Source organism: Micromonospora sp. C41, assembly GCF_018070485.1.
Classification (GTDB): Bacteria; Actinomycetota; Actinomycetes; order Mycobacteriales; family Micromonosporaceae; genus Micromonospora; species Micromonospora chalcea.
Genome location: NZ_JAGPXP010000007.1, coordinates 1 through 114128, shown reverse-complemented (window position 1 = coordinate 114128; position 114128 = coordinate 1). Strand labels below are relative to the sequence as shown.

The 114128-nt window shown below is 72.5% G+C and carries 110 protein-coding genes and 1 pseudogene (1 of these 111 running past the window's edge); 51 read left to right on the top strand and 60 right to left on the bottom strand.

Annotation, left to right across the window (positions count from 1 at the left end):
* From KBX43_RS10565 to KBX43_RS10555, 3 genes are all read left to right on the top strand, one after another.
* Positions 1-887, top strand: partial view of a DNA recombination protein RmuC gene (locus KBX43_RS10565; protein ID WP_210884211.1) — the 3' portion only. Its footprint begins 259 nt before the window's first position; 887 of the gene's 1146 nt are visible here — the last part of the coding sequence; the start codon falls outside the window, past its left edge; the stop codon is at positions 885-887.
* Between the two features lie 215 nt (positions 888-1102).
* Positions 1103-1636, top strand: coding sequence for a hypothetical protein (locus KBX43_RS10560; protein WP_064447668.1), 534 nt, complete (start codon positions 1103-1105; stop codon positions 1634-1636).
* Between the two features lie 153 nt (positions 1637-1789).
* Positions 1790-2713 carry a hypothetical protein gene (locus KBX43_RS10555; protein WP_157539127.1) on the top strand — a complete coding sequence of 308 codons (924 nt, stop codon included), beginning with the start codon at positions 1790-1792 and terminating at the stop codon, positions 2711-2713.
* Between the two features lie 54 nt (positions 2714-2767).
* Here the strand turns inward: KBX43_RS10555 and KBX43_RS10550 are convergent, their stop codons facing one another.
* Together KBX43_RS10550 and KBX43_RS10545 are read right to left on the bottom strand one after the other, a co-directional pair.
* Positions 2768-3178 carry a hypothetical protein gene (locus KBX43_RS10550; protein WP_043326603.1) on the bottom strand — a complete coding sequence of 137 codons (411 nt, stop codon included), beginning with the start codon at positions 3176-3178 and terminating at the stop codon, positions 2768-2770.
* A gap of 37 nt (positions 3179-3215) precedes the next feature.
* On the bottom strand, positions 3216-4211 hold the full coding sequence (locus tag KBX43_RS10545; protein WP_210884210.1) for a 4-hydroxy-3-methylbut-2-enyl diphosphate reductase: 996 nt from the start codon (positions 4209-4211) through the stop codon (positions 3216-3218).
* An 87-nt stretch (positions 4212-4298) separates the two neighbouring features.
* Here KBX43_RS10545 and xseA point away from each other — a divergent pair, with 87 nt between their 5' ends.
* Together xseA and KBX43_RS10535 are read left to right on the top strand one after the other, a co-directional pair.
* Positions 4299-5555 (top strand): exodeoxyribonuclease VII large subunit, encoded by a 1257-nt coding sequence (xseA, locus tag KBX43_RS10540; RefSeq protein WP_113972031.1) that lies wholly within the window; start codon positions 4299-4301, stop codon positions 5553-5555.
* A gap of 13 nt (positions 5556-5568) precedes the next feature.
* Positions 5569-5778, top strand: a complete 210-nt coding sequence (locus KBX43_RS10535) for an exodeoxyribonuclease VII small subunit (RefSeq protein ID WP_064447665.1) — start codon at positions 5569-5571, stop codon at positions 5776-5778.
* Positions 5779-5818: 40 nt separating this feature from the next.
* Here the strand turns inward: KBX43_RS10535 and KBX43_RS10530 are convergent, their stop codons facing one another.
* Positions 5819-6658 carry a hypothetical protein gene (locus tag KBX43_RS10530; protein ID WP_064447664.1) on the bottom strand — a complete coding sequence of 280 codons (840 nt, stop codon included), beginning with the start codon at positions 6656-6658 and terminating at the stop codon, positions 5819-5821.
* A gap of 92 nt (positions 6659-6750) precedes the next feature.
* Positions 6751-7440, bottom strand: coding sequence for a DUF4245 domain-containing protein (locus tag KBX43_RS10525; RefSeq protein ID WP_113972032.1), 690 nt, complete (start codon positions 7438-7440; stop codon positions 6751-6753).
* Positions 7441-7587: 147 nt separating this feature from the next.
* Between KBX43_RS10525 and glpX the strand changes: the two genes are divergently transcribed.
* Positions 7588-8619, top strand: a complete 1032-nt coding sequence (gene glpX / locus KBX43_RS10520; RefSeq protein ID WP_043326614.1) for a class II fructose-bisphosphatase — start codon at positions 7588-7590, stop codon at positions 8617-8619.
* Between the two features lie 25 nt (positions 8620-8644).
* On the opposite strand, the gene KBX43_RS10515 is transcribed toward glpX, so the two are convergent.
* Positions 8645-9580, bottom strand: coding sequence for an NAD-dependent epimerase/dehydratase family protein (locus KBX43_RS10515; RefSeq protein WP_210884208.1), 936 nt, complete (start codon positions 9578-9580; stop codon positions 8645-8647).
* 139 nt (positions 9581-9719) lie between these two features.
* Here KBX43_RS10515 and KBX43_RS10510 point away from each other — a divergent pair, with 139 nt between their 5' ends.
* Positions 9720-10406 (top strand): TetR/AcrR family transcriptional regulator, encoded by a 687-nt coding sequence (locus tag KBX43_RS10510; protein WP_113972034.1) that lies wholly within the window; start codon positions 9720-9722, stop codon positions 10404-10406.
* Positions 10407-10413: 7 nt separating this feature from the next.
* Here KBX43_RS10510 and KBX43_RS10505 read toward each other — a convergent pair whose 3' ends face one another.
* The 7 genes from KBX43_RS10505 to KBX43_RS10475 form a co-directional block, all read right to left on the bottom strand.
* Positions 10414-12006 carry a hypothetical protein gene (locus tag KBX43_RS10505; RefSeq protein WP_210884206.1) on the bottom strand — a complete coding sequence of 531 codons (1593 nt, stop codon included), beginning with the start codon at positions 12004-12006 and terminating at the stop codon, positions 10414-10416.
* A 58-nt stretch (positions 12007-12064) separates the two neighbouring features.
* The gene (locus KBX43_RS10500) at positions 12065-13033 is read right to left on the bottom strand and encodes an NAD(P)/FAD-dependent oxidoreductase (RefSeq protein WP_043326622.1); all 969 of its coding nucleotides are present in this window, start codon (positions 13031-13033) and stop codon (positions 12065-12067) included.
* Between the two features lie 106 nt (positions 13034-13139).
* Positions 13140-13799: a rhomboid family intramembrane serine protease gene (locus tag KBX43_RS10495; protein ID WP_064447660.1), complete on the bottom strand. Its 660-nt coding sequence runs from the start codon at positions 13797-13799 to the stop codon at positions 13140-13142.
* Between the two features lie 103 nt (positions 13800-13902).
* Positions 13903-14586: a transglycosylase SLT domain-containing protein gene (locus KBX43_RS10490; protein WP_043326625.1), complete on the bottom strand. Its 684-nt coding sequence runs from the start codon at positions 14584-14586 to the stop codon at positions 13903-13905.
* Between the two features lie 231 nt (positions 14587-14817).
* Positions 14818-16227 carry a PhoH family protein gene (locus KBX43_RS10485; protein WP_210884204.1) on the bottom strand — a complete coding sequence of 470 codons (1410 nt, stop codon included), beginning with the start codon at positions 16225-16227 and terminating at the stop codon, positions 14818-14820.
* A 318-nt stretch (positions 16228-16545) separates the two neighbouring features.
* On the bottom strand, positions 16546-16971 hold the full coding sequence (locus KBX43_RS10480) for a hypothetical protein (protein WP_064447659.1): 426 nt from the start codon (positions 16969-16971) through the stop codon (positions 16546-16548).
* Positions 16968-17309, bottom strand: coding sequence for a hypothetical protein (locus KBX43_RS10475; RefSeq protein ID WP_064447658.1), 342 nt, complete (start codon positions 17307-17309; stop codon positions 16968-16970). The genes KBX43_RS10480 and KBX43_RS10475 overlap by 4 nt, the downstream gene beginning before the upstream one ends.
* 264 nt (positions 17310-17573) lie before the next feature.
* Between KBX43_RS10475 and KBX43_RS10470 the strand changes: the two genes are divergently transcribed.
* The 3 genes from KBX43_RS10470 to otsB all read left to right on the top strand — a co-directional run bounded on the left by KBX43_RS10470 (position 17574) and on the right by otsB (position 19425).
* Positions 17574-18014 carry a helix-turn-helix transcriptional regulator gene (locus KBX43_RS10470; protein WP_030501268.1) on the top strand — a complete coding sequence of 147 codons (441 nt, stop codon included), beginning with the start codon at positions 17574-17576 and terminating at the stop codon, positions 18012-18014.
* Between the two features lie 163 nt (positions 18015-18177).
* On the top strand, positions 18178-18531 hold the full coding sequence (locus tag KBX43_RS10465) for a hypothetical protein (protein ID WP_013284062.1): 354 nt from the start codon (positions 18178-18180) through the stop codon (positions 18529-18531).
* A 69-nt stretch (positions 18532-18600) separates the two neighbouring features.
* Complete coding sequence (gene otsB, locus KBX43_RS10460; protein ID WP_043326635.1) at positions 18601-19425, top strand: trehalose-phosphatase; 825 nt, start codon at positions 18601-18603, stop codon at positions 19423-19425.
* Between the two features lie 101 nt (positions 19426-19526).
* Here the strand turns inward: otsB and KBX43_RS10455 are convergent, their stop codons facing one another.
* From KBX43_RS10455 to KBX43_RS10440, 4 genes are read right to left on the bottom strand one after another with little or no spacing between them, the layout of a single operon-like run.
* Complete coding sequence (locus KBX43_RS10455) at positions 19527-20297, bottom strand: isoprenyl transferase (RefSeq protein WP_043326637.1); 771 nt, start codon at positions 20295-20297, stop codon at positions 19527-19529.
* A 31-nt stretch (positions 20298-20328) separates the two neighbouring features.
* Positions 20329-21489, bottom strand: coding sequence for a geranylgeranyl reductase family protein (locus KBX43_RS10450; RefSeq protein ID WP_069087135.1), 1161 nt, complete (start codon positions 21487-21489; stop codon positions 20329-20331).
* Between the two features lie 36 nt (positions 21490-21525).
* Positions 21526-22371, bottom strand: a complete 846-nt coding sequence (locus tag KBX43_RS10445) for a hypothetical protein (RefSeq protein WP_210884202.1) — start codon at positions 22369-22371, stop codon at positions 21526-21528.
* A 40-nt stretch (positions 22372-22411) separates the two neighbouring features.
* On the bottom strand, positions 22412-24253 hold the full coding sequence (locus tag KBX43_RS10440; protein WP_113972039.1) for a phosphoenolpyruvate carboxykinase (GTP): 1842 nt from the start codon (positions 24251-24253) through the stop codon (positions 22412-22414).
* A gap of 491 nt (positions 24254-24744) precedes the next feature.
* On the opposite strand from KBX43_RS10440, the gene KBX43_RS10435 reads away from it, so the two are divergent.
* Both KBX43_RS10435 and KBX43_RS10430 read left to right on the top strand, forming a co-directional pair.
* Positions 24745-25281 (top strand): GtrA family protein, encoded by a 537-nt coding sequence (locus KBX43_RS10435; RefSeq protein ID WP_043330644.1) that lies wholly within the window; start codon positions 24745-24747, stop codon positions 25279-25281.
* Between the two features lie 62 nt (positions 25282-25343).
* Positions 25344-26036 (top strand): GtrA family protein, encoded by a 693-nt coding sequence (locus KBX43_RS10430; protein WP_043326646.1) that lies wholly within the window; start codon positions 25344-25346, stop codon positions 26034-26036.
* A gap of 63 nt (positions 26037-26099) precedes the next feature.
* Here KBX43_RS10430 and KBX43_RS10425 read toward each other — a convergent pair whose 3' ends face one another.
* Positions 26100-26669 carry a PH domain-containing protein gene (locus tag KBX43_RS10425; protein WP_043326648.1) on the bottom strand — a complete coding sequence of 190 codons (570 nt, stop codon included), beginning with the start codon at positions 26667-26669 and terminating at the stop codon, positions 26100-26102.
* A gap of 111 nt (positions 26670-26780) precedes the next feature.
* Positions 26781-27653 carry a biotin--[acetyl-CoA-carboxylase] ligase gene (locus KBX43_RS10420; protein WP_043330645.1) on the bottom strand — a complete coding sequence of 291 codons (873 nt, stop codon included), beginning with the start codon at positions 27651-27653 and terminating at the stop codon, positions 26781-26783.
* Positions 27654-27725: 72 nt separating this feature from the next.
* On the opposite strand from KBX43_RS10420, the gene KBX43_RS10415 reads away from it, so the two are divergent.
* A complete protein-coding gene (locus KBX43_RS10415) occupies positions 27726-29309 on the top strand; it encodes an acyl-CoA carboxylase subunit beta (RefSeq protein WP_043326650.1) in 1584 nt (527 codons plus the stop codon).
* Positions 29310-29352: 43 nt separating this feature from the next.
* Here the strand turns inward: KBX43_RS10415 and KBX43_RS10410 are convergent, their stop codons facing one another.
* From KBX43_RS10410 to KBX43_RS10395, 4 genes are all read right to left on the bottom strand, one after another.
* Positions 29353-30225 carry a hypothetical protein gene (locus KBX43_RS10410; RefSeq protein WP_069087138.1) on the bottom strand — a complete coding sequence of 291 codons (873 nt, stop codon included), beginning with the start codon at positions 30223-30225 and terminating at the stop codon, positions 29353-29355.
* Complete coding sequence (locus KBX43_RS10405; protein ID WP_113972040.1) at positions 30218-30718, bottom strand: SigE family RNA polymerase sigma factor; 501 nt, start codon at positions 30716-30718, stop codon at positions 30218-30220. Before KBX43_RS10405 ends, KBX43_RS10410 begins: the two co-directional genes overlap by 8 nt.
* 62 nt (positions 30719-30780) lie before the next feature.
* Entirely contained in the window at positions 30781-31764 is a 984-nt protein-coding gene (locus KBX43_RS32055) for a ketopantoate reductase family protein (RefSeq protein WP_113972041.1), read from the bottom strand.
* A 49-nt stretch (positions 31765-31813) separates the two neighbouring features.
* Entirely contained in the window at positions 31814-32557 is a 744-nt protein-coding gene (locus tag KBX43_RS10395; RefSeq protein ID WP_069087140.1) for a M50 family metallopeptidase, read from the bottom strand.
* A 99-nt stretch (positions 32558-32656) separates the two neighbouring features.
* On the opposite strand from KBX43_RS10395, the gene KBX43_RS10390 reads away from it, so the two are divergent.
* Together KBX43_RS10390 and KBX43_RS10385 are read left to right on the top strand one after the other, a co-directional pair.
* Positions 32657-32836, top strand: a complete 180-nt coding sequence (locus KBX43_RS10390) for a hypothetical protein (protein WP_233514584.1) — start codon at positions 32657-32659, stop codon at positions 32834-32836.
* Positions 32837-32964: 128 nt separating this feature from the next.
* The gene (locus KBX43_RS10385) at positions 32965-33717 is read left to right on the top strand and encodes a GH25 family lysozyme (RefSeq protein WP_043326667.1); all 753 of its coding nucleotides are present in this window, start codon (positions 32965-32967) and stop codon (positions 33715-33717) included.
* Positions 33718-33783: 66 nt separating this feature from the next.
* Here KBX43_RS10385 and KBX43_RS10380 read toward each other — a convergent pair whose 3' ends face one another.
* Positions 33784-33990 (bottom strand): hypothetical protein, encoded by a 207-nt coding sequence (locus tag KBX43_RS10380; protein ID WP_043326669.1) that lies wholly within the window; start codon positions 33988-33990, stop codon positions 33784-33786.
* 88 nt (positions 33991-34078) lie between these two features.
* Complete coding sequence (locus tag KBX43_RS10375; RefSeq protein ID WP_113972042.1) at positions 34079-36064, bottom strand: serine/threonine-protein kinase; 1986 nt, start codon at positions 36062-36064, stop codon at positions 34079-34081.
* Between the two features lie 91 nt (positions 36065-36155).
* On the opposite strand from KBX43_RS10375, the gene KBX43_RS10370 reads away from it, so the two are divergent.
* Positions 36156-36368, top strand: coding sequence for an acyl-CoA carboxylase subunit epsilon (locus KBX43_RS10370; protein WP_030501250.1), 213 nt, complete (start codon positions 36156-36158; stop codon positions 36366-36368).
* A gap of 100 nt (positions 36369-36468) precedes the next feature.
* Positions 36469-36921 (top strand): hypothetical protein, encoded by a 453-nt coding sequence (locus KBX43_RS10365; RefSeq protein WP_113972043.1) that lies wholly within the window; start codon positions 36469-36471, stop codon positions 36919-36921.
* A 292-nt stretch (positions 36922-37213) separates the two neighbouring features.
* Here KBX43_RS10365 and KBX43_RS32050 read toward each other — a convergent pair whose 3' ends face one another.
* Positions 37214-37468 carry a hypothetical protein gene (locus KBX43_RS32050; protein WP_069087145.1) on the bottom strand — a complete coding sequence of 85 codons (255 nt, stop codon included), beginning with the start codon at positions 37466-37468 and terminating at the stop codon, positions 37214-37216.
* 806 nt (positions 37469-38274) lie between these two features.
* Between KBX43_RS32050 and KBX43_RS10355 the strand changes: the two genes are divergently transcribed.
* Genes KBX43_RS10355 through KBX43_RS10345 form a run of 3 tightly spaced genes read left to right on the top strand, consistent with a single transcriptional unit; the run spans position 38275 to position 40723 of the window.
* Entirely contained in the window at positions 38275-39393 is a 1119-nt protein-coding gene (locus tag KBX43_RS10355; RefSeq protein ID WP_113972044.1) for a S8 family serine peptidase, read from the top strand.
* Between the two features lie 10 nt (positions 39394-39403).
* Positions 39404-40060 carry a nucleoside triphosphate pyrophosphatase gene (locus KBX43_RS10350; RefSeq protein ID WP_043326679.1) on the top strand — a complete coding sequence of 219 codons (657 nt, stop codon included), beginning with the start codon at positions 39404-39406 and terminating at the stop codon, positions 40058-40060.
* Positions 40061-40069: 9 nt separating this feature from the next.
* On the top strand, positions 40070-40723 hold the full coding sequence (locus tag KBX43_RS10345; RefSeq protein WP_043326681.1) for an O-methyltransferase: 654 nt from the start codon (positions 40070-40072) through the stop codon (positions 40721-40723).
* Between the two features lie 78 nt (positions 40724-40801).
* Here the strand turns inward: KBX43_RS10345 and KBX43_RS10340 are convergent, their stop codons facing one another.
* The 4 genes from KBX43_RS10340 to KBX43_RS10325 all read right to left on the bottom strand — a co-directional run bounded on the left by KBX43_RS10340 (position 40802) and on the right by KBX43_RS10325 (position 44718).
* Positions 40802-42205 carry a sugar MFS transporter gene (locus KBX43_RS10340; RefSeq protein WP_210884200.1) on the bottom strand — a complete coding sequence of 468 codons (1404 nt, stop codon included), beginning with the start codon at positions 42203-42205 and terminating at the stop codon, positions 40802-40804.
* Positions 42206-42267: 62 nt separating this feature from the next.
* The gene (locus KBX43_RS10335) at positions 42268-43023 is read right to left on the bottom strand and encodes an ABC transporter permease (RefSeq protein WP_013284036.1); all 756 of its coding nucleotides are present in this window, start codon (positions 43021-43023) and stop codon (positions 42268-42270) included.
* Positions 43024-43040: 17 nt separating this feature from the next.
* A complete protein-coding gene (locus KBX43_RS10330; RefSeq protein WP_210884198.1) occupies positions 43041-44000 on the bottom strand; it encodes an ATP-binding cassette domain-containing protein in 960 nt (319 codons plus the stop codon).
* A 127-nt stretch (positions 44001-44127) separates the two neighbouring features.
* Complete coding sequence (locus KBX43_RS10325) at positions 44128-44718, bottom strand: PadR family transcriptional regulator (RefSeq protein WP_210884270.1); 591 nt, start codon at positions 44716-44718, stop codon at positions 44128-44130.
* Between the two features lie 132 nt (positions 44719-44850).
* Here KBX43_RS10325 and KBX43_RS10320 point away from each other — a divergent pair, with 132 nt between their 5' ends.
* Complete coding sequence (locus KBX43_RS10320; RefSeq protein WP_069087149.1) at positions 44851-46602, top strand: biotin carboxylase N-terminal domain-containing protein; 1752 nt, start codon at positions 44851-44853, stop codon at positions 46600-46602.
* A gap of 125 nt (positions 46603-46727) precedes the next feature.
* Positions 46728-48167: a GuaB1 family IMP dehydrogenase-related protein gene (locus tag KBX43_RS10315; RefSeq protein ID WP_043326696.1), complete on the top strand. Its 1440-nt coding sequence runs from the start codon at positions 46728-46730 to the stop codon at positions 48165-48167.
* 13 nt (positions 48168-48180) lie between these two features.
* Here KBX43_RS10315 and KBX43_RS10310 read toward each other — a convergent pair whose 3' ends face one another.
* Positions 48181-48720: a TetR/AcrR family transcriptional regulator gene (locus KBX43_RS10310; protein WP_064447645.1), complete on the bottom strand. Its 540-nt coding sequence runs from the start codon at positions 48718-48720 to the stop codon at positions 48181-48183.
* Positions 48721-48804: 84 nt separating this feature from the next.
* Between KBX43_RS10310 and KBX43_RS10305 the strand changes: the two genes are divergently transcribed.
* The gene (locus tag KBX43_RS10305; RefSeq protein WP_113972046.1) at positions 48805-49248 is read left to right on the top strand and encodes a DoxX family membrane protein; all 444 of its coding nucleotides are present in this window, start codon (positions 48805-48807) and stop codon (positions 49246-49248) included.
* A gap of 53 nt (positions 49249-49301) precedes the next feature.
* On the opposite strand, the gene KBX43_RS10300 is transcribed toward KBX43_RS10305, so the two are convergent.
* Positions 49302-50924, bottom strand: a complete 1623-nt coding sequence (locus KBX43_RS10300) for an MFS transporter (protein WP_113972047.1) — start codon at positions 50922-50924, stop codon at positions 49302-49304.
* Positions 50925-50978: 54 nt separating this feature from the next.
* On the opposite strand from KBX43_RS10300, the gene KBX43_RS10295 reads away from it, so the two are divergent.
* The 4 genes from KBX43_RS10295 (at position 50979) to KBX43_RS10280 (ending at position 55855) form a co-directional block, all read left to right on the top strand.
* Positions 50979-51494: a MarR family winged helix-turn-helix transcriptional regulator gene (locus KBX43_RS10295; protein WP_064447643.1), complete on the top strand. Its 516-nt coding sequence runs from the start codon at positions 50979-50981 to the stop codon at positions 51492-51494.
* Between the two features lie 61 nt (positions 51495-51555).
* Entirely contained in the window at positions 51556-52077 is a 522-nt protein-coding gene (locus KBX43_RS10290; protein ID WP_043330646.1) for a MarR family winged helix-turn-helix transcriptional regulator, read from the top strand.
* On the top strand, positions 52071-53804 hold the full coding sequence (locus KBX43_RS10285) for an ABC transporter ATP-binding protein (RefSeq protein ID WP_064447642.1): 1734 nt from the start codon (positions 52071-52073) through the stop codon (positions 53802-53804). The genes KBX43_RS10290 and KBX43_RS10285 overlap by 7 nt, the downstream gene beginning before the upstream one ends.
* Positions 53801-55855, top strand: coding sequence for an ABC transporter ATP-binding protein (locus tag KBX43_RS10280; RefSeq protein WP_043326707.1), 2055 nt, complete (start codon positions 53801-53803; stop codon positions 55853-55855). The genes KBX43_RS10285 and KBX43_RS10280 overlap by 4 nt, the downstream gene beginning before the upstream one ends.
* 70 nt (positions 55856-55925) lie before the next feature.
* Here the strand turns inward: KBX43_RS10280 and thrS are convergent, their stop codons facing one another.
* On the bottom strand, positions 55926-57140 hold the full coding sequence (thrS, locus tag KBX43_RS10275) for a threonine--tRNA ligase (RefSeq protein ID WP_113972048.1): 1215 nt from the start codon (positions 57138-57140) through the stop codon (positions 55926-55928).
* Between the two features lie 496 nt (positions 57141-57636).
* On the opposite strand from thrS, the gene KBX43_RS10270 reads away from it, so the two are divergent.
* The 4 genes from KBX43_RS10270 (at position 57637) to KBX43_RS10255 (ending at position 59760) form a co-directional block, all read left to right on the top strand.
* Positions 57637-58260: a DedA family protein gene (locus KBX43_RS10270; protein ID WP_043330647.1), complete on the top strand. Its 624-nt coding sequence runs from the start codon at positions 57637-57639 to the stop codon at positions 58258-58260.
* A gap of 53 nt (positions 58261-58313) precedes the next feature.
* The gene (locus KBX43_RS10265) at positions 58314-58682 is read left to right on the top strand and encodes a type II toxin-antitoxin system RelE/ParE family toxin (RefSeq protein WP_064447641.1); all 369 of its coding nucleotides are present in this window, start codon (positions 58314-58316) and stop codon (positions 58680-58682) included.
* Positions 58679-59011, top strand: coding sequence for a helix-turn-helix domain-containing protein (locus KBX43_RS10260; RefSeq protein ID WP_113972049.1), 333 nt, complete (start codon positions 58679-58681; stop codon positions 59009-59011). Before KBX43_RS10265 ends, KBX43_RS10260 begins: the two co-directional genes overlap by 4 nt.
* 95 nt (positions 59012-59106) lie before the next feature.
* A complete protein-coding gene (locus tag KBX43_RS10255; RefSeq protein WP_113972050.1) occupies positions 59107-59760 on the top strand; it encodes a DUF998 domain-containing protein in 654 nt (217 codons plus the stop codon).
* A 17-nt stretch (positions 59761-59777) separates the two neighbouring features.
* On the opposite strand, the gene KBX43_RS10250 is transcribed toward KBX43_RS10255, so the two are convergent.
* Positions 59778-61181 (bottom strand): NAD(P)H-quinone dehydrogenase, encoded by a 1404-nt coding sequence (locus KBX43_RS10250; protein ID WP_043326713.1) that lies wholly within the window; start codon positions 61179-61181, stop codon positions 59778-59780.
* A gap of 106 nt (positions 61182-61287) precedes the next feature.
* Between KBX43_RS10250 and KBX43_RS10245 the strand changes: the two genes are divergently transcribed.
* On the top strand, positions 61288-61743 hold the full coding sequence (locus KBX43_RS10245; RefSeq protein WP_030501227.1) for a gamma-glutamylcyclotransferase: 456 nt from the start codon (positions 61288-61290) through the stop codon (positions 61741-61743).
* A 75-nt stretch (positions 61744-61818) separates the two neighbouring features.
* Here the strand turns inward: KBX43_RS10245 and KBX43_RS10240 are convergent, their stop codons facing one another.
* The 4 genes from KBX43_RS10240 to KBX43_RS10225 are packed head-to-tail and all read right to left on the bottom strand — an operon-like array spanning position 61819 to position 65160.
* Positions 61819-62781 (bottom strand): GNAT family N-acetyltransferase, encoded by a 963-nt coding sequence (locus KBX43_RS10240; protein WP_043326715.1) that lies wholly within the window; start codon positions 62779-62781, stop codon positions 61819-61821.
* Positions 62782-62823: 42 nt separating this feature from the next.
* Entirely contained in the window at positions 62824-63564 is a 741-nt protein-coding gene (locus KBX43_RS10235) for a hypothetical protein (protein ID WP_064447637.1), read from the bottom strand.
* Between the two features lie 37 nt (positions 63565-63601).
* On the bottom strand, positions 63602-64528 hold the full coding sequence (locus tag KBX43_RS10230) for a hypothetical protein (RefSeq protein WP_064447636.1): 927 nt from the start codon (positions 64526-64528) through the stop codon (positions 63602-63604).
* A gap of 2 nt (positions 64529-64530) precedes the next feature.
* Positions 64531-65160 carry an MBL fold metallo-hydrolase gene (locus KBX43_RS10225; protein WP_043326720.1) on the bottom strand — a complete coding sequence of 210 codons (630 nt, stop codon included), beginning with the start codon at positions 65158-65160 and terminating at the stop codon, positions 64531-64533.
* A gap of 124 nt (positions 65161-65284) precedes the next feature.
* Here KBX43_RS10225 and KBX43_RS10220 point away from each other — a divergent pair, with 124 nt between their 5' ends.
* The gene (locus tag KBX43_RS10220) at positions 65285-66286 is read left to right on the top strand and encodes a DUF4349 domain-containing protein (protein WP_113972051.1); all 1002 of its coding nucleotides are present in this window, start codon (positions 65285-65287) and stop codon (positions 66284-66286) included.
* Here KBX43_RS10220 and KBX43_RS10215 read toward each other — a convergent pair.
* Positions 66243-67502, bottom strand: coding sequence for an amidohydrolase (locus KBX43_RS10215; RefSeq protein ID WP_043326724.1), 1260 nt, complete (start codon positions 67500-67502; stop codon positions 66243-66245). The genes KBX43_RS10220 and KBX43_RS10215 overlap by 44 nt on opposite strands.
* Before the next feature lie 595 nt (positions 67503-68097).
* Entirely contained in the window at positions 68098-69681 is a 1584-nt protein-coding gene (locus KBX43_RS10210) for a methylmalonyl-CoA mutase (protein ID WP_043326726.1), read from the bottom strand.
* 203 nt (positions 69682-69884) lie between these two features.
* On the opposite strand from KBX43_RS10210, the gene KBX43_RS10205 reads away from it, so the two are divergent.
* Entirely contained in the window at positions 69885-71906 is a 2022-nt protein-coding gene (locus KBX43_RS10205; RefSeq protein ID WP_043326728.1) for a serine/threonine-protein kinase, read from the top strand.
* 49 nt (positions 71907-71955) lie between these two features.
* A complete protein-coding gene (locus KBX43_RS10200) occupies positions 71956-73620 on the top strand; it encodes a phospho-sugar mutase (RefSeq protein WP_210884194.1) in 1665 nt (554 codons plus the stop codon).
* Between the two features lie 86 nt (positions 73621-73706).
* Here the strand turns inward: KBX43_RS10200 and KBX43_RS10195 are convergent, their stop codons facing one another.
* Both KBX43_RS10195 and upp read right to left on the bottom strand, forming a co-directional pair.
* A complete protein-coding gene (locus KBX43_RS10195; protein ID WP_069087165.1) occupies positions 73707-74381 on the bottom strand; it encodes a GPP34 family phosphoprotein in 675 nt (224 codons plus the stop codon).
* Between the two features lie 100 nt (positions 74382-74481).
* Positions 74482-75114: a uracil phosphoribosyltransferase gene (gene upp / locus KBX43_RS10190; RefSeq protein ID WP_043326733.1), complete on the bottom strand. Its 633-nt coding sequence runs from the start codon at positions 75112-75114 to the stop codon at positions 74482-74484.
* 136 nt (positions 75115-75250) lie between these two features.
* On the opposite strand from upp, the gene deoC reads away from it, so the two are divergent.
* From deoC to KBX43_RS10140, 10 genes and pseudogenes are all read left to right on the top strand, one after another.
* Positions 75251-76210, top strand: coding sequence for a deoxyribose-phosphate aldolase (gene deoC / locus KBX43_RS10185; protein ID WP_030501215.1), 960 nt, complete (start codon positions 75251-75253; stop codon positions 76208-76210).
* 5 nt (positions 76211-76215) lie between these two features.
* Positions 76216-77646: an aldehyde dehydrogenase family protein gene (locus KBX43_RS10180; RefSeq protein WP_113972052.1), complete on the top strand. Its 1431-nt coding sequence runs from the start codon at positions 76216-76218 to the stop codon at positions 77644-77646.
* Positions 77639-78463, top strand: coding sequence for an aldehyde dehydrogenase family protein (locus KBX43_RS10175; protein WP_064447630.1), 825 nt, complete (start codon positions 77639-77641; stop codon positions 78461-78463). The genes KBX43_RS10180 and KBX43_RS10175 overlap by 8 nt, the downstream gene beginning before the upstream one ends.
* 734 nt (positions 78464-79197) lie before the next feature.
* Complete coding sequence (locus KBX43_RS10170; protein ID WP_210884193.1) at positions 79198-79734, top strand: BlaI/MecI/CopY family transcriptional regulator; 537 nt, start codon at positions 79198-79200, stop codon at positions 79732-79734.
* 9 nt (positions 79735-79743) lie between these two features.
* Entirely contained in the window at positions 79744-80649 is a 906-nt protein-coding gene (locus KBX43_RS10165; protein WP_043326742.1) for a M56 family metallopeptidase, read from the top strand.
* Between the two features lie 103 nt (positions 80650-80752).
* A complete protein-coding gene (locus KBX43_RS10160; RefSeq protein WP_113972054.1) occupies positions 80753-82000 on the top strand; it encodes a cytochrome ubiquinol oxidase subunit I in 1248 nt (415 codons plus the stop codon).
* Positions 82001-82011: 11 nt separating this feature from the next.
* Positions 82012-83019, top strand: a complete 1008-nt coding sequence (locus tag KBX43_RS10155) for a cytochrome d ubiquinol oxidase subunit II (RefSeq protein ID WP_210884192.1) — start codon at positions 82012-82014, stop codon at positions 83017-83019.
* On the top strand, positions 83016-84695 hold the full coding sequence (gene cydD, locus KBX43_RS10150; RefSeq protein WP_210884191.1) for a thiol reductant ABC exporter subunit CydD: 1680 nt from the start codon (positions 83016-83018) through the stop codon (positions 84693-84695). Before KBX43_RS10155 ends, cydD begins: the two co-directional genes overlap by 4 nt.
* Positions 84638-86434 (top strand): annotated as a pseudogene (gene cydC, locus KBX43_RS10145) (thiol reductant ABC exporter subunit CydC); the annotation flags it as partial. The gene cydD and the pseudogene cydC, both read left to right, overlap by 58 nt.
* Before the next feature lie 68 nt (positions 86435-86502).
* Positions 86503-87186 carry a permease prefix domain 1-containing protein gene (locus tag KBX43_RS10140; RefSeq protein ID WP_043326744.1) on the top strand — a complete coding sequence of 228 codons (684 nt, stop codon included), beginning with the start codon at positions 86503-86505 and terminating at the stop codon, positions 87184-87186.
* Between the two features lie 48 nt (positions 87187-87234).
* Here KBX43_RS10140 and KBX43_RS10135 read toward each other — a convergent pair whose 3' ends face one another.
* On the bottom strand, positions 87235-87576 hold the full coding sequence (locus KBX43_RS10135; RefSeq protein ID WP_043326746.1) for a PadR family transcriptional regulator: 342 nt from the start codon (positions 87574-87576) through the stop codon (positions 87235-87237).
* A gap of 115 nt (positions 87577-87691) precedes the next feature.
* On the opposite strand from KBX43_RS10135, the gene KBX43_RS10130 reads away from it, so the two are divergent.
* From KBX43_RS10130 to KBX43_RS10120, 3 genes are all read left to right on the top strand, one after another.
* Positions 87692-88681 (top strand): hypothetical protein, encoded by a 990-nt coding sequence (locus tag KBX43_RS10130; protein WP_064447625.1) that lies wholly within the window; start codon positions 87692-87694, stop codon positions 88679-88681.
* Positions 88682-88721: 40 nt separating this feature from the next.
* Positions 88722-91127: a transposase gene (locus KBX43_RS10125; RefSeq protein ID WP_210884190.1), complete on the top strand. Its 2406-nt coding sequence runs from the start codon at positions 88722-88724 to the stop codon at positions 91125-91127.
* A gap of 134 nt (positions 91128-91261) precedes the next feature.
* Complete coding sequence (locus tag KBX43_RS10120) at positions 91262-92482, top strand: ABC transporter substrate-binding protein (RefSeq protein WP_210884188.1); 1221 nt, start codon at positions 91262-91264, stop codon at positions 92480-92482.
* A gap of 120 nt (positions 92483-92602) precedes the next feature.
* Here the strand turns inward: KBX43_RS10120 and KBX43_RS10115 are convergent, their stop codons facing one another.
* From KBX43_RS10115 to KBX43_RS10100, 4 genes are all read right to left on the bottom strand, one after another.
* Positions 92603-93196, bottom strand: coding sequence for an ATP/GTP-binding protein (locus KBX43_RS10115; protein WP_030501201.1), 594 nt, complete (start codon positions 93194-93196; stop codon positions 92603-92605).
* A 1-nt stretch (position 93197) separates the two neighbouring features.
* Positions 93198-93575, bottom strand: coding sequence for a DUF742 domain-containing protein (locus tag KBX43_RS10110; protein WP_030501200.1), 378 nt, complete (start codon positions 93573-93575; stop codon positions 93198-93200).
* A gap of 100 nt (positions 93576-93675) precedes the next feature.
* A complete protein-coding gene (locus tag KBX43_RS10105) occupies positions 93676-94080 on the bottom strand; it encodes a roadblock/LC7 domain-containing protein (RefSeq protein WP_013283992.1) in 405 nt (134 codons plus the stop codon).
* Positions 94077-97742 (bottom strand): sensor histidine kinase, encoded by a 3666-nt coding sequence (locus KBX43_RS10100; protein ID WP_064447624.1) that lies wholly within the window; start codon positions 97740-97742, stop codon positions 94077-94079. The genes KBX43_RS10105 and KBX43_RS10100 overlap by 4 nt, the downstream gene beginning before the upstream one ends.
* A gap of 459 nt (positions 97743-98201) precedes the next feature.
* Between KBX43_RS10100 and KBX43_RS31480 the strand changes: the two genes are divergently transcribed.
* On the top strand, positions 98202-98540 hold the full coding sequence (locus KBX43_RS31480) for a hypothetical protein (protein WP_223201242.1): 339 nt from the start codon (positions 98202-98204) through the stop codon (positions 98538-98540).
* On the opposite strand, the gene KBX43_RS10090 is transcribed toward KBX43_RS31480, so the two are convergent.
* The 4 genes from KBX43_RS10090 to KBX43_RS10075 are packed head-to-tail and all read right to left on the bottom strand — an operon-like array spanning position 98541 to position 101262.
* Positions 98541-99617, bottom strand: coding sequence for an adenosine deaminase (locus KBX43_RS10090; RefSeq protein WP_043326756.1), 1077 nt, complete (start codon positions 99615-99617; stop codon positions 98541-98543).
* A 51-nt stretch (positions 99618-99668) separates the two neighbouring features.
* A complete protein-coding gene (locus tag KBX43_RS10085) occupies positions 99669-100082 on the bottom strand; it encodes a PPOX class F420-dependent oxidoreductase (protein WP_064447623.1) in 414 nt (137 codons plus the stop codon).
* Positions 100079-100648, bottom strand: a complete 570-nt coding sequence (locus KBX43_RS10080) for an NADPH-dependent FMN reductase (RefSeq protein WP_064447622.1) — start codon at positions 100646-100648, stop codon at positions 100079-100081. The genes KBX43_RS10085 and KBX43_RS10080 overlap by 4 nt, the downstream gene beginning before the upstream one ends.
* The gene (locus tag KBX43_RS10075; protein WP_210884182.1) at positions 100636-101262 is read right to left on the bottom strand and encodes a YitT family protein; all 627 of its coding nucleotides are present in this window, start codon (positions 101260-101262) and stop codon (positions 100636-100638) included. Before KBX43_RS10075 ends, KBX43_RS10080 begins: the two co-directional genes overlap by 13 nt.
* 57 nt (positions 101263-101319) lie before the next feature.
* Here KBX43_RS10075 and KBX43_RS10070 point away from each other — a divergent pair, with 57 nt between their 5' ends.
* Both KBX43_RS10070 and KBX43_RS10065 read left to right on the top strand, forming a co-directional pair.
* On the top strand, positions 101320-101793 hold the full coding sequence (locus KBX43_RS10070) for a MarR family winged helix-turn-helix transcriptional regulator (protein ID WP_210884180.1): 474 nt from the start codon (positions 101320-101322) through the stop codon (positions 101791-101793).
* A gap of 3 nt (positions 101794-101796) precedes the next feature.
* Positions 101797-102648: a putative RNA methyltransferase gene (locus KBX43_RS10065; RefSeq protein WP_210884178.1), complete on the top strand. Its 852-nt coding sequence runs from the start codon at positions 101797-101799 to the stop codon at positions 102646-102648.
* Positions 102649-102654: 6 nt separating this feature from the next.
* On the opposite strand, the gene KBX43_RS10060 is transcribed toward KBX43_RS10065, so the two are convergent.
* From KBX43_RS10060 to KBX43_RS10015, 10 genes are all read right to left on the bottom strand, one after another.
* The gene (locus KBX43_RS10060; protein WP_043326765.1) at positions 102655-103335 is read right to left on the bottom strand and encodes a DUF4272 domain-containing protein; all 681 of its coding nucleotides are present in this window, start codon (positions 103333-103335) and stop codon (positions 102655-102657) included.
* An 88-nt stretch (positions 103336-103423) separates the two neighbouring features.
* Positions 103424-104704 carry a thymidine phosphorylase gene (locus tag KBX43_RS10055; RefSeq protein WP_210884176.1) on the bottom strand — a complete coding sequence of 427 codons (1281 nt, stop codon included), beginning with the start codon at positions 104702-104704 and terminating at the stop codon, positions 103424-103426.
* A gap of 79 nt (positions 104705-104783) precedes the next feature.
* On the bottom strand, positions 104784-105485 hold the full coding sequence (locus tag KBX43_RS10050) for a cytidine deaminase (RefSeq protein WP_166455874.1): 702 nt from the start codon (positions 105483-105485) through the stop codon (positions 104784-104786).
* 103 nt (positions 105486-105588) lie between these two features.
* On the bottom strand, positions 105589-106869 hold the full coding sequence (locus tag KBX43_RS10045; protein WP_043326769.1) for an ABC transporter permease: 1281 nt from the start codon (positions 106867-106869) through the stop codon (positions 105589-105591).
* A gap of 2 nt (positions 106870-106871) precedes the next feature.
* The gene (locus tag KBX43_RS10040; protein ID WP_374225999.1) at positions 106872-108059 is read right to left on the bottom strand and encodes an ABC transporter permease; all 1188 of its coding nucleotides are present in this window, start codon (positions 108057-108059) and stop codon (positions 106872-106874) included.
* Positions 108060-108232: 173 nt separating this feature from the next.
* Positions 108233-109888: an ABC transporter ATP-binding protein gene (locus tag KBX43_RS10035; RefSeq protein WP_043326773.1), complete on the bottom strand. Its 1656-nt coding sequence runs from the start codon at positions 109886-109888 to the stop codon at positions 108233-108235.
* 122 nt (positions 109889-110010) lie between these two features.
* Positions 110011-111081, bottom strand: coding sequence for a BMP family protein (locus KBX43_RS10030; RefSeq protein ID WP_043326775.1), 1071 nt, complete (start codon positions 111079-111081; stop codon positions 110011-110013).
* 277 nt (positions 111082-111358) lie between these two features.
* On the bottom strand, positions 111359-111700 hold the full coding sequence (locus KBX43_RS10025; RefSeq protein WP_043330653.1) for a hypothetical protein: 342 nt from the start codon (positions 111698-111700) through the stop codon (positions 111359-111361).
* 162 nt (positions 111701-111862) lie between these two features.
* Positions 111863-113674, bottom strand: coding sequence for a glycoside hydrolase family 13 protein (locus KBX43_RS10020; protein ID WP_210884167.1), 1812 nt, complete (start codon positions 113672-113674; stop codon positions 111863-111865).
* A gap of 142 nt (positions 113675-113816) precedes the next feature.
* Positions 113817-114128, bottom strand: a 312-nt coding sequence (locus tag KBX43_RS10015; RefSeq protein WP_210884165.1) for an ABC transporter permease subunit, incomplete at its 5' end; no start/stop codon positions are given.

Here is a 114128-nt window from a genome sequence, read left to right as displayed (position 1 = left end):
CCGAGCTGGAGCGGGACCGGGTCGACGCGTACGCCGAGCTGCGCGAGCAGGTGCGGTCCATGAGCGCGGTCTCCGGCGAGCTGCGCACCGAGACCAAGCAGCTGGTGGCCGCGCTGCGCGCGCCGCAGGTGCGGGGCCGCTGGGGCGAGCACCAGCTCCGCCGGATCGTCGAGGCCGCCGGCATGCTGGAGCACTGCGACTTCAGCGAGCAGGTCACCGCCGCGACCGACCACCAGGGGGTACGCCCCGACCTGGTGGTCCGGCTGCACGGCGGCCGGACGGTGGTGGTGGACGCGAAGGCGCCGTTCGACGCGTACCTGACCGCGATGGAGGCGCGCGACGAACGGGGGCGCGACACCCACCTGGACGCGCACGCCCGGCACCTGCGCGCGCACGTGGACGGCCTGGCCGCCAAGTCCTACTGGTCGGCGTTCGACCAGACGCCCGAGTTCGTGGTGCTGTTCGTGCCGGCCGACCCGTTCCTCGACGTGGCCCTGCAACGCGACCCGACGCTGCTGGAGCACGCGTTCGCCCGCAACGTGGTGCTGGCCACTCCGGCCACGCTGGTGGCGCTGCTGCGCACGGTGGCCTACTCGTGGCGGCAGGAGGCGCTGGCGCGCAACGCGGCGACCGTCCACTCGCTGGCCCGCGAGCTGTACGGGCGGCTGTCCACGCTGGGCGACCACGTCGGCAAGCTGGGCAGCTCGCTGGGCGGGGCGGTGACGGCGTACAACCGGGCGGTGGGTTCGCTTGAGGCCCGGGTGCTGGTGAGCGCGCGGAAGCTGGCCGAGCTGGGCGTCTCCGACGACGAGCTGGCCGCCCCGGCGCAGGTCGAGCTGGCGCCGAGGCTGCCGCAGGCGCCCGAGCTTCGCCACCACGAATTCTGAGCCACAGCGCGGCTCGCCGAAGCGCATGCGGCAGCTGCGCCTGCCCGCCCAAGTCGAGACAGAATCGCATTCTGCCAGACTGCCGCATTGCACGATGCCCCCTTTTGGCATAACGGACATTAAGGCAATTAAGCCCGGCCACTCTTAGCCGCTTGCCGATACTTCGATGTCTATGCATGGTGTCCGCAACACCCCTTCCAGAGAACGAGGTGCACATGCGGGGAATCCGTCGCGCATTGTTGGCGACATTGGGCGCGCTGGCCATTTCAATTGGCGGCCTGACTCTTCCGAACAGCGGCGCAGCATGGGCTGACGAACCAGAAGAAACCATCATCATCGTCGAGCTCGGCACGACTCAGGAAGAGATCGACGCCGCAGGGCTCGACCTCGACGTGGCCGAGGCGAAGCTGGCCATCCCGTCGCTGGCCTGCGAGGAGGGCGGTGGCGCGTTCAGGACTCTCGCACCGCCGCCGGACTGCACCAACGGCACTTCGTGCAACGTGTTCTGTGGGGTTGTGCACAACCGGAGCGGAAAGACACTCAACCTGAGCCGCGATTCGTCGAGCCACACCTCATGCTCGGTGACCGGGCCGTACGGCAACCTTCCCAGCGGAAAGAGCTCGAATTCCTACTTCGGCTGGCGCGACACCGACTGCTTCAGGTCGACCACCCATCGCATCTTCTACCGTGGATGGTTCTACGGTAAGGGAAGCTGGATCCGCATCTACAACGGCGTCTGGATCTACTAAGCGAACCAAAGCGTGAAATGAATTGGTGCGGGCGCTTGGCGCCCACACCAATTCATTTCACATCCATTAATTCTCAACCGCATTCCAATGGGCTCAGGGTGTTAAGGTGAGCAGCGCCCTGACCGCGTCAGCGCCACCGCTTAAGGGGAAATCATGACCCGACCGCCATCAGCTCGGCCACGACGGGTGGTCGCGGCGTTCATCGGCACGGCCCGTGAGAAGCTGGCTGTTCGGGGAAGGTGGGAGCTTTCGGCGGCATTCGTGGCGGCCTTGCTCTGCGCCGTCGCCGCGGCTTCCTTCCTGTCTTTCTTGACCTGGCAGACTGCGCCTGCGCTGCCGACCGACGGGGAAGCGCAAAGGATGATCGAACCGGCTCTGCCGGCAAACTCCGAGGGGCCTCATCGGCTCGAGGCGGTCTTCGCTGCGGACGCCGAGCGAGGTTGGAAAGATCTACTACTCGGGACCGACGGCTACCGTACCGGCTCGGTGAGCTGGTTGAGCACCTGGCCGGACCGGTCCGCCGCAGTCTCTGCCGTCAACAACGCCCGCGATCCGCTGCGGCGGGCGGGATGGGACGTCGGGCCCGTCCTGGACGAGACATGCTGCCCGACCTTCGTGGCGTATCGCGATGGTTGGCGGATCGAGGTGGGCTCACAGGGCGTCGTCGACGCTGATCGCGTGGGCGTTCAAGCCTCGGTAACTCGCACCGCCCCCGCGCTGGCGTCGCCCGCGGCCCTGGCCGGTGCGGCGTTGGGGGCGATTGCGGGCTGGTGGATGATCGCCGGCATCGCACATCACATACGGCGTCGGCCGGCCGCTGAAAGCCAGCCGGTCGTGGTGCTCTTCATCACCGGCAGCGTCGCGTTGCTACCGGCCGCGGCAGTGAGCGCACTGGCCCTTGGCCAGGCCCTCAGCGCGCCGGCGGAGCCGATCCCGGTCTGGCTTGGATTTGGATTCGTCTTTCTGCGGCTCGGTGCATGGATCGGCGCTGCGCTTCTCACGATTGCCGTTCTGACGTTGTGGAGACGTCCAGGGCTGGACGACGCCCGGCAGGTGACGCAGAGCCGCCCAGTCTGACAACAGATGGTTCGACGCTTCGTCGGCCTGCCGGCCGGGACTTCAGTAGCCAGGTCAGGCGGGGCGGGCGGACTCGACCACGAACGGGGTGCCCTGCTGGCAGGTGGTCATCATGCCCGGTTCGGGACGGCCGGTGACCTCGACCCGGGCGCCGGCCTTGAGCACGTCGCGGGGGCCACCGACGAGCAGGTGGCCGTCGAGCAGCAGGCAGTTCGGCTCGACCCCGGCCTGCACGGTGCCGGTGATGACGGTGCCGCCGACGCCCGGCGGCGTCGACGGGCCGCCCTTCCAGGAGGGGTCCGGCCGGCTCGGGCCGGTGCCGGGATCGGGCTGGCTGGTCACCGGGGCGGCTCCCGTCGTACTCGGGCTGGGGCTGGGATCGGCGGACCCGTCGCCGGGTGCGGCGCAGGCGGTCAGCGCGAGGCCGGCGAGCAGTGCGACGAGCACCGTACGAGGAGTCTTCATGGTCGGTTGGACGCGGCGGACGGCCGTTGCGTTCCCGTCAGCCGCGCGCGGCGGCGGCGGCGGCGGCCTTCATGTCGCGCTTGAGTTCCTGCGGCAGCGAGAACGTCAGCCGCTCGTCCGCGGTGGTGATCTCCTCGACGTCGCCGAAGCCGCGCTCGGCCAGGTGCGCGAGCACCTGCTGGACCAGCTCGTCCGGGACGCTCGCGCCGGAGGTCACACCCACAGTGCTCGCCCCGGCCAGCCAGGCGTCGTCGATCTCGTGCGCGAAGTCGACCAGGTGCCCGGCGCGGGCGCCGGCGTCCAGCGCCACCTCGACCAACCGGACCGAGTTCGAGGAGTTGCGCGAGCCGACCACGATCACCACGTCGCACTCGGGGGCGATCTCCTTGACCACGTGCTGGCGGTTGGAGGTGGCGTAGCAGATGTCGTCGCTGGGCGGCGACTGGAGCAGCGGCAGGCGCTTCTTGAGCCGGGCCACGGTCTCCAGCGTCTCGTCCACCGACAGCGTGGTCTGGGACAGCCAGACCACCTTCTCCGGGTCGCGCACGGTGACCTTGTCGACGCCGTCCGGGCCGTCGACGAGCTGGATGTGGGCGGGCGCCTCACCGGCGGTGCCGATGACCTCCTCGTGCCCCTCGTGGCCGATGAGCAGGATGTCGTAGTCCTGCGCGGCGAACCGCCGGGCCTCGTGGTGCACCTTCGTCACCAGCGGGCAGGTGGCGTCGATCGCCCGCAGCGAGCGCTCCTTGGCCTGCTCGTACACCTCGGGGGCGACGCCGTGGGCGGAGAAGATGACGGTGGCGCCCTCCGGCACCTCCTCGTTCTCCTCCACGAAGATCGCGCCCTGGGCCTCCAGCGTGCGCACCACGTGCTTGTTGTGCACGATCTGCTTACGCACGTAGATCGGCGCGCCGTAGAGCTTCAGCGCCTCCTCGACGGTCTGCACCGCCCGGTCCACGCCCGCGCAGTAGCCGCGGGGGTTGGCCAGGAGCACGCGCTTGCCGGTCCGGGGAGTCGTCTCAGCGTCAGTCACCCGCCCATCGTACGTGGCGCTCTCCCGTGCGGCAGCGGCCGCGAGGCGCGCGCGGGCGCTGTCGGTCCCGGGCCGTAGGGTGGGCGGGTGAGCGCGGGAGAGGACGGGCAGAGCAGGCCGGACGGGCAGAGCAGGCCGGACGGGCGGAGCACGGCCGAGGAGCCGTGGCCGGTCCGGGTGGTCAGCCAGAAGGTCGGCGCCTGGATCGCCCGCCTCGGCTGGGTGTGGGTCGACGGCCAGGTGGCGCAGATCAGCCGCCGTCCCGGCGCGAGCACCGTCTTCCTCACGCTGCGCGACCCGTCGGCCGATCTGAGCCTCACCGTCACCACGAACCGCGACGTGCTGGACGCCGGCGCGCCGGAGCTGCGCGAGGGCGCCCGGGTGGTGCTGCACGCCAAGCCCGAGTTCTACGCCGCGCGGGGCACGCTCAGCCTGCGCGCCGACGAGATCCGCCAGGTCGGCCTCGGTGAGCTGCTGGCCCGGCTGGAGAAGCTCAAGAAGCTGCTCGCCGCCGAGGGCCTGTTCGACCGGTCCCGCAAGCGGCGGCTGCCGTTCCTGCCGGGCCGGGTCGGCCTGATCACCGGCCGCGCCTCGGCGGCCGAGCGGGACGTGCTGACGAACGCCCGCCGCCGCTGGCCCGCCGTCGACTTCCGCACGATCAACGTGGCGGTGCAGGGGCCGGGCGCGGTGCCGGACATCGTCGGCGCGCTCAAGGTGCTCGACGCCGATCCGGCGGTCGACGTGATCGTCATCGCCCGGGGCGGTGGCGGCATCGAGGATCTGCTGCCCTTCTCCGACGAGACGCTGTGCCGGGCGGTCTTCGCCTGCCGCACGCCGGTGGTCAGCGCGATCGGCCACGAGACCGACGCGCCGCTGCTGGACTACGTGGCCGACGTGCGCGCCTCCACCCCGACCGACGCGGCCAAGCGCATCGTGCCGGACCTGACCGAGGAGGTCCGGTTGATCGGCCAGGCCCGGTCCCGGCTGGAACGGGCCGTTCGCCACCTGGTCGACCGGGAGCAGCACCGGATCGACCTGCTGCGCTCCCGCCCGGTGCTGGCCCGGCCGCAGGTGATGGTCGAGCAGCGGGCGGTGGACGTGTCGGCGCTGCGTGACCGCGCCGGCCGGTCCCTGGAGCACCGGCTGCGGGGGGCCACCGACGACCTGCGGCACACGCTGGCCCGGCTGCGCGCGCTGTCCCCGGCCGCGACGCTGGAGCGCGGCTACGCGATCGTGCAGCGCGCCGACGGCCACGTCGTCCGCGCGGCGTCCGAGGTCGCCAAGGGCGATCCACTGCGGGTACGCCTCGCCGAGGGCGAGCTGACCGCCACCGTCGACGGCTGAGGAAAGAGAGACGATGACCGGGACGAAGGACGAGCAGCTCAGCTACGAGCAGGCCCGCGCCGAGCTGGCCTCGGTGGTGGAGAAGCTGGAGGCCGGCGGCACCTCGCTGGAGGAGTCGCTGGCCCTCTGGGAGCGCGGCGAGCAGCTCGCCGGGGTGTGCCAGCGCTGGCTGGACGGCGCGCGCGCCCGTATCGACGCCGCGCGGCAGCGCGCCGAGGACTGACGGTGGGGTCCGGCGTGATCGCCGAACCCCACCGCAGATGTCAGTTGAACAGGTTGTACAGCTCGGCAGGAGCCTCGACGACCTGGTCGGCCGGGGGCTTCTGGGCCGCCGCCGCGTTGCCGTAGTCGGTGTAGGTGATCTTCAGGTCCTGTGCGGCGTTCTGCCCGGCCGCCGGGATCTTGAGCACCATCTCGCTGAGCCGGCCCTGCGTGTCGACCTTGGCGGTGAACGGCACGGACTGGGCCTGCGCGCCGAGCGCGGTGATCACGGCCGGGTCGAGCGAGCCCGCCTCGGCGGCCTTGGACACGTCGACGGTGCCCTCGTACGTGCCCTCGCCGGTCTGCCGTACCTCGGTGATGCCCTGGGTGAGCACGGCGCTGCCGGCCGGGTCGAGCTTCTCGAAGTCGAAGCCCAGCGCCCGGTTGCCCTTGATCCGGTTCTGGTCGAGGTGGTGGTACTTGCCGGTGTTGAGGTTCTTCACGCCGGGGATCTGGGTCGCCGCCGTGCCGCCCAGCTCCAGCTTGACCCAGCTGTCCGGCTTGGCGTGGATCAGGTCCAGCTTCATCATCAGGTCCGACGACGGGTCGCCGATGGTCATCCGCATGTCGGCGCTCTGGCTCGGCTCGTGCACCTGCCCTTCGGCGGTGGAGCCCGCGCCGGTCATGGTGAACTTGAAGTTCCCTTCACGGATCGCGTTCGTGGAGTCGAGCAGGGCCTGCTTGGCCGCGCTGCTGGACGCCGTGGCGCTCGGTGCGACGCTGCCGGAGGCGCTCGGGGTCGAGGAGGCGCCGGAGGTCGTCGCGTCGCCGTTGCAGGCCGCCAGGCCGGGAATGAGCAGCGCCGCGGCGAACGCGGTGGCGCTGAAGCGTCGTATCTTCACGTCAACCTCTCCAGGTGGGTCGTCCGGGCTCGATGTCCCTTCTGTTCCCGGAAGCGGGGATCCGCAATCCCGCCTCACCCGGAGGGAGGACGTCAGCGCAGTGACGTGGCGAGCTTGCGCAGCTCCGTCTCCCCGGCGTCGCCGACCACGATCACGGTGCGGTTCGGCTCCAGCAGGACGAGCGCCTGCTCGTTGCCGCGGGCGGTGTAGCGCTGCCAGCTCAGCCCGCCGGGCAGGTCGGCCGCCCCCTGCGGCCGGCCCTCACTCAGCTCGGCCGGGAGGAGCTTCTCCGCCGGGACGTTGCTCTCCACGAGTTGCGCGCCGCGGCCCTCCGGGGTCACGTACCCGATCCGCAGCGTCGACCCGTCGGCCTCGGTCCGGAAGCGGGCGTTCACCGTACGCCAGTCGTCGCCCAGACCGGTCGGCGCGCTGACCGGGAAGACGTTCGCGGAGCGGGCCTGTTCCAGCGCGGGCGCCGGGTCGACGGTGACCGGCGAGTCGCCGCCGAGGAAGCCGCGGTAGAAGGCGAGCAGCAGCGCGATCGGGACCAGCAGGATCAGCAGGGACAGCGCCATGTCCTTCGGCGACCGCTCGGAGCGGGCCTTCTCCTTGCCGGCGGGCGGCGCGGGCGTGTCCCCCGCGGCGGCCGGTTCGCCCTGCTCCGCGACGAGCGCGGGCTGGCCCTCGGGCGGGGTCGGGCCGCCACCCGGTCGGACCGGTGGCTGGCCGTCCGGCGGGGTGGCGTCGGTCGGTGCGCGGTCGGCAGGCTGTGCGGCTTCCACCCGGCCATTGTCGCAGCCCGCCGGGAGGCGTGATCCTGGCCTCCTCCGCCCCGCCGGGACCGCGAACCTGAGATCGTGTGAGGATCAGCGACAAAACCGGCGGCGACGACCGCCGGTCCCACCCCGCAACGTCGCGAGGAGGCCGCCATGACAACCACCAGGACGCGGACGCCCCAGGATCTCGACCGCAACCTCGCCCTCGATCTGGTACGGGTGACCGAGGCCGCGGCGATGGCCGCCGGCCGCTGGGTCGGCCGGGGCGACAAGGAGGGCGGCGACGGCGCAGCGGTCGACGCCATGCGCAAGCTGATCAACTCCATCCCGATGCGCGGCGTCGTGGTGATCGGCGAGGGCGAGAAGGACAACGCGCCGATGCTGTTCAACGGCGAGGAGGTCGGCGACGGGACCGGCCCCGAGGTGGACGTGGCGGTCGACCCGATCGACGGCACCACGCTGATGAGCAAGGGCATGCCGAACGCGCTGGCAGTGCTCGCGGTGGCCGAGCGCGGCGCGATGTTCGACCCGAGCGCCGTCTTCTACATGGAGAAGCTCGCCGTCGGCCCGATGTACGCCGACGTGGTCGACATCAACGCCGGGGTGGCCGAGAACATCCACCGGATCGCGAAGGTCAAGGGCACCGACGCCGCCGAGGTGACCGTGTGCGTGCTGGACCGGTCGCGCCACGACGACCTGGTCAAGCAGATCCGGCGTACCGGGGCCGGGATCCGGTTCATCTCCGACGGCGACATCGCCGGGGCCATCGCGGCGGCCCGCGGCGAGTCGGACGTGGACGTGCTGATGGGCATCGGCGGCACCCCGGAGGGCATCACCGCCGCGTGCGCGCTGAAGTGCATGGGCGGCATGATGCAGGCCAAGCTCTGGCCGAAGGACGCCGAGGAACGCCGCAAGGCGCTGGACGCCGGGCACGACCTGGACCGGGTGCTGTTCACCGACGACCTGGTCACCGGCGACAACTGCTTCTTCGTGGCCACCGGCGTCACCTCCGGCGACCTGCTGCGCGGAGTGCGTTACCGCTCCGGTGGCGCGTACACCCAGTCGATCGTGATGCGCTCGAAGAGCGGCACGATCCGGGTGATCGACTCGTACCACCGCCTGGAGAAGCTCGCCCTCTACTCGGCCGTCGACTTCGACGGCCGCCCGCTGGCCGAGCAGGAGTGAGCCCGGCGGCGTCCCGCCCCCGCCCCTAACGGGCGGCGGGGGCCGGGGCGCGCAGGCCGGAGACCATCTCGTCGACGACGCGGTCCAGCGGCGTCGCCTCGATCCCGAACGTGCTGGTGGCGGCGCTGGAGTCCATCACGAACGGCGCGGCGAACTGGTGCGCGGTCTCCCGCATCTCGCGGGCGAACGGGTCGGCCAGGCCGCCCAGCCAGAGCACCGGGTAGGGCATCCGGGCCAGCCGTGGCGCCGCGACGCCCGCCCGCTGCGCCGCCCGCTCGGCCAGACGCCGCATGGGCACCGGCGGCGGGCTCGGCACGTGCCAGGCCCGTCCCCAGGCGCGCGGGTCGGTCGCGGCCGTGACGAGGGTACGGGCGACGTCCGGCACGTACGTCCAGGTGTGCGGGGCGTCCCAGTCGACAGGCAGGAACACCCGCTGCCCGGCGAGCACCTTGGGCAGCACCATCATGGGCAGCGAGCTGCCGCCGAGCCCGATGTAGTCGGAGCCGCGGACCTCGGTGACCCGGGCCCGGCCGGCGCGGTGGGCGTCCAGCGCGTCGGCCCACATCCGGTTGCGGACCCGGCCCTTGACGCCGGTGGCGGCGAGCGGGGTCGCCTCGGTCATCGGGGCGTCGACCGGGCCGTACCCGTAGAGGTTGCCGACCGTGGCGAGCACGGCGTCGCTGCGCTCCGCGGCGGTGAGCAGCGCGGCGGCCAGCGGCGGCCAGTCCGTCGCCCACCTGTGGTAGGCCGGGTTGGCGCAGTTGTAGAGCGCGGCCGCGCCCTTGGTCAGCTCGGTGAGCCGGTCCGCGTCGGCGGCGTCGGCGGCCACCAGTTCGACCGCCCGGTGCTCCGGGCCGGTGCCGCGCCGGGTGACCACCCGCACCTGCTCGCCGCGCTCGGCGAGCAGGTCGGCGGTGGCGGTGCCGACGGGGCCGGCGCCGACGATCACATGCAGGGCCATGACAGATCCACCTTTTCTGAAGCAGTTGTCCGAAGCGAGAGCACCGCTCTCGAAACAGAGCATGACTCAAATGCAGGTCGACGTCAAGAGCAGTGCTCTCTCTTTTGATTGCTGCTCTCATCCGTGGCAGAGTGAGGGCATGGTCGCTCCCTCACTGCGCGCCCGGGTCCGCGCCGGAATGATCGAAGAGATCAAGACGGTGGCCCGCCGCCACCTGGACACCGACGGCGCGAACCTCTCGCTGCGCGCGGTCGCCCGGGACCTCGGCATGGTCTCCTCGGCGATCTACCGCTACTTCCCCAGCCGGGACGACCTGCTCACCGCGCTGATCCTGGAGGCGTACGACGCGCTCGGCGACGCGGTGGAGGCGGCCGACGCCGCCGCCGACCAGGCCGACCTGCGCGGACGCTGGCTCGCCGCCTGCCGGGCCGCCCGCGCCTGGGCGCTGGCCCACCCCGCCGAGTACGCGCTGCTCTACGGCAGCCCGGTGCCCGGGTACGCAGCCCCCGACGAGACCATCGTGCCGGCCCAGCGTCCACCGCTGACGCTGATCGGCATCCTGCGCGACGGGCTGGCCACCGGCCGGCTCGCCCCGCCCGACCAGGAACTGCCCGAGCCGCTGCGCGGCGACGTGGCCGAACTGGTCGAGCAGATCGGCATGGACGTGCCGCCCGCGCTGCTGGCCCGCGGCATGGCCGGCTGGACCCAGCTGTTCGGGCTGATCAGCTTCGAGCTGTTCGGCCGGATCAACCGGGCGCTGCCGCACCGCGACGAGTACTTCGACCACCAGATCGGCCTGATGGCGGACCTCATCGGCCTGCCCTGACGCCGGGTCAGCCGGGCCGCGAGCCGTCCACCGGGACCGCCGGCGGGTACGGCGGCTCGTACGGCGGTCGCCACGGCCCGATCAGCCGGGCCGCCCGCCAGCCGAGCAGCAGCCCTGGCACCGTGCCGAGCACGGCGAGCACGACGGCTGTCCCGGCGTACACCGGTCGGCCGTGCAGCCATCCCACCATCGCCGCCCCGGCCAGCGCCGCGGTGAGGCCCGCGGCGGCCAGCACCTCGGCGACCCACCGGCCGGGCGCCGCCCGCAGATCGCGCGAGACGAGGGTGAGCACCGCGGCGCCCAGCAACAGCGGCACGACGACCAGCGGAGCCAGTCTGACCAGCGTGGTGTTCTCGCTCGTCCAGACCGCGAACAGCAGCATCGCGATCAGGACCTGGAGCGCGCCCTGGAGGACAGGCAGCGACGAGCCGTGACCGGACGCCCGTCCGGCCCGTGTCCGGGCGACCAGAAGCACCAGCACGACCAACGCCGGCACCAGCAGCAGCGCACGGACCGTGTCGTCGTACCGGTCCCCCGGCGAGATCATGCCCAGCGGCGGTGGCTCCCCTTCCCACCGGCCACCCGGGAAACCGATCCGCTGCCACCTGCCGGCGACGTCACGCAACGCGAAACCGTCCCGGGCGTTCGCCACCAGCACCACGTGTCCGCCACCGGGGACGTCGAGTACGGCGAGGTCCTGACCGGTGATCCGTTTCCCGTCCGGCCCGGCCTCCTCGTAGCGGGCCTTCAACAACTCCCGCTGCTTCTCGGGGATCTCCCAGGACAGTCGCCAGGTCCGTCCGGCGTCGTCGCTCTCCTCCACGCGGATCCGGCCCGACGCCACCCGGTAGCAACGCTGGGGCGTGGCGGCAACGCACACCGGGTGGTCCGGTCCGATCCTGGTCGGCACGCGCTTCCACAGGGCCTCCTGCTCGGCGTCCACCGGGTCGCGCCACGTGACGCCGGCGTCGTCGCTGATCCGCCACCAGGTGGGGATGCCCTCCTCCGCCGACATCGGGCCGGTGGCGGCGCCGGCGGCCAGCCGACCGTCGACCACCTTGGTGGCGACCGCGTCGGGGCGCTCGATCGGGCTCGTGGCCGCCACCGCGACGAGCGCCGCCGGCAGCAGCACGACCAGCCGGACCAGCCGGGCGGCCCGGTGCCCCACCGGGTCCCGCCGTGCCGCCTTCCACGTCCACGCGGCCACCGCGAGCGCCGGCAGGGTGAGCAGGTCGGTCCGGTCGGCCCGGATCAGCGACGGCCCGCTCACCACGCTCCACAGGCCGGAGGCGGCCGTCGCGGCGTACCCACTGCTCTTGACCAGCGCGAAGCCGGCACCGACCGAACCCAGCGCGAAACCGGCGACGGCCCGGGGCCGGAGCCCGGGCACGGCCAGCGTCACCAGCACCGCCACCAGCGGCGGCGCGAGCACCAGCCCGGCGACGTCGCTCAGCTTGCCGGTCACCAGGCCCGGAAAGGCCGCCTTGAACACATGGTCGTTGAGCACCAGCACGATCAACGAGAGCACGGTTCCCGGATGACCCAGCCAGGCGAGCGAAATCCGGGCACCGTCGGGTGCTGTCGACTCGGAGGGGCGCATCCGTCCATCGTGGGCGCGGACAGTCGCGCTCCGGCCACGGAACGGTGAGGATGCGGCGTCAGGTGCCGTCGGAGGAGTGACCGGGGAACAGGTGCGCGGTCGGGTCGATGACGACAGCCGCGTTGTTCACAGCCGTGGCCGCCTCGCCGAAGCCGGTGGCGATCAGGCGGACCTTGCCCGGATATTCGGTGATGTCGCCGGCGGCGAACACCCGGGGCAGGTTGGTGGCCATCGCGCTGTCCACCACGATGTGCCGCCGGTCGATGTTCAGCCCCCACTCGGCGAGCGGGCCGAGGTCGGCGGTGAAGCCGAGCGCGGCCACCACCGTGTCGACCGGCAGCGTCTCCGCCTCGCCGCCGCGTACGGTCAGCTCGGCGCCGGTGACCGTCTCCTCGCCGTACAGGCGGCTCACCTCGGCGTTGACGACGATCCGCACCGGCAGCGCGCGGACCCGCTCGATGGTGGCGGCGTGCGCCCGGAAGCGGTCCCGCCGGTGCACGAGCGTCACCGACCGGGCCAGCGGCGCGAGCGTGGCGGCCCAGTCGAACGCCGAGTCGCCGCCACCGACGATGAGCACGTGCCGGTCGGTCAGCTCGGCCGGCTGCGGCACGAAGTAGACGATGCCGCCGCCGGTGAAGCTCTCCGCGACCGGCAGCGGCCGGGGCGTGAAGCTGCCGAGCCCGCCGGTGACCAGCACCGCGCCGCAGCTCAGCTGCTCGCCGCCGGCCAGGCCGAGCACCGGCCGGCCGTCGAGGTAGGACAGCTTTTCCGCGCGTACGCCGAGCTGGTAGTCGGGGTGGAACGGCGCGGCCTGGGCGACCAGGTTCGCGACCAGCTCGCGGCCCTTGATCGCGGGGAAGCCGGCGACGTCGAGGATCAGCTTCTCCGGGTACATGGCGGTGATCTGACCGCCCGGCTCGGGCAGCGCGTCGATGACCGACACGGAGAGCCCGCGGAATCCGGCGTAGTAGGCGGCGAAGAGCCCTGCGGGACCGGCCCCGATCACGGCGACATCGACCTCGCGCATGGCTCACCGTCACTTTCCGCTTCGGGATCAACCCTCGCTGATGCCGAAACGGTAGGCGGGCGGGTGGCCGCGGGCAAGCATGTCCCGGGGTCTGATCAACGCGCCGTCAGGGCAGCGTCATCCTCGGTGAGCCGAGGTGGTCGGCGTCGCCGGTGTCCCTGCGGCGGCGGAACAGGATCGCCGCCACGACGCCGCCGAGCAGCCCGAACAGGTGGCCCTGCCAGGAGACGCGCTCGTCGGTGGGGAGGATGCCGAGCAGCTGCCAGCCGTAGAGCAACCCGACGAGCAGGCCGACGGCGAAGTTCCACCAGCTCCGCTCGACGACGCCCCGGGTGAGCAGGATGCCGAGGTAGCCGAAGATGACGCCGCTGGCGCCGACCACCACCGAGTTGGGTGAGCCGGTGAACCAGACGCCCAGGCCGCTGACCAGGATGATGACGGCGGTGGACCAGAGGAACCGGCGGGTGCCCGCGGCGAGCACGAACGTGCCCAGCAGGATCAGCGGGATGCTGTTGCTGTAGAGGTGGTTCCAGCCGGCGTGCAGGAACGGTGAGAAGAAGACACCGTCCAGGCCCTGGATCCGCTGCGGGATGATGCCGGCGGTGTAGTCGAGGCCGAGTCGCAGGCCGACGTCGAGCGCCTCGATGAGGAACAGCACCGGCACGACCGCGCACATGGCGACGAAGGCCCGGCCGAGCGCCGCGTAGAACGCATCGGTGCCGAACCGGTGAGGGTCGCCGCCGCGTGGGCTGTCAGGCCAGGTCACCTACCAAGAGCTATCAGTAAAAGTGGCGGGCCGCCAGTCGGGGCCGGGTACGACGACGGCGGGGCACCCGGTTCCGCCCGGGTGTCCCGCCGTCGTCACGACGTCAGTACCAGCCTGAACTCTGCGACTTCTGCCAGGCGCCGCACGGGGTGTCGTACCGGCCCTTGATGTAGCCGAGACCCCACGTGATCTGGGTCGCCGGGTTCGTCTTCCAGTCGTCCGCGACCGAGGCCATCTTGCTGCCCGGCACGGCCTGCGGGATGCCGTAGGCCCCGGAGGAGCTGTTGGACGCCTTCGGGTTCCAGCCGCTCTCCTTGGTCCAGAGCTTGTCCAGACACGGGAACTGGTCGATGCCGAAGCCCTTGTCGAGCATGACGGCGCAACCGATCTTCCGGTTGCCGCTGTACTCCGCGCACGAGGACGGGATCGGGCCGTCGTACGGCTTGATCTTCGTCTCGCTCTCCGCCGCCTCCCGTTCCTTCTTGCGGGTGGCGGCGGCCGCCTCGGCCTTCTTGGCCCGCTCGGCGGCCTCCTTCGCCGCCGCGGCGGCACGCAGCTTCGCCTGGTACTCGGCGGCACGCTGCCGGGACGAGTCCACGCGGTGGTCGGACAGCCGTTCGCGCTGGTACGCGTACTCCGCCTGGTCGACCTCCAGGCCGACCTGCGCGGTCAGGCCCTGCTGCTGGGTCTGGCGATCCTCGCCCAGATAGAAGCCGCCGGCCACGCCCACGGAGAGCAGTGCCACAGCGGCGGTGCGGGCGCCGAACCGGCTCCACAGCCGACTCACGAAGTTTCCCTTCGTCGGGGGCAGGGACGCGGCACGCGTGGCCTACCGGGCCGCGCCGAGGTGCCGCGAGCGCTCCGGTACCGGTGTGACTGCGGGGCGTACATGGCTCCCGAGTGGTCGGTGACGCTCGATGGACACCATTGCGCACAGTGAGGCCGGTGGGAAATGGCCGGGCCTAAAAGTGATCTGCGTCACCCTGAAAATCAGGATAAAGTGGGGCGAAAGCGGCGGTCAGCCGGGGATGTCCTCCAGTAGATCGGTGACCATAGCGGCGATCGGAGAACGCTCCGATCGGCTGAGCGTGACGTGCGCGAAGAGGGGATGCCCCTTCAGCGCCTCGATCACCGCCGTCACCCCGTCGTGCCGGCCGACCCGCAGATTGTCCCGCTGCGCCACGTCGTGGGTGAGCACCACCCGCGAACCCTGACCGATCCGGGACAGCACGGTGAGCAGGACGCCCCGCTCCAGCGACTGCGCCTCGTCGACGATGACGAACGCGTCGTGCAGGCTCCGGCCGCGGATGTGGGTCAGCGGCAGCACCTCCAGCAGCCCGCGCGAGGTGACCTCCTCCAGCACGTTCTCGTGCACCACCGAGCCGAGCGTGTCGAAGACGGCCTGCGCCCACGGCGACATCTTCTCCGACTCCGACCCGGGCAGGTAGCCGAGTTCCTGGCCGCCGACCGCGTACAGCGGACGGAACACGATCACCTTCTTGTGCCGGCGCCGCTCCATCACCGCCTCCAGGCCGGCGCAGAGCGCCAGCGCGGACTTGCCGGTGCCGGCCCGGCCGCCGAGCGAGACGATGCCGATCGACTCGTCCAGCAGCAGGTCGAGCGCGACCCGCTGCTCCGCCGAGCGGCCGTGCACGCCGAACGCCTCCCGATCGCCCCGGACCAGCCGGACCGTCTTGTCCGGCAGCACCCGGCCCAGCGCCGAGCCGCGCCCCGAGTGCAGCACCAGACCGGTGTGGCAGGGCAGGCCCGCCGCGGCGTCGACGTCGAGCGTCTCGCCCGCGTACAGCCGGCCGATCTCCTCCTCGGACAGGTCCAGGTCGGCCATGCCGGTCCAGGTCGGATCGCTGGCCTGGCCGTGGCGGTACTCGTCGGCGCGCAGGCCGACCGAGGCCGCCTTCACCCGCAGCGGCATGTCCTTGCTGACGAGCGTGACCTCACGCCCCTCGGCGGCCAGGTTGAGCGCCACGGACAGGATGCGCGCGTCGTTCGACTCGTTGCGGAAGCCGGGCGGCAGCACCCCGTCGTCGGTGTGGTTCAGCTCCACCCGCAGCGTGCCGCCCTGCTCGTTGGCGGGCACCGGCCGGTCCAGCCGGCCGTGCCGTACCCGCAGCTCGTCGAGCATGCGCAGCGACTGACGGGCGAACCAGCCCAGCTCGGGGTGGTGCCGCTTGCCCTCCAGTTCGGAGATGACCACCAGCGGCAGCACCACCTCGTGCTCGGCGAAGCGGTGGAACGCCGCCGGGTCGGAGAGGAGGACCGAGGTGTCCAGGACGAAGGCCGGGCCGGCTGGTCGGGGCTCCTCGGTCTCGACAGCGGCGCTGCGGCGGCTGCGGGTGGTCCGGCGGGTCTGGGCGGTCGAGGCCGGGGTCTGCTGCTCGGCTCCGGCGGGGGTACGGCGAGTGGTCACAGGCCTGCTCCGCGGATGGGCACCCGGCCACCCGAGTTCCGCCTCTTCCGGTGCCCGGGGGACACGGGGTCGGATGCGGGCCCCGTGTGCGAGGACGCAGGTCCGGGCTGTCCGGCTGGCCCGGGAAAACCCCGCGCCATGCCTAGACGCTAATCGCCGCGGGGCCGCGGGGCTAGAGGTGCGCGTGGATCATCGCGTGCCAGTCGCCGGACGTACACCTGTTCGGGTGACGGGCGGACCGGAACCGGCCGGGATGCATGCCCCCTGCGCGCATCCCGGCCGGTCGCCCACGGGCGGCACCGCGTCGCGGTGCGGGCCTCAGCCCGGCCGCCGCGCCAGCGTGCCGGCCCTCGGCCCGGCGCCGGCCGCGCCGAACGACGATCCGGTGTACGTGGTGCCCGCCCGCCCCACCGCGCCGAGCTGGGCGGTGGCGGTGACCCGGACGGCCGGGGCGGAGCCGGACCGCACGGCGACAGCGGCCGGTACGGCGGTGCCGGCGAACGGCACGGCCGAGCGCCCGGCCGACGTCACCACTGTCGCGCCGGGGGCGGACAGCGCCGAGGCGATCGCGGCCTGGGCATCTCGACGGCGGCGGTTCCAGGCGCCCCGGTCACCGTCGAAGTAGCCCTGCCGGTAGCCGAACCGGTAGCCGATGCGGTAGCTCAGCTGCCCGTGCAGGCGACCGGCCGCGTAGCAGGTGGAGCCGAGCACCAGGACGAGCACCACGGCGAGAAAAGGGGTCATCGCTCGTCCGTCCCGGGGAGTGGGTCGACCACCAGCAGGCGTTCCAGGTCGTCGGTGCTGACCTCCTCGACCAGCTCGACGCTGATCCGGCAGCCGTCGAGGATCACCTCGGCCACCGACGCCCGGCGGATCTCGCCGCCGGAGTCGTAGACCCGCACGCTCAGCTCGGGGCAGCCGAGGTGGGTACGCCAGGCGTCCCACTCCCCCCGGTCGCCGACGCTGAGTGAGAGATACCGGCACCCGCGGGCGAGATAGAGACGCCAGGGGGCGCTCAGCCCGGCGGACACGCCGTCCGCGATCAGCCCGAAGGCCTGGGCACGGGTCGCGAGCTCGGTCACGAGACCCCCTCGGCACCCGCGGAGTGACGCATGTGAGCACTCGTCGTCTCAAGCACGTGACACACCGTAAGTTGTCTCATGAGCGTGACAGTATCAGCTTTTCAGACCTTTGCCGCCGTACTCGTGTCCATCTATTCTGCCCAGGTGACACCCCTCAGGAGCAGCACTGGATCGTTTACCGGAAAACCGCGATCACCGTCACGTCAGCGTGACAGCAGCGTGCCGAGACCGCCCGACGGGACCGACTGGCCGTACCGTCACGGGGTGACCGAGACGGCCAACGCGCGGAAGATCGCCTTCGCCACCTTCGTCCGACGTGCGCTCGACGACGCGCGAGCGCTGCGGGCCTGGAGCGGCACCGAGGTCTCCCGGCGCACAGGCGTCTCCCGCCAGACCATCAACCGCTGGGTCCGCGGCGACTGGGCCAGCGACCCGGAGGCCGAGCGGGTGGTCGCCTTCTGCGAGGGCCTCGGGCTCGATCCGGCCGCCGCCTTCACCGCGCTCGGCTGGGACCGCGCCGCCGGCCCACGGGCCACGCCCACCCCACCTCCGATGGACCCGGACGTGGAGGCGCTGCTGCGCCGGCTGGTCGACCCGACCGTGTCGGACGCGGAGAAATTCCACATTCGAGAAACCATTCGTTACCTCGCATATCGCCCGACACTGCCGGGCGGTGTCCGAAATAGGGGGAAACAGGCCGGGTAGTTCCTCAGATGGCGAAAGAACGGAAGGTCAGACCCGATCGTTTCGCCTCGGGGACGGATCGGACCCGCTAGCGTCCACGTTTGTACTGCTAGGGGCTCGTCATCGGCGGGGGGACGGGACACAGCCGAACCCAGCCCTGCGGGACAGAAGGAGGGGTCTGTCCATGACCCTGAAATGGTTGGCAGTCGTGGTCGCGGTGGTGTCGCTGACATCGTGCGTGACCGGCAACGTGGTGGTCGGCGTACTGGACGGCGGGCAGCTTCCCCTGGTCGTCAACCTCTTCGCGCTCACCACGGCCGGCACCGCGGTGATCCTCGCCGTCGTCGCCGAACTGCACGATCGTCTCAACGACCGGGTCAGCGCGCTCACCGAGTTCCTGGTGGCGCGGCTGAACGAGATCGAGGCGCACACCGGCGACCGCAACACCGGCTTCGTGGAGGGCTACCTGCTCAGCCACGGGCAGGAGGCGGCAGTGGTGCCGTTCGGGCGCCGGGGACGGGGAGCCGCCGAACGCTGATCCCCACGACATTCCCACGTCACATCTCGGCCACGAATACGCCGCCCGGCGCGGGGTACGCTGACGCGCGTGCCGCCGTTGAATCTGGGCAACCAGCAGCCGAAGACCCCGTTGAACGCGGAGCACGCCTGGCGTGCGACCGCCGATCGCGCACGGGACGTCGTTCTCTTCTTCGACTTCGACGGCACGTTGGCGCCGGTCGACGACGACCCCACGGCCGTCCGGCCCGCGCCCAACGTGCTCACCGCGCTGGAGGCGCTCGCCCCGCACGTGCGGCGGATCGCCATCGTCTCCGCCCGGCCGGTGGACTTCCTCCGCGACCACCTCGGCGGCCTCGCCGGAATCGACCTGTACGGGCTGTACGGCCTGGAGCACAGCCACTCCGGCGGTGAGACGGTCACCGAGCCGGCCGCTCTGCCGTGGGTGCCCACCATGTCCGAGCTGGCCGAGCAGGCCCGCGCCGAGCTGCCGCCGGGCGCGCTGGTCGAGTACAAGCGGCTCTCCGTCGCGCTGCACTGGCGTACCGCCCCGCAGCTCGGTGAGCTGGTGCAGGAGTGGGGCCGCGCCCAGGCCGAGCGGCTTGGCCTGCGCGCCCAGCCGGGCCGGATGGTGCTGGAACTCAAGCCCCCCGTCGACCGGGACAAGGGCATGGTGATCGGCGAGACGGTCCGGGACGCCGGCGGCGCCTGGTACTTCGGTGACGACGTCTCCGACATCAAGGCGTTCGCCGCGCTGCGCGCCCGCGCCGCCGCCGACCCCGGCTTCCTCGGGGTCTGCGTCGCCGTGGCCAACCCGGAGACCGGGCACGAGGTGGCCGACGCCGCCGACCTGACCCTGGACTCCCCCGCCGCCCTGGCCGAGTTCCTCACCGACGCCCTGCGCCACTTGACCTGACCCAGCTTTTCCGCGTCGATCTTGCACTTGCCGCCCCGACAAACGGGGACGAAAGCCGCGCACGCGGGGCCGGAAGTGCAAGATCGACGGGGAGGCGGCGGTCAGGTGCCGAATCGGCGCTGGCGGGTGGCGTAGGAGCGCAGGGCACGCAGGAAGTCGACCTTGCGGAAGTCGGGCCAGTTCAGCTCGCAGAAGTAGAACTCCGAGTGCGCGCTCTGCCAGAGCATGAAACCGGAGAGTCGCTGCTCGCCACTGGTCCGGATGATCAGATCCGGGTCCGGCAGCCCCTTGGTGTAGAGGTGCTCGGAGATGTGGTCGACGTCGAGCGAGGTGGCCAGCTCCTCGAGCGTGCCGCCGTTCGCGGCGTGCTCCGCCAGCAGCGAGCGGACCGCGTCGGCGATCTCGCGCCGCCCGCCGTACCCGACCGCGATGTTGACCTGAGCCCCGCCGTCGCGGTCCCGGGTGCGTTCCTCGGCGGCCTTGAGTGCGGCGGCGTGCTGCGCCGGCAACACGTCGAGCGCGCCGACCATCCGCAGCCGCCAGGGGTTGCCCTCCTCGGCCAGCTCGGTGGTGAGGTCCTCGATGATCTGGAGCAGTGGGTCCAGCTCGGCGGCCGGGCGGGAGAGGTTGTCGGTGGAGAGCAGCCACAGCGTGACGTGCCCGACACCGGCCGCGTCGCACCAGCGGAGCAGCTCCTTGATCCGCTCGGCGCCCATCCGGTGGCCGTCGTTCGGGTCGACGAAGCCCATCTCCCGGGCCCATCTGCGGTTGCCGTCGCACATCACGCCGACATGCGCGGGTACGGGCTTGCCCGCGAGCTTCGCCGTCAGCCGGCGCTCGTACACGGAGTAGAGGAGTTTCCGCAGAGTCATCACCTTGCAGGGTAGCGACCCGTGAGAAAGATCAGTGTCTCGGTGGCGTATCAGCCGACGGCGAGCCGGTCCGGCGCGGTCGCGGCACGTCAGCGGCGATCGCCGCGAGCGTGCGGGCGTCCAGCCGCCCGTCGCCGAGCCCCAGCTCCACCACGGTGCGGTAGACCCGCTCGTCGCGCCCGGCCGCGCCGACCACCGCGTCGACCACCCAGCGCCGACGCGCCAGCCAGGCCGCCGCCGAGCTGTGCCGCAGGTGGGTGCCGAGCCGGGCGCCCAGCGCGGCGGCGTACCCCCGGGCGGCCTCGGCCGGACTGCCGGCCGCCGCCGCGCCGGCCAGCGCCCCCGAGCGCAGCGCGTAGAAGATGCCCTCGCCGGTGAACGGGTTGATCAGCGACAGCGCGTCCCCGGCCAGCACCACCCGGCCCCGCCCGGGCGCCGGCCGGTGGGTGGACAGCGGCAGATGGTGCGCGCGCAGGCCGGTCACCGTGGCCGGGTCGACTCCGGGCAGCAGCGCGGCCATCCGGTCCAGCAGGTGCGCGCGGCTGAGCGGCTCGCCGCGCAGCACCTCCCCGTACCCGACGTTCGCGCGACCGTCACCGATCGGAAAGACCCAGGCGTACGCGGGCCAGCGCGCCGCCGAGGTGACGATGAGCTGTTCGGGCGGCCCGGGCGGGGCCGGCGCGTAGCCCCGGATGGCGAGCGCCAGGTGCCGGTCCGGGTTGACCGGGTGCCCGAGCGCGCGCCGGACCACCGAACCGGCGCCGTCCGCGCCGACCAGCGCCCGCGCGGACAGCTCACCGTCGAGCACCACCCGGTCGGGAGCGATCTCCACCCGGCGTACGGTGTGCCGCCGCAACTCCGCGCCGGCCGCCACCGCCGCCGCCACCAGGCGTGCGTCGAACACCTGGCGGGGCACCGTGTACGCGGGCCGGGGCAGCGTCCGGGCGACGGTGCCGCCACCGGGTGCGACCAGGCGCAGCGCGGGCAGGGGCGGGTAGCCGTCGACGGCCCCGGTCACGCCCAGCTCGTCGAGGACGTCCAGCGCGTGCGCGGCGATGCCGTCCCCGCACGCCTTGTCGCGAGGGAAGTCGGACCGGTCCAGCAGCAGCACCCGCGCCGCCCCGGCCCGTCGTGCGCCGAGCGCGGCGGCCGCTCCCGCCGGCCCCGCCCCCACCACCACGACGTCCCACACCCCCTCATCCTCCCCCGCCGGCCCCCACCCCGGGCATCAACGGGACCGGGTGGCCCGGTACAGCGACCAGCCGCAGAGGGCTGCCGCCGTGACCAGGGGGGCGCCGTCTCGGATCAGGCCGTCGGCGCCGAGCAGCCACCAGCACAGGGGCAGGTCGATCGCGAGGACGCCGAGGGTGACGGCCACCAGGCCCTTCCGCGCCCACGCCTTGTCGCGCAGCAGGAACGCGGTGCAGAACAGGACGGCGTAGCTGACCGCGATGCCGGCGCCGAACCAGAAGATCAATGCCGGTACGGCGGCCAGCCGCCCGTCCAGCACGGCACCGGTCGCCACCAGCGCCGGCACCAGCATCAGCGGGCTGTAGGTGAACGCCGCGACCCGGGCGGTGAGCAGCCAGCCGTTCGCCTGCGGACGCTTCGGCGTCATCTCCCGCCAGGCGATCGTCCCGCCCTCGACGACCAGGCCCTTGCGGTGCCGGACCAGGTGCGCGCGGATCGCCTCGGAACGGTAGAGCAGCACCACCACGGCGACGCAGAGCGCGGTGAGCACGGCGAATCCGATCAGGCCGGGCAGCGCGGGCACCCCCTGCCGGGGCACGATCAGCCGCCCGACCGCGAAGATCGTGGTCACCGCCAGGATCAGCCCGAACGGCCGGGCGCCCACCCGGCCCTTGTTCACCTGCCCGATCAGCAGCAGGAAGCCGAGCGATCGGAGCATCGCCCAGCCGGTGCGTACGGCCAGACCGAACTCCTGCTCCGGGGCGTACCAGTAGTTGAGCAGCTCGACCACGACGGTGGCCGCCGCGGTCACGGCGAGCAGCGTGGTCAGCGCCCGGACGGCGGACGGCCGCCGGACCTCGACAGGTTCAGCGGCCGTCCTCATGGCATCCGATGTTGCCCGGCGCGGGCAACAGGCACACCTGTTACTTCTGCGGCTCCGCGTCGAGGCGGGCGCGCAGCGCGTCCAGCTCGGCCCAGAGCACGCCGGGGAGCTTGTCCCCGAACTTCTCGAACCACTCGGTGACCAGCGGCAGCTCGTTGCGCCACTCGTCCGCGTCGACCTTCAGCGCGATCCGGACGTCCTCCGGGGTCATGTCCAGACCCTCGACGTCGAGCGCGTCCTGCGCCGGGACCATGCCGATCGGCGTCTCCACCGCCTCGGCCCGGCCCTCCAACCGCTCGATGACCCACTTGAGCACGCGGGAGTTCTCGCCGAAGCCCGGCCAGAGGAAGTTGCCCTCGGCGTCCTTGCGGAACCAGTTGACGTAGTAGATCTTGGGCAGCTTGGCCTCGTCGCCGTCCGCGCCCTTGCCCATCTCGATCCAGTGCCGGAAGTAGTCGCCGGCGTTGTAACCGATGAACGGCAGCATGGCCATCGGGTCACGACGCACCACGCCGACCGCGCCGGAGGCGGCGGCGGTGGTCTCCGAGGAGAGCGTGGCGCCCATGTAGACGCCGTGCACCCAGTCGCGGGCCTCGGTGACCAGCGGGATGGTGTCCCGCCGACGGCCGCCGAACAGGATCGCGTCGATCGGCACGCCGTTCGGGTCGTAGTAGTCGTCGGCCAGGATCGGGCACTGGGTGATCGGGGTGCAGAAGCGGCTGTTCGCGTGCGAGGAGAGGTTCTCGCTCTCCGGCGTCCAGTCGTTGCCCTTCCAGTCGATCAGGTGCGCCGGCGGCTCACCCATGCCCTCCCACCAGATGTCGCCGTCGTCGGTCAGCGCCACGTTGGTGAAGATGGAGTTGCCGCGGTCCAGCGTCCGCATGGCGTTGGCGTTGGTCTTCCAGTCGGTGCCAGGGGCGACACCGAACAGGCCGTACTCCGGGTTGATCGCGTAGAGGCGGCCGTCCTGGCCGAACCGCATCCAGGCGATGTCGTCGCCGATGGTCTCGACCTTCCAGCCCGGGATGGTCGGCTCCAGCATGGCGAGGTTGGTCTTGCCACAGGCGGACGGGAAGGCGCCGGCGATGTGGTAGACCTTGCCCTCCGGCGAGGTGATCTTGAGGATCAGCATGTGCTCGGCCAGCCAGCCCTCGTCGCGCCCCATCACGCTGGCGATACGCAGCGAGTAGCACTTCTTGCCCAGCAGCGAGTTGCCGCCGTAGCCGGAGCCGAAGGACCAGATCTCCCGGGTCTCCGGGAAGTGCGAGATGTACTTCGTCTCGTTGCACGGCCAGGCCACGTCCTGCTGACCCGGGGCGAGCGGCGCGCCGATCGAGTGCAGCGCGTGCACGAAGTCGGCGTCGTCGCCCATCGCCTCCAGGATCGCCGACCCCATCCGGGTCATGATCCGCATGGAGGCGACCACGTACGGGCTGTCGGTGATCTCGACGCCGAACATGGGGTTCTCGGCCTCGATCGGACCCATGCAGAACGGGATGACGTACATGGTGCGCCCGCGCATGCTGCCGCGGTACAGCTCCGTCATCGTCCGCTTCATCTCGGCCGGCGCCATCCAGTTGTTGGTGGGGCCGGCGTCCGCCTCGTCGACGGAGCAGATGAAGGTGCGCTCCTCCACCCGGGCGACGTCCGTGGGGTCGGTACGCGCGTAGAACGAGTTGGGCTTCTTCTCGGGATTCAGCCGGATGAGGGTGCCGTTTGAGACGAGCTCGTCGGTGAGGCGGCGCCACTCCTCATCAGACCCGTCCACCCAGACCACGCGGTCGGGGGTGGTCAGTTCCGCGACCTCACGTACCCAGGCCAGCAGCTTGGGGTGGGACGTCGGGGCCTGATCGATACCCCGAACAGCAGCCGGAGCAACCATGTCACTTCTCCTTGTGGTCGACGCTGACCGATCTATGGGGTGCACGAGTTCTGGCGGGCAAGTACGCCGCCTCGTGGAAACCTGGGATTGGGCTCAGCGTAAACCGGACTGCCTCGCCAGTCAGTGGGACTGGTTGTGAAGAACTGCACAAGGTACGGCCACGCTGCGGCTTCACGATCTGATACCCGCTTTCGCGCGCAGTTTCACGCAAATCCTGCGGTGAACCTTCGACGGCCCGCTCCGTCCCCGGAGTGACCGCGACGCCCGATCGCGGGGAAGCGTACGAACATGTCGTGAAAGACGATTCCGTGATGGGCTCCACAGATTCACACAGCGGGTTACCCTCTGCTCACGGACATCGAGAACGGGCGACAGATCCCCGACCCGGGCGGCCCGGCCGCGAGGGCCACGACGAAGCCGTCGTGGCCGACTCGCCGTTGCGGTCCGCCCGTGTACCCCACAACCGGTACTCTCGGCGGGTGGCCGCGACGATGACCGGGGACCAACCGGGGGCTCCGCAGACCCGTCGGGGTCCGATCGGAGCACTACTCGACCGTTTCGGTCACCTGATCCACGAGTTGAGCAAGTTCGCCACCGTCGGCGGCTTCGCCTTCGTGGTCGACTTCGTCCTCTTCAACTTCCTGTCCAGTGGCCGTGACATGCCGCCGCTCGCCGCGAAGACCATCTCCACGGTGATCGCCGCGACCGTCGCCTTCCTCGGCAACCGGTTCTGGACCTGGCGGCACCGGCAGCGCTCCAACCCGGCCCGGGAGTACGCGCTGTTCTTCTTCTTCAACGCGGTCGGTCTCGGTATCGCGGTGGCAAGTCTCGCGGTCAGCCACTACGGGCTGGGCGCGGTCTGGCCGGCGGTGTTCCAGACCCCACTGGCCGACAACATCGCCAGCTTCATCGTCGGCACCGGCCTCGGGACGCTCTTCCGGTTCTGGTCGTACCGACGGTTCGTCTTCGTCGACGCGGGAACACCACCCGTTCCGGCAACGAGCCACGACCGAGAGTCCGGGGCGTGACGAACCGCCCATCCCGACCCGCCGGGCCGAGCCGGCCCAGCCCACTGCCTAAGGTGTTCCGCATGCCTGGAGTCCGTCTGCTGCCCGAGCGCTGGCAGAAGTTCATCCACGAGGCGCTCAAATTCGGCATCGTCGGCGGCATCAACACCGTCATCAATTACGCGGTGTTCAATGCCCTGGCACTCACGGTTTTCCGCGACGGTCAGCTGAAAGCGACCGTGATCGCGACGATTGTCGCCACGATCACGTCGTATCTGATGAATCGTCACTGGACGTACCGGGATCGGCCGAAATCGGCACTCCGGCGGGAATACGTCCTGTTCTTCCTTTTCAACGGCGCCGGCCTGGTCATCGAACTCGGCGTCCTGGCCCTGGCCAAGTACGGCCTCGGCGTACACGGACTGCTGGCGCTGAACGTCGCCAAGACCATCGGTGTCCTGCTGGCGACGCTGTTCCGCTTCTGGTCCTACCGCACGTTCGTCTTCCAGCCGGTGCCCAAGCACGCCGAGGAGACCTGGCACTCGGTGCCGCGTGACGAGTGGGACAACGTCGCCGAGATGGACCCGGTGGCCGAGCTGGCCGAGTCGGTGAGCGAGCTGGAGGAGGAGGAACCTCCCCCGGGCGCCGGGCGACCCGACTACGCGCCGCCCCGGGGCCGTCCGGCACCTGCTGACGCCGGGCTCGGGGGCGCGCTCGGCGCCGACCTGGACGCCGAATTCGCCGCCGAACTCCAGCCCCGCCGCGCGCGCCGCTGACCGACGAAGAGGGCCGGCACCTCCGCTTCCGGGGGTGCCGGCCCTCTTCGGTCGGCGGCGCGGTCAGGGCTGGTCGCGCAGGGACTTGCCCTCGGCCATGTCGGCGAGGATCTCGCGCATCTCGTCGTCGCCCAGGCTGTGCTTGTCGTGGTGCGCCTCGACCAGCTCGTACAGCTTCGTCTGCACCCGGTCCACGCCCGGCACGTCGTGCAGCACCGACTGGCCGCGCTCACCCGCCGACTCGATGGTCAGCGTGCCGCAGCCGAGCAGCCGCTCCACGAAGCGCTGGTTCATGGCGTGGTCGTTGATCCGGGTCAACGGCAGGTCCCGCCGGTTGCGCGACAGCACCCCCTGCTGGAGCAGCACGCGCTCGTTTGTGAACAGGTAGTGCGTGGTGCGCCAGACCAGGAACGGCCACAGAGCCAGCCACAGCACCAGCGCCAGGGCGACCACCGCGAGGGCGTAGAGCGCGATGGTGCCGCCGCTGCCGTCGGGCAGCAGAATCCAGCCGGCGACGACCGCCGCGACGGCGAGCACGAGCACCAGGACCGGCCGGATCAGGGCCTTCCAGTGCGGGTGCAGGTGCAACACGACGTGCTCGTCCTCGGTGAGCACGTCTTCGGGGAACGCCACGGGGGAACCTCCTCGCAGAACAGGACGCGCTGACCGTAACCGGTCGGCGCATCCCGTCGGCATCGGCCGCGCGGGCGGCTGCCCGTGGTTGTTAAGAGGGGGCCCTTCCTTTCACCGCAGGTGCAGCACGTCTCCCGCGGCCAGCCGCAGCGTCTCGGCATTCGTCTCCACCAGGAGCTGCCCGTCGGCGTCCACCCCGGTCGCGGTGCCGTGCGCCTCGCTGCCGTCGGGCAGCAACACCCGCACCTGGCGACCGATGGTGGCGCACCCGGCCAGGTACGCCTCGCGCAGCCCACTGGCCTCCGCATCACCTCCGGCGTCACGCCAGCGCTCGTACCAGTCGGCGAGCGAGCGCAGCAGCGCCCGCAGCAGCGGATCCCGGTCGGTGGCGGTGGCGCCGGCGAGCTGGAGCGAGGTGGCGGGCAGCCCGGTCGGGTTCTCCGGCAGCTCGTCGGCGCGCAGCGTCACGTTCAGCCCCACACCGACCACGATCGCGGGCGGCCTGTCGTTCTCCCCCGGCACCGCCTCGGCCAGCACGCCGGCGCACTTCGCGCCGTCCACCAGCAGGTCGTTGGGCCACTTCAGCCGCGCGTCCAGCTCGGCCAGCAGGCGTACCGCCTCGACCAGCGCGACACCGGCGAGCAGCGGCAGCCACCCGTACCCGGTGACCGGCACCGGCGCCCAGCCGCGCTCGGGGACCGCCTCGCCGGGCCGCAGCAGCACGCTCGTGGCGAGACCGGCGCGCGGCGGCGACTGCCAGACACGGCCCCGACGGCCCCGGCCGGAGGTCTGCCGCTCGGCGACCACCACCAGGCCCTCCGGCTCGCCGCCCCGCGCCGCGGCCACCGTGTCGGCGTTCGTCGAGCCGGTCTCGGCCAGCAACTCCAAGCGTCGCCAGGGCCCGTTCGGCGCGACCAGCGCGCGCCGCAGCCGGGCCGCGGAGAGCGGCGGTCGGTCCAGATCCGTGTACGGCGAGCCGGGCATCACGCCAGCCTACGGCCCGGATGAGGCGTACTGCACAGCCTCAGACACCTGAACCATCGTTATATTCCACGGGTGACTACCGAGACCGGGTTCAACATCCACACGACCGCCGGCAAGCTGGCGGACCTGGAGCGACGGCTCGACGAGGCGGTGCACGCCGGGTCGGCACGCGCGGTCGAGAAGCAGCACGCGCGGGGCAAGAAGACCGCCCGCGAGCGGATCGAGATGCTCCTCGACGAGGGATCGTTCGTCGAGCTGGACGAGTTCGCCCGGCACCGCTCGACCAACTTCGGGCTGGAGAAGACCCGCCCGTACGGGGACGGCGTGGTGACCGGCTACGGCACCGTGGACGGCCGGCAGGTCTGCGTCTTCTCGCAGGACTTCACCGTCTTCGGCGGCTCCCTCGGCGAGGTCTTCGGCGAGAAGATCGTCAAGCTGATGGACCTCGCCATGAAGATCGGGTGCCCGGTCGTCGGCATCAACGACTCCGGCGGCGCGCGGATCCAGGAGGGCGTCACGTCCCTCGGGCTCTACGGCGAGATCTTCTTCCGCAACGTGCGGGCCAGCGGCGTCATCCCGCAGATCTCGCTGATCATGGGCCCGTGCGCGGGCGGCGCCGTCTACTCCCCGGCGGTCACCGACTTCACCGTCATGGTCGACCAGACCTCGCACATGTTCATCACCGGCCCCGACGTGATCAAGACGGTCACCGGCGAGGACGTCGGCATGGAGGAGCTGGGCGGCGCCCGTACCCACAACACCCGCAGCGGCAACGCGCACTACCTCGGCACCGACGAGGAGGACGCGATCGAGTACGTCAAGGCGCTGCTGTCGTACCTGCCGTCGAACAACCTGGACGAGCCGCCGGTGTTCGACGCGCCCGCGATCCTCGACGTCACGGATGAGGACCGGGAGCTGGACACGCTGATCCCGGACTCGGCCAACCAGCCGTACGACATGCACCGGGTCATCGAGCACGTGCTCGACGACGGAGAGTTCCTCGAGGTGCAGCCGCTGTACGCGCAGAACATGGTGGTCGGTTTCGGTCGCGTCGAGGGGCGCCCGGTGGGCGTGGTGGCGAACCAGCCGATGCAGTTCGCCGGCACACTCGACATCGCCGCGTCGGAGAAGGCGGCCCGGTTCGTACGCACCTGCGACGCGTTCAACATCCCGGTGCTCACCTTCGTGGACGTGCCCGGCTTCCTGCCCGGCACCGGCCAGGAGTGGGACGGTATCATCCGGCGCGGCGCGAAGCTCATCTACGCGTACGCCGAGGCCACCGTCCCGAAGGTCACAGTCATCACCCGCAAGGCGTACGGCGGCGCGTACGACGTGATGGGCTCCAAGCACCTCGGCGCGGACCTGAACTTCGCCTGGCCGACCGCACAGATCGCGGTGATGGGCGCGCAGGGCGCGGTGAACATCCTCTACCGCTCGGAGCTGGCGAACGCCGAGGACCCGGCCGCGGTCCGGGCCGAGAAGATCGCCGAGTACGAGGACACGCTCGCCAACCCGTACATCGCCGCCGAGCGCGGCTACGTGGACGGCGTGATCCCGCCGCACGAGACGCGCGTGCAGATCGTGCGGGCGCTGCGGGTGCTGCGGACCAAGCGCGAGACGCTGCCGCCGAAGAAGCACGGCAACATCCCGCTGTAGTACGTCGGGTGCCCCCGCCGCCTCGGTGGCGGGGGCACCGGCGTCAGCAGCCCGGGTTCGTGGCGCGGCACAGCCGCTCGGCCGCGACCCGGGCCAGGTCCCGCAGTGTCACCTCGTCGCCGCCCGGTCCGGTGCTCAGCACCGTGACGAGGTCACCGACCCGCACCACCACCTGCTCCTTCGGCGGGGTCCCGTCACCGAGCCGCGCCCCGGTGTCCAGCCGCCGGCCCTGCCCGACGGCGTGCCGCACGAGCACCGACTCGTCGCCGGCGAAGCCGCTGTCGACCGTCTGCCAGGAGTGGACGACCTCCGCCTGGACCCGCTTGCCCTTCAACTCCACCGGACCGGTGAACCGCCACGTGCGGCAGGGCGCGAGCAGCGCGGGCAGCTCGTCGAAGAGCCGCTCGCCGTCCTGCGGCGCCAGCCGGTGCACATCCTGCAGGACCACCGCCTGCGGGGCCGACTGGTCACCGGCGCCCGGCCGCTTACGCAGGAGGGTCACCGACCGCGAGTAGCGGGACTTCACCCACTCCGTCCGCAGGCCCTGCTCCTGCCGGCAGACCTCCAGCATCTTGTCCAGCTGGATCTCCTCGTCGAGGCCGGAGTCGTTCCACGGCGTGGTGCCGGCCGGCCGCACGTCGGACGGTTGCAGCAGCGCCTCGGCGGGCACCTCCGTGGCGCTCCACGGTGTCGCCGACGGATTGGCGGCGACCGGGGCCCGCGCCGGTGAGGCGGCACGCCCGGAGGCCACGAACGCGGCCCCGGAGGTGAGTGCGAGCACCGCCACCGCCGCGGCGGCCACCGTGCGGCGGCTGCGGCGCCGGGCACGTGCCCGCAGCTCGGCCGGTTCCGCCCAGCGGACGTTGCGCAGGTCCCGCTGCATCACGTCGATGAACGCCAGGTCGTCGTCACGCATCGGCGGGCTCCTCCAGATCCACTACCGCGAGCAGTTCGGCCAGGGCGGCTCGGCCCCGGGACAGCCGGGCCTTGACGGTGCCGACCGGGGCATCGGTCTCCCGGGCCACCTCGGCGACCGGCATGCCGAGCAGGTAGTACAGCGCGAGAGCGACGCGTTGTTCCTCGGGCAGCCGCCGCAACGCGGCCACCACCTCGACCGTGTCGGTGCTCGGCGCCGGCATGCTCTCCTCGGCGCCATGGCGCAGATAGGCGCGCGCCCGGCTGCGCAGGCTGCGCCAGCGGCTCACCGCGATCCGGCTCGCCACCACCCGCACCCATGCCTCCGGGTCGTCGTATCCGCGCACTGTGGACCACCGCTGCCAGGCCCGGATGTACGCCTCCTGCACGGCGTCCTGCGCCTCGGCGAGGTCGCCGGTGAGCACGTAGACGAAGCCGAGCAGCCGCTGTCGGCTGCCCCGGTAGAACTCGTCGAATCCGTCGACGTCCGGCACCTGCTACCTCCCGAGTGACGGTCGCAGGGGACACGCCTGGCGTGCCTGGTGCGGTTGCCCGCTCAGCCGATCATTTTCTCGAGTTCGCCGAGCGGGAAGCCGCCGGCCGGGATCCGGTCGCGGACGGCCCGGCGGACGGCGGTCTGCACCACCGCGTTGGCCGGGGTGGGTACGCCGTGCAGGCGCCCGAGCAGCACGATCTCGCCGTTGAGGTGGTCGGTCTCGACCGAGCCCGCGCCCCGGGCCAGGCTCTGCCAGGTGGAACCGCCGGAGCGCTCCTCGCCGCCGACGGGCCGGTGCGACACCAGGTCACCGCGCTCGGCGGCCTCCTCCTCGACTGTGGTGTGCGCGATGCCGGCGGCGGCGAGCGCCGCCTCGCCCTCGGCGCGTACCCGCTTCGACAGGGCTTCGGGCACGTCCCGGCCGAGCAGCGCCTGGAGGCCGTTGCCGAGGTTGGCGAGCAGCTTGCCGTACTTCCAGCGCATCACGTCGTCGCGCACCGGCGCGACGAACCCGGCGGAGGTCAGGTCGGCGGCGACCGCCCGGCTGGTGTCGTCGGCGCCGCTCGGGTAGCGGCCGATGTGCAGCATGCCCGGGTGCGGATGCCCGTTGGCGACCACCAGGCCCGGTTCCAGGTGGGTGGCGGGCAGCCACACGCACACCGGGTGTACGCGGGCGAAGCGCCGCAGCGCGGCCGGCTCGTTCGCCACGCCGTTCTGGGCCAGCACGACCGGCAGCCGTTCGCCCGCCGTTCCGCCGCCCTCGACCGGCGCGTCCGCCCACGCCGTCAGCGCCGCCACGGTGTCCTGCGACTTCACGGTGAGCACCAGCACGGTGTCGGCCGGCAGGGGCGGGCCGTCCGGCCCGGCCACCGCCGGCAGCCGGCCGGTGACCTCCCGCTCCGGCGTGCGCAGCGTCAGACCCCGCTCCCGCAGCGCGTCCAGATGCGCGCCGCGGGCCACGAGCGTCACGTCGTGGCCGGCGTCGGCCAGGAGTACGCCGATGGTGCCGCCGACCGCGCCCGCTCCGATGATCACATATCGCACGGGTCCGATTCTGCCCCTATGTGGCCTCGCCCGCCGGATACGCCGCTTGTCAGGCGGTGAGCCCCGCGTCGGCCAGGATCGGACCGGCCAGCAGCAGCGCGCCGACCACCAGCGCGCCCACGCTCACCAGCAGGAACACGCCCACCCAGAACAGCGCCGGGAACGGCGTGAGCCGGGCGAGCTGGTCGGCGTCGGACTGCGGCATCCGGCCCCGGGCGCGTTGCCGGTGCAGCTCGAACACCGGTCGTACGCCGCCGAGCAGCAGGAACCAGACCGACGTCCAGGCGAACGCGGCCTGCACCTCGGGCGAGGTGTACCAGGAGACGGCGAGCACCACCCCGCCGGTGACAAGCAGCGAGAGCACGCCGAACAGGTTGCGGATCATCACCAGCATGGCGAGCAGCAGCGCCACCGCCAGCCACAGCAGCAGCGTGATCCGGTTCCCGGCCAGCAGCCACGCGCCGCCGAGGCCGAGCAGCGACGGCGCGACGTACCCGGCGAGCAGCGTGAGGATCATCCCGGGCCCGGTGGGGCGGCCGGCGGAGAGCGTCAGCCCGGAGGTGTCCGAGTGCAGCCGGATGCCGTGCAGCCGGCGGCCGGTGAGCAGCGCGACGAGCGCGTGGCCGCCCTCGTGCGCGATGGTGACCGCGTTCCGGGCGATCCGCCACGGCAGCCGGGTGGCGACCACGGCGAGCGCGACCACGGCGGTGAGCACCACCAGCAGCGGCGGCGGGTCCGGCTGGGCGCTCGTCAGCGTGTCCCAGAGCGTGGTGAGGCCGTCGATCAGGGGCATGGGCGGGGAGCCTACCGGCCCGAGCCGTGTCGTTCGACCGGCCGAGTCTCATAGAGTGTGAGACTGATCGGACGAGGCGCCGGAGCGGAGGTGAGGTCGGTGAGCGCAGCTCCCTTGGAGCCCTACAGCTCGCACGAGCAGGACGGCGACAGCCACTCGCTGCGGCTGCACCGGCTCGACGGCGCGCACTACGTCGAGGACGCGGTGGCCAAGGCGGGTGAGACGCTCAGTGTCACCGAGCCGTTCCGCTGGGCGATGGACCCGAGCGCGCTCCGCTGATCCGCAAACGACGCGCCACCTGGGCGAACGATGGGCGTCGATGAAAATTTCCTTGCTCCCTATTGCGATCTAGGGCACTAAGCTCCAAAGATGGGCGTCAATAAACGGACGTTCCTCTGGAGGCAACCATGGCCCGTACCAGACTCTCCGTACGCCGGCTCCTCGCTGCCGGCCTGGCCGCCGCCGCCACCGCGGCCGTGGCCCTCGTGGCGACCGCCGGACCGGCCGCCGCCGCGACCACGCCCGGGATCGACGTCTCCCGTTACCAGGGCAGCATCAACTGGACCAGCGTGCGCAACGCGGGCATCCAGTTCGCCTTCATCAAGGCCACCGAGGGCACGAGCTACAAGGACCCGAACTTCAACGCGAACTACGTCAACGCGTACAACGCCGGGGTGATCCGCGGGGCATACCACTTCGCCCGGCCGAACATCTCCGCCGGTTCCACCCAGGCCAACTACCTGGCCAGCAACGGCGGCGCCTGGTCGGCCGACAGCCGTACGCTGCCCGCCGCGCTGGACCTGGAGGGCAACCCGTACAGCGGCGGCTACTGCTACGGCCTGAGCACCACCGGCATGCGCAACTGGGTCCAGGACTTCCTCAACACCTACCGCTCCCGCACCGGCCGGTACGCGGTCATCTACACCACGACGAGCTGGTGGAACCAGTGCACCGGCAGCTGGAGCGGCCCGTGGGCCAACCACCCGCTGTGGATCGCCCGCTGGGCCAGCTCGCCCGGCACCCTGCCGGCCGGCGCTCCGTTCTACAGCTTCTGGCAGTACACGAGCACCGGCTCCGTCTCCGGGATCAGCGGCAACGTGGACCGCAACTACTGGAACGGTGACCGCAGCCGGCTGATCGCCCTGGCCAACAACACCTGATCCACCGGCTTACGACAGTGGGACCGCCTCCGTGCGAGGCGGTCCCACTGTCGCGTCGTACGTGGCTCAGGCTCTGCGGCGCGCGGAGGCCGGCACGGGCGTCCGGCGCATCCAGCGCCACGCCGCCACACCCGCGATCGTGAGGGTCAGCACACCGAGGACCGCGACCGGCGCGGACAGGCCGGCGGCGATCAGGAGCAGCACGACGTCGCCGAGCGCAACGAGCATCCACAGTGCCAGCCGCGGGCCGGTGTCCCTGCGTCGGTAACCCATGTCGCGCCTCCTTCCGTCGTCGGAGGGATTCATACCCCCGAGGACGGAAAGCCATGCGAGCGAGTTTCGTGACCGGCGGGATTCCCGGTCAGTTCTGACGGTCCGGCACGAAGCCCTTGGTGATGATCTCCCAGTTCGCCAGGTTGGCGTCCCAGTCCTTCGCCGGGACCTCCCAGCGCAGCGCGAAGCCCCGGTTGCTGGCGGTCGCCACACCACGGTTGCGGACGTGGAAGCGGGTGTCGCCGTTGCGCGTCTCCAGCCAGTCCCAGTCGGCGCAGGTGCGGAAGTAGGGGTCGCACTTGGTGATGCCGACCAGTTTGTAGTTGCGCACGAAGTTGCGCCGGCTCGACTCCTGGCTCTTCCAGTCCGCGTACGCGTCCTTCTTCGGGTTCGGCGTCCACTGGATGAACAGCACCCGCCGAGCGCCACCGACCTCATAGAGCACGACGTTGTCGCTGCGGACCCGCGCCTCGAAACCGTTCGGGATCGGCACCTTGAAGCCGTTCGGGCCGGTGTAGAGACGCCAGCCGGCCGGCAACGCGGCCCCGGACGCCGAGGGGCTGGCCGACGGCGTGGGGCTGGCCGACGCGCTGGTCGCCGGGGCGCTCGGGGACGCGCTCTCGCTCGCCGCGGGCGGCGGCGCCGCCGACGCGGAGGTGCCGGCCGTCGGCTCACCGGCGTCGCCGTCGTCACCGTTGTTCAGCAGCGGGACGGCCACCACCAGACCGACGAGCAGCAGCAGTACCAGCGCGCCGATCAGCAGGTTGCGCCGGTTGGGCGCGGACTTCTCGACCGGCAGCACCGTGGCCCGGCCGGTCGACTGCGCCTCCTGCACCGGAGCCGGGCTGACCGGTGCGGAACCGGACACGGCCGGGCTGACCGGCGCCGGGGCGTCGGTGACCGGCTCGCCGTCGAGCCGCGTCTCGTCCAGCGCCGGGTCGACGCCGTCGACAGGGGCCTCGTCGTCCACCCGGGTCTCGTCGGTCGAAGGCGCCGGGTCGAGCTTGGTGGTCGGATCGGCGGCCGGCGGAGCCACCTTCGCCGTCGGGCCGGCGTCCGAGCTGGGCGCCGCCACCTTCGCCGTCGGGTCGACGGCCGCGGCCGTACCCCCGGTGGCGGCCCCGGAGACCGAGGTCGCCGCGCGCTCGGCCTGGTCGGCCGGGCGCGGCGCCGGCACCAGCGGCGGGCGCGGCACGCGCGGACCGTTCGGCCCCGGCCGGCGTACGCCGTCCAGCAGTGAAATGCCCTTGGCCCGGCGACCGGCGGCCTTGCGCAGCATGCGCTCCGCCACCTCGGCGGTGATCCGCTCGTCCGGGTCCTTGCGCAGCAGGCCCTGGAGCACCGGCTTGAGCGGCCCGGCGTTGCGCGGCGGCGGCAGCGGCTCGGTGGCGAGCGCCGCCAGCGTGGCGATCGCCGACGGACGCGCGTACGGCGACTTGCCCTCGACCGCCGCGTAGAGCGTGGCGCCGAGCGACCAGAGGTCGGCCTCCGGCCCGGCCGTGCCGTCCCGCGCCCGCTCCGGCGAGATGTACGCGGGCGAACCGAGCACCATGCCGGTGCGCGTCACGTTCGGGTCGCCGGGGATCGTGGCCAGGCCGAAGTCGGTGAGCACCACGCGGCCGTCCTCGCCGAGCAGCACGTTGCCCGGCTTGACGTCGCGGTGCATGATGCCCGCCTTGTGCGCGGCCTTCAGCGCGTTCAGCACGCCGAGGCCGATCTCGACCGCCTTGGCCGACGAGACCGGACCGTCCTCGGCGATGGTGTCCTGCAACGACTTCGACGCCACGTACTCCATGACGATCCACGGATCGCCGTCGGTGCGCAGCACGTCGAAGATGCGGACCACGTTGACGTTGTTGAGCCGGGCGATCGCCCGCGCCTCCCGCAGCGAGCGCTCGCGCATCTCGCGGCGCTCCTCGGGGGTGAGGCCGGGCGGCGGGACCAGTTCCTTGATGGCCACGTCCCGGTGCAGCACCTCGTCCCGCGCCTTCCAGACGCGGCCCATGCCGCCCTGACCGAGCGGCGTGATAAGCCGGTACCGGTCGGCGACGAGTTGGGGGAGCGCGTTCGACATCGCAGAAACCGTACCCGGCCGCTGCGACGCCTACACCGTCGGCACGCCACTGTACGGCGAAGGTCGAATTCGTGACGGTTACCCTTGGGGCATGTCTGCCGAAGAGCCGCTGTTCCGGATCGTCCGCGGCGTGCCCACCGCCGAGGAGCTGGCCGCTCTGGTCGGCGCGATCATGGTGCGTACCCGCCCGGCCCAGGCCGCCACGCCGGCCCCCGTGTCGCAGTGGGCGCGCAGCGCACGTCCCGCCCTCGCCGGCCCGGTCGCCGGCGCCGGCGCGTGGCGGGCCTCCGGCCTGCCCCGCTGACGTCTGGTTCCACCCGCGGCGCCGGGCGGGGCTGCCGGGATCCACGTTGAGCCACTAACCTCACTCAGGGAAACCGTGTGGTGACGGGCAGGAGGCTCCGATGATCCCGGAGGACAACCAGCCAGCCGGCTGGCTGCGCGGCTACGGCGGCATCGAGGCCGACATCCGACAGATGCGGGAGTTCGCCGACCGCCTCCAGGACGAGGTGACGCGCAACTACTCGCCGCATTTGTCGTACATCGCCGACGACATGAAGGCCCCGGTGCCGAACCCGGCCGACGCCTTCATCGAGCTGGTCCATTTCCTCCAGGCCCACCACGACACCCAGACGGCAGCGGTCAGCGCCGTGTGGGACCTGGCACCCGCCACCGGCCGGCTCGCCGACGCCGCCGGCCGGATCGCCAACCACTACGGCGACGCCGACGCGTTCTCCTCCGCACGGGTCACCGACGTCGAACGGGCACTCGCCGGGCCGTCGAGCACCGTCGCCCGCCCGCTGCCGCCACTGGCCGACCCCACCGCCCCCGAACAGAGCCGGGTGATCCTGCCGTGATCGAACGGGGCAGCGGACGCACCTCCGGGCTGACCGACTGGCGGCTGATGGACGTCCTCAGCATGTGGGCGTGCCTCCAGGACCAGGACACCGCCGGCCAGTGGAAGCAGGTCGCCGGTTGGCGCAAGGTCTGTGACCTCGCGCTGACCCACCTGAGTCGGCTGCGGGAATACCGCCGCGGCCTCGCCGAGGCCTGGCCGCCCGAGACCAACGCCGCCGCGCGGGCGTACATCGCCGAACTCGACCAGCTCATCGACCGCGTGCAGCGCACCCACGACGCCGCCGCCGCGAACTACGACGCGCTCGCCGCCGCCACCCGCGCCATCGGCAGCGCGCGGGCCGAGCTGCAACCCCTGCACGAGGAGTACGAGAAGAGGCTGCGGCAGAAGCGGGCGTACGAGGCGACGATCGCCGACCCGAAGGCGGTGGCGGGTAGCCGGTTGCCGGAACGGCCCCCGGTCACGGACGACGACTTGGAGCAGTTGAACGTACGGGCGCGCGGGTTGATGACGGGGTTGAGCGGCGAGCTGCAGCACGCCCAGGTCATGCTCCAGCGCCCGCCGGCTGCTCCTCGGCCTGGCATCGAGACGAATAACCCAGATGTCTACGGGGCCAGCGGGGCAGCACCAGTTATTCCACCAATCGTTCCGGTTACTGTCACAAGTCCAGGCCCAAGGTCAAAGCCAGCGCCGCTCGGCGGCACCTCCGGCCAAGGACCACAAAATCCCCCCACCGTGGGCGTCGGACCAATCCTTGGCGGCGCCGGTTCCACCTTGACGCCTCCTCCAAGCATCACCACACCAAACGTTTCATCGACTCCCCCATCGTTGCCGAGTGCGACTCCCCTTCCCCCAACCGTTCCTGGCGCTCTAGGTGCTAGCCCGCCTCCGCGAGATGCTCGACCTCACCCCTTCACTGGCAGCCCGGTTTCAGGCGAGGCGCCGAAGAACTTCCTCCCTCGCACGCAGCCGAACGGGTTGATCGGTCAACCATTCGGCCCGGGTCTCGTCCAGCCGTCTTCTCCGAATACCACCCCGCGCAGGGTAAATCCCGTCGGCGGTGTCATAGGAGGTGGCGGCGCGGGTACCGCGCCCGCCGGCAATGCTGGATCGCGTCCCGGGATTGGAAGAAACCCCGTGATGGGCCCGATGGGCGGATCACCTCTCGGCGGCTACCCCTCCACGACTAACCGACCCGGTCGTCGGGACGAGACGAGTGGAGTTTCTCGACCATGGGATCAAGACAACCCCTGGGAGACCGACAAGGGGGTTAGTCCAGTGGTGCTACCTCCGACCGATGATGGTCCGATCGATCCGGGACCAGCCATCGGGCGAGATCGCTGACTGATTCAACATGCGCATCGCCCTCTCGATTTTGGCCGTCGTCAGCTTCATCTCAGCCCAAGCAGCGCAGCCAGCCGCGCCAGAGGATGCATTGCGAGTCCGGAAAGATCAGTGGCATCTGGACTTCCTCAGGGTGAATGAAGCTCATAAGATCTCTCGCGGAGCCGGGGTACTGGTAGCCGTCCCCGACACTGGAGTTGACCCTCATCCGGACCTCTCCCAAAACCTGCTTGAAGGAAGGAATGTTCTGACGGGAAGCGGCGATGGTTTGCGCGACGCGAACAGTCACGGAACCGCCATGGCGGGACTTATCGCCGCCCACGGATCTGGCAGGGAAATCGGCGCACTCGGCATAGCACCGGAAGCCAAGGTTCTCCCAATAATCTCCTCCACCTCGGACAACTATGGCGAGGCGGACAAGCTCGCCGAGGCAATAGATTATGCAGTCACGCAGCATGCCGGAGTCATAAGCATCTCGAGCGCCGGCGTCGCGAGCGAGAGGCTGATTCGATCAGTAAAGAGCGCACTCGCTGCAGACATAGTCGTTATCGCAGGCGTCGGCAACCTCCCGGAAGCTGCGACGATCGGCTATCCAGCTGCAGAGGAAGGTGTGATCGCCGTAGGCGGGACCGATCAGGCCGGGAACCACGCCCAAATTTCCGTCACAGGATCCAAGATCGAGGTCGCTGCCCCAGCCGTTGATATCTACAGCACCAGCTACGGCGGCAAATATTCGAAGGGCACGGGGACATCCAGTGCTACCGCGATTGTTGCCGGCGCTGCTGCCCTGATCCGCTCCAAGTACCCCAACCTCCCCGCGCAGGAAGTCGCCCACCGGCTGACCGCCACCGCCGTCGACAAGGGACCACCAGGCCGCGACGACCAGTACGGCTACGGCGTCATCGACCTGGTAGCGGCGCTCACCGCCGACGTCCCCCCGCTCGGCTTCGAGTCCTCGAACGTCACCCCACCGGCATCGGCGAAGGCAGCCCCGGAAAAGGGCGACGACAGCAGCGCGACCGTACGCGGGCTCGCCACCCTGGGTGTGCTGGTGGCGGCGGGCGGCGGATACCTGTTCTGGCGTCGGCGCCGACGTGCCGACGACCCGCCGCCGAGGGTCAGCCGGTAGCGTCGGCGGGGTGTCGACCTCCGTACCGGTGCGCCTCGTGCTCGCCTCGCAGTCTCCCGCCCGCCGCAAGTTGCTCCAGGCCGCTGGCATCGAGCCCGACGTGCTGGTCAGCGGCGTGGACGAGTCGCAGGTGGTCAGCGAGCGCGCCGAGGATCTGTGTCTGGAGTTGGCCCGGTTGAAGGCGCAGGCCGTACGCGATCGGCTGCGGCCGTCGCCGGACGAGCGCACTCTCGTGCTCGGCTGTGACTCGGTGCTGGCCTTCGACGGTGAGATCCTCGGCAAGCCTGATGACGCGGCGGACGCCACCCGGCGGTGGCAGCGGATGCGCGGGCGCAGCGGTGTCCTGCACACCGGGCACAGTCTGATCGACGTGACGCACGAGTCGCGGGCCGAGGCCGTCGCGTCGACCACTGTGCATTTCGCCGACATCAGCGACGAGGAGATCGCCGCGTACGTGGCGACGGGCGAGCCGCTGGCCGTTGCCGGCGCGTTCACCATCGACGGGCTGGGCGGCGCGTTCCTGACCGGGATCGAGGGTGACCCGGGCACAGTGGTGGGGTTGTCCCTGCCGTTGCTGCGCCGGCTGCTCGCCGAGGTGGAGCTGAGCATCGTCGACCTGTGGACGAAGGTCGCGCCCGGGGGCCAGGAGATCGAGCATCTCGGCTAACGTCCGGACATGACCACGAAGCCTCTGCCGCTCACCCCGGAACTGCACGCCTACCTGGTGGCCCACGGGTCCGCGCCGGACGAGATCGTCCGGGAGCTGGCCGAGGAGACCCGGGCGGCCCTGCCCGCCGAGGCGGTCATGCAGGTCGCGCCGGAGCAGGCGGCGTTCCTGACGTTCCTGACCCGGCTGCTCGGCGTACGGCAGGCGGTCGAGGTGGGCACGTTCACCGGCCTCTCCTCGCTGGCGATCGCCCGGGGGCTCGCCGATGGCGGGCGGCTGACCTGCTTCGACATCTCCGAGGAGTACACGGGCGTGGCCCGGCGCTACTGGGAGCGCGCCGGTGTGCAGGACCGGATCGAGCTGCGCATCGGCCCGGCCGCCCAGACGCTGCGCGAGCTGCCCCGCGAGCGTTACCTGGACTTCGCGTTCATCGACGCGGACAAGGTCGGCTACCCGGTCTACTGGGACGAGCTGGTGCCGCGCATGCGCCCCGGCGCGGTGGTCGCCGTCGACAACACGCTGCGCGACGGCCGGGTGCTCGCCCCGCGAAACGCCGACGACCGGGCGATCGCCGCCTTCAACGACGCGGTGATCGCGGACGTGCGCGTCGAGGCGGTCATGCTGCCGATCGCCGACGGCGTCACACTCGCCCGAGTGCTCTGAGCCGGCCCGAACACAACCTCGCCGAAGTGGCGGCAACCCTGAACACCGGATACCGCCACCTCGCCGAAACGGAGTCGATCAAGTCGCGCGGACCGGCGCAGGCAAGGCACGCCCCAGCCGCACCGTCAGCAGCACCGCCACCGCGATGAACGCGGGCAGCAGCAGGAACGCCGGATGCGGGCCGGCGCCGTCGGCCACCCACCCGAGCGCGACCGGCGCGATCCCGAAACCCACACCCATCGAGTACGCCGACCAGCCCGCCGCCTTGTCGGCGGCCGGACCGGCGACTGCGAGCGCGATGGAGATCGCCAGCGGGTAGTGCAGCGCGTTGCCCAGGCCGAGCACGACCAGGCCGGTGACGGCGAGCCAGCCGACCGTACTGCCCCAGAACAGCGCGAACCCGGCCAGCGAGACGGTGAGCGCGCCGAGCAGCAGCGGCACCGGCGGCCAGCGCAGCGCGGCCCGGCCACCGGCGATCCGGCCGGCGAACATGCCGCAGACGATCGCGGCCACCGCCGCCGACGCCCCGCCCGCGCTCAGCCCGGCGTGGGTCCGCAGCACGTCGGCGGTCCAGAGCGACAGGCAGACCTCGATCGACCCGGTGACGGACATCAGAACCCAGGCGATCCAGTACGCACGCGGCAGCCGCCCCGCTGCCCCACGCACCCCGGAGGCGGGCACCTCCGACGCCGGCATCCCCGGCGCGGGCACGGCCGAAGCGGGCACAGGCGCGGCGCCCCCGGACGACACGGTGACGGGAGCGCCCGAAGCGGGCACGGCGGCGTCGGATGCGCCGACGGCGGGGACTGCCGGAGCGGGCGCGGCGGCCTCGGCCACCCCGGACGTGGGGATGGCGGGCACCCGGGTGGATGCGGCCACGGGGACCGGTGTGCCGGCAGCCGCGACAGCGGGGGCGCGGTTCGGCCCGCGTACCCGGAAGGTCAGAGCCGCGAGCGCGACAAGCGTGATCAGCCCGACCTCGACGGCCATCAGCGGTCGCCAGCCGAGGCCGGCGTCGACGCTGGCGCCGATGGTCAGCGGCGCCAGGATGCCCATGCCGGCGCACGCGGCGTTGGCCTCGGTGAGCGCGGCGGGGGCGGCGGGTCCGTGCCGGGCGGTGAGCACCACGCTGACGCCACTGACGATCATCATGCCGAAGGTGGCGATGACCGCGACGGCGGCGAGCGTGGCCGGTAGCGGGCGGAGCAGGCCGAGCGCGGTGACGCCGGCGGCGACGCCGGCGAGGCCGAGCCAGATGGCGGGGCCGCGGCCGAGGCGGCGGGCGATCGGGGCGAACAGCGCTCCGCCGGCAAGCGCGCCGACGGCGATGCCGGTGCTGTGCAGGCCGGCGACGGCGGCGCTGGTGCCCTGTTCGTCGCGGAGCAGCGGTACGACCGGGCCGAATCCGTAGAGGAAGAAGCCCCAGAGACCGAGCTGGGCGTAGGTCAGCCAGGTGATCCGGTCACGGGTGAGGCGGGGCACCGGCCCACGCTACGCGCGTGGCGCCGGTGCCCCCTGCCTCCTGAGAGGTACGTCTCCCCTGGTCAGCGGACACTGCGGGCGAACTGGCGGGCGGCCCAGAAAACGCCTGCGGCGGCGAGCACCGCGATGATGCCGAGGCCCTGCCAGACGCGGTCGTTGCCGAGGTCGCCGTTGAACAGCGCGCGCGTGCCCTCGACCGCCCAGGAGAACGGGTTCCACTTGGCCACGCCCTGGAGCCAGCCGGGGGCGAAGGTGAGCGGCAGCAGGATGCCGGAGAGCAGCAGGACCGGCTGCGCGACGGTGTTCATGAGCGGGGCGAGCGCGTCCTCGCTCTTGACCTTGAGCGCGATGCCGTACGAGACGGCCGAGGTCATCAGCGCGATGAGGGCGAGCATCAGGTACGCCAGGAGCAGGTTGCCGATGAAGACGCGCAGGTCGAACGCGAGCGCCAGCAGCGTGATGATGATCGCCTGCGCGATCAGCGAGACCACGTCACGCAGGGACCGGCCGAGCAGCAGCGCGAGCCGGCTGACCGGGGTGACCCGGGAGCGTTCGATCACGCCGGCGCGCAGTTCGGCGATCAGGCCGAAGCCCTGGAACAGGCCGCCGAAGATGGCCAGCAGCACGAGCAGGCCGGGCACGAAGATCTTGTACGCGGCGGCCTGCGTCGGGGCGTTCAGCGCGGGCTTGAGCAGCGGGGCGAACAGGAGCAGGTACATCACCGGCTGGAAGACGCCGACGAAGATCCACACCGGGTTGCGCAGCAGCAGTTGCGTCTGGCGCTGGAAGATCAGCCAGGTGTCGCGGGCGAGTTTCATGACAGCTTCTCCGGGGGTCAGGACTCGCGCAGCGAGCGGCCGGTCTTGGTGAGGAAGACGTCGTCGAGGCTGGGCCGGTGCAGCTCGATCGAGCGCAGGTCCAGCCCGGCGTGGTCGAGGCGGCGCAACACCTGCGGGATGGCGGTGGCGCCCTCGTCGACGTAGAGGCGCAGGCCGCCCTCGTCGACGGTCTCCAGCTTGCTCACGTACGCCTCGGTGTCGAGCAGTTCGGCGGCGCGCGGGGTGCTCGGGGCGTCCAGTCCGACGATCAACACCTCGCCGGAGATCTCCCGCTTCAGCTCGGCCGGCGTGCCCTCGGCGACGATCTCGCCGTGATCCATGATCGCGATGCGGTCGCAGAGCGCGTCCGCCTCGTCCAGGTAGTGCGTGGTGATGAAGACGGTCATCCCCTCGGTACGCAGCCGGCGGATCTCGTCCCACATGTGCGCGCGGCTCTGCGGGTCGAGGCCGGTGGTCGGCTCGTCCAGGAAGACGATCTTCGGCTCGTGGATGATGCCGAGCGCGATCTCGACCCGCCGGCGCTGGCCGCCGGAGTAGGTCTTGCACTTGCGGTCGGCGTACTCGGTGAGCTGGAAGGCTTCGAGCGCGCGCTCGGCGCGTCGGTGCGCCTCGGCCTTGCTGATGCCGTAGAGGCGGGCCTGGAGCACCAGCTCCTCGCGGGCGCTCGACTCGTCCCAGGTGCTGCCGCCCTGGGCCACGTACCCGATCCGGCGGCGCACCTCGGCCGGGTCCTTGCGCAGGTCGGCGCCGGCCACGGTGGCCTGGCCGCCGTCCGGCTCGATGAGCGTGGCGAGCATCCGCAGCGTGGTGGTCTTGCCGGCGCCGTTGGGCCCGAGGAAGCCGAAGATCTCCCCCTCGGCGACGTCGAGGTTGACGCCGCGGACGGCGTCCACGGTCTTCGTCTCGCGACCCTCGCGGGAGCGGTACGACTTCCGCAACCCCCTGGTCTCGATCATTTCTGCTCCTGGTCGTCCGGGCGGGCCTGACCGGCCGCCGATCGTCCGCGAGGACGCACGAATCCCCCGCGATTCCTGCCGAGGCTAACGCGATATAGCTTCTTTGGTCAACGTTGATTATGTCGTGTCATCGGGAGCCGTCGGTCCAGCCCGACCAGCCCTCGGCCCGCTCCATCCCATCGGGCAGGTACGACACTCCCGACTCGATCCGCTCCGCGATCCGCTCGCACCACGCCGTCTCCGCCTCGGCGCGGGCCAGCCACAGCTCGAACATCCACCCGACGTGCACCGGCTTGCGGGTGCGTACCCAGTCCGAGTCGAGCGAGGCGCGCATCGACTCGACCCCGGCGCGAAGGAGGTTCGCCCGGTTGCGCAGCGCCGCCGCGGCCTCCTCGCGCGGCATCGCCGGCAGGAAGGAGAACGCCGCCACGAACGGGTCCGGCGGCTCCTGCACCTGCCACCACTGCGCGCGCAGCAGCGTCTCGAACTCGTCCTCCCCCTTCGCCGTCACCTCGTACGTGGTGCGGGCCGGGCGGGCGCCCACCTGCTCGATCGAGACGGTCCGCAGCAGGCCCTCGTCGGTGAGTTTGCGCAGCGCGTGGTAGATCGAGCCGGGCTGCACGTTGGCCCACTTGTCCGCGCTCCAGCTCAGCAGCTCACGGCGCACGTCGTAGCCGTGCACCGGCTGCATCCACCGGACCAGGCCCAGAATCATCATCCTCGTTGCCGACACCGGACAAGCGTAATAGGCAAATTTGACTACAGTGCCGCATCCCACACTGAGCGATCGTTAGGCTCCGCAGGTAGGCCGCTAAACTCCCGGCAACGACCTCCCGGGAGGAGCCTCAAGGTGCGCAAGGTTCTCATCGCCAACCGCGGCGAGATCGCCGTCCGCGTCATTCGCGCCTGTCGCGACGCCGGCCTGGCGAGCGTCGCCGTCTACGCGGACTCGGACCGGGACGCCCTGCACGCCACGCTCGCCGACGAGGCGTACGCGCTCGGCGGCGACACCGCCGCGGACAGCTACCTGCGCATCGACAAGCTGATCGACGTGGCGGCCCGGTCCGGCGCGGACGCGGTGCACCCCGGCTACGGCTTCCTCTCCGAGAACGCCGACTTCGCCCAGGCCGTCATCGACGCCGGGCTCACCTGGATCGGCCCCACCCCGCAGGCGATCCGCGACCTCGGCGACAAGGTGACCGCCCGGCACATCGCGCAGCGGGCCGGCGCGCCGCTGGTGCCCGGCACCCCGGACCCGGTGGGCAACGCGGACGAGGTGATGGCGTTCGCCGTCGACCACGGCCTGCCGGTCGCCATCAAGGCCGCCTTCGGCGGTGGCGGGCGCGGCCTCAAGGTCGCCCGCACCATGGAGGAGATCCCGCACCTGTTCGAGTCGGCCACCCGCGAGGCGGTCGCCGCGTTCGGCCGGGGCGAGTGCTTCGTCGAGCGCTACCTCGACAAGCCGCGCCACGTCGAGGCGCAGGTGCTGGCCGACCAGCACGGCAACGTGATCGTGGTGGGCACCCGGGACTGCTCGTTGCAGCGCCGGCACCAGAAGCTGGTCGAGGAGGCGCCCGCGCCGTTCCTCACCGACGCCCAGCGCGCCCAGATCCACGACAGCGCCAAGGCCATCTGCCGCGAGGCCGGCTATCACGGCGCCGGCACCGTGGAATACCTGGTCGGCGCGGACGGCACGATCTCCTTCCTGGAGGTCAACACCCGGCTCCAGGTCGAGCACCCGGTGACCGAGGAGACCGCCGGCATCGACCTGGTACGCGAGCAGTTCCGCATCGCCGACGGGGAGAAGCTGCGCTTCACCGAGGACCCGACGCCGCGCGGACACGCCATCGAGTTCCGGATCAACGGCGAGGACCCGGGCCGCAACTTCCTGCCCGCCCCGGGCACCGTCACCGCGCTGCGCCTGCCCTCCGGGCCGGGCGTGCGGGTGGACACCGGCATCTCGGCCGGCGACGTGATCGGCGGCAACTTCGACTCGCTGCTCGCCAAGGTGATCATCGTCGGCGAGACGCGCGCCGAGGCGCTGGAGCGGGCCCGCCGGGCGCTCGACGAGATGGTGGTCGACGGCATGGCCACCGCGCTGCCCTTCCACCGCCTGGTGATCCGCGACGAGGCGTTCACCGCCGAACCGTTCACCGTGCACACCCGGTGGATCGAGACCGAGTGGGACAACACCGTACCGGCGTTCACCGCCGCCGCCGGCGCCGCCGACGAGCCGGCCGAGCGCGAGACCGTCGTGGTCGAGGTGGGCGGCAAGCGGCTGGAGGTCGTCCTCCCCGCCGGGCTCGGCGCGGGTACGGCGGCAGCCGCGCCCGCCGCGAAGAAGCCGGCCCGCCGGGGCGGCGGAGGCAAGGCGGGTGCCGCGGTCAGCGGCGACACGCTCACCTCGCCGATGCAGGGCACGATCGTGAAGATCGCGGTCGCCGACGGCGACGAGGTGGCCGAGGGCGACCTGGTCGTGGTGCTGGAGGCGATGAAGATGGAGCAGCCGCTGCACGCGCACAAGGCCGGCACGGTCAGCGGGCTCGCCGCCGAGGTCGGCGCGGTGATCACGTCCGGCGCCGCGATCTGCACCATCGCCTGAGGTGTAAGGAAGGGCCCCTTCTTAACGCCTGAGGTAGTGAAGGGGCCCCTTCTTAACAGCGCGAGGCCGGGTGGTGTGAGCCACCACCGGGGGCGGGCACGGGCTCGGGCGGGAATGATGGCCGGGTGCGGTTCCTTCACGGCGCGGTCCCCGCGCACGACCTGACCTACAACGACGTCTTCATGGCGCCCAACCGGTCCGAGGTGGGCTCCCGGCTCGACGTCGACCTGGCCACCACCGACGGGACCGGCACCACGATCCCACTCGTGGTGGCGAACATGACGGCCGTCGCGGGCCGGCGGATGGCCGAGACGGTGGCCCGGCGTGGCGCGGTGGCGGTGATCCCGCAGGACATCCCGATCGAGGTCGTCGCCGACGTGGTGGGCTGGGTCAAGCAGCGGCACCTGGTGCACGACACGGCGATCGCCCTCGGCCCGACCGACACCGTCGGCGACGCCATCCACCTGCTGCCGAAGCGGTCGCACGGCGCGGTGGTGGTGGTCGACGGGGACGGCCGGCCGATGGGCGTGGTGACCGAGGCGGACACCGTCGGGGTGGACCGCTTCGCCCAGCTCCGGCACGTGATGTCGACCGAGCTGCACACCGTGCCGGCGGACGCGGACCCGCGTACCGGATTCGACCGGCTGTCGGCGGGCCGGCGGCGGATCGCGCCGGTGGTGGACGGCGACGGCCGCCTGGTCGGGGTGCTGACCCGGCAGGGCGCGCTGCGCGCCACGCTGTACAAGCCCGCGGTGGACGACCGGGGGCGGTTGCGGATCGCCGCCGCCGTGGGCATCAACGGCGACGTCACCGGCAAGGCCGCCGCGCTGCTGGAGGCCGGGGTGGACACGCTCGTCGTGGACACCGCGCACGGGCACCAGGAGCGGATGCTCCAGGCGCTGCGGGCGGTCCGCCGGCTGGACCCGCCGGTGCCGGTGGCGGCCGGGAACGTGGTCACCGCTGATGGCGTACGTGACCTGGTCGACGCCGGTGCGGACATCGTGAAGGTGGGTGTCGGGCCGGGCGCGATGTGCACCACCCGGATGATGACCGGCGTGGGCCGTCCGCAGTTCTCCGCGGTGCTCGACTGCGCCGCGGCGGCCCGCTCGCTGGGGCGGCACGTGTGGGCCGACGGCGGCGTACGCCACCCGCGCGACGTGGCGCTGGCGCTGGCCGCGGGCGCGTCGAACGTGATGATCGGCTCCTGGTTCGCCGGCACCTACGAGTCCCCCGGCGACCTCTACACCGATGCCGACGGGCGGCGCTACAAGGAGAGCTTCGGCATGGCGTCCTCGCGTGCGGTGAGCGCCCGTACGGCCGAGGACAGCGCGTTCGACAGGGCCCGGAAGGCGATCTTCGAGGAGGGCATCTCCTCGGCCCGGATGTATCTGGACCCGAACCGGCCCGGCGTCGAGGACCTCATCGACGAGATCATCTCGGGGGTGCGCAGCGCGTTCACCTACGCGGGTGCGCGCAGCCTGGAGGAGTTCCACGAGCGGGCGCTCGTCGGTGTGCAGAGCGCCGCCGGCTACACCGAGGGGATGCCGCTGCCGACGAGCTGGTGACGTTCGGTCCCGCTCAGTCGAACAACCGCCTGATCACGGTACGGGCGGCAGCCTCCGGGTCGTCGCCCACCCGTGGCGGCAGCGCGCCGGAGAGCCAGAGCGTGGCGAAGCCGTGCACGATCGACCAGGCGGCGAGCGCGTCGGCGTCCGGCTCCCGCCCGGTGTGCCGGGCCACCCCCTCGCGCAGCACGTCGCCGGAGCGGGCGCGGGCGGCGACCAGCTCCGGGTCGTCGGCCCGGTACAGCTCGGGCCGGAACATGACGTCGAAGTGCGCCCGGTGCCGCACCGCGAACCCGACGTAGGCCACGCCGGTGTCGAGCAGGTCGTCCCCGGCCTGCCGCAACGCGTCGGCGAGCAGGTCGAAGCCCTGGGTGGCGAACGCGGTGAGCAGCCCGGCCTTGTCGCCGAAGTGGTGCGCCGGCGCGGCGTGCGAGACCCCGGCGCGCCGAGCCAGCTCACGCAGGCTCAGCGCGGCCGGTCCGGACTCGGCGATCGCCTCGGCGGCGGTGCTCAGCAGGACGCGGCGGAGGTCGCCGTGGTGGTACGAGGCCATGCAGTCACCCTAACTTGTCATTGACAAGATGGCACCATCGCCGCAATCTTGTCAGCGACAAGATTTTCGTCGGAGGGATCGACAATGGCACCCCTGATCGCACTGCTCGCCGGCACCGCGCTGGCCCGGATAGCCGGCCTGCTCGGCGTGGACGCCCTGGACGGGTGGCACCCCGCGCTGCGAGTGGGGCTGGCGCTGATGTTCGTGCTGACCGGCGTGGCCCACTTCGTGTCCCGCCGCGCCGGCCTCATCGCGATGGTCCCGCCGTCGCTGCCCCGGCCGGCCTTGCTGGTCACCGTCACCGGCGTACTGGAACTGGCCGGCGCGCTCGCGCTGCTGTTCCCGGCCACCGCGCGCCCGGCGGCGGCCGGGCTGGCACTGCTGATGCTCGCCATGTTCCCGGCCAACGTGTCAGCCGCACGGCGACGCCTCATGCTCGCCGGGCGCCCGGTGACGCCGCTCGGCGTCCGTACCGTGCTCCAGGTCGTCTTCGTGGCCGCGGCGCTGGCGGTGACCCTCGGCGGATGACCCGCCGCGGGCCCGGCGACCCCGCCCGCCCACGCCGACCGGCGGAACCCGGCTCAGGCCCGGGACGGCTCCGCTTCGGCGGGCTGGGACTCCCCGGTCTCCCCGTGGCGAACTGTCGGCAGGCGCAGGCAGGCGACCAGACCGATCAGCAGGAAGCCGGCGCCCGCGAACGCCGCGTACCGGGTGGCGTCGGAGAACGCCGCCTTCGCCTCCTCGGCGATCGGCGCGGTACGCGGGTCCGCCTCCAGCCCGCCGATCGCCGCGCCGGCGCTCTCCTTGACCGCGCTGACCACCTGGTCCCGCTGGGCCGGGTCGAGTCCGGGCTGGTCGGCCAGGCGGTCGCCGAGCAGCCCGCCGAGGCCGGCGAAGAGCACGGTGCCGAGGACCGCGATGCCGAGCGCGGAGCCGACCTGCCGGGCGGTGCTCTGCAGGCCCGAGCCCTGGCCGCTGCGGCGTACCGGCACCTCGGACAGCGAGACGCCGGTGAGCTGGGCGGTGGCCAGGCCGACGCCGACGCCGTAGACGAACAGGAAGCCCACCGGCGCCCACCAGCTGGTGTCCGGCGCGACCACGAATCCGAGCCCGGCCACGCCGACCAGTTCGGCGGCGACACCGAGCTGGACCACCCGGGCCGCGCCCCAGCGCTGAGTCAGCGGCGCGCCGATGCCGCTGGCCAGGAAGCTGCCGACGGCGAGCGGCAGCAGCGCCAGGCCGGTCCGGAAGGCGCTGTAGCCGAGCACGTTCTGGAACCACAGCGGCAGCGCGAACAGCAGGCCGAACTCGCCCAGGCTGACGATCGCGGCGGCCAGGATGCCGTTGCGGAACGAGCCGATGCCGAACAGCGACAGGTCGAGCAGTGCCGGACGGCCGGCCCGGTTGCGGCGTACCTGCTGGGTCAGGAAGAGCCCGAGCGCGGCGAGCCCGAGGAGCGCGGCCACCGGCACCGGTGAGATCGACGCGGTCCACTCCAGCCCGAAGAGGCTGAACGGCCGTTCCCGCTCCCACCAGCCGTAGGTGCGGCCCTCGATCAGCGCGAAGACCACGCCGGTCATGCCGATCACGGAGAGCAGCGCGCCGGTGAGGTCCAGGCCGCGTTCGGCCCGGTCGTCGCGGGACTCGGCCACCAGCACGAGCGTCGCCACGATCACGGCGAGGCTGACCGGGACGTTGATGCCGAAGGCCCACCGCCAGGAGTACGTGGTGGTGAGCCAGCCGCCGAGCAGCGGCCCGAGCGCTGCCGCGCCACCGATGGTGGAGCCCCAGACGGCGAACGCGATGCCCTTCTCCCGGCCGGTGAAGTTGGCGTTGAGCAGGGAGAGCGAGGTGGGCAGCATCATCGCCCCGCCGACGCCCTGGAGCACCCGGGCGGCGATGAGCGTCTCGCCGGAGCCGGCGAGCGCGGCGAGGACGCTGGCGACCACGAACACTGTGACGCCGACGAGAAACATCCGCCGCCGTCCGGACCGGTCGGCGAAGCGGCCGGCGACCAGCAGCAACGCGGCGAAGACCAGGGTGTACGCCTCCTGCACCCACTGCGCGTCGGTGGAGGTGATGTCGAGGTCCCGGATGATCTGCGGCACCGCGACGTTCACGATGGTGGCGTCCACGATGATCATCGCTACGCCGAGGCTGATGGCCAGCAGCCCGAACCAGCGTCCGCGCCCGTCGCCGCGCATGGTGCCCTCCCTTTAGCTAGATTTTCTAGCTACCCGAAGTGCTAGCTTTATCCCATGGAGGGGGTGCCGTCAACCGGGGAGCCCGCACCGGGTCCGCCGCCGAGCAGCGAGACCTCCCGGGCGCTGCGCGAGGTGCTGCGGATCGCCGGTGACACCCGGGCCGCGCTGGCCCGCCGCCTGGGCCTCAACTCGACCGACGCCGCCGCGATCCATCACCTGATCTCCAGCCCGGAGCCACTGGGCCCGGTCGAACTGGGCAACCGGCTCGGCATCCGGTCCGCCTCGGCGACCACGCTCGTGGACCGGCTGGTGCAGGCCGGTCACGTCGCCCGGGCCCCGCACCCGCACGACCGGCGTCGGCTCAGCCTCCAGGTGACCGAGAGCGGCGTGGGTGAGGTGCTGGAGGCGCTGCGCCCGATGCTCGTCGGCGTCGACCGGGCCGTCTCCCGGCTCACCCCCGAGCAGGCCGAGGCCACCACAGCGTTCCTGCGCGAGGTCACCGAGGTGATGCGCGAGTACGTCGCCACCGCCCCGGACGAGCCTCCGCGCGCCCGCGCCGACCGCGGCTGAGGAGATTCTCAGAAATAGTTTGGGCCCTGATGGTTCGGGAGCTAATCTGACGCTCGTGAACATGGGCCCGCTCGTCCGCTTCCCCGACGCCCTGCACCACGCGCCACTCGGCCGGCTGGTCTCCATCGCCGGCCACGTCGTCGAGCAGCACTGGGGGCGTTACCTCGCCGAACACCACGGGCTCACGTCCGCCGGCATGCGGGTCCTGATGATCCTCCTCCGATCCGGCGACGTGAGCCACCGGGAAATGGCCGAGCTGTGCTTCGTCCGGCCCGCCACGCTCACCGGCATCGTGGACACCCTCGAACGCGACGGCTTCGTCACCAGGCGCCGCGCGCCCGAGGACCGCCGCACCGTCCGGCTCGCCCTCACCGACAAGGGCGGCGAGCACGCCCGCACCATCATCGACATGATCCACAGCGACCGGCCACTGACGTCCGTCGACGCCGACCCGGACAAGCGGGCGGTCATCCGCGAGTTCCTGATCGAAATCATCACCGGCATGTCCGACGGAGACCTCCGTCGGTTGAACCGGGACAGCGAGTCCGACACCGAGCCGCCAACGGGGAGCCATCCGTGTTGATCCGCCTGCTCCGCACACATCTACGCCCGTACCGACGATGGCTGGTCGCCGTGGTGGCGTTCCAGTTCGTCGGCACCATCGCCTCGCTCTACCTGCCCAGCCTCAACGCCGACATCATCGACCGCGGCGTCGCCGTCGGCGACACCGACCAGATCCTGCGTACGGGCGGCTGGATGCTGCTCGTCAGCCTGCTCCAGATCGCCTGCTCGATCGCCGCCGTCTACTTCGGGGCGAAGACCGCGATGGGCTTCGGCCGCGACGTGCGGGGCGCCATCTTCCGGCGGGTGAACAGCTTCTCCGCCCGCGAGGTGGCCCGGTTCGGCGCGCCGTCCCTGATCACCCGCAACACCAACGACGTCCAGCAGGTGCAGATGCTGGTGCTGCTGAGCTGCACCATGCTGGTCGCCGCGCCGATCATGAGCGTCGGCGGCGTGGTGATGGCGCTGCGCGAGGACGTCGGGCTCTCCTGGCTGATGCTGGTCTGCGTACCGGTGCTCGCCGTCGCGCTGGGCCTGATCATCCGCCGGATGGTGCCGGGCTTCCGGCTCATGCAGACCCGGATCGACACCGTCAACCGGGTGATGCGCGAGCAGATCACCGGCATCCGGGTGGTCCGGGCCTTCGTCCGGGAGCCGTACGAGACCGACCGGTTCCGGGCGGCGAACACCGACCTGACCGCCACCGCGCTGCGGATCGGACGGCTCCAGGCGCTGATCTTCCCGATCGTGATGCTGGTCCTGAACGTCTCCAGCGTCGCGGTGCTCTGGTTCGGCGCGGCGCGCGTCGACTCCGGCCAGATCCAGGTCGGCGCGCTTACCGCGTTCCTGCAGTACCTGATGCAGATCCTGATGGCGGTCATGATGGCCACCTTCATGCTGATGATGGTGCCCCGGGCCGCGGTCTGCGCCGAACGCATCGAGGAGGTGCTGGACACCGACTCGTCGGTGGTGCCGGCGCCCGACCCGGTCACCGAGGTCACCGGCCACGGCGAGCTGGAACTGCGCGGCGCCGGATTCCAGTACCCGGGCGCGAGCGCGCCGGTGCTGCACGACATCTCGTTCCGGGCCGAACCGGGCCGGACCACCGCGATCATCGGCTCCACCGGCGCCGGCAAGACGACGCTGCTGACCCTGATCCCCCGGCTGGTCGACCCGACCGCCGGCGCCGTCCTGGTCGACGGCGTGGACGTCCGGGAACTCGCCCCGGATGAGCTGTGGCGGCGGATCGGGCTGGTACCCCAGCGGCCGTACCTGTTCAGCGGCACCGTCGCCAGCAACCTGCGGTACGGCAACCCGGACGCCACCGACGCGGACCTGTGGGCCGCACTGGAGATCGCCCAGGCGCGTGACTTCGTCGCCGAGATGGCGGGCGGACTGGACGCGCCGATCGCGCAGGGCGGCACGAACGTCTCCGGTGGCCAGCGGCAACGGCTGGCGATCGCCCGCGCGCTCGTACGCAAACCGGAGATCTATCTCTTCGACGACTCCTTCTCCGCGCTCGACCTCGGCACGGACGCCCGGCTGCGGGCCGCCCTCAAGCCGGTCACCGCGGACGCGGCGGTGGTGATCGTGGCCCAGCGGGTCTCCACGATCGTCGACGCCGACCAGATCATCGTGCTCGAGGACGGGGGTGTCGTCGGGATGGGACGACATGAGGAACTGCTGGAGAGCTGCCCCACGTACGCCGAGATCGTGGCGTCGCAGCAGACGGCGGAGGTGGCCGCGTGAGCGCGCCGGTGCCGCAGCAGAAGAACGAACCGAAGCGGCTGCCTCCGGCCGGACGCCGGCCCGCCGGTGGACCGCCGCACATGAACATGGGCATGCCGGCCGAGAAGGCGATGAACTTCGGGCCGTCGGCGCGCCGCCTGCTGGGGCGGCTGCGGCCGTACCGACTCCAGCTCACCGGCGTGCTCGCGCTGGCCCTGGGCAGCGTCGGGCTCAGCGTCGTCGGACCGAAGGTGCTCGGCCACGCCACCGACATCATCTTCAGCGGGGTGATCGGGCGGCAGCTCCCGCCCGGCACCACCACCGAGGCAGCGGCGGAGGCGGCCCGCGCCGAGGGCAACGGCAACTTCGCCGACATGCTGGCCCGGATGGACGTCATCCCCGGCGCCGGCATCGACTTCGACGCGCTGGGCCGGGTGCTGGCGTTCGCGGTGGTGCTCTACATCGGCGCGAGCATCCTGCAGTGGGCGCAGGGCTGGGTGCTCAACGGGGTGGTGCAGCGCACCGTGCTCAAGCTGCGCGCCGACGTGGAGGACAAGCTCAACCGGCTGCCGCTGCCGTACTTCGACAAGCAGCCCCGGGGTGAGCTGCTGAGCCGGGTCACGAACGACATCGACAACGTGTCGCAGACGCTGCAGCAGACGCTGAGCCAGTTGCTCACGTCGCTGCTCACAGTCGTCGGCGTACTCGGGATGATGTTCTGGATCTCGCCGTTGCTGGCGCTGGTCGCGCTGGTCGCGGTGCCGCTGTCGGTGGTGGTCACCGGCCAGATCGCGAAGCGGTCCCAGGGCAAGTTCATCGCGCAGTGGAAGCACACCGGCGAGCTGAACGGCCAGATCGAGGAGGCGTACACCGGGCACGAGCTGGTCAAGGTCTTCGGCCGGCAGAAGGAGGTCGAGGCCGCCTTCCACGCCAAGAACGAGGAGTTGTTCCGGGCCAGCTTCGGCGCGCAGTTCGTCTCCGGCATCATCATGCCGGCGATGTTCTTCATCGGGAACCTCAGCTACGTCGCGATCGCGGTGGTCGGCGGGCTGCGGGTGGCGTCGGGCTCGATGAGCCTCGGTGACGTGCAGGCGTTCATCCAGTACTCGCGGCAGTTCACCCAGCCACTCACCCAGGTCGCGTCGATGGCCAACCTGCTGCAGTCCGGCGTGGCCTCGGCCGAGCGGGTCTTCGCGGTGCTCGACGCCGACGAGCAGAGCCCCGACCCGGCCGAGCCGGCCCGGATCGCCGACCCGCACGGGCGGGTCGAGTTCGAGCACGTCTCCTTCCGGTACGACCCGGAGAAGCCGCTCATCGACGACCTGTCCCTGGTCGCCGAGCCGGGCCACACTGTCGCCATCGTCGGTCCCACCGGCGCGGGCAAGACCACGCTGGTCAACCTGGTCATGCGGTTCTACGAGCTGGACGCCGGCCGGATCACGCTGGACGGGGTGGACATCTCCACGATGCGCCGCGACGACCTGCGCGGCCGGATCGGCATGGTGCTGCAGGACACCTGGCTGTTCGGCGGCACCATCCGGGACAACATCGCCTACGGCCGCCCGGACGCCACCGAGGAGGAGATCCTCGCCGCCGCGCGGGCCACGTTCGTGGACCGGTTCGTCCGCAGCCTGCCGGACGGCTACGACACCGTGATCGACGAGGAGGGCAGCAACGTCAGCGCCGGCGAGAAGCAGCTCATCACCATCGCCCGCGCGTTCCTGGCCGAGCCGTCACTGCTGATCCTGGACGAGGCGACAAGCTCGGTGGACACCCGCACCGAGGTGCTGCTCCAGCGCGCCATGGCGGCGCTGCGCTCGGACCGGACGAGCTTCGTCATCGCGCACCGGCTCTCCACCATCCGCGACGCCGACCTGATCCTGATGATGGAGCAGGGCCGGATCGTGGAGCAGGGCACCCACGAGCAGCTCGTCGCCGCCGGTGGCGCGTACGCCCGGCTCTACCGGGCGCAGTTCACCGGCGCGGTGATCACCGACGAGGTTCCGGCGCCGGCACCGGCCGGCCCGCCGAACGGAATGCGTGCCGGCGCCGGCACGCCGGTCGGGAACTGACGTGGACCCGGCCACAGGTCCGACACCGGTCCCCGTCCGGGTGCCTTCCCGGCACCCGGACGGGCCGGGGTCAGACCGGGAGCAGCGCCGCCGACCGGCTCGCGACCACCGCGCCGATCAGGCCCAGCGCCTGCGCGGCGGGCATCGGGTCGAGCACCCGGCCGTCGCGCAGACGCAGCGAGAGCGACCCGTCGGCCGCCTCCCGGGGGCCGACCACCCCGGTGTACGGGATGCGCCTGCGGGCCGCGTCGCGGATGCGGGCGCCGAGCGAGCCGGCATGGTCCACCTCGGCCCGCAGCCCGGCCACCTCGGCCCGGCGGGCCAGCCCGGCGGCCGCGTCGGCCTGCGCCGCGTCGAGCGGGAGCAGCAGCAACTGCACCGGGGCGTACCAGGCGGGGAACGCGCCCTCGTGCACCTCGATCAGGTACGCGAACAGCCGCTCCATGCTGCCCACGAGGCTGCGGTGCACCATCACCGGCCGTTTCCGGCGGCCGTCCGAGTCGGTGTACGACAGGTCGAACCGCTCCGGCTTGTCGAAGTCGAGCTGGACGGTGGAGATGGTCGACTCCCGGCCGGCCGCGTCCACGATCTGAATGTCGATCTTCGGGCCGTAGAACGCGGCCTCGCCCGGCGCCTCCACGACGTCCACCCCGTCGAGCGCCGCGCGGAGCAGGTCCTCGGCCCGCGCCCAGCTCGCGTCGTCGCCCACGTACCGCTGGCCCGGCCCGCGCAACGACAGCCGCAACCCGGCGGGGCGGACGCCGAGCGCGGCGTGCGCCTCGCCGATCAGCCGCAGGACCTCGCGGACCTCGTCCCCGACCTGGTCCAGCGCGCAGAAGGTGTGCGCGTCGTTGAGCGAGATGGCGCGCACCCGGGACAGCCCGCCGAGCACCCCGGAACGCTCCGCCCGGTACATGCCGCCCAGCTCGGCGATCCGCAGCGGCAGCTCCCGGTAGGAGCGCCCACGGGCGCGGAACACCAGCGCGTGATGCGGGCACAGCGCCGGACGCAGCACGAACTCGTCGTCGGCGCTCAGCCGCATCGGCGGGAACATGTCGTCGGCGAAGTAGCCGAGGTGCCCGGACAGCTCGAACAGCTCCCGTTTGCCCAGCGGCGGCGAGTAGACGTGCCGGTAGCCGGCCCGCCGCTCCAGCTCCCGCACGTACTCCTCGACGGCGTGCCGGGCGGCGGCGCCGTCCGGCAGCCAGATCGGCAGCCCGGCGCCCGCGAGCGGGTCGGAGACGAACAGCTCCAGGTCCCGGCCGAGCCTGCGGTGGTCGATCATGTCGCTCTCCTTGATCGGGTACGACCCGGAGGCGAGCAGGCCCGGAACGCCGCGAGGCCCCGGAGCGGATCGCCCCGGGGCCTCGTCGACGGAAACGTCAGTGCGGCGCGCCGGGAACACCCGGCGTCGTGGTCACTACCGCGCTGCGCATGCCCCGACCGTAGACGCGCGGACGACACCGGCGCACCTGGATTTCGGAGAGAGGGTGCGGGTCGCCGACACGGGACCTGCCGGCGACCCGCGGCGGCCCGGACATCGGGAACGGGGGACCCGACGGCTCCGGTGCCGCGTCCCGCCAACGGTACGCCGCGATCCGTCGATCCGCCGCCCCGCTCCGCGGCCCCGCCCATCCGTCACTTCCGGCCGGGTCGGCTCGTTCCACACCTACGGCCCGTCGGTGTCGCTGGTCACCGCCAGGTGGGGCCGGTGGTGGTGACGCCGGACACGGCGTCACCCTCGATCCGGTCGAACGGAGAACTCCGGCGAGGTGGCGGTCGTGGCCGAGCTCATCTCTGACGTCGCGTCGCCCATGTGGGCGTACGCGCTGCTGCTGACCCTGCTGATCGCCGACGCCTTCGTCCCGGTGGTGCCGACCCAGCTCGTCATGATCACGAGTGGGGCGCTGACCGTCTACGGCGGGCTCAGCCTGCCGGTCACCATCGCTGTCGGCGCGGCCGGCGTCTTCATCGGCGACCTGACCTGCTACCTGATCGGCCGCACCACGCCGACCCGCCGGCCGGCACGGGCCACGCCACGCGGACGGGCACGCCGGGCCGTCACCCGGGTCACCCGCGGGCTGCGCGAGCCGGGGCCGCTGGTGATCCTGCTCTGCCGGTTCGTGCCCGGCGGCCGGATGGCGGCCTGCTTCTCGGCCGGCCGCAGCCGCTACCCGTACCGCCTCTTCCTGCCCTACGAGGCGGCGGCGGCGCTCGCCTGGTCCAGTTACGGCGCGCTCGTCGGCCATCTGGGCGGTACGGCGCTGACCCACTCGGCGTGGCGGCTGCTGCTGATCGGTGGGGTGGCGGCGGCCGGGTTCGCGCTGGCCGGGTGGGCGATGACCTGGATCAGCAGCGCCCGGCAGACCCGCGCCGAGGCCACCGCCGACTCGACCGGCAGCTGACGCTCAGGCCCGAGTTGACCCGCACGCGCATAAGCTTTCGTTATATTGACCAGGTGTGGGAGATCAGGCTTCATCCTGAGGTCGAGCTTTGGTTCCTGGGCCTGTGCACGAGTGAGCCGAGCACCGCTGACCTCGTCAGCGAGGCGCTCGACCTGCTGGCGGAGCACGGTCCCGCACTGGGCCGACCACTGGTCGACCGGCTCAAGGGCAGCGCATATCACCACATGAAAGAACTACGGCCAGGTTCGAGCGGCGCCTCAGAGGTTCGGATGATCTTCGCGTTCGACCCCTCCCGTGAAGCCATCTTCCTGGTGGCCGGGGACAAGGCGGGGCAGTGGCAGAGTTGGTACCGGCTCGCCATTCCGTTGGCGGACGAGCGGTTCCAGGAGCACCTGATCAACTTGAAGGAAGAAAAGCCATGAGTGGTGGGGCGAACTGGCGCGACGTCAAGGCGAAGGCCCGAAGTATCGATCCCTCGTGGGACGACAGCGAGCGTGTGGCCAGGCGGGGACAGTTCCGCGAGCAGATGCTGGCTTCGGTCAGCGGCGCGCAGCTGGCGGAGATCCGCAAGCAGTTGGGCATGACCCAGGCCCAGCTGGCCGAAGCGGCCGGCTTGTCTCAGGCACGGATCAGCCAGATCGAGCACGGCGAGAGCGTCAACCTGGACATCCTGCGCGCCTACGTGACCGGACTGGGCGGACACCTCGACGTGGTCGCCCGGATCGGGAACATCCGCCTCGACGTGGCCTGACGAGTTCTCGGGGGTCCGGTAGGGGACGACCCGGGTAGCGAAGTGGGTGGTGGTCCCGGATCCGTCTGGGGCGGTTCCGGCGACAGGCTGGCCGTATGCCTGGAACGCGGAGCAGCGGCCTGTTGGCCCTCGGCGGGATCGTCCTGGCGGCGGTGCTCGCGGTGATGGGTCACGTCGGGGTGAGCGACGATCTGGATCCCTGGTCGCTGACCGTCAGCGACTTCGCCGTCTCCGATCGGGGCGGCGTCATCGACACCGCGATGGCGGTGCTCGCGGCGGCCAGCGTGGTGCTGCTGCCGGCGCTGCGGCGGTCTGGTGCGGGCCGGGTGCCGCTCGCGCTGCTCACCGCCTGGTCGGCCGGGTTGCTGGCCGCGGCGGTGGTGCCCACTAACGAGCCGGGTACGCCGATGGACACCGCCGCGTACGTGCACCGGTACGCCTCGGTGCTGTCGTTCCTGGCCCTGCCGGTGGCCGGCTGGCTGCTGGCCCGCCATCCACCAGCCGGAGCCGCGGCCTGGCTGCGCGGCCTGACCGTGGCCAGCCTGCTGCTGGCGGGCGCGATGATCTGGTCCGCCTACCCCGGCGACCGGGCCCTGCTGGGCCTGATCGAGCGCGCGCTCATCCTCACGGAGACGGCAGTCATCACCACCCTGGCCCTGCACCTCGCCCTGACCAAAGTCGTCGATCATGCAGTTGTGACCCCGCACAGACCGGGCATACCGGTCGGATCGGGGGCCGCAACTCCATGATCGACGAAAGAAAGGGGCTACTCCAGCTCGTGGAGCATGAGCTGGCGGGCGGCCTCGGTGATGGAGCCGGACAGGCTCGGGTAGATCGTGATGGTGTGGGCCAGCTCGTTGACGGTGAGGTTGTTCTCCACCGCCATCGTGATCGGCAGGATCAGCTCGCTGGCCTTCGGCGCCACCACCACGCCGCCGATCACCTGGCCGCTCGCCGGCCGGCAGAACAGCTTGACGAAGCCGTCGGCCAGGTCGTCCATCTTCGCCCGCGCGTTGCCGGACAGCGGCAGCATCACCTGGCGGGCCGGGGTCTTGCCGGCGTCCACCTCGTCCTGGGACACGCCGACGGTGGCCAGCTCCGGGTCGGTGAAGACGTTCGCCGCGACGGTACGCAGCCGCAGCGGCCGGACCGCCTCGCCCAGCGCGTGCCACATGGCGATCCGGCCCTGCATGGCCGCGACGCTCGCGAGCGGCAGCACGCCGGTGCAGTCGCCGGCCGCGTAGATGCCCGGCACGTTGGTACGGGACACCCGGTCGACAGTCACGTAACCGCCCCGGGCCAGCTCCACGCCGTACTCGGCCAGGCCCAGGTCGGCGGTGTTCGGGATCGAGCCGACGGCGATCAACGCGTGCGAGCCGGTGACCTGGCGGCCGTCGGAGAGCACCACCTCCACCCCGTCGCCGACGCGGCGGACCGCCTCGGCGCGGGAGTTGTTCAGGATGCTCATGCCCCGGTTGCGGAACACCCGCTCGATCGCCATCGCGGCGTCGGCGTCCTCGTGCGGCATGACCCGGTCCCGGCTGGAGACCAGCGTGACCTTGACGCCCATGGCCAGGTAAGCGCTGGCGAACTCGGCGCCGGTCACGCCGGAGCCGACCACGATCAGGTGCTCGGGCAGGTCGGGCAGGTCGTACACCTGACGCCAGGTCAGGATGCGCTCGCCGTCCGGTACGGCGGTGGGCAACTGGCGCGGGGTCGCGCCGGTCGCGACGAGCACCGTCGACGCGGCGATGGAGTACTCCTCGCCGCCGCCGGCCGGGGTGACGATCACACGGTGGGTGTGGCCGAGCGTGTCCTCGCCGAGCCGGGCGGTGCCGGCCACGAACTCGACGCCGGCCTTGACCAGCTTGGTGTGGATGTCGGCGGACTGGGCCAGCGCGAGCCGCTTGACCCGCTCGTGCACCGCCCGGGCGTCGACGGTGACCGCCTCCAGGCCGTCGGAGTGCACGCCGAACTCCTCGGTGTCCCGGTAGCCGGTGACCACCTCCGAGCTGGCGATGAACGTCTTGGAGGGCACGCAGTCGGAGAGCACGCAGGCCCCGCCGGCCCCCTCCGCCTCGACCACTGTGACCTCGGCGTCCAACTGCGCGGCGACCAGGGCCGCCTCGTACCCGGCCGGCCCGCCGCCGATGATCACGATCTGGCTCACAGCATTAGCCCCTCGTCTGTGCTCACAGTGACTTTCTTCTCCCCGTCGGGTTCGACACGCACTGTCGTATTCTCCCCCACCCGCCAGCCGGGCTATCGTCGTCGCCGTGCGTCTCTACGCTGCTTACGGCTCAAACCTGGACCCGGCCCGCATGCGCGCCTACTGCCCGCATTCGCCGATGGTGGGTACCGGCTGGCTGGAGGGGTGGCGGCTCACCTTCGCCGGCGAGGACGTCATCGGATGGGAGGGCTCGGTCAGCACCGTTGTCGAGTCCCCGGGTGACCGGGTCTTCGTGGCGCTCTACGACATCCACCCGTACGACGCCGCGCAGCTCGACGAGATCGAGGGCGTGACCGCCGAGACGTACCGCAGGCTGACCGTGCGCGTGTCGACGCTCGACGGCGACGTGACCGCGTGGGTCTACGTGTTCGACGGTTACGAGGGCGGTCTGCCCACCGCGTGGTACCTGTCGGAGCTGGCGAACGCCGCGGAGAAGGCGGGCGCGCCGGACGACTACGTCACCGAGCTGCGGTCCCGCCCCACCGGCACCGCGTCCGCGTAGCGCGTCTCCCACACCCACAGTGTGCGCCGTGCGGCCGCACCCGCGCTCGGCGACCCCGGTACGAGGGGTGCCGGGTCACACCCGCGAGGCGGGCACGCTCCGCTCGTACATGTCGACCCAGCGCTCCTCCACCAGCCCGACGGAGCGGTAGAGCGTGACCGGTGCGGTCGGGTTGGCCAGGTCGACGCCGAGCCCGGCCCCTTCGCGGCCCTTCGCCGCGTAGACCGCGAAGGCCCGGCGCAGCAGCGCCGCACCCACCCCGCGCCGCCGGTACGCGGGCAGCACCGACAGCGTCCGCACCCACCCCCGGTCCTGGTCGAGCGCCTGGTCGGAGGACTGGAGCGCGCCGGCCGGCTCGCCGTCGACCTCGGCCAGGAACCACTCGTCCCAGACCTTCCCGTACGAGGGCAGCAGGTCCCGCCACTGCTCGAAGTCGAGCGGGTCGTGGTCGGGCGTGTCCCGGAACGCGGTGTCGTAGATCCGGTGGAACAGCCGCAGGTCGTTCTCGTCGTCGGCGCGCAGCGGCCGCACCGTCACCCCGGGCGGGGGCGCCGGCTCGGCGGGCAGGTCGGCCAGCGAGCGGCTCATCCGGATGTAGCGCTTGATCCGGGTGAACCCGGCCTCGGCCAGCTCACCGGCCCAGCGGGTCTCCGGCGCGTACACGCCGGCGCGGGCGGTGAGCGCGGGCAGGCCGCGCTCGGCGGCACGTTCGGCGACCCGCTCCAGCAGCCGCGCCAGCAGCGGCGCACGCAGGTCGGCGCCACGGTCGGGGTCGACCAGGACGTCCACCCATTCCCGGCCGACACCGCTGGGGTTGGCCAGGATCGACCAGGCCACCGCCGTACCGTCCGGGTCGGTGACCAGCCAGGAGTCCCGCGCCGGGTCGACGAACGGCGCGATCAGCGCGGACCGCACATCCTCGGCGTCGAAGTCGGGGTAGCCCACGGCGAACGTGTCGGAGGCGTGCACCACAGCCAGGATCGCGGGCACGTCGTCGAGGGTCGGGCGGCGGGCCGACCAGCCGGCGGGGAGCGTCACGGGCCAGATCCTGGCAGCCGGACCGGCGGGGCCGCCTCCCATTTATCCGCGCCGGGCGCGCTTCCGCGCGGCGCCGAGCAGACCCAGCAGTTCCGCCCCCTCGGCGGTGCTGAGCGCGCGGAACGCCGCCGACGCCAGCCGGTCGGTCACCGCCTCGGCCCACAGTCGGCGTCGCACCAGCGGCCCGACCGGCGGGTACGGGGGCGCCCAGCCGCACGCCGCCGCGCCCGCCTCGCCCTCCGGCCCGGCCAGCACCGCCTCCAGCGGGGTCAGACCGGCTGCGCGTACCGCCAGCAGGTACGCCCCGGCGAAGTGCTCGCGCAGCAGTAGCATGCCGACCGCCGCCCGGGCGCCCGGCGACGGATCGGGCACCGGCATGGCCCGCCAGGCGGCGAACAGCGGCATGCCGCTGCCGTCCGCCGCCTCGACCGCCCGGCCCAGCAGCGCGGCGAGCCGGGACGACTCGGCGCCGTCACCGAGCCGGGCGGTGCCCCACCGGCAGCACTCGGCCAGGTTGGCGGCGGCCACCTCCAGCGGCGGGACGGTGCGCGCGGCGGCGTCCCAGCCGTCGGTGACCGCCTCGGGGGCGATGAAGCCCAGCGCCGCGGCGACCGTCTCGGCGCGGACGTCACCGAGCGCACCGGCCCGTCCGGTGATGTAGAAGGCCCACCCGGAGATGCCCAGCAGCCGCGCCCGGCGCAGCGTGGACGGGCAGCGCGCGAACGCCTCCCCGAGTTCGAGCACCAGCGGTTTGCAGGCGGCGGCGAGCTGTTCCGGAGTCATCGGCCGCCCGTCACTCCACCGTAGCCATTCATCACGCTCAGTCTGCCCGGTCGTCACCGGTGTCGGCATCCCCCTCTTCGGCGTCGAGCGCCTCCAACACGGCCTCCACCTCACCGGCCCGGCGCCGGGCCGCGGTGACCGCCCGTTCCGCGCCCCGCCGGGCCAGCCGGGCCCGGCTCAGCTCCTGCTCGGCCACGGCCCGGCGACGCTCCAGCTCGGCCAGTTCGGTCTCGATCCGGTCCAGCGTCGCGGCGCCGTCCCGCTCGGCCGCGTCGGCCGCCGCCAGCTCCTTCTCGGCCCGGTCCAGGTCCGTCCGGGCCCGGGTCAGCTCCCGGGTCGCGGTCCGCCGCCGCCCGGCCCGTTCGGCCCGCGCCGCCCGCTCGTCGCGGGCCCGGCGCGCGTCGGCCCGCTCGGCCGCCCGATCCGGTACGACAGGCGCCTCTTCGCCCCCTGTCACGAGCCGCAGCTGGGGGCGGGGCACCTCGCCGAACCCGGCGTAGTGGCTGGCCCGCAGCAGGCGTCCGGCGCGTACCTGTTCGGCCACCTCGGTGTCTGACAGCGCGGCGTTGAGTGTCGCCTCCACCTCGCCCAGCGGCAGCCGCCCGGCCGGTGGCGCGGCGGGTTCGGTGGCGGCGAGACGGCGTACCTCCGCCACCAGCGCGCCCACGACGGCGCGCCGCTGCGCGGACAGTTCCCGCAGCGTGCCGCCGCGCAGGTCGCGTTGCGCGGCACGCAGCGACTCGGCCAGCTGGCTCAGGTCGGCGACCAGCTCGGGCCGGCGGATGGCGAGCAGGTTGACCAGCCAGGCCGCCACCGTGGGCCGGCGCAGCTTGGCGATCTCGCGGGCGGTACGCGGGTCGCCGGACTGCCGCGCCTGCGCGACGGCGGCGTCCCGGGCCGCGACGAACCGGTCCGGCGGCGTGGCGTAGAGCTGCCGGATCACCTCCGCGGGCACCTCGGCCATGCTCAGACGTCGATCCGGGTGCCCGGCTCCAGACGGCGGTAGTCGGTCTTGGACAACGCGGTGTACTGCCGGTCCAGCACGCCGAGGCCGTTGCCGTTGAGCAGCGCGTCGTGCAGCGCGTACGCCCGGCGCGGGGCGACCGCGCGGATGAAGTCGACCACCTCGGAGAACTTCGACCAGGGCGCGTGGATCGGGGCGAACAGCGTGTCCACCTGCACGTCGTCGGGGACGAACAGCGCGTCGCCCGGGTGGTAGAGGACGTCGGCGAACAGGTAGCCGATGTTCGGGATCACCGGGATGTCCGGGTGGATGACCGCGTGCTGCCCGCCGTACGTCCGCACCGGCACTCCGGCGACGGTGAGCGACTGCCCCGGCGAGACGGTGACGAGCGCCTCGGCGGCGTCGCCGAGCACCCCGGCGAGCGAGGCCGGGCCGTGCACCGGCACCGGCCGCCGCTCCAGCGCCCGGGTGAGCGCGGCGACGTCCACATGGTCCGGGTGTTCGTGGGTGACGAGCACCGCGTCCGCCCCGTCCAGCGCCTCCGGCTCGCTGAAGCCACCCGGGTCTACGACCAGCACCGCCCCGTCGTGCTCCAGCCGGAGACAGGAGTGCGAGTACTTGGTGACGTGCATCGTGACTCCTCGCATACCGAATCGTGATGTCCTCAGCGCAGTCTGCCGGAACCGGCGCGACCACGCGCCACGTCCGAGGTATCGGTCCCGGTGGGCGGGGCCGCCGACGATCGGAGTACGGGGAATGGGTGGACGACGGTTCCGGGGCCTTGCCCTGGTGGCGGTGGGCCTGGTCGCGGCGCTCGCCATGGGCGCCTGCGGCGCGGACGAGGACAGCGGCGGCGACGCGGCTGCGCCGGCCATGGACGGAGGCGCGGCGCGCGAGCAGCCCGCCGCGGGCGGCGCGGATCGCGACCAGGCGGCTCCCGGCGGCACCGGCGGCGCGGACCTGCGGGTCGACCAGCGGTCCATCATCTACACCGGGACGATGCAGATCCGGGTGGACGATGTGGAGGCCGCGTCGCGGGAGGCGGTCACCGCGGTGACAGCGGCCGGTGGGTTCGTCGGCGGCGACCGGCGGTCGAGCCGCTCCGCCGAGGCCCGGGCGGTGCTGACCCTGCGGGTGCCGGCGGACAAGTTCGCCGGTGTGATCGACCAGCTCGCCGGCCTCGGCCGCCAGGAGCGCCGGGAGATCCGCACCGAGGACGTCACCGAGCAGGTGGTCGACCTGGACGCCCGGATCGCCACCCAGCGGGCGCGGGTGGAGAGCGCCCGCAAGCTGCTCGCCCAGGCGAGTTCGGTGGACGAGCTGGTCCGGCTGGAGAACGAGGTGGGCAGCCGTCAGGCGGACCTGGCCGCGCTGGAGGCGCGCAAGCGCCGGCTGGCGGACCTGACCGCGCTCTCCACCATCACCGTGACGTTGCTCGGGCAGGACGCCAGCACCGCCGAGGAGGAGGCGGATCTGGGCTTCCGCAGCGGGCTGGACGGCGGGTGGACGGCGTTCCGGGCCTCGGCCCGCATCGCGCTGACCGTGCTCGGGGCGGTGCTGCCCTTCGCGGTGGTGATCGGCGTACCGCTGTGGTTGCTGCTCCTGTGGCGGCGCCGGCGGGCCCGGCGGACGCCGCCGCCCGGCCCGGGCGCGATGCCGCAGCCGGGCCTGGGCCCGATGCCGCCGGGCCCGGCCGGTCCGGCCGACGCTCCGGTCAGCGCGCCGCCGCCAGTGCCCGCAGCGCGGTCTGGACCATGAGGCGTACGCCCGCCTCGATGGCGCGCTCGTCCACGTCGAACGAGGCCCGGTGCAGGTCCACATTGGGCCCGCTGCGGCCCACGCCGAGGCGGGCGAGCGCGCCGGGGACGTGCTCCAGGTACCAGGAGAAGTCCTCGCCGCCCATGCTCTGCGGCGTCTCGGCGATGCCGTCGGGGCCGAGCGCGGCGGCGGTGGCGGCGGTGAGCACGCCGATCGCGCCGGCGTCGTTCGTCACCGGCGGCCGGCCGCGCAGGTATTCCAGATCGACAGTGGCGCCGGTGGGCGCGAGCACGTCCCGCACCACCTGAGCCACGATCTTGGGCGCCTCGTCCCAGGTGTCGCGGTCCATCACCCGCAGCGTGCCGGCCGCGCACGCTTCGGAGGGGATGACGTTGTAACGGGTGCCGGCCGAGGCGTGGCCGAACACCAGCAGCAGCCCGCTGTTGGCCGGCACCCGGCGGCTGATCAGGGTCGGGACCTCGGTCACCAGCCGGCCGAGCGCGTCCACCAGGTCGACTGTCAGGTGCGGGCGGGCGGTGTGTCCGCCCGGCCCGGTGAGCCGGACGGTGACGTTGTCGGCGGCGGCGGTGATCGGGCCGACCCGCAGGCCGACCTTGCCCACCGGCAGGTTCGGGTCGCAGTGCAGCGCGAAGATCTGCACCACGTCCTCCAGACCGCCGGCCTCGATGACCTCCAGCGAGCCGCAGGGCAGGATCTCCTCGGCCGGCTGGAAGATCAGCCGTACCCGGCCGTCGAGCTGGCCGATGTCGGCGAGTTGGGCCAGCAGCATGCCGACGCCGAGCATCACCGACGTGTGCACGTCGTGGCCGCAGGCGTGGCAGACGCCCTCCACCGTCGAGCGGTACGGCACGTCCTTCGGGTCGTCCAGCGGGAGCGCGTCGATGTCGGCGCGCAGCGCGATCACCGGGCCGTCCGGGCGTCCGTCGATGTCGCAGATGACGCCGTTGCCCTTCGGCAGCAGGCGCGGCTTCAGCCCGGCGAGGGACAGCTCGCGGTGCACCAGGGCGGCGGTCTCGAACTCCTCGCCGGACAGTTCCGGGTGGGAGTGGAGGTGCCGGCGGGTCGCGATCAGGCCGGGCACGCGCAGCGCGAGGAGATGGTCGAGCTCGAAGGGCAGGGGCTGGGAACCGGTCGGCGCCTCGGGCCGGGACGACGCCAGCGGGCCGCCGGAAGGCAGCGTCAACGCACTCGTCACGTCGAATTCTCGATCACTAGAGATGGATGGATCATCGGGTAGAACAGCAGACAGCCTAGACCTCCGGCGGTGACGCTGCGCAACATCTTTCGCGTAGCGGTCGGACCGCGCAGCGTCACGAATGCCCTGGTGAGAGTGCTCGAATATCTGCGGGACAGCAGGTAGATCACGGTCGGAGCCCGTCATCCGCCTCCCACCTCCTACAACGCGTAACCGTTTCAACGGCCACTAATATCCGGGCCGCTGTTCCGAATTGTCGCATTAGTCACGGCAATTAACCGCCGCTCGGACAATTGCGCGACAACTGTCGGCTGCCGGAAGACTCCCGACGGTGACATGACCGCCCGGCCGTCGACCGCACAGGCTGTCCGTCCCGTTCATCCGATCCGGTTACCCGAATCGCCGAATCGCACACGCGCGGCACCGGGCGCCACCGCCCGGCCACCCGCCGTGACCGGCCGGGCGCCGTCGCCCGGGAGGGGACCAACGGTACGCCTCAGCGGCCCCGTTTGCCCAGTTCAGACCACTACCGGACGCACGACGGCGGCCCGCGCCGGGCACCTGCGTGCGCCGACGGGACCGCCGCCTGAAAACGTCAGAACCGATCGCTCGGCCGGTAGATCCCCCACACCTCGCGCAGCGTGCCGCACACCTCGCCGACGGTGGCCCGGGCGCGCAGCGCCTCCTTCATCGGATAGAGCACGTTGGCGTCGCCCTCGGCTGCGGAACGCAGCTCGGCCAGTGCGCGCTCCACCGCGCCGGAGTCCCGCTCGGCGCGCAGCCGGGCCAGCCGCTCCCCCTGCGCCGCCTCGATCGCCGGGTCCACCCGCAGCGGCTCGTACGGCTCCTCCTCGTCGATCTGGAACCGGTTGAGGCCGACCACCACCCGCTCACCCGAGTCGATCTCCTGGGCGATCCGGTACGCCGACTGCTCGATCTCGCGCTTCTGGAAACCGGCCTCGATCGCGTCCACCGCCGAACCGTGGTCGAACACGCGGTCCATCAGCTCGGTGGCCGCCGCCTCCACCTCGGCGGTCATCGCCTCCACCACGTACGACCCGGCGAACGGGTCGACGGTGGCGGTCAGGTCCGTCTCGTACGCCAGCACCTGCTGGGTGCGCAGCGCCAGCCGGGCCGCCTTCTCGGTGGGCAGCGCGATCGCCTCGTCGAAGCTGTTCGTGTGCAGCGACTGGGTGCCACCGAGCACCGCGCCGAGGCCCTGCACCGCCACCCGGACCAGGTTCACCTCCGGCTGCTGGGCGGTGAGCTGCACGCCGGCGGTCTGGGTGTGGAACCGCAGCATCATCGACTTCGGGTTCTTCGCGCCGAACTCGTCACGCATCAGCCGGGCCCAGATGCGCCGGGCCGCGCGGAACTTCGCGACCTCCTCCAGCAGCGTGGTGCGGGCCACGAAGAAGAACGACAGGCGGGGCGCGAAGTCGTCCACTGCGAGCCCGGCGGCGAGCGCCGCGCGGACGTACTCCACGCCGTTCGCCAGCGTGAACGCGACCTCCTGCGCGGGCGAGGCGCCGGCCTCGGCCATGTGGTAGCCGGAGATCGAGATGGTGTTCCACTTGGGCACCTCGGCCCGGCAGTAGGCGAACGTGTCGGCGACCAGCCGCAGCGAGGGCTTCGGCGGGAAGATGTACGTCCCCCGGGCGATGTACTCCTTGAGGATGTCGTTCTGGATGGTGCCGTTGAGCGCCGCCCCCGGCACGCCGTTCTCCTCGGCCACGAGCTGGTAGAGCAGCAGCAGCACCGAGCCGGGCGCGTTGATCGTCATCGAGGTGGAGACCTTGTCCAGCGGGATGCCGCCGAACAGCGTGCGCATGTCCTCGATGGAGTCGATGGCGACACCGACCTTGCCCACCTCGCCGTGCGCGATCGGGTCGTCCGAGTCGTACCCCATCTGGGTGGGCAGGTCGAACGCGACGGACAGGCCCATCGTCCCGGCGCGCAGCAACTGGTGGTACCGCGCGTTGCTCTCGGTCGCGGTGCCGAAGCCGGCGTACTGTCGCATCGTCCAGGGCCGGGAGGTGTACATCGTCGGGTAGACCCCGCGGGTGTACGGGAATTCGCCCGGCTCGCCCAGCCGGGCCTCCAGGTCCGCCGGAAGGTCTGCCGCCGTGTAGACGCCCTGGATCGGGAAACCCGACTCGCTTGACCGCGCATCGCTCATTACCGGATGGTAGGACGCGCTGACCGCCTGGTGGGTGAGGGATACCGCACACCTGGCCACGGCACACCACCGGAGGTGAGCAACCGGCCACATACCGTCGAGTAGGTAAACGCCCGCCGCGTCGGGTTTCGCATCGGGCGTCGGAACCAGCAAGATAGAGGGGTTGTGTCCCAGCCCCCTCGATATCCCCCGGTGGCTTTTCTGTGACTCAGATTCCGACGTGGAGCGGCGGACCGGCCAGTCCCCCCACTGGACGCGCGGCGCCCGGCACCACCATCGGTGGTCGCTACTCGCTGCGCTCCCCGGTGGGCAACGGAGGCATGGGCACGGTCTGGCGGGCCACAGACACATTGCTGCGCCGCGACGTGGCGGTCAAGGAGGTCGTCCTCCCGCCGGGGCTCGCCCCGAGCGACCGCGACGCGCTCTACGAACGGACGCTGCGGGAGGCCCGCGCCGCCGCCGCGATCCAGCACCCGGCCGTGGTGCAGGTCTACGACGTGGTCACCGAGGGCGGCCGGCCGTGGATCGTGATGGAGCTGCTGGACGCCCGCAGCCTCGCCGACATGGTGATCGAGGACGGGCCGGTCGCGCCGCGCGCCGTCGCCAAGATCGGCATCGCGCTGCTCGGCGCGCTGGAGGTGGCGCACGCCATCGGTGTGCTGCACCGCGACGTCAAGCCGGCCAACGTGCTGATCTGCTCCGACGGCCGCTGCGTGCTCACCGACTTCGGCGTCGCCCGGATGCCCACCGACGTGCAGCTCACCACGCCGGGCATGGTGCTCGGCTCGCCGCACTTCATCTCCCCCGAGCGGGCCATGGGCCAGGAGTTCGGGCCGCCCAGCGATCTGTTCTCGCTCGGCGTGACGCTCTACACAGCGGTCGAGGGCCGTCCCCCGTTCGACAAGGGCGACCCGATCGAGACCATGCACGCCGTGGTCGAGGACCCGCCCGCCACGCCGCAGCGCAGCGGCCCGCTCACCGGCGTGCTGATGGGGCTGCTGGAGAAGGACCCGGCCCGCCGGATGGACGTGCACCGGGCCCGCGCCAACCTGCGCGAACTGCTCGCCGGGCCGCTGACCAGCACCGCCACCGCGGTCAACTCGGTCACCGACCCGTACGCGGTGGTGCCGGTGCCGCGCCCGACCACGCCGCCGGCCATCGCGGCCGAGCCGAAGCCGAGCGGCCAGATCGGCGGTCGGGCCATGATCGGTCCGGACGAGTCGCTGACCGACCGGCTCGCCGCGCTGCGCCGCGGGGAGCGGCCCGCCGGCGAGAAGCCGGCGGCGGGCGACGCCGCGTTGGACGAGACCAGCGCGGACGCGCTGGCCGGCCCGCTGCACACCCCGACCGGCGCGATGTCCGGGCCCGCGCCCGAGGCCACCCAGCGCATCTCGCCGGACGCCACGGTCCGGCTCGGCCAGGGCGCCGGCGCGGACGCCACCCAGCAGGTGCCGACCACCCAGCCGGTCTACGGCCGTGCCGCCGACGCCACCCAGCCGGTGTACGGCGGCGGCAACCAGTGGTCGGTGCCCGGCACCGGCCAGCCGTGGACCACGCCGGCCACCGCTCCGGCCGCCGGTGGTGGCGGCGCGCTCGGCTCGGCCAAGGGCCTGCTCGGCCGGATCAAGGCGTGGCCGCGCAAGGTCCAGCTCGCCGCCGCCGGTGGCCTCGCCGTGGTGCTGCTGGTGAGCGTGATCGCGCTGACCAGCGGCGGCGACGACACGCCACCGCCGATCGTGGGCACGCTGCCGTCGAACTCGGCCGCCGCCGCGCCCGAGATGCAGGAGCAGACCGTCAAGGGCGTGACCATCCAGGTGCCGAAGGGCTGGCAGCGGCAGACCGGCGGCCTCTACGTCGACTACGTCGACCCCGAGGACGAGGGCCGCAAGGTGCGGGTGATCGCCGAGCCGTGGGGCGGCACCTCGATCAGCTGGGCCGAGTTCGCCTCGCGGAACCTGAACAAGAACAGCGCCAAGAGCAAGACCTGTCCCGCCCCCTACACCGAGGTGTCGGTTTCCGAGCAGCCGCTCGCCGGGCAGACCGCGGGCCAGCTCGAATACACCTGCGGCGAGGGTGAGTCCATGCGTCACGGCATCTGGCGGGGCGTGGTCAAGGACGGCAAGGTCTACTCGTTCTACCTCTCCTCGACCGACGCGCGGTTCGCGGAGAGCAAGCCGATCTTCGACGCGATGGTCGGCTCGTTCCAGCTCACCGAGGCGAACTGAGTCGAGGCCGACGGCCAGTGGTGATCCGCCGCCGTGCTATCAAGAGGCAATGGCGGCGGAAACCACTGACCTAGACGACCTTCGCGTCCGAGCCGAGCGTTGGCTCGCCGACGACCCGGACCCGGCCGACCGCGACGAGCTGCGCGCCGTCCTGGACGGGCTGCCCGGCACGGCGACCGACCTGGCCGACCGGTTCGCCGGCCCGCTGACGTTCGGCACCGCCGGACTGCGCGGCCCGCTGCGCGCCGGGCCGAACGGCATGAACCTCGCCGTGGTCACCCAGGCCGCCGCCGGGCTCGTGCGCTGGCTCGCCGCCCAGGGCGGCGAGGGCCCGCTGGTGATCGGGTACGACGCCCGGCGCGGCTCGCTGGCCTTCGCCGAGCGCACCGCCCAGGTGGCCACCGGGGCGGGCCGTCCGGCGCTGCTGCTGCCCCGGCCGTTGCCCACGCCGGTGCTGGCGTTCGCGGTCCGGCAGCTCGGCGCGGTCGCCGGGGTGATGGTGACCGCCAGCCACAACCCGCCGCAGGACAACGGCTACAAGGTCTACCTGGGCGCGCAGCTCGGCGGTGAGCTGGGCGTCGGCGCGCAGATCGTGCCGCCCGCCGACGCCGGCATCGAGGCGGCCATCCGGGCCGTCGGCCCGCTCGCCGAGGTGCCGCTCGGCCCGGCCGGGCAGGTGCTCGGCGACGACCTGGTGGCCGCGTACGTGGAACAGGCCGCCGCCGTGGTGGACCCGACCGGGCCACGCGACCTGAAGGTGGCGTACACGCCGCTGCACGGGGTGGGCGGCGCGGTGCTGACCGCCGCGTTCGCGCACGCCGGGTTCGGCGTGCCGGGCGTGGTGCCGGAGCAGGCCGAGCCGGACCCGGCGTTCCCGACCGTCAGCTTCCCCAACCCGGAGGAGCCGGGCGCGGTGGACCTGCTCGTCGCGCTCGCCGACCGCACCGGCGCGGATCTCGCCATCGCCAACGACCCGGATGCGGACCGCTGCGCGGTGGCCGTACGCGACGCCGGGTCCTGGCGGATGCTGCGCGGCGACGAGGTGGGCGCGCTGCTCGCCGACCACCTGATGCGACGTGGCGTGACCGGCCTGTACGCCACCACGATCGTGTCCTCGGCGCTGCTGCGCGCCATGACGGCGGCCCGGGGGCTGCCCTACGACGAGACGCTCACCGGGTTCAAGTGGATCGTCCGGGCCGGCGGCGGCCGGGAGCCGCTCGTGTACGGCTACGAGGAGGCGCTCGGCTACTGCGTCGCGCCGGAGCACGTACGCGACAAGGACGGCATCACCGCCGCGCTGACCGTCGCCGAGCTGGCCGCCGGTCTGAAGGCCGAGGGCCGTACGCTCCTCGACCGGCTGGACGAGCTGGCCGCCGAGTTCGGCGTGCACCACACCGAGCAGCTCTCGGTCCGGGTGGAGGACCTGCGGGTCATCGCGGACTCGATGGCGCGGATCCGGGCGGCCACCCCGACCGCGCTGCTCGGGCAGCCGGTGACCGAGGCGACCGACCTGCTCCCCGACGCGGACGTGGTGATCCTGCGCACCGGCGCGGCCCGGGTGGTGATCCGGCCGTCCGGCACCGAGCCGAAGCTCAAGGCGTACCTGGAGGTGGTGGAGCCGGTGACCGGCGGCGACGTGCCGGCGGCCCGGCAGCGCGCGCGTGCCGCCGTGACCGAGCTGCGCAACGAGATCGCCGCCGCCCTCGGCCTCTGACCGGGTGTAAGGAAGGGCCCCTTATTAACGCCTCGCGTTAATAAGGGGCCCTTCCTCTACCGGAGGCGTTAAGAGGGGGCCCTTCCTTACCGCTTGCCCAGGGCGGCGTCGACGGCCTGGCCCAGCGCGGCGATGACCAGACTGATCGACGGGCGCACCACGCTGTCGTCCAGGCTCACCGAGCCGGAGAACCCGGCGCCGGCGGCGATCTCCTCCAGGCGGCGCCCGGCGTCCTCGGCGGCCGGGCCGGTGAGCCCGAGCGCCGGCTCCATGCGCAGCACCGCGACCAGCGTGGCGAGCGCGGCGGTCCGCTCGTCGGGGAGCTGCCCGCTGGTCAGCGCGTCGGCCAGACGCTGCCGGATGTCCGCCTCGACCGAGGGGTCCGCCACCGGGTAGCGGTGCACGTGGATGAAGTCCAGCTCGGTCTCCTCCACGTCCCGGACCACGCCCCGCCCGCAGAGGTCGGTGAGGATCCGGTCGCGCAGCCCGTGCCGCAGCCGCTGCACCCAGGACGAGGGTGTATGCGGGGTCTCCGCGGCGATCTTGGCGAGTACGGCGTCGGCGATCGGCTCACCGGTCGGCGCCGGATCGATCACCGCCAGGTTCCCGTCCGCGTACGCGAGCCGTCCGGCCAGGGCCAGCTCGACCAGCACCGCCGCGGCCATGCCCAGGTCAAGGCTGATCCGCGGCATGGTGGCCTTGCCGGTTTCGTCGTCGTACGCGAGGAGCAGCAGCTCTTCGGCGAGCGCAACACCAGTCATGGCCCGGAACGCTAGCGCCTCCCCGCACCCCCGCGCACCAACTCGCCGGGGCAGTCCGGTTCCCGGTGCGGAGGGCCGACCCTCCGCACCGGGACCGGCCTCAGAAACGGGGCATGCCGCCGAACTGGCGGTCGCCGGCGTCACCCAGGCCGGGGACGATGAACTTCGAGTCGTTCAGGCCCTCGTCGATCGAGGCGGTGACCAGGCGCAGCGGCAGGCCGGAGCGCTCCAGCCGCTCGATGCCGACCGGCGCGGCCAGCACGCAGAGCACGGTGATGTCGGTGCAGCCGCGGTCGGCGAGCAGCCGGCAGCAGTGCTCCAGCGAGCCGCCGGTGGCGAGCATCGGGTCGAGCACCAGCACCGGCAGGCCGCTGAGGTCGCGCGGCAGCGACTCCATGTACGCGCGGGGCTCGTACGTCTCCTCGTCGCGGGCCAGGCCGACGAAGCCCATCGACGACTCGGGCAGCAGGCCGAGCGCGGCGTCGGCCATGCCGAGGCCGGCCCGCAGCACCGGCACCAGCAGCGGCGGGTTCGCCAGCCGACTGCCTTCGGTGGCGGTGACCGGGGTCTGGATCGAGTACTTCTCGACCGGGAAGGAGCGCGCGGCCTCGTACACCAGCATGGTGGTGAGTTCGCGCAGCGCGGCCCGGAACGACGACGAGTCGGTCCGGGCGTCCCGCATGGCGGTCAGCCGCGTCTGGGCGAGCGGATGGTCAATGACGGTTACGTCCACGATCGCTCAACCTACCGCTCCGTGGACCGGCGCACGGTGGGTGCGGCCCGACCAGCGACCCCGCTCACGTACGACGCTCGCAACCCGTTCACCGTGACCAAGATCACAGGACTCGCGAGTGCGTACTATTCGGGGCATGACGGCGACAACGACGTCGGCCCGGTCGGATCTCTCCGAGCTGGGACGATCCGAGACCGCTCTGCGGACCTTCCTGCACGGCCTGCCCGGCGTGGACCAGGTCGGCGCGGAGCAGCGGGCGGCGCAGCTCGGCACCCGCTCCATCAAGACCACGGCGAAGGCCGAGGCGATCGACCTGGCGATCCGGATGGTCGACCTGACCACCCTGGAAGGCGCGGACACGCCCGGCAAGGTGCGGGCGCTGGCCGCGAAGGCGCTGCGCCCCGACCCGGCCGATCCGAGCTGCCCGCACGTGGGCGCCGTCTGCGTCTACCCGTCGATGGTCCCGTACGTGGCCGAGGTGCTGCGCGGCAGCGGCGTGCACCTGGCCAGCGTGGCGACCGCGTTCCCGTCCGGTCAGGCCCCGCTGGAGATCAAGCTCGCCGACGTGCGGGCGGCGGTCGAGGCCGGCGCGGACGAGATCGACATGGTGATCAACCGGGGCGCGTTCCTGGCCGGGCGCTACGCCGAGGTCTACGACGAGATCGTGGCCACCAAGGAAGCGTGCGGGGACGCCCACCTCAAGGTGATCCTGGAGACCGGCGAGCTGGCCACGTACGACAACGTGCGGCGGGCGTCCTGGCTCGCCATGCTCGCGGGCGGCGACTTCATCAAGACCTCCACCGGCAAGGTTCCGGTCGCGGCCACCCTGCCGGTGACGCTGGTGATGCTGGAGGCGGTCCGCGACTTCCGCGCCGCCACCGGGCGTCAGGTCGGCGTCAAGCCGGCCGGTGGCATCAAGACCACCAAGGACGCGATCAAGTACCTGGTCATGGTCAACGAGACGGTCGGCGCCGACTGGCTGAGCCCGGACTGGTTCCGGTTCGGCGCGTCGAGCCTGCTCAACGACCTGCTCATGCAGCGCACCAAGCTGACGACCGGCGTCTACGCCGGCCCCGACTACTTCACCCTGGACTGAACGCGATGTTCGAATACGCACCCGCCCCCGAGTCCCGCTCGGTGGTGGACATCAAGCCCTCGTACGGGCTCTTCGTCGACGGCGCGTTCGTCGACCCGGCCTCCGGCGGCAGCTTCAAGTCGGTGAACCCGGCCTCCGAGGAGGTGCTGGCCGAGATCGCCGAGGCCGGCGCCGACGACGTGGACCGCGCCGTGCGCGCCGCCCGGACCGCGTACGAGAAGGTCTGGGGTCCGATGCCGGGCCGGGACCGGGCCAAGTACCTGTTCCGGATCGCCCGGCTCATCCAGGAACGCTCGCGCGAGCTGGCGGTGCTGGAGTCGCTGGACAACGGCAAGCCGATCAAGGAGTCCCGCGACGTCGACCTGCCGCTGGTCGCCGCGCACTTCTTCTACTACGCGGGCTGGGCCGACAAGCTTCCGCACGCGGGCTTCGGCCCGGACCCGAAGCCGCTCGGCGTGGCGGCGCAGGTCATCCCGTGGAACTTCCCGCTGCTCATGCTGGCGTGGAAGATCGCCCCGGCGCTGGCCGCCGGCAACACGGTCGTGCTCAAGCCCGCCGAGACCACCCCGCTGACCGCGCTGCTGTTCGCCGAGATCTGCCAGCAGGCCGACCTGCCCGCCGGCGTGGTCAACATCGTCACCGGCGCCGGCGACACCGGCCGGGCGCTGGTCGAGCACCCGGGCGTGGACAAGGTCGCGTTCACCGGCTCCACCGAGGTGGGCCGGGCCATCGCCCGCTCGGTCGCCGGCACCCGCAAGAAGCTCACGCTGGAACTGGGCGGCAAGGCCGCGAACATCGTCTTCGACGACGCGCCGATCGACCAGGCCGTCGAGGGCATCGTCAACGGCATCTTCTTCAACCAGGGGCACGTCTGCTGCGCCGGGTCCCGGCTGCTGGTCCAGGAGTCGGTGGCCGACCGGGTGCTGGAGTCGCTCAAGCGCCGGATGGCCCAGCTCCGGGTCGGTGACCCGCTGGACAAGAACACCGACATCGGCGCGATCAACTCGGCCGCGCAGCTCGCCCGCATCCGGGAGCTGTCCGACGCCGGGTCCGCCGAGGGTGCGGAGCGCTGGTCGCCGCCGTGCGAGCTGCCCGAGCGCGGCTTCTGGTTCGCGCCGACCATCTTCACCGGCGTCACCCAGGCCCACCGGATCGCCCGCGAGGAGATCTTCGGCCCGGTGCTGTCCGTGCTCACGTTCCGCACCCCGGCGGAGGCCGTCGAAAAGGCCAACAACACGCCGTACGGGCTGTCGGCCGGAATCTGGACCGACAAGGGTTCCCGGATCCTGTGGCTGGCCGACCGGCTGCGCGCAGGAGTGGTGTGGGCGAACACGTTCAACAAGTTCGACCCGACGTCGCCGTTCGGCGGCTACAAGGAGTCGGGCTACGGTCGCGAGGGCGGCCGGCACGGGCTGGAGGGGTACCTCAATGTCTGAGCGGGTCGCGGTACGCAAGACGTACAAGCTCTTCATCGGCGGGAAGTTCCCGCGCAGCGAGTCGGGACGGTCGTATCTCGTGCAATCCGCGAACGTGTCTCTTGCCTCCCGGAAGGACGCGCGGGACGCGGTAGTGGCCGCCCGCGCCGCGGTGAAGGGCTGGGCCGGGGCGACCGCGTACAACAGGGGTCAGATCCTCTACCGCGTCGCCGAGATGCTGGAGGGCCGGCGCGAGCAGTTCGTCGCCCTGGGCGTACCGGCCGACGAGGTGGACGCCGCGATCGACCGCTGGGTCTGGTACGCGGGCTGGTCCGACAAGCTCTCCCAGGTGTACGGCGGCGCGAACCCGGTGGCCGGCCCGTACTTCAACCTGTCCGCGCCGGAGCCCACCGGCGTGGTGGCGGTGGCCGCCCCCGAGGAGCCCGCGCTGCTCGGCCTGGTGAGCGTGATCGCCCCGGCGATCGTCACCGGCAACACGGTCGTGGTGGCCGCCTCCCCGGCGGCGCCGCTGGCAGCGGTGACGCTGGCCGAGGTGCTCGCCACCTCCGACCTGCCCGGCGGGGTGGTCAACATCCTCACCGGCCGGCTGACCGAGACCGTGCCGACGCTCGCCGCGCACATGGACGTCAACGCGATCGACCTGACCGGCGTCACCGACGCCGAGCTGGCCGCCGACCTGGAGATCAAGGCCGCGGAGAACCTCAAGCGGGTGCTCCGGCCGGCCCCGGCCGACCACGACTGGTACGCCGATCCCGGCATCACCCGGATGACCACGCTGCTGGAGACCAAGACGGTCTGGCACCCCAAGGGCGTCTGACAGACGGCAGTCCGGTCCCAGCCCGAAGTGGCGGCACACCCTCCCGGGTTGCCGCCACTTCCCGTCCCCGCTCTTCCCGCGAACGGTCGTCGACCGCACCCGCAGCCGAGCAAGATCGACACCAGCACGGCGAAGTGGGCCGATCAACCCGCCTCGGATGCCACCACCTCCCCGAACTGGCGTTGATCTTGTCGAAGGCCCCGCAGGAGGCCGACAGGATCAACACCAAAACCTCCGAAGTGACCCGAGCCGCGCCCCGACACTCACCCGGCCGCCCAGCAAGATCAACACCACTTCCCCGGAGTGACCACATCAACCAGCCCGGGACTGCACCACCTCCCCGAACTGGCGCTGACCCTGCCCTCCCACGCACCAAAATCGACACCAGTACGGCGAAGTGGTCACATCAACCCGCCCCGAATGCCACCACCTCCCCGAACTGGCGTTGATCTTGCCGAGGCGCCCACCCCGAGGCCAGCACGATCAAGACCAGATCCCCGAGAGGGCCGCATCCACCGCCCCCGGACTGCACCACTTCCCCGAGGCGGAGTGGATCTTGGCGGGGTCGTCCGAGGAGAGCTAGATCGACACCAGTACGGGGAGGTGGCTGCATCGAGCCGCCTCGGACCACACCACCTCCCCGAGCTGGTGTTGATCTTCGGGAGGGAGGGGTGGGACCGGAACCGGGGACCGGGGCGGCGGAGAGGGTCTACTACCGGGGGTAGGATTGGTGGGTGACTCGGCTGGGGGACCTTGAGCGTGCGGTGATGGACGTGCTGTGGGACGCGGCACCAGCTGCCTCGGGCGGCGTGACGGTGCGCGAGGTCGCCGACGCCCTGGACGGCCGCGAACTGGCCTACACCACCGTTATGACCGTGCTCGACCGGCTCGCCGGCAAGGGCATGGTGCAGCGCGAGCGGGAGGGCCGCGCCTGGCGTTACCGCCCCGCCGCCACCCGCGAGGCGCACATCGCCCAGCTCATGCTCGAAGCCCTCGATCTCGGCGGCAGCCGGGACGCCGCGCTGGTGCGCTTCGCCCGTTCGGTGACCGGCACGGAGGCGGACGTGCTCCGCGCCGCGCTCAGCGCCGAGGCCGGGGCGACCCGACCCGCGACCACCGAGGCCGGGACGACAGGCCCCGCGACCGGAGCGACCGCCCAGACCGCCGAGGCCGGGACGACCGGGCCCGCGACCGTCGAGGACGGACCGACCGGCCGGATCGAGGACCCCCGGCCCGGTCGGCCGGCGCTCGACGAGGCGACGGACCGGTAGGCGGCCGCCGTGGCGTACGCCCTGCACTTCGCCGCGACCATTCTGGCCTGCTGGCTGACCGCGCAGGTCCTCGCCGCCGCGCGCTGGACGTGGCGCGCGCCCCGGGTGGCGATCCTGTGCTGGCAGGCGGTCGGGCTGGCGCTCGGCCTGTCGGCCATGGGGTTGCCGATGGCACTGGGCCTCGACGTCTACGACCGGGCGACCGGGTGGGCGCTGCTGGCGCTGGCCGACGACCTGGCCCACGGCACGCTTCCGGCCGGTGTGGGCGCGGTGCACCTCAGCCTGGTCGGCGTCGGTCTCGGCATCGGCGTGGTGCTGCTCACCACGACGGTACGCAGCCTGCACGGCGCGGTACGCGCACAGCGCCGGCACCGGGAGCTGCTGCACCTGGTGGCCCGGCGTGACCCGACGGTGCCCGGCGCGCTGGTGCTGGACCACCCGAGCGCTGCGGCGTACTGCCTGCCGGGGGTGCGGCCCCGCGTGGTGGTGAGCGCGGGCACGCTCGACCTGCTCGACCCGGCCGAGCTGGCGGCGGTGCTCACGCACGAGCGGGCGCACGCCCAGGAGCGGCACGATCTGGTGCTGCTGCCGTTCACCGCGTTGTGCCGGGCGCTGCCCTGGTTCCAGTGGGTGCGGGACGCGCACGCACGGGTGGCGCTGCTGGTCGAGATGCGCGCCGACGACAAGGCCCGGGAGTTGCACGCGGACGCGCCGCTCGCCGGTGCGCTGCGACGGTTCGCCGCCGCCGAGCACCGGGTGCAACCGGCGGGCACGCTCGGACTCGGCGACCGCGATCTGGACGTACGGGTGCAGCGGCTGCTCGTCGCGGACCGCCCGCCGCGGGTGCTCGGCGCGATGGCGCTCGCCGTCGCGGGCACGCTCGTCTCCCTGCCGTTCGCCCTGTTCCTGAGCTGATCTCGCCCCCTAAGGGACTTCTCCGGGTTCGCACACCCCTATAGGTAGTTAAGCTACGTGTAGGTTGGCTACGACAAGAGAGTCGACCCATGGGAGGACGACAGTGGATCCGCTGCTCCTCGCCCGCCTCCAGTTCGCCACCACCACCTCGATCCATTTCCTGTTCGTGGCGGTCACGCTCGGCCTGGTCACGCTGCTGGTCGGGTTGCAGACGGCCGGCTTCCTCACCGGCAAACCGGTGTACGAGCGGCTGACCCGGTTCTGGGGCCAGCTCTACGTGATCAACTACGTGCTCGGCATCGCCACCGGCATCGTGATGGAGTTCCAGTTCGGGCTGAACTGGAGCGGGCTGTCGCGCTACGTCGGCAACGTGTTCGGGGCGCCGCTGGCCATCGAGACGCTCGTGGCGTTCTTCCTGGAGTCCACGTTCCTCGGCATGTGGATCTTCGGGTGGCACCGGCTGCGGCGCGGCGTACACCTGGCGCTGCTCTGGGGCGTGGCGATCACCGCGTACGCCTCGGCGTTCTGGATCATGGTGGCGAACGCCTGGCTGCATAACCCGGTCGGGTACGAGGTCCGCGACGGCGTCGCCCACCTCACCGACTTCGGCGCGCTGCTCACCAATCCCACGTTCGGCATGGCGTTCGGCCACGTGATCTCGGCGAGCCTGGTCACCGGCGGCCTGCTGATGGCCGCGGTCAGCGCCTGGCACCTGCTGCGGCGTACCAGCGACTACGCGCTGTTCCGCACCTCGCTGCGCCTCGGCCTGGTCACCGCGGCGCTAGCGGTCAGCACGCTCCAGGGCTTCGGCTTCGCCCAGTTCGGCCCGGTCGCGCAGCTCCAGCCGACGAAGTTCGGCGGCGGGCCGGAGCGCGACGCGCTCGTCGCCGACTGGACCGCGCGGTTCGGCCCCGGCGACTGGGATCCGCCGGTGCTCTCCAACGTCGGCCTCGGCTTCATGATCCTGATCGGCTTCACGCTCGGCGCCCTCTGGCTCCTGCTGCCGCTGCTCTGGCGCGACTGGATCATCCGGTTGCGGTTCCCGCTCTGGCTGATCCTGCTCGGCCTGCCGCTGCCGTTCGTGGCGATGCTGCTCGGCTGGATCGCCCGCGAGGTCGGCCGCCAGCCCTGGGCCGCGTACGGGCTGCTGCCCACCGCGCAGGCCGTCTCCCCGGTCTCGCCGGGGCTGATGCTCGCCTCGCTGATCGGGTTCAGCCTGCTGCTCGGCGCGCTCGCGGTGACCAACTGGACGCTGCTGGCCCGGCACGCCGCGCGCGGCGCGTACGACCCCGCCCTCGGCCGACCGCCCGCGCCCGACACCGACCCCCACCACCAGCCAGTGCTCGTCTGAGGGAGCCCGCCGTGGAACTCGCCTGGTACGCCCTGCTCGGCCTCTTCTTCGCCACCTACCTCGTGCTCGGCGGCTACGACTACGGCGTCGGCCTGCTGCTGGCCCGGCGCGGCCCGACGCCGGGCAGCCGAGCCACGCTCGCCGCGCTCGGGCCGTTCTTCCTCGGCAACGAGGTCTGGCTGGTGGCGGCCGTCGGCATCCTGTTCGGCGCGTTCCCCCGGCTGGAGGGCGAGCTGCTCTCCGGCTTCTATCCGGCGGTGCTCGCCGCGCTGGCCGGGGTGGTGCTGGTGACCGCCGGGGTGCAGTTGCGCAGCCGCCCGGTCTCCGGAACGGCGCGCGCCGGCTGGGACCGGGTGGTGGTGGTCGGCAGCGTGCTCGCCGCGCTGGGCTGGGGCGGGGTGCTCGGCGGGCTGCTCCAGGGCGTGCCGCTGAGCGCCGACGGGCACGTGGTCGGTGTCGGTCATCTCGCCACCCCGTTCGTCGCCGCCGCGGGGCTGGCCCTGCTGGCGCTGGTGGCGGTGCACGGTGCGACGTTCCTCACGCTCCGGCTGCCCACCGCCGACGCCCCGGCGCTCGCCCGGCTGGCGAGCGCCCTGGTGCCCGCCGCACTCGTCGCCGTCGGCGCGGCCACCGTCCTGGGCGTGCTCTCCGATCGGGTACGCGCCGCGGTGGCGCGCCCGGCTGTGGCCGTACTCCTGCCGTTGGCGCTCGTGGCCGCGCTGCTGACGGCCCGCGCGGCGCTGCGGCGGGGCCGGGCCGGTGTGGCCTTCGCCGCGACCGCGACGGCGCTGGCGCTGCCCGCGCCGCTGGTCGGGGCCGCGCTCTGGCCCCGGATCCTGGTCTCCACGGCCGACCCGGCAGCCTCGCTGACGGTGGCCGAGGCGGCCGCCGGCCGTCCGACGCTGGCACTGTTGGGATGGCTCGCGTTACCGCTCGTGCCGGCCCTACTAGGCTTTCAGGCGATGTGCTGGTGGGTGTTCCGGGGACGGATCGACGGCAGGGCACCGGTGTACTGGTGAACCGCCGCCCGTTCGACCCGCGTCTGCTGCGTCGGGTCCCCGCGGCCCGGCGCGACCTCGCCGTGCTCGCGGCGCTGGGCGGGCTGACCGCGCTGCTGGTGATCGCCCAGGCGACCGCGCTGGCGACGCTGCTGGCCACCGCGTTCGACGGACGGCTGCACCGGCCGGCGCTGGCCGGTCTCGTGGCGGCGGTCGCCGGGCGGGCGCTGGTGAGCTGGGCGCAGGGCACAGTGGCGGCGCGGGCCGCCGCGACGGTCAAGGCTGCGCTGCGCGCCGACCTGCTGGGCGCGGTCGGCCGGCACGGTCCCACCTGGGTCGCCGGGCAGCGGGCCGGGCAGCTCGCCACGCTGGCCGGGCGCGGGCTGGACGCGCTGGACCCCTACTTCACCGGCTACCTGCCGCAGCTCGTGCTGAGCGTCATGGTGCCGGTGGCGGTGCTGGCCCGGATCGTGTTCGCCGACTGGAGCTCGGCGCTGATCATCGCGCTCACCATCCCGCTCATCCCGATCTTCGGCGCGCTGCTCGGCTGGCAGGCGCAGGCCGCCACCGAACGGCAGTGGCGCCGGTTGTCGCTGCTCGGCGGGCACTTCCTCGACATGGTGGCCGGGCTGCCCACGCTGCGCGCGTTCGGCCGTTCCCGGGGCCAGGTCGACGTGGTCCGCCGGATGGCCGACGGCCACCGCCAGGCCACCATGAAGACGCTGCGCATCGCGTTCCTGTCCGCGCTGGTGCTGGAACTGGTCGCCACGCTCTCCGTCGCGCTCGTCGCGGTGCCGGTCGGCATCCGGCTGCTCGGCGGCGGCCTCACGCTCTCCACCGCGCTGCTGGTGCTGCTGCTCACCCCGGAGGCGTACCTGCCGTTGCGTGCGGCGGGCAGCCGGTTCCACGCCAGCATGGAAGGGCTCACCGCGCTGGACGAGGCGCTGACGCTCTCCGCCACCGACGCGCCCGCCACCACCGAACCCCGCCGTCCCACGCCGGGCGGCCGGGGCGAGATCCGCTTCGAGGGCGTGAGCGTCGCGTACGACCGGACCACAGCGCTGCGCGACGTCACGCTGACCATCCGGCCCGGCGACCGGATCGCCGTCATCGGGCCCAGCGGCGCGGGCAAGAGCACGCTGCTCAACCTGCTGCTCGGCTTCGTCGCACCGATCTCCGGCCGGGTCACCGTCGACGGCGTGGACCTGGCCGGGGCCGACCTGGACGCCTGGCGGCGCGAACTGGCGTGGGTGCCGCAGCGGGCGCACCTGTTCGCCGGGTCGCTCGCCGACAACATCCGCCTCGGCGCGCCGGACACCCCGGACGACGTGCTCGCCGCCGCGGTCGCCGACGCCGCGCTGGACGAGGTGGTCGACGCCCTGCCCGACGGGCTGGACACCCGCCTCGGCGAACGCGGCCACGGCCTGTCCAGCGGTCAGCGGCAGCGGGTCGCGCTCGCCCGCGCGTTCCTGCGGGACGCGCCGATCGTGCTGCTCGACGAGCCGACCGCGCGACTGGACTCCGCCAGCGAGGCGGTCGTGCTGGACGCCACACGGCGGCTGGTCGCCGGACGTACCGCGCTGCTCGTCGCGCACCGGCCCGCGCTGCTCGCCGACGCCGACCGGATCCTGCGCGTCGAGGACGGCCGGGTCACCGAACTGCACCCGACCGCCACCGGGCCGGGAGTGGCCCGATGATCCCCGGCGCGGAACGGGCGGTGCTGCGCCTGGCCCGGCCGTACCTGAGCCGGCTGCTCGGCGCCGGGCTGCTCGCCGCCGCCACCGAATTCGCCGGCCTGGCGCTGATGGCCACCGCCACCTGGCTGCTGATGAGCGCGGCGGGCCGCCCGCCGCTGGACCGGCTGACGGTGGCCATCGTCGCGGTCCGGGCGCTGGCGGTCAGCCGGGGCGTGCTGCGGTACACCGAACGGCTCGCCGGGCACGACGCCGTGCTCCGCATGATCACCGACGTACGGGCCCGGGTGTTCGCCACGCTCGCCGCCCGGCGCGACGCCGGCCGGCGTACCGGGGACGCGCTGAGCCGGCTGGTGTCGGACGTGGAGGCGGCCCAGGACCTGCTCCTGCGCGTGCTCGTGCCGGGCGCGGCCGCGGCGGTGGTCAGCGTGCTCGCGGTCGGCGTCGCCGCGCTGATCTCACCGCCGGCCGCCGGTGTGCTCGCGATCGGCCTGCTGGTGGCCGGCGTGGCGCTGCCCGCGCTGGCCACCCGGCTCACCCGCCGCGCCGCCGACGAGGTCGCCCCGCTGCGCGGCGCGCTCGCGGTGGACGCGGTCGACCTCACCCACGGCGCCGCCGACCTGGCCGCGTTCGGGGCCACCGGCGCCGCGCTCGCCGCCGCCGAGAACCGGGGCGCGCGGCTGGCGAAGCTGGAACGCCGGCTCGCCGCTACCGGCTTCGCGGTGGACGCGACCGGCGTACTCGTGGGTGGCCTCACCGCCGCCGCGGTGGTGGCCGTCGCGCTGCGGGCCGGGGTCGGCGGGGTGCTCGTCGGCGTCCTCGCGGTCGGGTCGCTCGCCGCCGTGGAGGTGGCCCTCGCGCTGGTCGCGGCGGCCCGCCAGCGCGCCCAGCTCCGGACCGGGCTGGCCCGGGTGGCCGACCTGCTGGCCGAGCCCGCCGCCACGGCGCCGCCGGCGAGCGCGCCGGAGCCCGCGATCGACGGCCACGACGTACGGTTCGCCGACGTGACTGTGCGCTACCGGACCGGGGCCGCCCCCGCGCTGGCCGATTTCGACCTCGACCTGCCGGCCGGCCGCCGGGTGGCGGTGGTCGGGCCGAGCGGCGCCGGCAAGAGCACGCTCGCCGCCGTGCTCACCGGCGCGGTACGCCCCGACACCGGCCGGGTCACCGTAGGCGGCGTGCCGGTGGCCGGGATCCCGGACGAGCACCTGCCCCGGGTGGTCGGCGGCCTGCTCGCCGAGGCGTACGTCTTCCACGCCACGGTCAAGGAGAACCTGCTCCTCGGCCGTCCGGACGCCACCGAGGCGGACCTGGTCGCCGCGACCCGGGCGGCCGGCCTGCTCGACTGGGTACGCGAACAGCCCGACGGCTGGGACACAGTGGTCGGCGAGCAGGGCGGGCAGCTCTCCGGCGGGCAGCGGCAGCGCCTCGCGCTGGCCCGCGCGCTGCTGGCCGCCCCGCCGGTGCTGGTGCTCGACGAGCCGACCGAAGGGCTCGACCCGGCCGCCGCCGACGCGGTGCTGGACTCCACGCTCGCCGCCACCCCGGCCGGGCACTCGGTGCTGCTGATCAGCCACCGGCTCAGCGGCCTGGCCGGACTGGACGAGATCGTGGTGCTCGACGGCGGCCGGGTGGTACAGCGCGGCCGGCACGACGAACTGGTGGCACACCCCGGCTGGTACCGGGAGCAGTGGCTGCGGCAGCAGACGGCCGAACGCGGCTACCTGGCGGTCACGCCGTAGCGCGCGCTGAATCCGATCGGGGTTTTCCCTGACGCGGTAGCCCGTCCCCCGATGGCAGGCTTGTGCGCATGCGGGTCCATGACGAGGCGGTGGTCGACCGCCGGCTGCGCGAGCTGTCCGGGCGCCTGTACGGGCCGGACCGGCTCAAGGCCGACCTGCTGACCGAGACGCGGCACGCGCTGGAGGACGCCGTCGAGGCGTACCGGGAGGAGGGCCTGCCGCGCGCGGAGGCGGAGCGGCGGGCGGTCGCCGAGTTCGGCAGCGACCGGCAGCTCGTGCCGGAGTTCCAGGCCGAGCTGGCCACCGGCGCGCTGCGCGGGCTGGCGCTGCGCACGCTCCTGATCTCGGTGGTGCTGATCGCCGCCGGTGACCTGACCTGGCAGGGGTCGAGCTGGAGCGGCGGTCCCCCGCCGCCGGCGAGCTACCTGCTGCTCTCCGCCGGGCTGAACGTCATCTGGGGCGTGATCGCCGCGCTGGCGCTGGCCGCGTTGCTCGTCGGCCCGCTCACCGCCCGGTGGGGGTCGCCCCGGCTCGTCCGTCCGGCCCGGCTGATCGGTTTCGGTCTGACCGGCGCCCTGGCGCTCGGCGTGACCGCCGGCGGCGCGCTGTTCGGCTGGTCGGTCGGGCTGTGGGACGCCGCGCTCACCTGGCCCCCGATGATCATCGGGGCGACGGTGGTGTCCGCGGCCTGGTTCGCACTGGTCCGGGCCGCCCGCTGCTGGGTGCTCGCCGAGCGGCGGTTGGCCGGCTGAGCCGGTCGGCCGCCTGAGCGGCCGGCCCACCGGTCCGGCCGGCGGGGTTCAGGCCGGGGCCGTGGGCGGTTCGTCCGCCCCGAGGAACCGGCCGACGGTGGCGCTGAACTCGCGCCAGCCGGCCCGCTCCCCCACCAGCGCCCGGCCACCGGCCTCGGTCAGCTCGTAGGTGCGGCGTTCCCGGCCGTTGACTGTGCTCCACGTGCTCGCCACCAGCCCGGCCCGCTCCAGCCGGCGCAGCGCCGGATAGATGGTGCCGGTGGGCAGATCCAGCGTCCCGCCGCTGCGGGCACGCAACGCCTCGATGATCGCGTAGCCGTGTCTCGGGCCCTGTTCCAGCACGGCGAGCAGCAGCGCGTCGAGGTGGCCGTGCAGCGCCTGCGCCTTCATGCGTAGCAACGCTACTTGTCGATCCTCCGGAACGCCAAGGGGTGCGGCTCCCGGCCGCAACGGTTCGCCCACTAGGGTATGTGCGCAGAGTCACTCGGCGGCGCGACGCCGCCGGGTGGGCAACCGAACGCACACGGAGGTCAGCGTGGCCCGCCAGTCGCCCCAACGGCCCGACGCCGACGAGCCCGAGCTCGACGACACCGACGCGCCCGCCGCAGCCGACGAGGTCGAGGCGGACCGCCCGCCGGCGGACCGCGCGCTCTGGGACGAGGTGCGGATCGACCCGGTGGAGATCGCGCTGCCCGCCGGCACCGGCTTCACGCTGCGGGCGTACCGGCCGGCGCGCGAGCTGACCCCGACCGACGTCGCCGAGCGCGACCAGGACGACCCCTTCCTGGCCCGCCGCCAGGTCGTCGAGACCGAGGACGACGAGGAGGTGGTGATCCTCGACGAGGAGTTCGCCGCCCTCTCCGCCGAGGAGGACGACGAGGACGACGACAAGGCCGAGAAGGCCGCCAAGGGGCGCCGCAAGGGCGAGGCGGACGACGACGCGACCGAGGACAAGGCCGAGTCCGAGGACGAAGAGGACGACGACGAGGACGAGGACGCCGCGGGCGACGAGGAGGTGCCGGTCTTCCTCACCCACAAGGGCCGGCTCCTGCTGTTCAAGACCCCGGAGTCATTGGTCTCTTTCATCCGTTCCGGCGCGCCCAACGACCTGTCCCAACTGGACAGCTGGAATGAATTGTCCGAACGGCTGGAACCGGCCGACATCGCCCCGCTGGACGAGGACACCTACGAACTCGACCTGGTGGTGGAGAACCTGCGCGGCGGCCACGACGCATGGGACCACGAGCTACTCATCGAAGCTGGTGAGATCGCCCGTGACCTGGCGTACGCGCTGCGGCTACCAGCCGTGCTGGACATGCTCTCCGCCGGCTCGAGCCTGGACGATCTGGACGAGGCGCTGCGGGCTTCCGTCAACGGCGGAATCGGTGGTTTCCTGGGTCGGCGCCGGCTGAAGAAAATCGGGGCACAAACCGCAAGTTTGGGTTGGCGCACCATTGTCGGCAAGATCTCTGCGGTTGTGGACTGGCGCGACTGACCCGGAGCGGGGAGCATCAGTCTCTGGCAGAGCAAGACCTGTGTCCCGGGAGGAGGACGACGCCGTGGCGCTCGTGCGCGTGTACTGCGGTCTGGCCTCGGCAGATCCGGCCGACCGAACGGCTTCGGCCGGAACGACGCTGACGTCCGCTGTGGTCGACGACGCAGGCCGTCTGCTGCACGTATGTGAGATCGCCGACGAGGCCGCCGGGTACGCCCAGCTGGTCGCGCTGCTGGTGGAGCGGTCCGGCGGTCCGAGCGGCGCGGCCATCGCCGCGGACAGCGACGACCACATCGTCACCTCGCTGCTGAGCGCCGCCGGCCGTCCGCTGGCGATCGCCGACGACGACTCGGTCGACGACTTCGCCGAGCGCTTCGCCGACGACGACTCCCTGGAGGAGATGCAGTCCCCGCCCGCCGAGCGCCGCGCGGTCGGGCTGGCCCGCGCGCTGCAGGCCGGCGCGCTCTCCGCGGTGACCCTCCCGGCGCCGCGTGAGCTAGCCGGATACACGCAGGTCCTGGCCGCGCACGCGGCGCTGGCGAGCGGCCGGCACTCGGCCGCGGTGACGCTGCGCGAGGTGCTCCGCGAGCTCTACCCGGCCGCGCTGCGCGCGTATCCGGACCCGGCGGACCGGGTCGCCCTCGCGGTTCTCGACGCGCTGCCCGAGCCGGGGATGCTCACCGGTTCCGCGGCCCGTGGCCGCGACGGCGGGCTGACCGCCGACGCGGTGGTCGCGCAGCTGGCCGCCGAGGGTCTGGCGGACGCGGGCGACATCTCCGACGCGGTGACCGCGCTGCGGGTCGCCATCTCCGAGACACCCCGGCGGGCCACCGTCAACCGGACGCTCACCGCCGCCGTCGCCGAGACGGTACGGCAGGCGGTCGCCTCGGTCCGGACCTGTGACGCCGGATGCGACGCGCTCGTGGGCGCGCTCGCCGAACGCACCGCTCCCGCGCCCGCCACCGGCCGCCGGGCCGCCGCCCGACGCGGTGAGCAGGTCGACGAGCTGGCCCCGGCCACCGACCTGCGCGCGGTGCGGCCGGTCCAGCCGGAGCCGGCCGCCGAGCCGGCACACCGTGGTCGTCCCGAGCCGGCCGGCGCACCCGAGCCGGCCGGACGGCGCAGCCGCCCGGAGCCGATTCCCGGCGGGCGCCGCGGCCGGCCCGAGCCGGTCTCCGGCCCGGCCGCCACGACGACGCCCCGGCCGCTCGCCCCGCCACCCGTCGCTCCCGCCCCGGTCACGCCTCCGCCGGTCGCTCCGGCCCCGGTGACTCCCGTGGCTCCGGCTGCCTCGCTGGGCCGTCCGGCCTCCGCGCCGCCGTCCCGGCCCGAGCCGACCGGCGCGCCGCTGCCGTCGCGGGTGGACGGACCCACCAACCGGCCCATCTCCGCGCCTCCGCCGCCGCCGCCCGGCATCACCCCGATCGCCCCGTCGCCGCGCGGCGCCGTGCCGCCGGCCGAGGCCGGCGAGCCGTTCCGGCCGACGCTGACCACCGCGGCGATCAACAAGGCGCGGGCGGAGCGGCAGCGCACCGTCATCCCGCCCCGCCCGAAGACCAATCCGCACCAGGAACCGCCGACCGGCGGGTTCAGCGCCACCGACCTGAGCATCCCGGTGCCGGCCCCGCGCCCGCCGGCGCCGGAGGCAGCCCCGCCGGGTTCCCGGGCGAACTGGCCGCTCGTGAACAACGAGGACGACACCGCCCGGGAGCGGGAGGGCACCACCTACCCGTACGGACGGGGCGTGGACGCGCCGAGCGACCCGGGCCGGGTCACGCCGCCGTGGCTCGCCGACGACCTTCCGCAGGAGCCGCCGATGCTGCGGCTGGTGGAGCCTCCGCCGCTGGCCGACCGGGCGCTGCGCGACGAGATGAGCCGGTCGGCCGCCGATCCCGGGCTGGACACGCCGCCGCTGCGTCTGGTCGACCAGGGCGACCCGGGCCGCGTGCCCATGACCGCCCCGCCCGAGCGGCGTCCCGCGCCGAAGGAGCACCGGCCGCCGCCGGTCTCCGACGACGGCGACGGTGACCTGCTGATCTTCGCGCAGGCCAAGTCCGCCTGGTTCGTCGGGCACGGGGACGAGGCCGACCTGGAGTGGTCCAGCACCGCTGACACCGGCTGGCAGGCGGCCGAGCAGGCCGCCCGCCCGTCCGTCGGCGCGGAGACCAAGGCCGGCCTGCCGAAGCGGGTGCCGCAGGCCAACCTGGTGCCGGGCTCCCCGCTGCGCGAGGAGCGTCCCCTGCGGATCGTCCGGAACGCGGCGAGCCTGGCCGAGAACACCACCGGATACTTCCGGGGCTGGCGGCGTGGCCAGGAGATCGGCGGCTTCGCCGTGGGCGGCCGTCCGGGCCGTGAGGCGGCCGGCGGCTGGGACTTCACCCGCGACACCGGGGACCGCGAGGACGACCGGGAGTACGAGTACCGCTCGGCCGGTTACCGCTCCTGATCAGAGTCCGCCAGGCCCACGAGTGGGGTGTTTCATCCCACACCTGGGCGATTTGACGCTGAGCTGGACCGGCCGGGAACATACCCGGCGGACCAGCGGCGGCGCCTGTTCGCCGGGGTGGGAAGGCGATTCCAATGGCGACACCGGCGTTCGACTCCACTGTGCTCACCCGGCGGGGCGTCCTCGCCGCCGCGGCCGGGAGCCTGCTGCTGGCAGGCTGCGCGCCGCAGGGCCAGCGGCCGGAGGACGGCCCGTCCAGCAGCGCGCCGAGCGACCAGGATCTGATCGTCGGGGCGAGCCTGGAGCTGACCGGCGCGGGATCGGTGCTCGGCGTCGCCCAGCGGCAGGCCCTGCAGCTCACCGCCGACTCGCTCAACCGCACCGGCATCCCGGTCGGGAACCTGGTCCGGTCGGTCCGGCTCCAGATCCTGGACAACGGCAGCAACCCGCAGGTCGCCGCCCGGCATGCCGCCGAGCTGACCCGGGCCGGCGCGCAGGCCCTGATCGGCGGCGTGCTCGGCGAGACCTCCGTCGCCCTGGCGACGGCCGCCCAGCAGGTCAAGACGCCGTTCCTCTCGCTCGGTTACGGTGACCGCATCGTGCTGCCGCTCGACGAGCGCACGTTCACCTACAAGCTCACGCCGGACGCCGTGGACATGGCACGCCGCCTGGTGGAGCTGTTCGAGTCCATGAAGGTCCGGAAGGTGTCCCTGCTGGCCGCCGACGGGCTGCACGGCGACTCAGGTGTGCGGGCGATGCGGGAGGCGCTCGCGGACAGCAGCACCGACCTGGCCCGCACGGTGCGCCTGCCGGCGACCGGCCGGCGCTTCCGCGCCGCCGCCGACCGCGTCGCGGGTGGCGAGCGGGACGGCGTGGTCGTCTGGGCCACCGCGCCGGACTCCGGCGCCGCGGCACGGGAGCTGCGCGCCGCCGGGCACCGCGGCCCGATCTTCTTCGACGCCGGCGCGGTCGCCGACGACACCGTGCAGGGGGCCAACGCCGCCGCCGTGGAGGGCGCATACGCCGTGCACCCGGCCTGCCTGGACATCTCCGCGGTGACCGCCACCACCACGGCGCAGCTGGCCCGGCGGGACTTCGCCACCCGCTACACCCAGCGGCACGGCGGCAGCCCCGGCTTCGCCCCGTACGCCTCGGACGCCCTCCAGCTCCTCGCGTGGTCGGCGCGGATGGCGACGAGCCTGGACCGGGGCCGCCTGCGGGCGCTGCTCCAGGCGCAGGCGGTCCAGGGCATCGCGGGCGGGTACGCGTTCACCGCCGCGCGGCACGGTGGCATGGAACCCGACTCGCTCGCCGTCTACCAGGTCTACCGGGGCGGCTGGACGCGTCTCGGCTGACCCGGAGCGCCGCCCGGCGATTCCTTCCTGGAGGTCACCGGGCGACCGCGTACCGTGTCCGTCCCCGGACGGCAAGAAGCGCCCAGTGGCCTCAGGCCGCCGGGCGCTTCCGCGCGTCGGTCAGGCGGGTGCGACGGCCCGCGAGCGCCGCATGGTGAGCACGTACTCGACCAGCGAGATCAGCACGTGCTTCGTGGACTCCCGGTTACGGGCGTCGCACGGCACCACCGGCACGTCGCGGGAGATCGCCAGCGCGTCCCGGACGTCCTGCGGATCGTGGTACTGCATGCCGTCGAAGCAGTTGATGGCCACCAGGTACGGCAGCCGCCGGTGCTCGAAGAAGTCGATGGCGGCGAAGCAGTCGGCGAGCCGCCGGGTGTCGACCAGCACCACAGCGCCGATCGCACCCCGGACCAACTCGTCCCACATGAACCAGAACCGCGTCTGACCCGGCGTACCGAACAGGTACAGGATCAGATCCCGGTCGATCGAGATACGACCGAAGTCCATCGCCACCGTGGTCGTCGTCTTGCCCGGCACCTGCCGGGTGTCGTCGACGCCGACACCGGCGGAGGTCATGATCGCCTCGGTGGTCAGCGGCGTGATCTCGGAGACCGAGCCGACCAGCGTCGTCTTGCCGACGCCGAACCCACCGGCGATAACGATCTTCGCCGACGTCACTCGGCCGCTCGGGGCCGGCGGCCGGTGCGACATGTCAGAGCCTGCGAAGTCCACTCAGCACCCTCTCCAGCAGTTCAGTGCCCACCGCGTCGTCGGAGTCGTCCAAAATGGTCGGCTCGTGGACCGCGACCAGGCCGTCCGTCGCCATGTCGGCGATGAGCACCCGGGCCACGCCGAGCGGAAGCTGCATCCGCGCCGCGATTTCGGCGAGCGACTGCACACGTCCGTCACACAACGCGGCGATGTACTGGTGTTCACGACCGTGGCCACCATTGCCAGTGGCAACCGCTCGGCCGCGCACCGTCGTCTCGACGAGCGCCTCCAGGGCGATGTCGAGCCGGGGACGGGTACGACCACGGGTGACGGCGTACGGCCGGACCAATGCGCCGGTCGGCTCGTCACGATCCGCCATGTCGCCGCTCACCTCCCTCGTACCCGGCACCGGCTCGCCCCGGTGACATCCGTCGCTGTCGTTGTTGTTCCCGCACCTGACCCACCGGCCAGCGCGTCATTCAGCCCATCATCCCCACAGCCGTGCGCGGCTGCGGCGTCAGGGCATCGCCCACCCGGTCCACGAGCAGGGCCATCTCGTACCCGACCTGACCCACGTCGCAGCTCCGCGCCGCCAGCACCGCGAACGACGAACCGTCGGAGATGGACATCAGGAACAGGAATCCGTTGTCCATCTCGACGACTGTCTGCAACACCGCTCCGCCCTCGAAGCAGCGGGCCGCGCCCTGGGTCAGGCTGACCAGACCGGACGCGATCGCGGCGAGCTGGTCGGCGCGGTCCCGCGGAAGGTCACGGGACGAGGCGAGAAGCAGGCCGTCGGCCGAGACCGCGACCGCGTGCGCCACACCGGGCACCCGGTCGGCGAAGTTGGCGAGCAGCCATCCGAGATCCTGCGTAGTAGTCATCCTTGTTGCTCCTTCTGCCCGCTCCCGGCCACCGGGCCTGAGCCAGACTGCGAGGACTGCTGCCCGCCCGGAGTGCCCTCCGGGCCGGTCGTGTTGCTGTCGGTGTTACGCCCGCGCTGCACGCCCCGATGGTAGGCCGACAGCAGGCCCCGGACGCCTTCCGGCGTCCGCCGCTGCACCGAGGCAGAAGGCTTGTCGATGCTGCCGGGCACGAGCTGCGCCATCGGCTTCCGCTTCGGCAGGCCCTTCTGGGTGGTCTCCGCGACCGGCACCTCGGTGGCCGCCGAGGCGGCGCGCCAGCCGTCGTCGGCCGCGGTCTGCCAGGGCGAGGACTGCGGCGACGCGGTCGGCTGCCGGGTGGGCAGCCCTCCGCCGTACGCGGGACGGGTGTTCCCGTTCGCCGCGCCGTTGTCACGCGGTGCTCCGCCGGCCGTCGGAGTGTGTGCCATCGGTGCGTTACCTGTCGTCGCGGGTGTCGGCTGCGGCACGGGCCGGCCGGCGGTGTCCACCTTGGCGAACTGCTGGGTGGCGTCGCCGCCGTTCGTCGTCGGGGCCGGGGCCGCCGCCTCCTCGTGGGGCCCGGGCCGGCGGGTACGGAACCACGCCGACTCGAGCTCCCGGAAGATCGGCAGCTCCATCGTCTCGTCGGCGTACCGCTGGCGGTTGCCCTGCTGCTGCGCTGCCGGGCCCGGTCGCGCCGCCGGGGCGGCAGCCGGCCGGTTGGTCGCCGGGGTGGCAGCCGGCTGGTTCGTCGCCGGGCCGGCGGCCGACGGCTGGCCGGTCGCGGGCTGCGCGGTGGCCGGCATCTCCGTGCGCGGCACCCGGGGCAGCTCGGTGGTCATGTCCATGCCGCTGGTGGGCCGTTCCGGCGCCGCGGGGGCCGGGGCCGGAGTGACCGGCGGCCAGACCGGCGGCGCACCGACGCCCGGCCCAGGCGTCACCGGTCGCGCCGGCAGCTGGTTCGCCGGCGGCGCGGAGACCTGGTAACCGGCGGCCGGCTGGCCGGAGACCGGCGCGGCCGACGTGGGCTGCCCGGAGACCGGCGTGGCGGAGACCGGACGGCCCGTGTACGGGTCGCCGGAGACCGGCGCCGCGGAGACCGGACGGCCGGAGAACGGGTCGCCGGAGACCGGGGCGGCCGAGACCGGACGGTACGGCAGCGGGTTGCCGGCGGCCGGGGCGCCGGAGACCGGCGGCAGCGGCGGCGCCGACACCGGCGGGACCGGCGGCGCGGAGACCGGCGGCGGGCTGTAGGGCCGCGCTTCGGGGCTGCTCGGCAGCTGGCGCGGGATCGCCGGCTGCTGGCCGCTGGTGCCCGGGTCGCCCTCGGCCGGGTTGCGCCGCTGGGGCAGCGGCTCGAACCCGGAACCGGACGAGGGCCGGGAGCCGAACCCGCCGTCCCCGTCGCCCGGGTTGGCGCCGGTCAGGTCGGACCAGGCCGGCATGGCGCGAGCGCCACCGGCGTTCGCCGGGGTGCCCGAGCCGTTGCGCGGCGCCGGGTCGAAGGCGCGTCCGCCGAGCGTGACCTGGTTGCCGGAGGCGCCCGGGTGCGGGGCCGGCGGCAGGCTCTGCGGGTTGTTGTTGCCGAAAGCGGCCAGGGCGCCGAAGGCGGGCGTCGGTCCGCTCTGCTGCGGGGCGGCGGGCGGCAGGGCCGGCGCGCCCGGACCACGGCCGGCCAGGGCACGCGGCACCAGGACCGTGGTGGGCAGCGTCACGTCGGCGACGGTGCCCCGGTCGGTGCCCGGTCGCAGCTCGACCCGGACGCCGTGGCGGGCGGCCAGCCGCGCCACCACGACCAGGCCCATCATCCGGGAGACCGCGACGTCCACCTGCGGCGGCGTGGCCAGCCGCTCGTTGAGGTCCCGGAGCTGCTCCGGGCTGATGCCGATGCCCCGGTCCTCCACGTAGAGGGAGGCACGGTCGCCGACCCGGCGGGCCTCCACCATGACCTGGGAGTCGGGCGGGGAGAACGCGGTCGCGTTGTCGAACAGCTCGGCGACCAGGTGCACGAGGTCGTTCACCGCGTGGGCGGCGACCTCGATGTCCCGGTCGATCACCCCGAACTCGATCCGGGTGTAGTGCTCGACCTCGGACTGGGCGGCGCGGAGCACGTCGATCAGGGCGGCGGGCTCGCGCTGCACACGCGTGGAGTCCGCGCCGGCGAGCACCAGCAGGTTCTCGTCGTTGCGGCGCATCCGGGTGGCGAGGTGGTCGAGCTGGAACAGCTCGGCCAGCCGGTCCGGGTCCTCCTCGCCGCGCTCCAGCCGGTCGAGGTGGCCGATCAGCCGGTCGACCAGGATCTGCGAGCGGCGGGCCAGGTTGACGAACATGGTCGCGACGGACGCCCGCAGGGCGGCCTGCTCGGCGGCGGTCCGGACGGCCTCCAGGTGGACGGCGTTGAACGCCTCGGTCACCTGGCCGAACTCGTCCTTGCTGCGCACCGGCAGCGGCTCGGCGATCTGGTTGGCCAGCTGCACCGGGGTGAGCTGGCCGGTCACCTGCGGGTCACGCAGCCGGGCGACGGCCTGCGGCAGCCCGTACTGGGCCACCGCCAGGGCGCCCTGGCGCAGGTCGCGCAGCGAGCGGGCCATCGAGCGGGCGACCAGGTACGCGAACAGGATGGCCAGCAGCAGCATGGTGAGCAGCAGGCCGGTCTCCAGGAACACCTGGCGCTGGGTGTCCGAGCGCAGCGCGTCGGCCTGCCGGACCACGTTGCCGTCGAGGCGGGACTCCACCGTCCGCATCAGCTTCGCGTTGGCGACCATGGCCTGGTCCCACTGGTCCGCGCCGAACTGGGCGTTCTCCATCGAGCCGCTGTTGTTGCCCGAGATGAAACTCGTGTAGAGCTCCGCCCGGCGCAGGTCCGGCCCGGAGACGGTCTGGTCGTAGAACAGCTTGTCCGGGTCGGTGGCTACCGCCTGGAACGTCGCGAACGCCTGCGACTGGCCGGTGCCGCTGGCGATGAACTGCTCGCGCAGCGCGGGGGTGTACTGGTTCTGGGTGATCGCCTGGTGGACGACCACGCGGCGCTGAGTCAGGAATTCCTTCTGCCGGGCGACAGCGGCCGCCGCGCGCATCCGGTCACTCAGGTCGTTGTCGCCGGCGAGCTGGGTGGCGGAGTCGCGGATCGCGAGCAGGTCCTCGATCAGCTGCCGGTAGGTCAGGTCGGCGTCATTGATCTTGAGCTTGCCGTTCAGCACCTGGCTGCGCGTCGCCGGGAGGTCCTTCAGCTGGGTGTCGATCGCGTCCAGCAGCCCGACGAAGTTGCGCGGCAGGTCGTCGATCTCGCCACGCTGCCGCAGGTACGGCGACTTCGCCTGGTCCACCCGCTGGTTGGCCCGGTTGTAGCCCTCCTGGTACTGCGCCCGGGTCTGGAACTCCTTCGCGCCGAGGAAGAGCACGGCGCCGACCCGCTCGTCCTGCACCGTGTCGATCAGGTCACCCGAGTAGCCGATCAGATTGGCCAGGTCCCCCGCACGGTTGGCATTGTTGAGCGTCTCCAGGTGGTCGACCAGACCACTGGTGCCCACCACGACCGTGGCGATGGTCGGCACGATCATGATCAGACCGAGCTTGGACCAGATCGGCATGTCGCGCAGCCGACTCATCGGCCGGCGCAGCCGCGACAGGAAGGAGCCCGCCGTCGTTGGCCGTTTGCTCACGTCACCGCCCTCGCATTACCGCGCCCGACGTCACCTGAGGGCAACGCCGAGCGACCGACCCGGCGGGTCGGACCTCCGAGATTCCATCACGCCGCCCCGCAAAGAGAAAGACCAGGTTGTCCCTCACCGGAGGTGTGATGAGATGTTGATGCAATTTGATAGCTATCCGTCTGGCCGGAGTCACTGAAGGTAATGGAACACCCGCATCGCGTTGTCCTGCTCGCTGGCCCCTCCGGGTCAGGAAAGTCATACATAGCGCAGCGAACCGGACTTCCGGTGCTCTGCCTGGACGACTTCTACAAGGACGGCGACGACCCTACGTGTCCGCGTCGGAACGGACAGGTGGATTGGGAGTCCCCACTGTCCTGGGATGCGGACATGGCGGTGCAAACAATCACCCGACTGGCTCGGGAGGGCAAGGCCGAAGTGCCGGTTTATGCGATCGGCGCGGACCGCAGGGTGGCCACCCGGCCATTCGACATCGACGGATCGCCAATCTTTGTCGCCGAGGGGATCTTCGCCGCCGAGATCGTGGCCGAGTGCCGCCGGCAGGGCGTGCTCGCCGGCGCGTACGCGCTGCGCCGCCCACGCGGCGCGACGTTCCTGCGCCGCCTCGCCCGGGACCTCGCCGAGCAGCGCAAGGCGCCCCGGGTGCTGCTCCGGCGCGGGGTCGCGCTGCTGCGTGCCGAGCCGGCCGTGCTGCGCCGGCAGACCGGGCTCGGTGCCGAGGCGGCCCGGGCCGGTCAGGTGCTGCGCGGGGTGGCCGCGCTGCTCTCCGGCCACCCCCGCCAGTCGTGATCAGCCGATCAGCTCGGCGTACGCCGGCTTGATCACCTCGTCGATGATCCGCAGCCGCTCGTCGAACGGGATGAACGCGCTCTTCATCGCGTTGATGGTGAACCACTGGAGTTCCTTCCAGCCGTAGCCGAAGGCCTCCACCAGCAGCGCCATCTCCCGCGACATCGAGGTGCCGCTCATCAGCCGGTTGTCGGTGTTCACAGTCACCCGGAACCGCAGGTCGCGCAGCAGCCCGATCGGGTGGTCGGCGATCGAGGCCGCGGCACCGGTCTGCACGTTCGACGACGGGCACAGCTCCAGCGGGATGCGCTTGTCCCGCACGTACGCGGCCAGCCGGCCCAGCACCGGCGGGTTGCCAGGGGTGATGTCGTCGACGATGCGTACGCCGTGGCCGAGCCGGTCGGCGCCGCACCACTGGATCGCCTGCCAGATGGACGGCAGGCCGAACGCCTCACCGGCGTGGATGGTGAAGTGGAAGTTCTCCCGCTGGAGGTACTCGAACGCGTCCAGGTGCCGGGTGGGCGGGAAGCCCGCCTCGGCGCCGGCGATGTCGAAGCCGACCACCCCGGTGTCGCGGTGCCGCACGGCCAGCTCGGCGATCTCCTGCGACCGGGCGGCGTGCCGCATCGCGGTGAGCAGCGTGCCGATCCGGATCGGGGTGCCCGCCTCGGCGGCCAGCGCGCTGCCCTCCCGGAACCCGGTGACCACCGCGTCGACCACCTCGTCCAGCGTCAGGTTCTGCTCCAGGTGCTGTTCCGGGGCGAACCGCACCTCGGCGTAGACCACACCGTCGGCGGCCAGGTCCAGCGCGCACTCGCGGGCGACCCGGCGCAACGCGCCGGCGGTCTGCATGACCGCCACCGTGTGCGCGAACGTCTCCAGGTAGCGCTCCAGCGAGCCGGAGTTCGCCGCCTCGGTGAACCAGACACCGAGCGCCGCCGGGTCGGTGGTGGGCAGTTCGTGGCCGACCTCGGCGGCCAGCTCGACGATCGTCGCGGGCCGCAGGCCGCCGTCGAGGTGATCGTGCAGCAGCGCCTTCGGGACCTTGACGATGTCCTCGTACGAGATTGCGACCATGCTCCGACCCTAGTCACCCCCGGTACGGGCGCGACGGTGGACCGGGCCGGTTCAGGGCCGCCAGCCGTACACCCGCTCCACCGCCAGCCGCAGGACCACCCGCCCGTCGGCCACCATGGCGTCCCGGTACTCGGCCCAGTCCGGGTGCTCGCCGCGGATGCGCCGGTACACCTCGACCAGCTCGTCGACCGTCGCGTCGTCGATGGCGGCGGCCGGCGGGGTGAGCGTCACGGCGCCCTCGGCCACCGCGTACGCCCCGCCGTCGGTGGTGGTCACGTGGAAGCTGGCCCGGGGATCGCGGCGCAGGTTGCGCACCTTCGCCCGGCCGTCGGTGGTGGAGCAGCGGATCAGGCCGGGCTCGGCCAGGTAGTCGAGGTTGGACAGCTGGGGCCGGCCGTCGCGGCGCAGGGTGACGAGCACCCCGCGCCCGCGCTCGCCGAACAGCTCCCACAGCCGGGCGCTCATGCGGTCACCCGCAGCGGGGCGAGCGCGGCGGCCAGCCGGGCGAGCTGATCCAGCATCAGCGCGGCGGCCTCCTCGCGGCCGGGGTCGGGTCGCAGCTCGCCCGACTCGTCCAGCGACTGCCGGAGGAAGACGACCACCTGGTCGTTGACCGGGGTCATGTTCAGCGTGGTCACCACCTGCTTGATCATCTGCACCGCGCGCAGGCCCCCGGAGGTCATGCCGTAGCTGACGAAGCCCACCGGCTTGTGCTGCCACTCGTGGTAGAGGTAGTCGATCGCGTTCTTCAGCGGCGCGCTGAAGCCGTAGTTGTACTCCGGCATCACCAGCACGAAGGCGTCCCCGGCGTCGATCTCGGCGCTCCAGGCGCGGGTGTGCTCGTGCACGTAGTTCCGCTCGGACGGGTGGTGCGGCTCGTCGTGGAAGGGCAGCCCGACCTCGGCCAGGTCGAGCAGGCGCACCTCGTCGAAGCCGGCGTGGCGGACGGCGGCGGCGGTGAACCAGTCACCGATGCGACGGCCGACCCGGCCGGGGCGGGTGCTGGCGACGACGACGTTCAGGCGGGGCATGGTGAGGTCACTCCTGTCGGGGCGGCGGCCGGGGCCGGCGCGGTGAGCCGGGGAACGAGCCAGGCGACGATCGGCCCGATGCCGATCGCGTAGAGCAGGGTGCCGGGGCCGACGGCGCCGCCGAGCAGCCAGCCGACGGCCAGCACCGTCACCTCGATCGCGGTGCGGGCCGGGCCGAGCGGCAGGCCGCGGGCGGCCAGGCCGGTCATCAGCCCGTCCCGCGGGCCGGGGCCGAGGCGGGCGCCGAGGTAGAGCGCGGTGGCGAGGCCGTTGAGCAGGACGCCCGCGACCAGCAGGCCGATCCGGCCGGCGAGCGGGGCGACCGGCGGCAGGAGCGCCAGCGTCGCGTCGAGGGCCAGGCCGACGAGCGCGACGTTCGCCACGGTGCCGACCCCCGGGCGCTGCCGCAGCGGGATCCACAGCAGCAGCACCAGCAGCGCCACGCCGTTGACCAGCAGGCCCATCGGCAGGCCGGTGCGCTCGGCGAGCCCCTGGTGCAGCACGTCCCAGGACGCGAGCCCGAGGTCGGCGCGGACCATCAGCGCGACGCTGACGCCGAACAGGCCCAGGCCGGCGAATAGCCGCACCAGCCGCGACGGCAGTTTGGTTGACATGTCATCAAGCTAGACCGCAACTTGGTGACATGTCAACAACACCGGTAGGATCGGTCCGTGGACGAACCGCGTTGGCTGGACGAGCAGGAGGACCGCGCGTGGCGCGGCTACCGCCGCATGCGACGCCTGCTCGACCTGGAACTGGCCCGGGAACTGATGCAGGACGCCGGCCTCTCCGAGCCGGACTACGACGTCCTGAGCGACCTGTCCGAGACCCCGCAGCAGCGGCTGCGGCTCAGCGAACTGGCCGACCGCATGCTCTGGTCCCGCAGCCGCCTGTCCCACCACATCTCCCGGATGCAGCAGCGTGGCCTGGTCACCCGGGAGGAGTGCGCCACCGACGGCCGCGGCTCGGTCGTCACGCTCACCCCGGCCGGGCGCCAGGCCGTCGAAGCCGCCGCGCCCGGGCACGTGGCCGCCGTACGCCGGCACCTGATCGACCTGCTCACCCCGGCGGAGCTGGCCGCGCTCGGCACGCTCAGCCACCGGGTGGTCGACCACCTCACCGGCCGCCCGGAAGCGGAGGACTGAGGCGTGGACGACCGCATCCTCGCCCGGCTGCGCTGCCCGGTCTGCGCCGAACCGCTGACCGCCGCCACCGCCGGCACCACCCGCGCCCTGCGCTGCCCCCGCGGGCACAGCTTCGACACCGCCCGGCAGGGGTACGTCAACCTGCTCGCCGGCCGCTCCCCGCACACCGGGGACAGCTCCGAGATGGTCGCCGCCCGCGCCGACTTCCTCGCCGCCGGCCACTACGACGCCGTCGCCGCCGCGCTCGCGACCACAGCGGTACGCGTCGCGGGCGTCGACCCGTACCCCCTGGTGGTCGAGCCCGGCGCCGGGACCGGGCACTACCTCGCGGCGGTGCTGGCGGCGCTGCCGGAGGCCGCCGGCCTGGCCCTGGACGTCTCCAAGCCGGCGCTGCGCCGCGCGGCCCGCGCCCACCCGCGGGCCGCCGCCGCGCTCGCCGACACCTGGCAGCGCCTGCCGCTAGCCGACCGGTCGGTGGCCGTGCTGCTGAACGTGTTCGCGCCGCGCAACGGCCCGGAGTTCCACCGGGTGCTCGACCCCGGCGGCGCGTTGCTCGTCGTCACCCCGGCCGCCGACCACCTGGCCGAACTGGTCGAGGCGCTGGACCTGCTGCGGGTGGACCCGGCCAAAGCCGACCGGGTCGCGGGCAGCCTCGGCGCCCACTTCGCCGAGGAGTCCGCGACCGGGCACCGGGCCCGCCTCGCGCTGACCCGCGCCGAGGTCACCACGCTCGTCGGGATGGGACCGAGCGCCTGGCACGCCGAACCGGAACGGCTCGCCGCGCGCATCGCCGCGCTGCCCGAGCCGGTCCCAGTCACGCTCTCGGTCCGGCTCGGCGTGCACCGCCCGCGCTGACCCGGCTCAGGTGGAGAGGTCGACCTCTTCCCAGCCCGGCGGCTCGTCGTGGTACGGCCCGCGCAGCACCACCGCCCACTCCAGCGCCCACCGGCGCTGACCGATCGCGTTGGCGTCCACCAGGCCCGGCAGCGCGCCGCCGGCCTTCTCCGTCTCCAGGTACGCCCAGTCCAGGCAGTAGTGCAGGTCGAGCAGCGCCGCGGCGTCCCCGGGGTGCTGCGGCGCGGCCAGGATCCGGGCCTGCCACTGGGCGAACGTCTCCCCCGCCACCAGGTTCGGCATCCGCTCGACCAGCCGCTCGTCCACCGGCACCGTCGGGTCCAGCTCCTTGGCCAGCCCGAGCACCCAGGCCAGCGAGAACAGCGCGTCGTGGTGCAGCACGAACGACCTGTGGTCACCCCGGCCGCCCATCACGAACTGCCACTCCGGCGGCGTCACCGAGTCGACCAGGTGCGACTCCAGCAGCCAGCTCATCGCCGCCTGCGCGGGCATGCCGAAGCAGCGGGCCAGGATCACGTGCAGCACCGCTATCCGGGCCTCGACCTCCGGCGTCGGACGCAGCTCGATCTCGTCGCCCGGCTCCCAGACCAGCGGGAACTGCGGCGGGGGCAGCGGCAGGCCCAGCCGGGACAGCTCGTCCAGGCTCGCCTCCCGGACGGCCCGGGGGTCGGGGGCGGATACGCGCACGGTCAGTCCCTGTCTGTTCGGGTCCTCGCCGGTCGGTCCCCCCTGGCCTGGGAGGATAGCGACTCCGACCGGCCCGGCACCATGGCCCTCAGCCGATCCGCTCGATGACGAGCGGCGTCGCCTCCGGCGCGTCCGACGCGATCCGCACCGCCTCGCGCGCCTCGGCCAGCGCGGCCGGGATCCGCTCGGCGTGCTCGGCGCGCAGCTCGAACAGCGGGTCGCCGACACGCACCCGGTCACCCCGTCGCTTGTGCAGCACCACGCCGGACGGGATGCTCACCGGGTCCTCCTTGCGGGCCCGGCCCGCGCCGAGCCGCCAGGCGGCCACCCCGATCGCGTACGCGTCCAGCTCCGCGACCCAGCCGTCCTCGGCCGCGGTGACCACCTCGACCTCGCTCGCGGTGGGCATCGGCGCGTCCGGGTCGCCGCCCTGCGCCCGGATCATCGTCCGCCAGGCGTCCATCGCCCGGCCGTCCCGCAGCGCCGCCTCCGGGTCGGCGTCGGGCAGCCCGGCCGCGTGGAGCATCTCCCGGGCCAGCGCCAGCGTCAGCTCCACCACGTCGGCCGGGCCGCCACCGGCCAGCACCTCCACCGACTCGGTCACCTCGACCGCGTTGCCGACGGCCAGGCCGAGCGGCGTGGACATGTCGGTGAGCAGGGCGACGGTCCGTACGCCGTGCGCGCCGCCCAGCTCGACCATGGTGCGGGCCAGCTCGCGGGCGTCGTCGGCGTTCTTCATGAACGCGCCGGAGCCGACCTTCACGTCGAGCACCAGCGCGCCCGTGCCCTCGGCGATCTTCTTGCTCATGATCGAGCTGGCGATCAGCGGGATCGCCTCGACGGTGCCGGTGACGTCGCGCAGCGCGTACAGCTTGCGGTCGGCCGGGGCGAGCCCGTCGCCGGCCGCGCAGATCACCGCGCCCACGTCGCGGAGCTGCGCGATGAACTCGTCGTTCGTGAGCGCCGCCCGCCAGCCCGGGATCGACTCCAGCTTGTCCAGCGTGCCGCCGGTGTGGCCCAGGCCCCGGCCGGACAGTTGCGGGACGGCCGCGCCGCAGGCGGCGACCAGCGGGGTCAACGGCAGGGTGATCTTGTCACCGACACCGCCGGTGGAGTGCTTGTCCACTGTCGGGCGGGCCACCGGCGACAGGTCGAGCCGCTCGCCGCTGGCGATCATGGCGGCGGTCCACCGGGCGATCTCCGGCGCGGTCATGCCGCGCAGCAGGATCGCCATGGCCAGCGCGGACATCTGCTCGTCGGCGACCAGACCCTTCGTGTACGCGTCGACCACCCAGTCGATCTGCCCCTCGCTCAGCACACCCCCGTCCCGCTTGGCCCGAATGACGTCAACCGCCGTAAAAGCACTCACTTACAAGATCCAATCAGTTTGATCGCGCGTGGCCACACCGACCCGCGAACGGTGACCAGGTCGGCCCCGGCCCACAACCTCAACCCCAGCGAACCGGAATCTCCGTAGGAGGCTCACCCTCACCGGCCCAGAAGACAGTGCCCGAAGCATCCACCACCACCACGCGCGGCGTACGCGCCAACCCCCACTCGATCGCGCTCGCCGGGTCGTCCCAGGTCGAGCCCTCCTCCAGCACGCCGGTCTCGGCGTCCTCGGCGCCGCCGGAGGACCGCTCCCAGTACGCCGTCCAGACCTGCTGCCCGGCCGAGAGGTCGGGGTGCACGAACACGGTGCCCCGGCCCCGCCAGGCGGCCAGCCGGTCCGGCACCACCGGCACCGGGTGCTCGCCGGTCACCGCCTCGATGTCGGCCACGTCGAAGGCGTGCGGCAGCAGCTCGGCCATCCGCAGCGGCCCGCCCTTCGACTCGACCAGGCACTCCGGCCCGCCCTGCTCCCACAGCAACTGCCGGCACCTGCCGCACGGCATCAGCGGCTCGCCGGTGGCGTCGACGCAGGACAGCGCCACGATCCGGCCCCCGCCGGTCGCGTGCAGCTGCGACACCACGCCGCACTCGGCGCAGAGCGTCACGCCGTATCCGGCGTTCTCCACGTTGCAGCCGACCACGACGCGGCCGTCGTCGACGAGCGCGGCGGCGCCCACCGGGAACTTCGAGTACGGCACGTAGGCGTGCCGCATGACCTCGGTGGCGGCGGCCCGCAGCCGCTCCCAGTCGATCTCCATCACGACTCCCATTCTGCCCAATTTGCGCCGATCGGTCGCGGCGCGGCCGGAGACGACGATGCCCGGCGGGTCGCCCCGCCGGGCACGGTGTCGCGGCGGGCGGTCAGCCCTTGATGTACGGCTTGCCGTCGGCGGCCGGCGCCCGGACCTTGCCGACCAGCCCGGCCACGGCCAGGATCGTCGCCAGGTACGGCAGCATCGCCAGGAACTGGCTCGGGATGCTGCTGCCGATAGCGCCCAGGTAGGTGGCGAGCTGGTCGGCGAAGCCGAAGAAGAGCGCCGCGAGCAGCGCGCCGGTCGGGCTCCACCGGCCGAAGATCAGCGCGGCCAGGGCGATGAAGCCCTTACCGCCGATCATGTTCTTGGTGAACGAGTAGAGCGCCAGCGTGTACGAGGCGCCGCCGACACCGGCCACCAGACCGGCCAGGATCACGTTGCGGTAGCGCAGCCGCAGCACCTTCACGCCCAGCGTGTCGGCGGCGGTCGGGTGCTCGCCGACCGAGCGGGTCCGCAGGCCCCACCGGGTACGGAACAGCGCCAGGTGGATGACCAGCACCAGCAGCAGGCCGAGGTAGAGGAAGATGTTGCCCCGGAACAGCGCCGGACCGATCAGCGGGATGTCGGACAGCAGCGGGATCTCCCAGTTGCCGAACCGGGGCGCGCTGTTGTACTTCGCCGCGTCGGTCTGCATCAGCCGCTCGTAGAGGAAGCCGGTGATGCCGACCGCGAGCAGGTTGAGCACGATGCCCATGACCACCTGGTCGACCAGGTAGCGGATGGAGAACACGGCCAGCAGGAACGAGATGAACGCGCCGCCGATGGCGGCGGCCACCAGGCCGACCCAGACGCTGCCGGACATGCTGCCGAACAGCGCGCCGGAGAACGCGCCCATCAGGAGCTGGCCCTCGATCGCCACGTTCACCACGCCGGAGCGCTCGCAGAGCACACCGGCGAGCGCGCCGAAGATCAGCGGCAGGGCCAGGATGAACGTGCCGCGCACGACGTTCACCAGCGGCATGAAGTTGCGGCCCTCGGGCGCGGCGGAGACCTGCCAGCACAGGAAGCTCAGCACGAAGGCGACCAGCCCGGCGCCGAGCAGCAGCGCGAACCAGCGCTTCGGCACACCGGCCAGCAGCGCGCCTCCGGCCGCGGCGGTGATCAGCCCGAACAGGATCGCGCCGACCGTACCGTTGATCTCCAGGGCGGCGCCGCCCTCGGTCTCGCTGAGCGTGAACCGGGCGTGCTGGTCGGTCGCGAGCGCGCCGAACAGCACCGCCGCGAGCACGCCGAGCGCCAGCAGGACCACGCCGATCTTCCGGTTACGGGTCCAGAAACCCTCGTCGACCGCGGTAACGGCGACCTCGGGGACAGCGGTGGTGGACATGCTCACCAGCCCTTCGCGAGGCTCGTCTGCAACCGGGCGGCGCGGGCCGCCCGGAGCTGGAAGATCGTCTTCACCAGGGCAGGCGCGGCGATGAAGATGACGATGAGCGCCTGGAGCACGGTGACCAGTTCCAGCGAGATGCCGGAGTACGACTGCATCCGGTTGCCACCGGCCTGGAGCGCGCCGAACAGCAGCGCGGCCAGCAGCACGCCCCACGGCTTCACGCGCCCGAGCAGCGCGACCAGGATGCCGTCGAAGCCGATCTGCGCGATCACCAGCGGGGTCAGCGCGGTAGCGGTGGTGCCGAGCACCATGGTCGAGCCGCCGAGACCGGCCAGCATGCCCGCGAGCACCATCACCAGCACGTACGTCTTGGTCACGCTGATGCCGGCGGTGCGGGCCGCGTCCGGGTTCGCGCCCACGGCCCGCAGCTCGAAGCCGAGCGTGGAGCGGTTGAGCAGCCAGGCGATGAACCAGGTGGCCGCCACCGCGAGCAGGATGCCGGCGTGCACCCGCAGGTCGTCGCCGAGCAGGCGGGGCAACTGCGCGGAGGAGTCGACCGGCTTGCTGATGGCGTCCGACCGGTTCGGGTTCTGCACCCCGTTCTGCACGATGATCCAGGACAGGAAGTAGACCGCCACGTAGTTGAGCATGATCGTGTTGATCACCTCGTGCGCCCCGGCCCGGGCCTTGAGGATGCCGGGGATGAAACCCCAGAGCGCGCCGCCGAGCGCGCCGGCGATCAGCGCCACCAGCAGGTGCACGACGGGCGGCAGCGGCAGCGCGAAGCCGGCCACGGCGGCCAGGATGACGGCGATCGTCGCCTGGCCCTGGGCGCCGATGTTGAACAGGCCGCCGCGGAAGGCCAGCGCCACCGACAGGCCGGTGAAGACGAGCGGCGCGGCGTAGGTGAGCGTCTCCGAGATCGGGCTCATGACGGCGGTGAAGCCGACCGCGTCCGGGTCGAAGATCGCGCCCTTGAACAGGTTCGCGTACGCCTCGCTGACCACAGTCCAGCTGGCGTTCAGCGCGTCCGTGGGGCGAGCCGTGATGTAGCTGTAGGTGGTTAGCACCTCCGGGTCGGACACGATGATCAGCACCGCGCCGACCACCATGGCCAGCAGCACCGCGAGCACCGTCACGGTGACCGTGTTTGCCGCCCAGAGGTTGTCCAGGAACATCCGGCCCATGCCGGGACGGGACTCCCCGGCCGGGTCCGGCCTCTTCGCGGTCGCGGTGGCGGGCACCGTCTGCTCGGTGTCACCGGCCGGCTGCGTCGGCGTCGCCCGGGCCTCGCTCAGCGACTCCTGCGCCTCGGTCGCCGGTTCCTTGTCCGGCGAGCCCGAGACGGGGTTCGGGTTGGTCATGCCTCGTCCTCGTTGCCAGGGCCGCCCTCGGTCGCGGTGGCGGCGTCCGGGGTGGCGGCGTCCGGGGTGATGCCGGCCATCAGCAGGCCGATCTCCTCGCGCGGGGTGTCCGGGCCGACGATGCCGATGATCCGGCCGCGGTACATGACCGCGATCCGGTCGGCCAGGCCGATCACCTCGTCCAGTTCGCTGGAGACCACCATCACCGCGGTGCCGATGTCCCGCTCGCGGATGACCCGGCTGTGGATGAACTCGATCGAGCCGACGTCCACGCCCCGGGTGGGCTGGGCGGCGATGAAGAGCTTCAGCGGCCGGGACAGCTCCCGGGCCACGATCACCTTCTGCTGGTTGCCGCCGGAGAGCGTGCCGACCGCGGCGTCGGCCGAGGAGGTACGGACGTCGAACTGCTCGATCCGCTCCCGGGCCGATTTCGCGATGGCCTCGGGCTTCAGCGACAGGCCCTTGCCGAAGGGCGGCCGGTCGTAGATGTCCAGCACCAGGTTCTCCGCCACGGAGAACTCCTTGACCAGGCCGTCCACGCTGCGGTCCTCCGGCACGTAGCCGACGCCGGCGTGGAGCACCTTCTTGGTCGACCAGCCGTGCGTCGGCTCGCCGTCCAGGCTGATCGTGCCGGCGAGCACCGGGCGCAGGCCCATGATCGCCTCGATCAGCTCGGTCTGGCCGTTGCCCTGCACGCCCGCGACACCGAGCACCTCACCGGCGTGCACGGTCAGGTCGACGCCGTCGACCGCGCGTACCTGCCGGTCGTCGTCCACGACCAGGCCGGAGACCTCCAGGACCGGCTTGCCGGGGGTGGCCGGCTTCTTGTCCACGGTCAGCCGGACGCTGCGGCCCACCATCAGCGCGGCCAGTTCGTCCCGGCTGGCGCTCGGCTCGGCGGTGCCGACCGTCTTCCCGCGCCGGATCACGGTGATCCGGTCGGCGATGGCCTTCACCTCGCCCAGCTTGTGGGTGATGAACACGATCGACTTGCCGGCGGCCTTGAGCGACCGCATGACCGCGAGCAGCTCCTCGGTCTCCTGCGGGGTGAGCACGGCGGTCGGCTCGTCGAGGATCAGCAGGTCGACGTCGCGGGTGAGGGCCTTGACGATCTCCACCCGCTGCTGGATGCCGACCGGCAGGTCCTCGATCACCGCGTCCGGGTCGACCCGCAGGTTGTACCGCTCGGACACCTCGGCGACCTCGCGGCGGGCCCGTCGCCGGTCGAGGATGCCGGCGAACGGCCCCCGGACCTGCTCGGCGCCGAGCATCACGTTCTCCGCCACGGTGAAGACCGGCACCAGCATGAAGTGCTGGTGCACCATGCCGATCCCGGCGGCGATCGCGTCCGACGGGCCCTTCAGCTTCAGCGGCTTGCCGTCGACCAGGATCTCGCCCTCGTCCGGCTGGTAGAGGCCGTAGAGCACGTTCATCAGGGTCGACTTGCCGGCACCGTTCTCGCCGAGCAGGGCGTGGATCTCTCCAGGCTCCACCGTCAGGTCGATGTGGTCGTTGGCGACCAGATCACCGAACCGTTTGGTGATGCCGCGCAGTTCGAGTCTCAGCGCAACCTCCTGGAGTGCGAGCGATGGTGCAGCGTAGCGACCTGCCGCGCCGCCACCACGCCGGGTGGGGATGTCGGGGGGAGTCAAGCTGATCGGCCGCCCCGGCGCTCGGGGTACCTTCCCCGTTGCGCCGGGACGGCCGGATCGTCAAACCTGGTGCCCGCCGGCCCCCGCTGCCGATGATCGCATCGCGGCGGCCGGCGGAACCGTCACTTGGTCGGCTGGGCCTTCGAGGTGACGGTGATGGTGCCCGCGGCGATGTCCGCCTTGATCTTGTCGACCTCGGCCTTCAGGTCCGCCGGGACCTTGCTGTCGAAGTCGTGGTACGGGGCGATCGAGACGCCGTTGTTGGCGAGCGTGCCCACGAAGCCCGGCGTGGCCTGGAGCTTCTCGCCACTGGCGGCCTTCAGCGCGGCCTCCTTGACGGCGTCCGGGATGTTCTTGACGACGGTGGTCAGGATCGCCGAGCAGTCCGGGGTGCTCTCGCAGCCGTCGATGTCCACCCAGACGACCGAGTACTTGCCGCCCGAGGCCTTGGCCGCGGAGGTGGTGCCGAGACCGGCGCCACCGGCGACCGGCATCACGATGTCGGCGCCCTGCGCGACGAGCGCGTCGGACACCTTCTTGCCCTCGTCCTGCTTCTCGAACGAGTTGGCGAAGGAGCCCTTCTGGGTGGCCTTGTCCCAGCCCAGCACCTGGACGTTCTTGCTCTTGGCCTTGTTGAAGTACGCCACGCCGTCGGCGAAGCCGTCCATGAAGATGGTGACCGGCGGGATCGGCAGGCCGCCGTAGGTGCCGACCTTGCCGGACTTGCTCATCCCGGCGGCCAGGTAGCCGGCCTGGAACCCGGCCTGCGCGGTGTCGAACTGCATCGGGTAGACGTTCGACACACCCGGGTTGGCGTCGACGATCGCGAACTGCTGGTTCGGGTTCTTCTCAGCCGCCGCCTTGGTGGCGTCCGACATCAGGCCACCGACGGCCAGGATGAAGTCGCACTTCTGGTTGACGAACCCGGTCAGGTTGACCTCGTAGTCCGCCTCGGCCTTCGACTGGACGTACTTGATGTCGATCTTGTCGTTCTCCTTCTTCGCCTCCTGCAGGCCCTTCCAGGCCGAGGCGTTGAAGGACTTGTCGTCGACGCCGCCGACGTCGGTCACCATGCAGGCGCTGAACTTCTTGCCGCCGTCGCCGCCGGCGTTGTTGTCGTCGTCCGGAGCCTCACCACACGCGGCAGCGCCCAGCACGAGTCCACCCGCCGCAATGACGGAGGCAATCCGCATCCCACGCACAGAGCGCAAGACGTCTCCTTCCCCTTGCACACCGCGTTGTGCGCGGTGCGCAGCCCTTGCGCCGGCCTGCGATGTGCGGCCGGCGTCCCACGTTACGGACGGGAGCGTACGCCCGCGCCCACCCACCGGCCGACAATCGTGCACGACTGTTGAGCGTCCGTTACCCCGGTGTAACCCTTGGGTGGGGCAGGTCACTTATCCGGCCGGCGGGCGTGCGCGATGGTGTCGCGAACGTCCGTTTCCCGCAGCTTCCCCGACTGGCGGCGAACTAACGCCAGAACACCGCGACGGCAGCGTTGACCAGCGTCAACCCGACGATCGCGAGGAAGTGGCCGCGGTTGACGGTCTCCCGCTTACGGGAGAAGAAGACCATGACGAAGATGAGCAGCGCGAGCACCAACTTGGTAACAAGTTTCGCCGGGGCCGGCTCGTCCCCGTCCCGCAGCGGGGCGGACAGCCCGATGCCGGTGAGGATCTGGATGATCGCGCCCCAGAGCATGGCCGCGTTGATGCGCAGCTTGCCGGAGACGTACTGGGCGATCGCGCCGCCGAGCAGCAGCGCGAAACCGATCAGATGGACGTAGAGAAGAATCAGTCGAAGAGCTTCCACGCGGCCCATCCTCCCCCATCAACGACGCTTTGTAGTAATGACCCGGCCGACCTGCCGTCATACCGTGACCCCTCCCCCGCGATCTTGCAGTTTCCGCCCCGGCACAACGGGACGAAAGGCGCGGCACACGGGCCGAAACCGCAAGATCGCGAGGGCCCGGGGTCAGCGGAGGCGCCAGACCTGGAACGTGGGGCCCTCGGCGGGGAGGGTCACCTTGTTGTCGGCGTCGGGGTGGAGAGCTGGGGCGTTGCCGTAGACGTTCTCTGCGGCGCCCACGCCGGCCAGGCGGACCGGGGTGCCGGGGGCACGTCTCGCCAGCACCAGCACCGTCGACGTGGGCGCCTCGCGCAGGAAGACGAGCGTGTCCGCGTCCGCGTACACCCAGCGCAGGCCGCCGTGCCGCAGCGCCGGCTCGTCGCGGCGCAGCGTCAGCAACGACCGGTACGCCTCGAACGTGCGCCGATCCCAGCTCTGGCGCCGGTGCCACGGCATCGGGGTACGCGAGCCCTCCCCGTTGGTGCCGGTCAGGCCCAGCTCGTCCCCGGCGAAGACCACAGGCGTGCCGGGCATGGTGGCGAGCAGTCCGGCCGCCACCTCCTGCCGGGCCGCGTCACCGACCACGGTGCGGATCCGGGCCGAGTCGTGCGAGCCGAGCAGCTGCCACGAGTGCGTGTACGAGCGCCACGACACCAGCGACCGGTACGTGTTCATGGTGGCGAGCACCGCGCCCGCGTCGCGCCGCCGTACCCCGCCCGGGGTGCCGAGGAAGTTCGGCACCGGGTCGTCGCCGTGCCGCAGCCAGGACCAGACCGGGTCGGTGAAGCCGACGTAGTTCATCGTCCCGTGCCAGCCGTCGCGGTCCAGGTCACCGGTGTGGTCGTGGCCGTGCTCGGCGAGCAGCAGCCCGTCCGGCCGGGTTTCGGCCACCACCTCGCGCAGCAGCCGCGCCACCTCGTGGGTGTACGCGTCAGCGCCCCGCCGCCCGGTCATGTTCGCCACGTCGACCCGCCAGCCGTCCAGCCCGTACGGCGGGCGCAGCCAGCGGCGCAGCAGCGAGTCCTCGGCGGTGGCGAACCGGCGGCGCAGTTCGGCGCTGCCCCAGTTCAGCTTCGGCAGCGACTTCACCCCGTTCCACGACTCGTAGTCCGAGCCGGGCAGGTCGAAGTAGTACAGCTCGCGTTCCGGCGCGTTGACGTCGGAGACGGCGGCGGTGAACCAGTCGTGGGCGTCGCCGGTGTGGTTGCTGGTGATGTCGCCGAGCAGCCGCCACCCCCGGGCGTGCACCGCGTCGGCGAGCCGGGCCAGCGCCGCGTCGCCGCCGAGCAGCGGGTCGACGGTGTCGAAGCTCGACGCGTCGTACCTGTGGTTGGAGCGCGCCGGGAACACCGGCGTCAGGTAGACGGTGTTGACGCCGAGCCGGTCCAGGTGGTCCAGGTGTTCGGTGACGCCGTCGAGGTCGCCGCCGTAGAACTGGCGGGGCGTCTCCGGGCCGCGGCCGACGACCGGGGTGTCCCAGTCACACGGGATGGCCCAGTCCGGCACGGTCCGGCTGTCGGCGGCGGCCGAGCGGGCGAACCGGTCCGGGAAGATCTGGTAGATCACCGCGTCCCGGGCCCAGGCCGGCGGCGGGGCGTAGCTGACCAGCTTGAAGTCGCCGTTGTCCGGCACGTCGTGCCCGGCCGGGCCGGCGGCGTTGAGCCAGCGGGCGCCGCGTTCGCCGTCGAGCAGGAAGCGGTAGTTGCTGACCGGGTTGCGGACCTCGACGTCGGCCCGCCACCACACGTCGCCGTCGTCGGTGCGGTCGACCCGCGCCTCGGCGAAGCGCGGCTCGCCGTCGCCGGTGGTGCGCACGTGCACCTGGGAGACGCCGGATCCGGCCGGCACCCGGACGAAGACGGGGACGGTCTGCCCGAGCGCGGGCTCCTGCTCCGGGACGTAGGTGGCGGAGCCGTCGTGGTGCGGCTGAAGGGACATGGTGCTGCCTTTCGCGTCGTACCGACAGGGAGAGGGGCGGGCACCCGCCGCGGTCGGTTTCACCCGACCGCGGCGGTCCGCCCGAGAACCGCTCCGGTGTACGCCGACACGACGCCCTTGCCGCAGCGTGAGCCGAGGAGGCTCAGCCCTTTACCGCTCCGGAGGTGAGTCCGGAGACGATGTAGCGCTGGAGCAGTTGGAACACCAGCACCGTCGGGATCGCGGTGAGCAGGGTGCCCGCCGCGAACATCCCGAAGTTGTTGTTGCGCTCGCCGGCCACCAGGCCGTACATGCCGACCGCGAGCGTCTTCGCCTCGGGTTCGGTGAGGAACACGTTGGCGATGATGAACTCGTTGATCGATCCGATGAAGGCGAGCAGGCCGGTCACCGCGAGGATCGGCGCCACCAGCGGCAGCATGATCCGGAAGAAGACCTGCACGTGCGACGCGCCGTC

Bases quoted from the DNA above. Each gene is read 5' to 3' on its own strand.
- KBX43_RS10435 (WP_043330644.1), top strand. From the start codon at position 24,745: ATGACCGGGGACCAACCGGGGGCTCCGCAGACCCGTCGGGGTCCGATC.
- KBX43_RS10300 (WP_113972047.1), bottom strand. From the start codon at position 50,924: ATGCGCGGCGACGGGCGCGGACGCTGGTTCGGGCTGCTGGCCATCAGC.
- KBX43_RS10445 (WP_210884202.1), bottom strand. From the start codon at position 22,371: ATGAGGACGGCCGCTGAACCTGTCGAGGTCCGGCGGCCGTCCGCCGTC.
- KBX43_RS10260 (WP_113972049.1), top strand. From the start codon at position 58,679: ATGAGTGGTGGGGCGAACTGGCGCGACGTCAAGGCGAAGGCCCGAAGT.
- KBX43_RS10410 (WP_069087138.1), bottom strand. From the start codon at position 30,225: ATGCGTGACGACGACCTGGCGTTCATCGACGTGATGCAGCGGGACCTG.
- KBX43_RS10380 (WP_043326669.1), bottom strand. From the start codon at position 33,990: ATGGGTTACCGACGCAGGGACACCGGCCCGCGGCTGGCACTGTGGATG.
- KBX43_RS10075 (WP_210884182.1), bottom strand. From the start codon at position 101,262: ATGTCAACCAAACTGCCGTCGCGGCTGGTGCGGCTATTCGCCGGCCTG.
- KBX43_RS10180 (WP_113972052.1), top strand. From the start codon at position 76,216: ATGTTCGAATACGCACCCGCCCCCGAGTCCCGCTCGGTGGTGGACATC.
- KBX43_RS10335 (WP_013284036.1), bottom strand. From the start codon at position 43,023: ATGAAACTCGCCCGCGACACCTGGCTGATCTTCCAGCGCCAGACGCAA.
- KBX43_RS10090 (WP_043326756.1), bottom strand. From the start codon at position 99,617: ATGGTCGCAATCTCGTACGAGGACATCGTCAAGGTCCCGAAGGCGCTG.
- KBX43_RS10195 (WP_069087165.1), bottom strand. From the start codon at position 74,381: ATGACTGGTGTTGCGCTCGCCGAAGAGCTGCTGCTCCTCGCGTACGAC.
- KBX43_RS10515 (WP_210884208.1), bottom strand. From the start codon at position 9,580: ATGGCCCTGCATGTGATCGTCGGCGCCGGCCCCGTCGGCACCGCCACC.
- KBX43_RS10080 (WP_064447622.1), bottom strand. From the start codon at position 100,648: ATGCCCCGCCTGAACGTCGTCGTCGCCAGCACCCGCCCCGGCCGGGTC.
- KBX43_RS10255 (WP_113972050.1), top strand. From the start codon at position 59,107: ATGCCTGGAACGCGGAGCAGCGGCCTGTTGGCCCTCGGCGGGATCGTC.
- KBX43_RS10290 (WP_043330646.1), top strand. From the start codon at position 51,556: ATGGGCCCGCTCGTCCGCTTCCCCGACGCCCTGCACCACGCGCCACTC.
- KBX43_RS10535 (WP_064447665.1), top strand. From the start codon at position 5,569: ATGACCGGGACGAAGGACGAGCAGCTCAGCTACGAGCAGGCCCGCGCC.
- KBX43_RS10325 (WP_210884270.1), bottom strand. From the start codon at position 44,718: ATGATGATTCTGGGCCTGGTCCGGTGGATGCAGCCGGTGCACGGCTAC.
- KBX43_RS10355 (WP_113972044.1), top strand. From the start codon at position 38,275: ATGCGCATCGCCCTCTCGATTTTGGCCGTCGTCAGCTTCATCTCAGCC.
- KBX43_RS10480 (WP_064447659.1), bottom strand. From the start codon at position 16,971: ATGACCCCTTTTCTCGCCGTGGTGCTCGTCCTGGTGCTCGGCTCCACC.
- KBX43_RS10200 (WP_210884194.1), top strand. From the start codon at position 71,956: ATGGCGGCGGAAACCACTGACCTAGACGACCTTCGCGTCCGAGCCGAG.
- KBX43_RS10560 (WP_064447668.1), top strand. From the start codon at position 1,103: ATGCGGGGAATCCGTCGCGCATTGTTGGCGACATTGGGCGCGCTGGCC.
- KBX43_RS10225 (WP_043326720.1), bottom strand. From the start codon at position 65,160: ATGCACGTCACCAAGTACTCGCACTCCTGTCTCCGGCTGGAGCACGAC.
- KBX43_RS10420 (WP_043330645.1), bottom strand. From the start codon at position 27,653: ATGCCCGGCTCGCCGTACACGGATCTGGACCGACCGCCGCTCTCCGCG.
- thrS (WP_113972048.1), bottom strand. From the start codon at position 57,140: ATGATCGACCACCGCAGGCTCGGCCGGGACCTGGAGCTGTTCGTCTCC.
- KBX43_RS10555 (WP_157539127.1), top strand. From the start codon at position 1,790: ATGACCCGACCGCCATCAGCTCGGCCACGACGGGTGGTCGCGGCGTTC.
- KBX43_RS10040 (WP_374225999.1), bottom strand. From the start codon at position 108,059: ATGGGCCGGATGTTCCTGGACAACCTCTGGGCGGCAAACACGGTCACC.
- KBX43_RS10455 (WP_043326637.1), bottom strand. From the start codon at position 20,297: ATGACTCTGCGGAAACTCCTCTACTCCGTGTACGAGCGCCGGCTGACG.
- deoC (WP_030501215.1), top strand. From the start codon at position 75,251: ATGACGGCGACAACGACGTCGGCCCGGTCGGATCTCTCCGAGCTGGGA.
- KBX43_RS10110 (WP_030501200.1), bottom strand. From the start codon at position 93,575: ATGGCGGATCGTGACGAGCCGACCGGCGCATTGGTCCGGCCGTACGCC.
- KBX43_RS10330 (WP_210884198.1), bottom strand. From the start codon at position 44,000: ATGATCGAGACCAGGGGGTTGCGGAAGTCGTACCGCTCCCGCGAGGGT.
- KBX43_RS10500 (WP_043326622.1), bottom strand. From the start codon at position 13,033: ATGCGCGAGGTCGATGTCGCCGTGATCGGGGCCGGTCCCGCAGGGCTC.
- KBX43_RS10310 (WP_064447645.1), bottom strand. From the start codon at position 48,720: ATGGCCTCGTACCACCACGGCGACCTCCGCCGCGTCCTGCTGAGCACC.
- KBX43_RS32050 (WP_069087145.1), bottom strand. From the start codon at position 37,468: ATGACCTGGGCGTGCTGCAGCTCGCCGCTCAACCCCGTCATCAACCCG.
- KBX43_RS10440 (WP_113972039.1), bottom strand. From the start codon at position 24,253: ATGGTTGCTCCGGCTGCTGTTCGGGGTATCGATCAGGCCCCGACGTCC.
- KBX43_RS10395 (WP_069087140.1), bottom strand. From the start codon at position 32,557: ATGCCCCTGATCGACGGCCTCACCACGCTCTGGGACACGCTGACGAGC.
- KBX43_RS10175 (WP_064447630.1), top strand. From the start codon at position 77,639: ATGTCTGAGCGGGTCGCGGTACGCAAGACGTACAAGCTCTTCATCGGC.
- KBX43_RS10305 (WP_113972046.1), top strand. From the start codon at position 48,805: ATGGCACCCCTGATCGCACTGCTCGCCGGCACCGCGCTGGCCCGGATA.
- KBX43_RS10120 (WP_210884188.1), top strand. From the start codon at position 91,262: ATGGCGACACCGGCGTTCGACTCCACTGTGCTCACCCGGCGGGGCGTC.
- KBX43_RS10045 (WP_043326769.1), bottom strand. From the start codon at position 106,869: ATGTCCACCACCGCTGTCCCCGAGGTCGCCGTTACCGCGGTCGACGAG.
- KBX43_RS10465 (WP_013284062.1), top strand. From the start codon at position 18,178: ATGACCCTGAAATGGTTGGCAGTCGTGGTCGCGGTGGTGTCGCTGACA.
- KBX43_RS10050 (WP_166455874.1), bottom strand. From the start codon at position 105,485: ATGGAGATCGACTGGGAGCGGCTGCGGGCCGCCGCCACCGAGGTCATG.
- KBX43_RS10505 (WP_210884206.1), bottom strand. From the start codon at position 12,006: ATGCGCCCCTCCGAGTCGACAGCACCCGACGGTGCCCGGATTTCGCTC.
- KBX43_RS10020 (WP_210884167.1), bottom strand. From the start codon at position 113,674: ATGTCCCTTCAGCCGCACCACGACGGCTCCGCCACCTACGTCCCGGAG.
- KBX43_RS10510 (WP_113972034.1), top strand. From the start codon at position 9,720: ATGGTCGCTCCCTCACTGCGCGCCCGGGTCCGCGCCGGAATGATCGAA.
- KBX43_RS10220 (WP_113972051.1), top strand. From the start codon at position 65,285: ATGGGTGGACGACGGTTCCGGGGCCTTGCCCTGGTGGCGGTGGGCCTG.
- KBX43_RS10030 (WP_043326775.1), bottom strand. From the start codon at position 111,081: ATGCGGATTGCCTCCGTCATTGCGGCGGGTGGACTCGTGCTGGGCGCT.
- KBX43_RS10375 (WP_113972042.1), bottom strand. From the start codon at position 36,064: ATGTCGAACGCGCTCCCCCAACTCGTCGCCGACCGGTACCGGCTTATC.
- KBX43_RS10135 (WP_043326746.1), bottom strand. From the start codon at position 87,576: ATGAAGGCGCAGGCGCTGCACGGCCACCTCGACGCGCTGCTGCTCGCC.
- KBX43_RS10210 (WP_043326726.1), bottom strand. From the start codon at position 69,681: ATGAGCGATGCGCGGTCAAGCGAGTCGGGTTTCCCGATCCAGGGCGTC.
- KBX43_RS10085 (WP_064447623.1), bottom strand. From the start codon at position 100,082: ATGAGCGCCCGGCTGTGGGAGCTGTTCGGCGAGCGCGGGCGCGGGGTG.
- KBX43_RS10235 (WP_064447637.1), bottom strand. From the start codon at position 63,564: ATGACTCCGGAACAGCTCGCCGCCGCCTGCAAACCGCTGGTGCTCGAA.
- KBX43_RS10295 (WP_064447643.1), top strand. From the start codon at position 50,979: ATGGAGGGGGTGCCGTCAACCGGGGAGCCCGCACCGGGTCCGCCGCCG.
- KBX43_RS10140 (WP_043326744.1), top strand. From the start codon at position 86,503: ATGCGGGTCCATGACGAGGCGGTGGTCGACCGCCGGCTGCGCGAGCTG.
- KBX43_RS10345 (WP_043326681.1), top strand. From the start codon at position 40,070: ATGACCACGAAGCCTCTGCCGCTCACCCCGGAACTGCACGCCTACCTG.
- KBX43_RS10550 (WP_043326603.1), bottom strand. From the start codon at position 3,178: ATGAAGACTCCTCGTACGGTGCTCGTCGCACTGCTCGCCGGCCTCGCG.
- KBX43_RS10105 (WP_013283992.1), bottom strand. From the start codon at position 94,080: ATGACTACTACGCAGGATCTCGGATGGCTGCTCGCCAACTTCGCCGAC.
- KBX43_RS10365 (WP_113972043.1), top strand. From the start codon at position 36,469: ATGATCCCGGAGGACAACCAGCCAGCCGGCTGGCTGCGCGGCTACGGC.
- KBX43_RS10385 (WP_043326667.1), top strand. From the start codon at position 32,965: ATGGCCCGTACCAGACTCTCCGTACGCCGGCTCCTCGCTGCCGGCCTG.
- KBX43_RS10230 (WP_064447636.1), bottom strand. From the start codon at position 64,528: ATGGCCGAGGTGCCCGCGGAGGTGATCCGGCAGCTCTACGCCACGCCG.
- KBX43_RS10430 (WP_043326646.1), top strand. From the start codon at position 25,344: ATGCCTGGAGTCCGTCTGCTGCCCGAGCGCTGGCAGAAGTTCATCCAC.
- glpX (WP_043326614.1), top strand. From the start codon at position 7,588: ATGACAACCACCAGGACGCGGACGCCCCAGGATCTCGACCGCAACCTC.
- KBX43_RS10370 (WP_030501250.1), top strand. From the start codon at position 36,156: ATGTCTGCCGAAGAGCCGCTGTTCCGGATCGTCCGCGGCGTGCCCACC.
- KBX43_RS10115 (WP_030501201.1), bottom strand. From the start codon at position 93,196: ATGTCGCACCGGCCGCCGGCCCCGAGCGGCCGAGTGACGTCGGCGAAG.